This is a genomic window from Sphingomonas sp. Leaf32, from assembly GCF_001421765.1.
GTDB lineage: Bacteria > Pseudomonadota > Alphaproteobacteria > Sphingomonadales > Sphingomonadaceae > Sphingomonas.
Window position 1 is genome coordinate 110,487 of the sequence record NZ_LMLA01000011.1, and the last position, 87,975, is coordinate 198,461.

76 protein-coding genes and 1 tRNA gene (1 of these 77 cut by a window edge) are annotated in these 87,975 nt (G+C 67.1%); 38 read left to right on the plus strand and 39 right to left on the minus strand.

From position 1 onward, the window contains the following. From ASE83_RS15430 to ASE83_RS15450, 5 genes are all read right to left on the minus strand, one after another. Positions 1–1,003, minus strand: the 5' portion of a protein-coding gene (locus ASE83_RS15430) for a porin (protein ID WP_055792217.1). It extends 383 nt beyond the left edge of the window; the window shows 1,003 of its 1,386 coding nt (coding positions 1–1,003); it begins with the start codon at positions 1,001–1,003; the stop codon falls past the left edge of the window. A 65-nt stretch (positions 1,004–1,068) separates the two neighbouring features. Next, the gene (lpdA, locus tag ASE83_RS15435) at positions 1,069–2,481 is read right to left on the minus strand and encodes a dihydrolipoyl dehydrogenase (protein WP_055792220.1); all 1,413 of its coding nucleotides are present in this window, start codon (positions 2,479–2,481) and stop codon (positions 1,069–1,071) included. Positions 2,482–2,549: 68 nt separating this feature from the next. Further along, the gene (locus tag ASE83_RS15440; RefSeq protein ID WP_055792222.1) at positions 2,550–2,942 is read right to left on the minus strand and encodes an acyl-CoA thioesterase; all 393 of its coding nucleotides are present in this window, start codon (positions 2,940–2,942) and stop codon (positions 2,550–2,552) included. Further along, positions 2,932–3,150, minus strand: coding sequence for a hypothetical protein (locus ASE83_RS15445; RefSeq protein WP_235513288.1), 219 nt, complete (start codon positions 3,148–3,150; stop codon positions 2,932–2,934). Before ASE83_RS15445 ends, ASE83_RS15440 begins: the two co-directional genes overlap by 11 nt. Beyond that, positions 3,151–4,452 (minus strand): pyruvate dehydrogenase complex dihydrolipoamide acetyltransferase, encoded by a 1,302-nt coding sequence (locus ASE83_RS15450; RefSeq protein ID WP_055792225.1) that lies wholly within the window; start codon positions 4,450–4,452, stop codon positions 3,151–3,153. Between the two features lie 128 nt (positions 4,453–4,580). Between ASE83_RS15450 and ASE83_RS15455 the strand changes: the two genes are divergently transcribed. Both ASE83_RS15455 and ASE83_RS15460 read left to right on the plus strand, forming a co-directional pair. After that, positions 4,581–5,036 (plus strand): universal stress protein, encoded by a 456-nt coding sequence (locus ASE83_RS15455; protein ID WP_055792229.1) that lies wholly within the window; start codon positions 4,581–4,583, stop codon positions 5,034–5,036. Positions 5,037–5,440: 404 nt separating this feature from the next. Next, complete coding sequence (locus tag ASE83_RS15460) at positions 5,441–6,730, plus strand: M20/M25/M40 family metallo-hydrolase (RefSeq protein WP_082443422.1); 1,290 nt, start codon at positions 5,441–5,443, stop codon at positions 6,728–6,730. Positions 6,731–6,733: 3 nt separating this feature from the next. Here ASE83_RS15460 and ASE83_RS15465 read toward each other — a convergent pair whose 3' ends face one another. The 4 genes from ASE83_RS15465 to ASE83_RS15480 form a co-directional block, all read right to left on the minus strand. Then, positions 6,734–7,813: an RcnB family protein gene (locus ASE83_RS15465; RefSeq protein WP_055792233.1), complete on the minus strand. Its 1,080-nt coding sequence runs from the start codon at positions 7,811–7,813 to the stop codon at positions 6,734–6,736. 123 nt (positions 7,814–7,936) lie between these two features. Further along, positions 7,937–8,419 carry a GAF domain-containing protein gene (locus ASE83_RS15470; RefSeq protein ID WP_055792236.1) on the minus strand — a complete coding sequence of 161 codons (483 nt, stop codon included), beginning with the start codon at positions 8,417–8,419 and terminating at the stop codon, positions 7,937–7,939. 220 nt (positions 8,420–8,639) lie between these two features. Then, complete coding sequence (gene arfB, locus ASE83_RS15475; RefSeq protein WP_055792239.1) at positions 8,640–9,065, minus strand: alternative ribosome rescue aminoacyl-tRNA hydrolase ArfB; 426 nt, start codon at positions 9,063–9,065, stop codon at positions 8,640–8,642. 1 nt (position 9,066) lies between these two features. Further along, complete coding sequence (locus ASE83_RS15480; protein ID WP_055792242.1) at positions 9,067–9,720, minus strand: RluA family pseudouridine synthase; 654 nt, start codon at positions 9,718–9,720, stop codon at positions 9,067–9,069. 120 nt (positions 9,721–9,840) lie between these two features. On the opposite strand from ASE83_RS15480, the gene ASE83_RS15485 reads away from it, so the two are divergent. Next, a complete protein-coding gene (locus tag ASE83_RS15485; protein ID WP_055792246.1) occupies positions 9,841–10,581 on the plus strand; it encodes a M15 family metallopeptidase in 741 nt (246 codons plus the stop codon). 268 nt (positions 10,582–10,849) lie between these two features. Here the strand turns inward: ASE83_RS15485 and wrbA are convergent, their stop codons facing one another. Together wrbA and ASE83_RS15495 are read right to left on the minus strand one after the other, a co-directional pair. Beyond that, a complete protein-coding gene (wrbA, locus tag ASE83_RS15490; RefSeq protein ID WP_055792249.1) occupies positions 10,850–11,452 on the minus strand; it encodes an NAD(P)H:quinone oxidoreductase in 603 nt (200 codons plus the stop codon). A gap of 20 nt (positions 11,453–11,472) precedes the next feature. Then, positions 11,473–12,171, minus strand: coding sequence for a pirin family protein (locus ASE83_RS15495; protein WP_055792252.1), 699 nt, complete (start codon positions 12,169–12,171; stop codon positions 11,473–11,475). A gap of 93 nt (positions 12,172–12,264) precedes the next feature. On the opposite strand from ASE83_RS15495, the gene ASE83_RS15500 reads away from it, so the two are divergent. The 3 genes from ASE83_RS15500 to ASE83_RS15510 all read left to right on the plus strand — a co-directional run bounded on the left by ASE83_RS15500 (position 12,265) and on the right by ASE83_RS15510 (position 14,594). Further along, positions 12,265–13,167 (plus strand): LysR family transcriptional regulator, encoded by a 903-nt coding sequence (locus tag ASE83_RS15500; RefSeq protein WP_055792484.1) that lies wholly within the window; start codon positions 12,265–12,267, stop codon positions 13,165–13,167. Between the two features lie 192 nt (positions 13,168–13,359). Beyond that, complete coding sequence (gene ctrA, locus ASE83_RS15505) at positions 13,360–14,061, plus strand: response regulator transcription factor CtrA (RefSeq protein WP_055792254.1); 702 nt, start codon at positions 13,360–13,362, stop codon at positions 14,059–14,061. Between the two features lie 59 nt (positions 14,062–14,120). Continuing rightward, positions 14,121–14,594, plus strand: a complete 474-nt coding sequence (locus ASE83_RS15510; protein WP_082443416.1) for a GNAT family N-acetyltransferase — start codon at positions 14,121–14,123, stop codon at positions 14,592–14,594. Positions 14,595–14,808: 214 nt separating this feature from the next. Here ASE83_RS15510 and ASE83_RS15515 read toward each other — a convergent pair whose 3' ends face one another. The 3 genes from ASE83_RS15515 to ASE83_RS15530 form a co-directional block, all read right to left on the minus strand. Next, positions 14,809–15,471 (minus strand): L,D-transpeptidase family protein, encoded by a 663-nt coding sequence (locus ASE83_RS15515; protein ID WP_055792258.1) that lies wholly within the window; start codon positions 15,469–15,471, stop codon positions 14,809–14,811. Positions 15,472–15,882: 411 nt separating this feature from the next. Next, positions 15,883–17,553 carry an amidohydrolase gene (locus ASE83_RS15525; RefSeq protein ID WP_055792264.1) on the minus strand — a complete coding sequence of 557 codons (1,671 nt, stop codon included), beginning with the start codon at positions 17,551–17,553 and terminating at the stop codon, positions 15,883–15,885. After that, entirely contained in the window at positions 17,550–18,416 is an 867-nt protein-coding gene (locus tag ASE83_RS15530; protein WP_055792267.1) for an NAD(P)-dependent oxidoreductase, read from the minus strand. The genes ASE83_RS15525 and ASE83_RS15530 overlap by 4 nt, the downstream gene beginning before the upstream one ends. A gap of 196 nt (positions 18,417–18,612) precedes the next feature. Here ASE83_RS15530 and ASE83_RS15535 point away from each other — a divergent pair, with 196 nt between their 5' ends. The 5 genes from ASE83_RS15535 to ASE83_RS15555 all read left to right on the plus strand — a co-directional run bounded on the left by ASE83_RS15535 (position 18,613) and on the right by ASE83_RS15555 (position 23,641). Further along, on the plus strand, positions 18,613–20,667 hold the full coding sequence (locus ASE83_RS15535; protein WP_200921912.1) for a TonB-dependent siderophore receptor: 2,055 nt from the start codon (positions 18,613–18,615) through the stop codon (positions 20,665–20,667). A gap of 68 nt (positions 20,668–20,735) precedes the next feature. After that, a complete protein-coding gene (locus tag ASE83_RS15540) occupies positions 20,736–21,977 on the plus strand; it encodes a threonine ammonia-lyase (RefSeq protein WP_055792273.1) in 1,242 nt (413 codons plus the stop codon). After that, positions 21,974–22,375: a GFA family protein gene (locus ASE83_RS15545; protein ID WP_055792276.1), complete on the plus strand. Its 402-nt coding sequence runs from the start codon at positions 21,974–21,976 to the stop codon at positions 22,373–22,375. The genes ASE83_RS15540 and ASE83_RS15545 overlap by 4 nt, the downstream gene beginning before the upstream one ends. A gap of 103 nt (positions 22,376–22,478) precedes the next feature. After that, the gene (locus ASE83_RS15550) at positions 22,479–23,240 is read left to right on the plus strand and encodes an arginyltransferase (RefSeq protein WP_055792280.1); all 762 of its coding nucleotides are present in this window, start codon (positions 22,479–22,481) and stop codon (positions 23,238–23,240) included. Next, positions 23,237–23,641, plus strand: coding sequence for a hypothetical protein (locus ASE83_RS15555; protein WP_055792283.1), 405 nt, complete (start codon positions 23,237–23,239; stop codon positions 23,639–23,641). The genes ASE83_RS15550 and ASE83_RS15555 overlap by 4 nt, the downstream gene beginning before the upstream one ends. A gap of 544 nt (positions 23,642–24,185) precedes the next feature. On the opposite strand, the gene ykgO is transcribed toward ASE83_RS15555, so the two are convergent. Next, positions 24,186–24,311 carry a type B 50S ribosomal protein L36 gene (gene ykgO / locus ASE83_RS15560; protein WP_055755695.1) on the minus strand — a complete coding sequence of 42 codons (126 nt, stop codon included), beginning with the start codon at positions 24,309–24,311 and terminating at the stop codon, positions 24,186–24,188. 188 nt (positions 24,312–24,499) lie between these two features. Here ykgO and ASE83_RS15565 point away from each other — a divergent pair, with 188 nt between their 5' ends. The 6 genes from ASE83_RS15565 (at position 24,500) to ASE83_RS15590 (ending at position 29,390) form a co-directional block, all read left to right on the plus strand. After that, on the plus strand, positions 24,500–25,114 hold the full coding sequence (locus tag ASE83_RS15565) for a DUF4136 domain-containing protein (protein WP_055792489.1): 615 nt from the start codon (positions 24,500–24,502) through the stop codon (positions 25,112–25,114). Beyond that, complete coding sequence (locus tag ASE83_RS15570) at positions 25,111–26,223, plus strand: M14 family metallopeptidase (protein WP_055792286.1); 1,113 nt, start codon at positions 25,111–25,113, stop codon at positions 26,221–26,223. Before ASE83_RS15565 ends, ASE83_RS15570 begins: the two co-directional genes overlap by 4 nt. Beyond that, the gene (locus ASE83_RS15575) at positions 26,220–26,708 is read left to right on the plus strand and encodes a GNAT family N-acetyltransferase (protein ID WP_235513289.1); all 489 of its coding nucleotides are present in this window, start codon (positions 26,220–26,222) and stop codon (positions 26,706–26,708) included. The genes ASE83_RS15570 and ASE83_RS15575 overlap by 4 nt, the downstream gene beginning before the upstream one ends. Beyond that, positions 26,690–27,376 (plus strand): 2,3-diphosphoglycerate-dependent phosphoglycerate mutase, encoded by a 687-nt coding sequence (gpmA, locus tag ASE83_RS15580; RefSeq protein ID WP_055792289.1) that lies wholly within the window; start codon positions 26,690–26,692, stop codon positions 27,374–27,376. Before ASE83_RS15575 ends, gpmA begins: the two co-directional genes overlap by 19 nt. Before the next feature lie 473 nt (positions 27,377–27,849). Further along, the gene (gene purE, locus ASE83_RS15585) at positions 27,850–28,335 is read left to right on the plus strand and encodes a 5-(carboxyamino)imidazole ribonucleotide mutase (protein ID WP_055792293.1); all 486 of its coding nucleotides are present in this window, start codon (positions 27,850–27,852) and stop codon (positions 28,333–28,335) included. Beyond that, on the plus strand, positions 28,332–29,390 hold the full coding sequence (locus ASE83_RS15590) for a 5-(carboxyamino)imidazole ribonucleotide synthase (protein ID WP_055792296.1): 1,059 nt from the start codon (positions 28,332–28,334) through the stop codon (positions 29,388–29,390). Before purE ends, ASE83_RS15590 begins: the two co-directional genes overlap by 4 nt. A gap of 27 nt (positions 29,391–29,417) precedes the next feature. Here the strand turns inward: ASE83_RS15590 and ASE83_RS15595 are convergent, their stop codons facing one another. Continuing rightward, positions 29,418–31,475 carry a S9 family peptidase gene (locus tag ASE83_RS15595; protein ID WP_055792299.1) on the minus strand — a complete coding sequence of 686 codons (2,058 nt, stop codon included), beginning with the start codon at positions 31,473–31,475 and terminating at the stop codon, positions 29,418–29,420. Positions 31,476–31,560: 85 nt separating this feature from the next. Between ASE83_RS15595 and ASE83_RS15600 the strand changes: the two genes are divergently transcribed. From ASE83_RS15600 to ASE83_RS15610, 3 genes are all read left to right on the plus strand, one after another. Beyond that, entirely contained in the window at positions 31,561–33,357 is a 1,797-nt protein-coding gene (locus ASE83_RS15600) for an aminopeptidase P family protein (RefSeq protein ID WP_055792303.1), read from the plus strand. 131 nt (positions 33,358–33,488) lie between these two features. Next, positions 33,489–34,823, plus strand: coding sequence for an MFS transporter (locus tag ASE83_RS15605; protein WP_055792307.1), 1,335 nt, complete (start codon positions 33,489–33,491; stop codon positions 34,821–34,823). A 2-nt stretch (positions 34,824–34,825) separates the two neighbouring features. Continuing rightward, entirely contained in the window at positions 34,826–35,971 is a 1,146-nt protein-coding gene (locus ASE83_RS15610) for a glycoside hydrolase family 68 protein (protein ID WP_055792310.1), read from the plus strand. Here ASE83_RS15610 and putA read toward each other — a convergent pair. Next, a complete protein-coding gene (gene putA / locus ASE83_RS15615) occupies positions 35,961–39,059 on the minus strand; it encodes a bifunctional proline dehydrogenase/L-glutamate gamma-semialdehyde dehydrogenase PutA (protein WP_055792312.1) in 3,099 nt (1,032 codons plus the stop codon). The two genes, ASE83_RS15610 and putA, sit on opposite strands and share 11 nt — an antisense overlap. Before the next feature lie 180 nt (positions 39,060–39,239). Here putA and ASE83_RS15620 point away from each other — a divergent pair, with 180 nt between their 5' ends. Continuing rightward, entirely contained in the window at positions 39,240–39,692 is a 453-nt protein-coding gene (locus ASE83_RS15620; protein WP_055792316.1) for an Lrp/AsnC ligand binding domain-containing protein, read from the plus strand. 6 nt (positions 39,693–39,698) lie between these two features. On the opposite strand, the gene ASE83_RS15625 is transcribed toward ASE83_RS15620, so the two are convergent. After that, positions 39,699–40,718, minus strand: coding sequence for a DUF6976 family protein (locus tag ASE83_RS15625; protein WP_055792321.1), 1,020 nt, complete (start codon positions 40,716–40,718; stop codon positions 39,699–39,701). Then, positions 40,718–40,960 carry a hypothetical protein gene (locus ASE83_RS15630; protein WP_055792324.1) on the minus strand — a complete coding sequence of 81 codons (243 nt, stop codon included), beginning with the start codon at positions 40,958–40,960 and terminating at the stop codon, positions 40,718–40,720. The genes ASE83_RS15625 and ASE83_RS15630 overlap by 1 nt, the downstream gene beginning before the upstream one ends. Positions 40,961–41,145: 185 nt before the next feature. Between ASE83_RS15630 and ASE83_RS15635 the strand changes: the two genes are divergently transcribed. Then, positions 41,146–41,676 (plus strand): alpha/beta hydrolase, encoded by a 531-nt coding sequence (locus ASE83_RS15635; protein ID WP_162236631.1) that lies wholly within the window; start codon positions 41,146–41,148, stop codon positions 41,674–41,676. A 31-nt stretch (positions 41,677–41,707) separates the two neighbouring features. Here ASE83_RS15635 and ASE83_RS15640 read toward each other — a convergent pair whose 3' ends face one another. After that, entirely contained in the window at positions 41,708–42,163 is a 456-nt protein-coding gene (locus ASE83_RS15640; RefSeq protein WP_055792331.1) for an Lrp/AsnC family transcriptional regulator, read from the minus strand. A 120-nt stretch (positions 42,164–42,283) separates the two neighbouring features. Between ASE83_RS15640 and alr the strand changes: the two genes are divergently transcribed. After that, positions 42,284–43,396, plus strand: coding sequence for an alanine racemase (alr, locus tag ASE83_RS15645; RefSeq protein WP_055792336.1), 1,113 nt, complete (start codon positions 42,284–42,286; stop codon positions 43,394–43,396). After that, entirely contained in the window at positions 43,384–44,631 is a 1,248-nt protein-coding gene (locus ASE83_RS15650) for a D-amino acid dehydrogenase (RefSeq protein WP_055792339.1), read from the plus strand. The genes alr and ASE83_RS15650 overlap by 13 nt, the downstream gene beginning before the upstream one ends. A gap of 133 nt (positions 44,632–44,764) precedes the next feature. Here the strand turns inward: ASE83_RS15650 and ASE83_RS15655 are convergent, their stop codons facing one another. Next, positions 44,765–46,735 (minus strand): EAL domain-containing protein, encoded by a 1,971-nt coding sequence (locus ASE83_RS15655; protein ID WP_235513290.1) that lies wholly within the window; start codon positions 46,733–46,735, stop codon positions 44,765–44,767. Between the two features lie 92 nt (positions 46,736–46,827). Here ASE83_RS15655 and moaA point away from each other — a divergent pair, with 92 nt between their 5' ends. The 4 genes from moaA to ASE83_RS15675 all read left to right on the plus strand — a co-directional run bounded on the left by moaA (position 46,828) and on the right by ASE83_RS15675 (position 49,643). Continuing rightward, the gene (gene moaA, locus ASE83_RS15660; RefSeq protein WP_055792342.1) at positions 46,828–47,826 is read left to right on the plus strand and encodes a GTP 3',8-cyclase MoaA; all 999 of its coding nucleotides are present in this window, start codon (positions 46,828–46,830) and stop codon (positions 47,824–47,826) included. Next, positions 47,823–48,593 (plus strand): NAD kinase, encoded by a 771-nt coding sequence (locus tag ASE83_RS15665; RefSeq protein ID WP_055792347.1) that lies wholly within the window; start codon positions 47,823–47,825, stop codon positions 48,591–48,593. The genes moaA and ASE83_RS15665 overlap by 4 nt, the downstream gene beginning before the upstream one ends. A gap of 67 nt (positions 48,594–48,660) precedes the next feature. Next, a tRNA-Asn gene (locus tag ASE83_RS15670) sits at positions 48,661–48,735 on the plus strand. Positions 48,736–49,007: 272 nt separating this feature from the next. After that, positions 49,008–49,643 carry a CC0125/CC1285 family lipoprotein gene (locus ASE83_RS15675; protein WP_235515995.1) on the plus strand — a complete coding sequence of 212 codons (636 nt, stop codon included), beginning with the start codon at positions 49,008–49,010 and terminating at the stop codon, positions 49,641–49,643. 279 nt (positions 49,644–49,922) lie between these two features. Here ASE83_RS15675 and secA read toward each other — a convergent pair whose 3' ends face one another. From secA to ASE83_RS15690, 3 genes are all read right to left on the minus strand, one after another. Then, positions 49,923–52,670 carry a preprotein translocase subunit SecA gene (secA, locus tag ASE83_RS15680; protein WP_055792350.1) on the minus strand — a complete coding sequence of 916 codons (2,748 nt, stop codon included), beginning with the start codon at positions 52,668–52,670 and terminating at the stop codon, positions 49,923–49,925. 89 nt (positions 52,671–52,759) lie between these two features. Next, entirely contained in the window at positions 52,760–53,014 is a 255-nt protein-coding gene (locus ASE83_RS15685) for a hypothetical protein (protein WP_156353248.1), read from the minus strand. Positions 53,015–53,110: 96 nt separating this feature from the next. After that, positions 53,111–53,854: an energy transducer TonB gene (locus tag ASE83_RS15690; RefSeq protein ID WP_055792355.1), complete on the minus strand. Its 744-nt coding sequence runs from the start codon at positions 53,852–53,854 to the stop codon at positions 53,111–53,113. 110 nt (positions 53,855–53,964) lie between these two features. Here ASE83_RS15690 and argJ point away from each other — a divergent pair, with 110 nt between their 5' ends. Beyond that, positions 53,965–55,191, plus strand: coding sequence for a bifunctional glutamate N-acetyltransferase/amino-acid acetyltransferase ArgJ (gene argJ, locus ASE83_RS15695; RefSeq protein ID WP_055792358.1), 1,227 nt, complete (start codon positions 53,965–53,967; stop codon positions 55,189–55,191). An 83-nt stretch (positions 55,192–55,274) separates the two neighbouring features. On the opposite strand, the gene ASE83_RS15700 is transcribed toward argJ, so the two are convergent. The 11 genes from ASE83_RS15700 to ASE83_RS15750 all read right to left on the minus strand — a co-directional run bounded on the left by ASE83_RS15700 (position 55,275) and on the right by ASE83_RS15750 (position 72,652). Then, positions 55,275–55,694 carry a hypothetical protein gene (locus tag ASE83_RS15700; protein WP_055792359.1) on the minus strand — a complete coding sequence of 140 codons (420 nt, stop codon included), beginning with the start codon at positions 55,692–55,694 and terminating at the stop codon, positions 55,275–55,277. Next, a complete protein-coding gene (trxA, locus tag ASE83_RS15705) occupies positions 55,694–56,017 on the minus strand; it encodes a thioredoxin (RefSeq protein ID WP_055760313.1) in 324 nt (107 codons plus the stop codon). The genes ASE83_RS15700 and trxA overlap by 1 nt, the downstream gene beginning before the upstream one ends. A 48-nt stretch (positions 56,018–56,065) precedes the next feature. Beyond that, positions 56,066–59,494 (minus strand): double-strand break repair helicase AddA, encoded by a 3,429-nt coding sequence (addA, locus tag ASE83_RS15710; protein WP_055792361.1) that lies wholly within the window; start codon positions 59,492–59,494, stop codon positions 56,066–56,068. Continuing rightward, positions 59,481–62,450 (minus strand): double-strand break repair protein AddB, encoded by a 2,970-nt coding sequence (gene addB, locus ASE83_RS15715; RefSeq protein ID WP_055792364.1) that lies wholly within the window; start codon positions 62,448–62,450, stop codon positions 59,481–59,483. Before addB ends, addA begins: the two co-directional genes overlap by 14 nt. Next, positions 62,443–63,198 carry a nucleotidyltransferase family protein gene (locus ASE83_RS15720; protein ID WP_055792367.1) on the minus strand — a complete coding sequence of 252 codons (756 nt, stop codon included), beginning with the start codon at positions 63,196–63,198 and terminating at the stop codon, positions 62,443–62,445. Before ASE83_RS15720 ends, addB begins: the two co-directional genes overlap by 8 nt. Then, positions 63,195–64,166 (minus strand): aminoglycoside phosphotransferase family protein, encoded by a 972-nt coding sequence (locus ASE83_RS15725; RefSeq protein ID WP_055792371.1) that lies wholly within the window; start codon positions 64,164–64,166, stop codon positions 63,195–63,197. Before ASE83_RS15725 ends, ASE83_RS15720 begins: the two co-directional genes overlap by 4 nt. Beyond that, the gene (gene tsaE / locus ASE83_RS15730; RefSeq protein ID WP_055792373.1) at positions 64,151–64,591 is read right to left on the minus strand and encodes a tRNA (adenosine(37)-N6)-threonylcarbamoyltransferase complex ATPase subunit type 1 TsaE; all 441 of its coding nucleotides are present in this window, start codon (positions 64,589–64,591) and stop codon (positions 64,151–64,153) included. The genes ASE83_RS15725 and tsaE overlap by 16 nt, the downstream gene beginning before the upstream one ends. Further along, complete coding sequence (locus ASE83_RS15735; protein WP_443024325.1) at positions 64,591–66,942, minus strand: PAS-domain containing protein; 2,352 nt, start codon at positions 66,940–66,942, stop codon at positions 64,591–64,593. The genes tsaE and ASE83_RS15735 overlap by 1 nt, the downstream gene beginning before the upstream one ends. A gap of 420 nt (positions 66,943–67,362) precedes the next feature. Further along, the gene (locus ASE83_RS15740) at positions 67,363–70,383 is read right to left on the minus strand and encodes a TonB-dependent receptor plug domain-containing protein (protein ID WP_055899694.1); all 3,021 of its coding nucleotides are present in this window, start codon (positions 70,381–70,383) and stop codon (positions 67,363–67,365) included. A gap of 188 nt (positions 70,384–70,571) precedes the next feature. Then, positions 70,572–71,981: an adenosylhomocysteinase gene (gene ahcY / locus ASE83_RS15745; protein ID WP_055792381.1), complete on the minus strand. Its 1,410-nt coding sequence runs from the start codon at positions 71,979–71,981 to the stop codon at positions 70,572–70,574. A 110-nt stretch (positions 71,982–72,091) separates the two neighbouring features. Continuing rightward, entirely contained in the window at positions 72,092–72,652 is a 561-nt protein-coding gene (locus tag ASE83_RS15750; RefSeq protein WP_055792503.1) for a YqgE/AlgH family protein, read from the minus strand. 116 nt (positions 72,653–72,768) lie between these two features. Between ASE83_RS15750 and ASE83_RS15755 the strand changes: the two genes are divergently transcribed. The 3 genes from ASE83_RS15755 to ASE83_RS15765 all read left to right on the plus strand — a co-directional run bounded on the left by ASE83_RS15755 (position 72,769) and on the right by ASE83_RS15765 (position 75,394). Then, positions 72,769–73,251 carry a peroxiredoxin gene (locus ASE83_RS15755; protein WP_055792386.1) on the plus strand — a complete coding sequence of 161 codons (483 nt, stop codon included), beginning with the start codon at positions 72,769–72,771 and terminating at the stop codon, positions 73,249–73,251. Between the two features lie 190 nt (positions 73,252–73,441). Beyond that, positions 73,442–73,756, plus strand: a complete 315-nt coding sequence (locus tag ASE83_RS15760; RefSeq protein WP_055792391.1) for a hypothetical protein — start codon at positions 73,442–73,444, stop codon at positions 73,754–73,756. Between the two features lie 186 nt (positions 73,757–73,942). Then, on the plus strand, positions 73,943–75,394 hold the full coding sequence (locus ASE83_RS15765) for an AMP nucleosidase (protein ID WP_055792394.1): 1,452 nt from the start codon (positions 73,943–73,945) through the stop codon (positions 75,392–75,394). Between the two features lie 177 nt (positions 75,395–75,571). On the opposite strand, the gene ASE83_RS15770 is transcribed toward ASE83_RS15765, so the two are convergent. Next, on the minus strand, positions 75,572–77,098 hold the full coding sequence (locus ASE83_RS15770) for a lipopolysaccharide biosynthesis protein (protein ID WP_055792397.1): 1,527 nt from the start codon (positions 77,096–77,098) through the stop codon (positions 75,572–75,574). A 166-nt stretch (positions 77,099–77,264) separates the two neighbouring features. Here ASE83_RS15770 and ASE83_RS15775 point away from each other — a divergent pair, with 166 nt between their 5' ends. Continuing rightward, complete coding sequence (locus tag ASE83_RS15775; protein ID WP_055792401.1) at positions 77,265–77,648, plus strand: DUF305 domain-containing protein; 384 nt, start codon at positions 77,265–77,267, stop codon at positions 77,646–77,648. A gap of 142 nt (positions 77,649–77,790) precedes the next feature. Here the strand turns inward: ASE83_RS15775 and ASE83_RS15780 are convergent, their stop codons facing one another. Further along, complete coding sequence (locus ASE83_RS15780) at positions 77,791–78,441, minus strand: hypothetical protein (RefSeq protein ID WP_055792404.1); 651 nt, start codon at positions 78,439–78,441, stop codon at positions 77,791–77,793. Further along, positions 78,438–81,197 (minus strand): DNA polymerase I, encoded by a 2,760-nt coding sequence (gene polA / locus ASE83_RS15785; RefSeq protein ID WP_055792407.1) that lies wholly within the window; start codon positions 81,195–81,197, stop codon positions 78,438–78,440. The genes ASE83_RS15780 and polA overlap by 4 nt, the downstream gene beginning before the upstream one ends. A 179-nt stretch (positions 81,198–81,376) precedes the next feature. Between polA and chrA the strand changes: the two genes are divergently transcribed. Both chrA and ASE83_RS15795 read left to right on the plus strand, forming a co-directional pair. Next, positions 81,377–82,555 (plus strand): chromate efflux transporter, encoded by a 1,179-nt coding sequence (chrA, locus tag ASE83_RS15790; protein WP_055792410.1) that lies wholly within the window; start codon positions 81,377–81,379, stop codon positions 82,553–82,555. 58 nt (positions 82,556–82,613) lie between these two features. Further along, a complete protein-coding gene (locus ASE83_RS15795) occupies positions 82,614–83,108 on the plus strand; it encodes a TlpA family protein disulfide reductase (protein WP_055792413.1) in 495 nt (164 codons plus the stop codon). A 249-nt stretch (positions 83,109–83,357) separates the two neighbouring features. On the opposite strand, the gene typA is transcribed toward ASE83_RS15795, so the two are convergent. Continuing rightward, positions 83,358–85,202, minus strand: a complete 1,845-nt coding sequence (gene typA, locus ASE83_RS15800) for a translational GTPase TypA (RefSeq protein WP_055792415.1) — start codon at positions 85,200–85,202, stop codon at positions 83,358–83,360. Positions 85,203–85,577: 375 nt separating this feature from the next. Here typA and ASE83_RS15805 point away from each other — a divergent pair, with 375 nt between their 5' ends. The 3 genes from ASE83_RS15805 (at position 85,578) to ASE83_RS15815 (ending at position 87,877) form a co-directional block, all read left to right on the plus strand. Further along, positions 85,578–86,768 carry a toxic anion resistance protein gene (locus ASE83_RS15805; RefSeq protein ID WP_055792417.1) on the plus strand — a complete coding sequence of 397 codons (1,191 nt, stop codon included), beginning with the start codon at positions 85,578–85,580 and terminating at the stop codon, positions 86,766–86,768. Positions 86,769–86,772: 4 nt separating this feature from the next. Then, entirely contained in the window at positions 86,773–87,471 is a 699-nt protein-coding gene (locus tag ASE83_RS15810) for a hypothetical protein (RefSeq protein WP_055792420.1), read from the plus strand. A gap of 67 nt (positions 87,472–87,538) precedes the next feature. Then, a complete protein-coding gene (locus ASE83_RS15815; protein WP_055792423.1) occupies positions 87,539–87,877 on the plus strand; it encodes a hypothetical protein in 339 nt (112 codons plus the stop codon). Positions 87,878–87,975: the final 98 nt, after the last annotated feature.

Here is an 87,975-nt window from a genome sequence, read left to right on the forward strand (position 1 = left end):
CGTGCAGCCCGACCCGTTCGTCGGCAAAGGTCACATCGCTCACCCCGCCGGTCCGCACCTCGGGCTGGACGCGATTGGTATAGGCGCTGCCGCCGACCTCCAGCACGCGCCCCCCGCCGATTTCGAACGGCCATGTCGCCAGCGCCACCGCCATCACCGCGTCATTCGCTTCCTCGCGGTTGATGCCTTGCCCGTTATAGATGCCGACCCCGAACGCGCCGTAATTGCCGAACAGCTTCTGCCCGTCCTCGGTCAATCGTTCCCAGATGTCCTCGACCCGGCGCGGCGTGTAATATGCGACGACGCCGATATCGCGCTCGCTCGGCACCCCGCTGTTGATCGCGTCGCTGCGGTCGAGCGGGACGCGGTTCGACGACGACTGCATATTCTCCCACCCGAACGGCACCTTCGACTGGCCGAAGCGCAGGCGGAACCGCTTGTCGGGATCGAGGAACGCATCGAAATAGGCGTCGCGCAGTTGCAGGAAGCCCTCGCGCCGCTCGCCGACCGACTGGCTGCTGACCGCCGTCGCGAAATCGGGCTGGAGGTAGAAGGACACGCGGTCGCCAAGATCGCCCTGCAACACCAGCCGAATCCGGCGAAAGGTGAAGCCGGTATCGTCGCCGATCCCGCTGTCATGCACCGATCGCAGCCGCGCGACGCCATCCGGCGCGGTACGATCGCCGGAGACGATCTCGCTCAGCCGCAGCTGGGTGTATCCGCGCAGCCGGATGCGATCATACCATTTCTCGCGCTTGGCGGGCGGTGTCGTGGCGGCGACCTGTACCGGCGGCGCGGCAGGCGTGGGCGCGATGGCGACCTGCGGCGGCGCGACCGGAGCAGCCGGTGGCGTGGCGATCGTGGCCGCCTGCGCCGCCTTCATCTCGGCGATGACCGCCTTCAGCTCGTCGATCTGGCGCTGAAGCTCCTGCACGGTCTGCGCCACCGCAGGGGGTGCCACCAGAAACGACGTGGCGGCGATCGCCGGAAGGAGCTGCTTCATGGACCCGCGCCATGCCGCTGCGGCACGACGCGGGTCAAGTGATATGACGATCGCGTTACAGTCCGTCAGATGTGGATCGCGCGGCCATACGCGGCCAACACCGACTCGTGCATCGATTCCGAAATGGTCGGGTGCGCGAACACCGTCTGGGTCAGTTCGGTCTCGGTCGTCTCCAGCTGGCGGGCGACGACATAGCCCTGGATCATCTCGGTCACTTCCGCGCCGACCATGTGCGCGCCCAGCAGTTCGCCGGTCTTCGCATCGAACACCGTTTTCACGAAGCCTTCCGCCTCACCCAGCGCGATCGCCTTGCCGTTGCCGATGAACGGGAACTTGCCAACCTTGACGCTGTAGCCGGCTTCCTTGGCCTTCGCCTCGGTAAAGCCGACGCTGGCGACCTGCGGTCGGGCATAGGTGCAGCCGGGAATATTGTTCTTGTCCATCGCGTGCGGGTGCACGTCCTTGTTGCCCAGCGCCTTGGCGATGGCTTCGGCGGCGATCACGCCCTCATGGCTCGCCTTGTGCGCCAGCCACGGGGCACCCGTCACGTCGCCGATCGCCCAGATGCCATCGACGTTGGTTTTGCCATAGCCGTCGGTCTTGATGTGGCCGCGCTCAGCCTCGATCTTCAGCGCTTCCATGCCGATATTCTCGGTATTGGGCACGATGCCGATCGCGACGATCGCGTGGCTGAACTCGACCTGCTCGACCTTGCCGTCCGGTCCCTTGATCGCGGCCTTCACGCCGCTCGCGGTCGCTTCCAGCTTTTCCAGACCCGACTTGGTCTTGATCGTCATGCCCTGCTTGGTCAGCGCCTTGTGCATGAACTCGCTGACTTCGGCGTCCTCGACCGGCATGATCCGGTCGAGCATCTCGACGATGGTCACGTCGGCGCCCATGTCGTTGTAGAAGCTGGCGAACTCGACGCCGATCGCGCCCGATCCGATGACCAGCAGCTTCGTCGGCATTTCGGGCGGCACCATCGCATGGCGATAGGTCCAGATCTTGGCACCGTCGGCCTTGGCGAACGGCAGGTCGCGGGCGCGGGCGCCGGTCGCGATGATGATGTGCTTCGCTTCCAGTTCGGTCGTCTTGTCGCCCTGCTTGACGCTGAGCTTGCCCTTGGCCGTGATGGTGCCGACGCCCTCATGGACCGCGACCTTGTTCTTCTTCATCAGGCCCTTGACGCCCGCGTTCAGCTGGCCCGCGACCTTGCGGCTGCGATCGACCACCTTGGCGAGGTCGAACGACGGCTTCTCGTTCGACAGGCCGTACTGCGCGGCGTGCATCATGTAATGATAGATTTCGGCCGAGCGCAGCAGCGCCTTGGTCGGGATACAGCCCCAGTTGAGGCAGATGCCGCCCAGCCGCTCGCGCTCGACAATGGCGACCTTCAGGCCAAGCTGGCTCGCGCGGATCGCCGCGACATAGCCGCCGGGGCCGGAACCGAGCACGATGAGGTCGTAGGTATCAGCCATCACTTTGCCTTTTCGCTCGCTGCTGCCCGGTCGAGCAGCCGAATTAGTTGCCGCACGAGTTCCGTGCGTTAGCCCTCGATCGTCCGCGGCTTGCGATGTTCGTCGATCGCCACGAACACGAAGCGCGCCTGCGTAACGCGGTTCACCGCCTCGCCGAACCGGTCGCGGCGCCAGGCCTCGACCTCGATCGTCATCGACGTGCGACCGACCTTCACCAGATCGGTATAGACCGACACTTCGTCGCCGACCGCGACCGGCGCATGGAACTGCATCGCATCGACCGCGATGGTGACGGCGCGGCCCTTGGCATGGCGCGCAGCGACCAGTCCGGCGGCCATGTCCATCTGCGACATGATCCATCCGCCGAAGATGTCGCCATAGGGATTAGTGTCGGCGGGCATGGCGGTTACGCGCAGCGCCGGCTGTCCCGGCGGCGGTGCCACGGCATCCTCAACGATCATGCGGCACCCCCTTCGCGCGTTCCTCGGCCATCGCGCGCCGCACCTGCCGGACGCCCAGCAGCAGCACGACGACCATCGCCACCCATGTCACCGTCCAGATGTCGCGCCGCCCCAGCGGATACGACCACGCCGACAGCGACCCGATCGCCCATGCCGCCGCGATCCCCGCGACGACATGCACGATCTCGGTCAGCAGCCGGATGCGCATTTACGCGATCAGGCCGAGCGGCGACTCCACCAGCGCCTTGAACAGCTTGAGCATTTCCGCACCGTCCGCACCGTCGATGGCGCGGTGGTCGAAACTGCCGGTCGCCGTCATCACGGTCGCCACGCCCAGCGCGTCGTCGACGATATACGGGCGCTTCTCGCCGGCACCGACTGCCAGGATCATACCCTGCGGCGGGTTGATGACCGCTTCGAACTGCTTGATGCCGAACATGCCCATGTTGCTGAGCGATGCCGTGCCGCCTTGATATTCCTCGGGCTTCAGCTTGTTCTCCTTGGCGCGGCCGGCCAGGTCCTTCATCTCGCTGCTGATCTTCGCCACGCCCTTGTTGGCGGCGTCGCGGATGATCGGGGTGATGAGGCCGGTCGGCGTCGACACCGCCACCGACACGTCGGCACGGGCGTACTGCACCATCTCGTTGCCGAGGAAGGTGACGTTGCACTTCGGGCTGTTTTCCAGCGCGACGCCCAGCGCCTTGATGAGCAGGTCGTTGACCGACAGCTTTACGCCGCGCGCGTCGAGCGACTTGTTCAGGTCGCCGCGCAGCTTCAGCAACGCATCCAGACGGATGTCGACCGTCAGATAGATGTGCGGCACCTGCTGCTTCGATTCGGTCAGGCGACGCGCGATCGTCTTGCGGATGTTCGACAGCTTCTCGACCGTGTGCGGGATCGAATCGTCGAACCACACGGCGGCGGGCTTGGGCGCTTCGGCGGCAGGCGCCGACGGGGCGGCCTGCGATGCAGGCGCGGCGGCTTGCGCCTTCGGGGCGCTCGCGGCACCGGGCTTGGCGCTCTCGACGTCGGCCTTGACGATGCGACCGTTGGGGCCGCTGCCGGCGACGCCCGACAGGTCGAGGCCCTTGTCGGCGGCGATGCGGCGGGCAAGCGGGCTGGCCTTCACGCGGCTGCCGTCGCTGGGGGCAGCGGGTGCGGCAGGCGCCGGCTTCGCTTCGGTCGCGGCGGGGGCTTCAGCCTTGGGAGCCTCTTCCTTCGGCGCATCGGCCTTGGCCGGCGTGCTGCCGATCGCCGACGCATCCTCACCCTCTTCGAGGAGGATGGCGATCACGGCGCCGACCTTCACATTGTCGGTGCCCTCGGCGACCAGCACCTTGCCGATCGTGCCTTCGTCGACGGCTTCGAATTCCATCGTGGCCTTGTCGGTCTCGATCTCGGCCATGATGTCGCCGGACTTGACGGTATCGCCTTCCTTCACCAGCCATTTGGCCAGCGTCCCCTCTTCCATGGTGGGGGACAGGGCGGGCATCTTGATCTCGATCGGCATGGGGCAGAATGGTCCTCTCAGGCTCGTCGCGCCTCTTCGCTGTCGGACGGCTCCCGGTCAAGCCCCGGCACGACCTTGCATGACCGACGCGAACCGGCGCATGAACCGGTGCGTCAGGGGAAGATGCGATGCGGACATATCTGGTGGTGGTCGACGAAAGCCCGGAAAGCGCCGTTGCGCTGCGCTTCGCCGCGCGCCGTGCGGTCAAGACCAATGGCGGCGTAGAGGTGCTGGCACTGGTCGAGCCACAGGAATTCGCCCCTTGGGGCGGCGTGCAGGCGACGATCGAGGAAGAGGCGACCGAGCGCGCCGAGGCATTGGTACAGGCCGCCGCCGGTACGCTGATCGCCGAATCGGGGCTGCAACCGCATCTGACGGTTAAGATCGGCGACGGCCCGCGAATCGTCCGCGACATGATCGCCACCAATCCCGACATCGCCGCCCTGGTGCTGGGCGCGGCCGCCACCGGATCGCCGGGGCCGCTCGTCACCCATTTCGCGGGCACCGATGCGGGCGCCCTGCCCGTGCCGTTGATGATAATCCCCGGCAGCCTCGACCGCGAAGGCATTGATCGCCTGAGCTGATTCGCAACGTCAGCCACCGTTCAGCCTGGCGAGTCCAAAGTACATCTGCGGAATACCGTGCGGGGGAGAGCAGCGATTCGCGCTCGATCCCCCGCGGGCTGCTGCTGTTCGCCGGGTGTCCGGCACATCCTCTCTTATAATTCAGCGCAGCGCTGGTGGAGGTCCGTTAGCGCGCTCCGGGCACAAAAAAAAGGGCCGGCGAACCGACCCTTGAAAAGTTTTAGGAGAGGATGCCTGAAAGGCACAGTCGTTGTGCACCGCAACCGATCCATTAGCAATTGCAAAAAACGAAACCAAACATTCTATTTCTGCATCAACCCCACCTTCAAGGTAGGTTTTAGGTGCAGATGGGTATCGATCGAAACCGGTTGAGCGGGATCGCCGAACGCGGCATCCTCCCGAAAATGCGATCGATGTTGCTCCTGCCCGCCCTGATCCTCACCGCCGCCGCCGGCGCGCGCGACACTCCGCGTCCCGAACGGCTGCGCGCCGACGTCGCGACCCTGGTGGGGTTCGGCACGCGACACACCGCCTCCGATCCCGACCATCGGACGCGCGGGATCGGCGCGGCGCGGCGCTGGTTCGCGAACGAACTCACCCGCATCGGCGCAGGCTGCGGCAATTGCATCACCGTCGCCAACATCGCGCGCGGCTTCACTGGGCTGCGTGCGCCGACCGGCGTCAATGTCGTCGACGTGCTCGGATTTCAGCAGGGACGAGATCCCAAACGGGTCGTCATCGTGATGGGCCATATCGACAGCCGGGTCAGCGACGTGATGGATGCGAAGAGCGACGCCCCCGGTGCCAATGACGACGCCTCGGGCGTCGCGCTGGTGCTGGAAACCGCGCGCATCCTGTCGAAGGAACGGTTCGACGCCACCATCGTCTATGCCGCACTGTCGGGCGAGGAACAGGGGCTGTGGGGTGCGCAACTCCTCGCCGACACCGCCAGGGAGCGTGGGTGGACGGTCACCGCCGTGCTCAACAACGACATCGTCGGCAACACCGTCGGACAGGACGGACGCAAGGTCGCCGACCGGGTTCGCGTCTTTTCCGAAGGAATTCGCACGTCCGAATCGATCGAGCAGCAGATCGCTCGCCGCGCCGCCGGGGGCGAGGATGACGGCCCGTCGCGCGCGCTGGCCAAGACGGTCGATTTGATCGCGACCGGCATTCCCGGCGGCCTCGACGTGTTTCTCGATCGGCGGCCCGACCGGTTCGGGCGCGGCGGCGACCACGAACCGTTCCTGAAGCTCGGTTATCCCGCGATCCGCTTTTCGGTCGGGGTCGAGAATTACGACGCTCAGCATCAGGACCTGCGCCGCGAAGGGACCCGCGTCTATGGCGACACCATCGACCGGATGGATTTCGCCTATCTCGCGAAGGTGACCGCGATCAACGCAGCGACCATCGCGCGTCTCGCCGCCGCCCCCGCCGCACCGGCCGGCGTCTCGATCGAAGGCGCGCTGGCGACCGACACGACCGTCCGCTGGCAACCGGTGGCGAACGCGGCCGGCTATCGCATCCGCTGGCGGCGCAACGATGCGCAGGACTGGACGAACAGCCGCGACGTGACCGGGGCCGAAGCGGTGCTGAAGGGCGTGATCGTTGACGACCATTTCGTCGCCGTGTCCGCCCTGTCGACATCGGGCGCGGAGAGCGTACCGACCTTCGCCGGTCGCGCCCCGCGCTGACAGTTACCGCCGCAACATCTTCGACCGGACCACCCGCCGCCGTGGTGCGGCGCGGTGCGTTTCGTAGGTCACGACCTCTTCGGTCGTGGTTGTCGTCACCGGCGCGTTCTGAATCGTCACCGTCGTCACCGTGCGCGGCGGGTAATAATAGCCATTGGCGACATAGCCCCCCGGCCCTTCGGTCGTGGTCGTCGTCGTATAGCTGCGCGCGACCGGCGGCGCGCCGACATGCCGCTCGACATAGCCGCCGCGCGGATACGGACGCGGGCCGATCGGCTGCACTTCCTCGCGCATCGGACCGAACACCACGCCCGGCGCGGGTGCATCATCGTAATAGCCGCCGTCCGGTGCGACCGGCACGTCCTCGCCCGGCAGCGGATAGCCCGCGCCATAGCCCTGCCGAACCGGCGGCGGCGGTGGCGGCGCACGGCGATCCTCGGCGCGGTCGATCGCGGTGCCGATCAGCGCACCGGCACCCGCGCCCAGCAGGGTTCCGCCCAGCCGGTTGCCACGACCCGCGATGACGTTCCCGGCCACGCCGCCCGCGACCCCGCCGATCACCGCACCGCCGACCCCGTCGTCGCGCCGCGCGACCGGCGGCGGCGGAACGTCGTTCTCGGCAACGTAGCGATCATAGGCCCGGTCATCGCGGACATAGCGGCCATTGTCGCGCGAATCCCAATCGATGCCGCGACGATAATCGGACACCCGGCCCTCCCGGTCGGCCAGCACCGCATCGTCGTAATAACGATACCAGCCATAACCCGGCTGCGGCCGCGTCAGCCCATAGACCGGCCAGTCCTGGATGAAGAAGCTCGGCGCCACCCAATAGCGCGGCAGGACCCAGCCCCGCGCCGGCATCCGGTACGCGGACCAGCCGCCCGGTGCATAATAGCCGCCATACCAGCGTCCGCGCACCTTTCCGCCCCAGCGTGGGCCGGGCAGGTTCACGCGCGGCTGCCCGGGATAGAGCGCCGGCCGGCCCGGACGCGCCTCCGGCGATTGTCCGACGCGCGGCTGCGCGTGGGCGGCTCCGGTCGAGGCAAGGATCGCCGCGATAGCGGCAAGGGTGGGCGTTCGCATCGTCGGGTCGGCTCCCTGTAACGCGGTTGCTCCGCGCGGATATGGTTGCCGAAACCTTACCACACCGCCCGGTTCCCGGCCAATCCGGCGATTGCCGGACCGACCGTCCCGTGCCGGGGCAGATCAGCCGATGCGCGGGGCCAGCAACGCCACCAAAGCCTCGCATCCGGCCTGGTCATCGGCATCGAACCGGCCGGGCAACGGGCTGTCGAGGTCGAGCACACCTATCAGGCGATCGCCGACGATCATCGGCACCACCAGTTCGCTGCGGCTGTCCGCGTCGCAGGCGATATGGCCGGGAAAGGCGTGGACATCGGCGACCAGTTGCGTCGTCCGGCGCGCCGCCGCCGTCCCGCACACCCCGCGCCCCAGCGCGATACGGATGCACGCCGCCTTGCCTTGAAACGGCCCCAGCACCAGCTCGTCCTGCACCAGCCGATAAAAGCCCGCCCAGTTCAGGTCGGGCAGATATTGCATCAACAGCGCCGACGCATTCGCCATATTGGCGATGGCGTCGCTTTCCCCGGCGGTCAGCGCGTCGAGGGCGGACAGGAGGTCGCGGTACAGGTCGCCCTTGGCGCCGGTGGCAATATCGAACTGGTACATTAGGCGCGATGTAGGACGAAGGGCGCCACTCGCCAATCCTCCCCCCGTGCCCGGGAGGATTTAGAACGTGATGACATCAGGTAGAACCGTTCGTGCTGAGTAGGGACTGGGCTTGTCGAAGGCCCGTATCGAAGCACCTCCTCCACGGTCCTTCGATACGCCGCTTCGACAAGCTCAGCGGCTACTCAGGACGAACGGTTTCAGCTTATGTCAGCAAGCCCTACTCCAGCTTCACCCGCCCCCGCCCGGCCTTCACCTGCGAGCGGCCCTTCTTGGCATCGACGCGCCGCACCTGCGACGCCTTAGTCGGCTTGGTCGCGCGGCGCTTCTTCGGCACGATCGTCGCCTCGCGGATTAGTTCGAACAGCCGCTCACGTACCTCGCGTCGGTTCATCTCCTGCGACCGCGACGCATCGGCGCGCAGCGTCAGCACGCCCTCCTTGGTCAGCCGCGATCCGGCCAGCACCGCCAGCCGATGCTTCACCGCCTCCGGCAGCCCCGGCGATGCGACCACGTCGAAGCGCAGCAGCACCGCGCTGTCGGTCGTGTTCACATGCTGCCCGCCCGGTCCCGACGCGCGGGTGAAGCTCTCGACCAGTTCGCCGCTATCGATCGCGATCGACCGCGTGATCGGGATGCGCGGCATGTCAGGCTTCGTCGAACCCCGCCGCGACGAAGCTCTTCGGCCACGGCGCGGTGACGTCGATCGCCGGCTTGTTGTCGCGCGGCACCATCAGCCCGGTCGCGTGCAGCAACATGCCGTGCCGCCCGCCCCGGCCATAGACCGGATCGCCTGCCACCGGACAGCCCAGCCCCTCGGCCATATGCACGCGGATCTGGTGCGTCCGCCCCGTTTCGGGGAACAGCGCGACCAGCGCACGGTCGTCGACGGTGCGCAGCACGCGCCAGTTGGTCCGCGCGGGCTTGCCCTTCGCATCGCCGACCATCCGCCATCCGCTCTCGGCCGTGCTGACCTTGGCCAGCGGCAGGTCGATCTCTCCCGATTCGCCGGCGGGAATGCCGTCGAGGATCGCCAGATAGCGCTTCGTCACCCGCCCCTGTTCGAACGCCTGCTGGAACCGCGCATGGGCCTTGGGATTGCGCGCGAGCAGTAGGCAACCGCTGGTATCGCGGTCCAGCCGGTGGACCGGGGTCGGTTCGCGTTGAAAGGTGAAGCGCAGTTCGTCGGCACGTCCCACGATGCTGGGCGATCCGTCGCGCGGCGGATCGACCGGCAGGCCGGCGGGTTTGTCGAGGACGATCGCTTCGCCGTCGATGAACAGGACAAGGTCGTCAAGCATTCCGCTCCCTTGCCATCGTTGTCGACGCCATGCCAGTGCGCTTGCGGCATCCCGTCGACCCAGCCGGAGACTTTTGTGCGCCGAACCGCCCTCGCCCGCCGTCTGGTCCCGCTGACCATAATGTCCGCCTGCGCCCCGACCACCGCGCCCGCGCCGCCGGTCGCGGTGCCGACGCCCGCCCCCGCCGCCACGCCGGTAGCACCACCCCGTATCGTGACCCTGCCCCCCGCCGGTCCAACCGGCCCGGTCGAGCTGTGCGGACGCGGCACGGTGCAGCGGACCGCCGATGGCCGGCTGTTCAACCATTTTCCCTATCCCGACATGCCCGCAACCGCGCTGGTCGACGCACCCCCTGCCCTTGGCGGGTCGTGCAAGGTGCATCCGGCGATAGCCACCGACCTCGCCCGCCTGCTCGCCGCCGCCAATGGCGATCCCGCCATTGCCGGCACCCTGCGCGCCGTATCCTGCCACCGCTCCGAAGCCCTCCAGCGGGTGACCTTCTGCGGCGGGATTGGCGCCAACGGATCGGGCAGCTTCGCCGAACGCGCCTGGGCCTCCGCGCCGCCCGGCCATAGCGAGCATTCGACCGGCTACGTCATCGACTTCGGTACCAGCACGTCACCGGCCTGCAACGCCGAAGCCTGCTTCGCCGCCACTCCGGCCGGCCGCTGGCTGCGCGCCAACGCGGCGACATACGGTTTCGAAATGTCGTTCCCGGCGGGCAACAGGCAGCAGGTGAAGTGGGAACCCTGGCACTGGCGCTGGGTCGGCACCGCCGCGACCGAAGCAGGCGCCGCACCGGCCCGCTCGCTGTTCCGGCAGGCGCGGACGCGGTTCCCGGCGGAGCCGAAGGTCGAATGACCCGCCGCGAACGCCCCTGGCGCAGGCTGGGATAACGGATGGTTCAAACAGGGTGGATCAAACTTCAAGCGAAGAAGAAGGAATTTGTTCGCGCGGAGGCGCGGAGAGAGGTTCGCCTGGGGCGCGGACACCCGCGCCAGCAGCCTCGTTGATCGCTGCACCGGACGGGAATGTTACCCGATAAACGGAGCCTTGGCCCCAAGCGCGCACTCCGCGCCTTCGCGCGAACAAGGAAGACGGGGCGACCCGATGGCCGCCCCGCCCCCTCTCACCCGAAGACCTTCGCGGCCAGTTCGGCGATGCGCTTGCCCTGATGGCGCGCGCCCCCCAGTTCGATCTCGGTCGGCTGGCGGCTGCCGTCGCCACCGGCGATCGTCGACGCGCCATAGGGGGTGCTGCCGTTCACTTCGTCCAGCCCGGTATGGCCTTCATAAGCATAGTCGAGGCCGACGATCGTCATGCCGTGGTGCATCAGGTTGGTGATGATCGAGAACAGCGTCGTCTCCTGCCCGCCATGCTGCGTCGCGGTCGAGGTGAAGGCACCGCCGATCTTGTTGACCAATCCGCCCTTGGCCCACACGCCTCCGGTCGTGTCCCAGAACGCCGCCATCTGGCTCGACATCCGGCCATAACGCGTGCCGGTGCCGACGATGATCGCGTCGTAATTGGTAAGCTCGTTGGGATCGGTCAGTTCGGCGTGATGATCCGCGACCTGGAACCCCGCCGACTTGGCGACCTCCGCCGGCGCGGTTTCGCGCACCCGGCGGACATCCACCTCGGCACCGGCCGAACGCGCGCCCTCGGCAACGGCGTCGGCCATCTTCGCGACATGGCCATAGGACGAATAATATAGGACCAGAACCTTCGACATCGTCAGATACTCCCTTGGGCTTATTCGGAATCGACCAGGACGATTTCGGCGTCCTCGGTCGCGGCAATGGTGACGGTCTGCCCGCCCGACAAAGCGGCCCCGTCGCGCGCCTGAAAGGCGACGCCGTCGATGGTGATCGCGCCGGTCGCGGCGACGAGATAGGCGTGACGCCCTGCCCCCACGCTATGTTCCACGCTTTCGCCGGCCTTCAGCGTCGCACCCAGCACCCGCGCCTCGGCCCGGATGCGCAGCGCATCGCCGTCGTCGTCATAGCCGCTGGCCAGCGTTACGAACCGGCCCGACCGTTCGCCCTTCGGGAACGGCTTGGCGCCCCAGGCCGGCGCGCCGCCCTTCTGGCGCGGCTCGATCCATATCTGGAAGATGCGGGTCGTTTCCGGCTCGAGATTATATTCGGCGTGGCGGACGCCGGTGCCCGCGCTCATGACCTGCACGTCGCCTGCCCCGGTCCGCCCCTTGTTCCCCAACGAGTCCTGATGGGTGATCGCGCCCGATCGGACATAGGTGATGATCTCCATGTCCTTGTGCGGGTGCGGGGGAAAGCCGCTGTTCGCGGCGATCTCGTCATCGTTCCACACGCGGATCGCACCCCAGCCCATCCGCTGCGGATCGTAATAATTGGCGAAACTGAAATGGTGGCGGGCGCTCAGCCAACCATGGTCGGCATGGCCCAGACTGTCGAATGCACGTTTGTCGATCATCGTCGATCTCCTTGCTTGACCCCCAAGATAGGCCGCGCGATCATGTCGTAAATGGAAACGTCGGAAACCGATCGTTTCGCGGATGGAGGGGTTATGCGACTTCCCGACTTCGAGGCCTGGGCCATGTTCGCCTGCGTCGTCGAACACCGATCGTTCAGCGCCGCCGCCCAGTCGATCGGCGTGTCGAAGGCCACGGTGTCGAAGGCGGTGGCCCGGCTGGAGGTGTCGCTCGGCACGACCCTGTTCCACCGAACGTCGCGCCGCCTGACGCTGACCGATGCCGGGCAATCGCTCGCCGAGCGCGCCGGCCGCATCCTCGCCGAAGCACAGGCGGCGGAGGAACAGGCGCGCGACGCCGCCGCCGCGCCCACCGGCCTTGTCCGCGTGGCGGCGCCGATGTCGTTCGGCCTCGCCCATGTCGCGCCCGCCATTGCCGACTTTCTCGGCGCCCATCCCGGCGTGGAGATCGACCTGACGCTGTCCGATGCTAAGGTCGACATCGTCGCCGAGGGGATCGACGTGGCGCTGCGCATCGCCGAACTGCCCGACAGTTCGCTGCGCGCCCGCCGCCTTGCCCCCGTCGCGATCCGCATCGTCGCCGCGCCGGCTTACTGGGACCGGCGCGGGCGTCCGGCGCATCCGGCCGACCTCGGCGACCATGACTGTTTCGGCTACACCAACCTTCCCAGCGCCATCTGGCATTTCCGGCGGGGCGAAGAGGAAGTGGCGGTCCGCCCGACCGGCCCGCTGGCGACGAACAATGGCGAAGCGCTGCTGCCCGCGCTGTGCGCCGGGTTGGGGATCGCACGGCTTCCCGACTTCCTCGTCGATGCCGACATCACCGCCGGCCGGCTGGAACCGGTGCTGCCCGACTGGAACAGCGGCAGCGTCGCGCTGCACCTGCTGACGCCGCCCGGCACGTTGCGCCCAGCGCGGGTCGAGGCGCTGATCGACTATCTGTCCGATCGCTTTCGCCGGTCCTGCAATCTGCGTTAATTTCGCTAAACGTTTCGATCCCGCTGCCGTTTACCATCACAGAACCCTTCGTTCCGCTTAACCAACGGAATTTACGAAGTGTTTTCGATTAGGCAAAAATTAACCTTTTGCCTTCATAGGTGTTTACGGTAATGTTTTTGCTGCGCGCCGGTCAGGGACGATAGCGCGCCGCGAAACGGGGGAAGTAGGCCGATGCGCGTGCTGTTGATCGAGGACGAGCCGACGACCGCCAAGGCGATCGAGCTGATGCTCACGACCGAGGGGTTCAACATCTACACGACCGATCTGGGCGAAGAGGGCCTCGATCTGGGCAAGCTGTACGATTACGACATCATTCTGCTCGATTTGAACCTGCCCGACATGCACGGGTACGATGTTCTGAAGAAGCTGCGCGTCGCGCGGGTGCAAACTCCGGTCCTGATCCTGTCGGGCATCGACGAAATGGACTCGAAGGTCCGCTCGTTCGGCTTCGGTGCCGACGATTACGTGACCAAGCCGTTCCACCGCGAGGAACTGATCGCGCGTATCCATGCCGTCGTCCGCCGGTCGAAGGGGCATTCGCAATCGGTGATCCGCACCGGCAAGCTCTCGGTGAACCTCGATGCCAAGACGGTCGACGTCGACGGCGCGCGCGTCCACCTGACGGGCAAGGAATACGCGATGCTGGAGCTGCTGTCGCTCCGCAAGGGCACGACGCTCACCAAGGAAATGTTCCTCAACCATCTTTATGGCGGGATGGACGAACCGGAACTCAAGATCATCGACGTCTTCATTTGCAAGCTGCGCAAGAAGCTCAGCATGGCGTGCGAAGGCGACAATTATATCGAGACCGTGTGGGGTCGTGGCTATGTGCTGCGCGAACCCGACGAGATGGTCGAGGCGGCGGTCGCCTGAACGAAGTACCGACCGTCCGCCTTGCCCGCACCGGCGATCTCGCTGCGATCGCCGGGTTGATGGACCTCGCCATCGACCGATTACAGCAGGACTTTTTGTCGGACGAACAGATCGTCGCCAGCCGGCAGGTCATGGGCCTCGACCGGCAACTGGTCGGCGACGGCACCTGTTTCGTGGCGGAAGTCGACGGGGCGCTGGTGGGCTGTGGCGGCTGGAGCCGGCGCGCCACCCTGTATGGCGGCGATGACGGCATGGTCCCGCGCGACGTCCGCCTGCTCGACCCCGCGACCGAGCCGGCCCGCATCCGCGCGATGTATACCCATCCCGACCATGCCCGCCGCGGCATCGGCAGCCTCATCCTCGCCACCTGCGAACGCGCCGCGCTGGCGGAGGGCTTCCGCACCGCCGAACTGATGAGCACCGCGAGCGGCCAGCCCCTCTACACCCGCTGCGGCTACCTGCCCGTCGAGCGCGGCGATGCCGATGTCGGCGGGGTGCGGGTACCGCTGATCCGGATGCGGAAGGCGTTGTAGGGGCGACAGGCCGACGGCCCCTTAAGGCAGGTCATGAGGTGCCGCTGAGCTTGTCAAAGCGGCGTATCGAAGGGCCGCTTGGCAAGTACTTCGATACGGCTCGGTCCCTACCCACCTCACCGTCACCCCGGACTTGTTCCGGGGTCCCGCTTCTTCTTCGGCGGCGGGTAGAAAGTGCGACCCCGGATCGTCCGGGGTAACGAACGACGCAACCTCAAGCCGTGATCGCCCCACCCATCCCCAACCGCTTGCCATTGGTGATGATGACCCGGTCGCCGAGCTTCGCCACGCCGAACAGCTTCTTCGCGAACGCGGTCGGCACACCGATGCAGCCATGGGTCGCGCCACCCTCCTGCACGTCGCTGCCATGGATCGAGATGCCGTCGTTGGTCAGCCGCAGCATATAGGGCATCGGCGCGCCGTAGAGGTTGCTGACGTGATCGGCATCCTTCTGCGTGATCTTCAACGCACCCAGCGGCGTCGGCTTCCAGTCCGCGCCGTACAGCACCACCGCCGCACCGATCTCGTACCCGTCGCGGAACACCGACAGCACCTGCGCATCGAGGTCGATGGTGACGACCAGCTTGCCGGTGGCCGGTGCGCCGGCCTCATCCCAGACCCATCGGCCATGGGTGAACGGCCCATCGATGTTCAGCACGCGGCGAACAACCATCGCTTCCGGGGCAGGCGTCGAAACGGCCGCTGGCGTCGCAACCGCTACCGGGGCCGGCCGAACCGTGGCGACCTTCGTCACCGGTTTCGCGACGACCGGCTCCGGCCGCTCGGCACGCAGCAGCATCGCCGCGCCGCCCCCGGTGGCACTCACCACGCCTACCAGCAACGCCAGGCCCAATCCGGTTCGCAAAGTTGCTCGCATCGATCCTCCTGTCCGCCCCCATGTAGGGCAAGCGAACCGCCGGCGCACCCCGCCAATCCGAACCGTACCGCGATGGCACATGCGCCGACGCACTTAATATCCTCCGAGCCCCGCGGGGAGCGGAACTGCCGCGAAGCGGGGGTGGAGGGGGATTTTCGCGAACGATATGCTTCGGAAATCCCCTCCAACAACGATGGCCGCCCCCCTACCCGTCCCGGGGGCAATCCCGACGCCGATCAACATTGAGGCCAACCAGCTCGGGTCGCCCTCATACCCATTATCGTCATTCCCGCGCAGGCGGGAATCCATAGACGCTACGGGTTCGATCCTGTCATCAACGCTGGCGCATATGGATTCCCGCCTGCGCGGGAATGACGAACTTTCCTCGACCGCGCTGAAAGTCGATCCAGCCTACCGCCCGACCGCCTTCGGCTCATCCTTCAGCGGCCATGCCTTATACCCGCCGACCCATGTCTCGATCACCCGCGTCGCGCGCAGTTCCGCCGGCGTCGCCGCCACCGGATCGCGATCAACCACGATGAAGTCCGCCTTCTGCCCCGGCAGCAGCGACCCGAAGCGCTGTTCAGCGAAACCGGCGAACGCCGCGTCCTGCGTGAACGCCTTCCACGCCTGTTCGCGCGTCACCTTCTCCTCGGGCCGCCAGCCGCCCGGCGGCTGCCCGTTGGCATCCTCGCGGGTGAACGCCGCCGCCCAGCCGACGAACGGGTTGGGGTTTTCGACCGGATAGTCCGACCCGAACGCCAGCCGCCCGCCGTCGCGCAAAACGGTCGCCCACGCATATGCCCCGGTCAGCCGCGCCGGTCCCAGCCGCGCCTCGGCCATCGTCCGGTCGCCGGTGGCATGGACCGGCTGCATCGACGCGATGATCCCGTTCCTGCCCAGCCGTGGCAGGTCAGCCGGATCGATCACCTGCGCATGTTCGATCCGCCAACGCCGGTCGTCCTTGTACGACGATGCCAATTCGTCGATCGCGTCCAGCACCTGCCGGTTCGCGCGGTCGCCGATCGCATGGATCGCGAATTGGAACCCGTCCATCGTGCCCCGGCTCAGCAGGTTGAGCAGCGTCGTATCGTTGATGAACGACAGCCCGGTCAGCTTAGGCGCATCGCTATACGGCACCTTCAGCCACGCCCCGCGCGACCCCAGCGCCCCATCGGCATACAGCTTGATCCCGCCCATGCGCAGCCGGTCGCCGTACAGCCACGGCGTCGGCCCGGCCCCGGCGATGGTCAGCGCCGGCTCCAGTCCGGCGGCATAGCTCATGATGCGCACCCGGAGCTGGCCGATGTCGCCCATCCGCCGGAACACCAGCCAGTCGTCGACCGACGTGCCCATGTCCGCCGTCGCGGTGATCCCGGTCGACAGCAGCAAGTCCTGCGCCTTCAGGAACGCGGCGTTGCGTTCGCGCGGGGACGGCTTGGGCTTGGCGGCATCGAACAAGCTGGCGGCGGCATCGACGAACACCCCCGACGGTTGTCCGTTCGGCAGCAATTCGATCCGTCCGCCGGCCGGTGCCACCGTCCTGGCGGTAATGCCCGCCGCCTTGATCGCCGCGCTGTTCGCCCACACCGCATGGCCGTCGGCACGTTCCAGCAACACCGGCTTGTCGCCCGCCGCCGCGTCCAGTTCGGCCGCCGTCGGGAACCGCCCCAGCCCCCACGCCTCCTGGTTCCAGCCACCGCCGACGATCCACTGGCGGTTGCCGTTGGCGCGCGCATAGGACTGGATCGCCGCCTGCGCATCGGCCAGCGACTTCGTGTTCGACAGGTCGAGTTCGAGCGCGCGATAGCCCAGCGACATCACATGGCCATGCGCGTCGATCATGCCCGGCATCACGATCTTGCCGCCCATGTCGCTGCGCCAGTCGAGCTTCTTCGGCGCCTTCTCGCCCTTGGGCACCAGCCGCACGACCTTGCCGTCCTTGTCGACCAGGATGCCGCCGAAGCGCACCACCTGCCCGCGCGAATCCAGCGCCACGCCGTTTACATTGTCGATCAGCCCATCGGCCTGCGCCGTGCCGGCCAGCAACAGCGCGGCAACGGTAAGAGCCTGCCGGATCACTTGGGCATCCTCCGCACCAGCGCGCTAGTATCCTGCCGACCGCCGCCCATCGCCTGCACCTCGGCATAGAATTGATCGACCAGCGCCGTCACCGGCAACGTCGCGCCATTGCGCCGAGACTCATCCAGCGCGAGACCCAGGTCCTTGCGCATCCAGTCGATCGCAAAGCCGAAATCGAACTGGTCCTGCGCCATGGTCGGCCAGCGATTGACCATCTGCCAGCTCTGCGCCGCGCCGCCCGACACCGCTTCCAGCACCTTGTCGAGATCGAGGCCCGAGCATTCCGCGAACCGCAATGCTTCGGACAGCCCGCCCAGCACGCCGGCGATGCAGATCTGGTTGACCATCTTGGTCGTCTGTCCCGCGCCCGCTGCACCGACATGGACGATGCGCTGCGCATAGGCGTGCATGATCGGTTCGGCGGCGGCGAACGCTTCCACCGACCCGCCGCACATGATCGACAGCTTGCCATTTTCGGCCCCGGCCTGTCCGCCCGATACCGGCGCATCAAGCACTAGCAGCCCCTTCGCCCCACCCGCCTCGGCCAATTCGCGCGCGATCGCCGCCGATACGGTGGTGTGGTCCGCGAACAACGCGCCTTCTCGCATCGCGCCGAACACGCCGTCGCTGCCCAGCGTCACCGCGCGCAGGTCGTCGTCATTGCCGACACAGGCGAACACCGCATCGGCACCCTCCGCCGCAGCCGCCGGCGTCTCCGCGACCTTGCCGCCATGCTTCGCGGCCCAGGCATCTGCCTTGGCACGGGTGCGGTTGTAGACGGTGACCTGATGGCCGGCGGAAAGGAGGTGCCCGGCCATGGGCGCGCCCATGACGCCGGTGCCGATGAATGCGAGTATTGCCATGCCCGCTGTGTAAGGCGCGCCGCGTGGACGCGATAGAGGGAAGCACGCGGCTGACCGTACGATCCCGCCCATTCGGTTATTGCTAACGACTCTCATTGTATATAATTCGCCATCGAACCGAAGCGGCGAATGCCGGCCGACGCAGGGGACACTGCGCGGACAGGAGGCTCGGCATCACCGCGACGGGGGCATGACCATGACGACGAGGATTTGCGCACTGGGGCTGATCGCCCTGACCACACCGGTACCGGCGCTGGCACAGGACGGCACGCTGATCGAAGAGGTGCTGGTCGTCGGAAAGCGCCACAGCATCCGTCCCGACGTGGCGACCGGCGCGACCCGCACCCGGACCGCGATCGAGGACATTCCGCAGGCGATCCAGGTGATCTCGCGCGAAACGATCGACGAACAGCAACTGGTGCGGCTGGCCGACGTGGTCGCCAATGTATCGAACGTGCAGCCCGGCGGGACGCAGGGCAACCGCACCGAATTGTTCGTCGTGCGCGGCTTCGAACTGTCGTCCTATGCGATCGACGGCATCCTGACCAATCCGGCGCAGAACTTCACCGAAACCGTCCGCGACCTCGCCAATGTCGCGCAGGTGGAGGTGCTGAAGGGACCGGCGTCGGTCCTGTACGGCCGGGGCGAACCGGGGGGCACGATCAACATCGTCACCCGCCGCCCCGCCTTCACCTTCGGCGCGGAGGGGCAGGTTCAGGTCGACGGCAACGGCCTGCGCCGGGTGCAGGCGAGCGTGACCGGCCCCGCCAGCGACACCGTGGCCGCGCGGTTCAGCATCGCCGGACAACGCTCCGGCAGCTTCCGCGATTTCCAGATCGACGGCAGCCGCGTGTTCTTCTCCCCGTCGATCGCGTGGCGGCCCGATGCCGCGACCCGGGCCGACATCGACTATGACTATACCGATCAGGTCACGCCCGGCGATCGCGGCCTGCTGGTCGTGAACGGCGCGGTGCGCGGGCCGGCGTCGCGCAGCTATGGCGAGCCATGGTCGCGCAATTTCGGCCGCCAGCACGGGCTGCGCGGACGGATCGAGCATGATGTCGCCGACTGGCTGACCCTGCGCCAGATCGTGTCGTACCAGAGCGGCGACAGCGGGCGGACCGTGGCCGACTTCACCGGATTGAACGCCGCGCGCACGCTGTTGCAGCGGCGCGGCGTCCGCCAGTCGCAATCGGTGGCGACGACCACCAGCCAGAGCGAGGCGCTGTTCCGGTTCGACACCGGACCGCTCACCCACCTGCTGCTGGCCGGATTCGAGGCGGTCGACGCGCGGCGCACGACCAGCGAATGGCGCGCGCCGCTGGCATCGATCAGTGTCGCCGCACCGGTGCAGGGCGCGCGGCCCGGTCCCTTCACCTTCTTCCGCACGGTCGACGTCCGCGCCCGGTTTCTCGCCCCCTATGTGCAGGACCAGATCGGGATCGGCGACCGCGTCGATATCGTCGCGGGCGTCCGCTGGGACGATGTCCACCAGACGACGACCACTGCCGGCATCGCCACCGCCGAGGACGGGCGGCGCGCATCGCCCCGGCTGGGGATCGTGTGGCACGCCGTGCCCTCGGTCGCGCTCTACGCCAACTGGTCGACCTCGTTCCGGCCGCGCACCGCGGCGCAGGTCAACGGCGGCACCGCGCCCCCCGAAACCGGGCGCCAGTACGAAGCCGGGATCAAGTTCACGCCCGCAGGCGGCCGCCTGATCGCCAGCGCCGCGGTCTTCGACATCGTCAAGAACAATGTGGCGAGCGCCAATCCGGTCAATAGCGGCTTCGTGATCGTCACCGGCCAGCAGCGCTCGCGCGGGGTCGAATTCGACCTGAGCGGGGAAGTGCTGCCCGGCTGGCGCTGGATCGTCGGCGCCGGCTATCTCGATGCCACGGTGACGCGCGACAGCGTGATCCCGGTCGGCAACCGGCTGCGCGGCGTGCCCGAATGGAGCGGCAACCTGTGGACCACCTACCGCCTGCCCGCCGGGCCGCTGGCCGGGCTGATGCTGGGTGGCGGCGCGATCCGTGTCGGCGCGCGGGCGGGCGACCTCGCCAACAGCTATTCGGTGCCGGCCTATACCCGGTTCGACCTCACGGCGGGCTATACCTTTGCCGATCGCTACCGGCTGGGCGTGGTCGTGCGCAACGTGACCGACCGCTTCTATGTCGAACAACCGGTCGCGCTGACCACCAACTATCCCGGCAGCCCGCGCACCATCTCCGCTACGCTGTCGGTCGAATGGTGACCCGGTCGAAGGGCGATTCGGCCCGCCGACTTTCCCCGCTGCGTCGAATCGGCTAGGCGCGGGACCCTATGGCTACGAACCCGATCGCTCCGCCCGCCCTGCCCCTCACCGTCGACGACGTACGTGCCGCGGCGATGCGTATCGGCGGTTCGATCGTCCGCACGCCGACCCTTATCAGCCGCACCCTGTCCGACCTGACCGGCGCCACCGTCTATCTGAAGTTCGAAAACCTCCAGTTCACCGCCGCCTACAAGGAACGCGGCGCGCTCAACACGCTGCTGCAACTCGACGAAGCCACCCGTGCGAAGGGCGTGATCGCCGCATCCGCCGGCAACCACGCCCAGGGCCTCGCCTATCACGGCAATCGCCTCGGCGTGCCGGTGACCATCGTCATGCCGCGCCCGACCCCGACGGTGAAGGTGATGCAGACGCAGAGTCACGGCGCGACCGTGGTGCTGGAGGGCGAGACGTTCGACGCCGCCTATGCCCATGCCCGCAAGCTGGAGGCCGAACAGGGCCTGACCTTCGTCCACCCCTTCGACGACGCCCGGATCATGGCGGGGCAAGGCACCGTTGCCCTTGAAATGCTGGAAGACGTGCCAGCCATCGATACGCTGGTCGTGCCGATCGGCGGCGGCGGACTCATCAGCGGCATGGCCACCGTCGCCCGTGCCACCGGCCGCCCGATAGAAGTGGTCGGCGTACAGGCCGAGCTGTTCCCGTCGATGTACAACCGCCTGCACGGCACCGACATGGACTGCGCGGGCGATACGCTGGCGGAGGGGATCGCGGTCAAGCAGCCCGGCGGCCTGACCGCACAGGTCGTGGCCGCGCTGGTCGACGACATCGTGCTGGTCAGCGAACGCCAGCTCGAAGAGGCCGTCAGCCTGCTGGTCCAGATCGAAAAGACCGTGGTCGAGGGTGCCGGCGCCGCCGGCCTCGCCGCCCTGCTGGGGCATGGGGCACGGTTCAAGGGCAAGACCGTCGGCATCGTGCTGTGCGGCGGCAATATCGACACCCGCCTGCTCGCCAATGTCCTGCTGCGCGACCTCGCCCGCTCAGGGAGGCTGGCGCGGCTGCGCATCCGGTTGCAGGACCGTCCCGGCGCGCTGTTCCACGTCGCCAAGATCTTCCACGAACACGCGGTCAACATCATCGAGGTCTATCACCAGCGCGTCTTCACGACGCTGCCGGCGAAGGGCCTCATCACCGACATCGAATGCGAGACGCGCGACCGCGACCATCTCGACCGACTGGTCGATGGCCTGCGCGCCGGCGGCTATGAAGTGAGCACGGTCGAGCTGGCATGACCGAGATCATCACCGGCGCCTGTCTATGTGGCAGCTGTCGCTATCGCAGCGACGCGCCGGTGATGAACGTCCGTGCCTGTCACTGCCATCGGTGCCAGCGCGCCACCGGCAGCGCCTTCTACGCGCGTGTGATGGTGCCGCTATCCTCCATCACGATCGACGGGCCGGTCGCATGGTATGACGGCGATACCAGCGTCCGGCGGGGCTTCTGCCCCACCTGCGGATCGACGATGTTTTCGGAACGTGCCGCCGCCGGGACCATCGGCCTGACGATCGGCACGCTCGACCATCCCGAACGCTTCGCGCCGGCCGATCATATCTGGGTGTCGGCGAAGCAGCCGTGGCTGGTGCTGGCCGATGGCCTCCCACAGTTTGCCAAGGGTCCGCCCGCTACCTGACCCGACACGAAATTGGTGGTTAACGCGCTTTTCGGCACGTCTTGTCATCGCCATATCCATCGGGCCATTCTACGGATGATCGTCCCGACCGCAGGAGCAATGGGTGACCGCGCCGTTTCGATTTCCCCGCTTCTTCGTCACCTCGCCCGCGCCCTGCCCCTATCTGCCGGGGCGGCAGGAGCGGAAGGTGTTCACCGAACTGAGCGGTGACAATGCCGACGAGCTGAACGAGGCGCTCGGCCGGATCGGTTTCCGCCGCAGCCAGTCGGTCGCCTATCGCCCCAGCTGCGTCGGGTGCAGCGCCTGCGTGTCGGTCCGCGTCGTCGCCAGCGACTTTTCGATGAACGCGACGCAGCGCAAGCTGATGCGCCGTCATGCCGACCTCGACATTCGCGCGTGCAAGCCCTGGGCGACCGACGAACAATTCCGCCTGCTGCGTCGCTACCTGACCGCGCGCCACCCCGGCGGCGGCATGACCGCGATGGACGAATCGGACTTCGCCGACATGGTGGAGCATTCGCCGGTCACGTCTTGGGTCATCGAATATCGCCTGCCCGCCGTCGATGGCGTACCCGGCCGGCTGGTCGGCGCGTGCATCACCGACGAACAGGCCGATGGGCTGTCGATGGTGTACAGCTTCTTCGAAACCGACGACGACAGCCGCCCGGGCCTGGGCAACTTCATCATCCTCGACCATATCCGCCGCGCCCGCGCCGGCGGCCTGCCGCACGTCTATCTCGGCTATTGGGTACAGGGGTCGCCGCGCATGGCGTACAAGACCCGCTATCGTCCGCTGGAAGTGCTGGGGCCGGCCGGCTGGACACTGCTCGACGACACCGCCTCCCGCGCAACCGTCCCGGCGTGACGGCCGCGCTGCTCGCCCTCCTGCTCGCGGTTCAGCCGTCGGCCGGACTGGAACAGCGCCGCGCGACCATCCTTCAGTTCGAAATCCGCCTCGCCGCCGGCCTGTCGCCCGCCGAACAGGCCGCCGCGACCGAAGTCTTCGCCGCCGACACCCGCACCATCCGCCGCTGTGCCGATGCGGTGGCGATCGCCGCGCGGTACAAGGAACAGCGGCGATTCTCCGGATCGATCACGCAGCGCCGCAACGCCGCCTTCGCCGCGATCCCGATCGAACTGCGTCGCGAACTGGATAAGGTGCCGACCGGCCACGCCACGCGGGTCTTCGGATCGGCCGACGTCCGCCGCGTGCTGATCGCGTGCTCCGTGCCGCAGGTTCCAGCGGCCCGGCCGGGTATGGTCTGAAAACGCACCCCGTAACGTCGCCCAGCAAAGGCTGGGGCATCCGGCAGTTCCTGTCCCGCATTGTAACCAGGCCGTATCGACATTCACCGGTCTATCGTCACCCCGGACTTGTTCCGGGGTCCACGGCGCGGCGATCGGTGCAGGCAACGCTTCTCAAGACAGCGCGAGGGGCGAAGTGAACCTCGGCACAGGTCCGGGGGTGACGAAGGAATTGTACGTCGCTCGGCGATCGCCCTCGAATTGGCAGAATGTCGATCGGCCCGAGAAATTCCAGCCTGCGCCGGGATGACGTATGTGTCGAACGCAGAGGAGCTATCCCCAGCCCCCCTCCGTCATTCCCGCGAAGGCGGGAATCCATTCCCGCCGACGTCGCGGCTAGAATCGAACCGGCAGAGCATATGGCCTCCCGCCTTCGCGGGAGTGACGATTCCGGCGAGTGATGCCCCCAGCAACCACCAACACGAACAGGCACCCGACCCATGGGGCCGGATGCCTGTTCGAAACCAGTCACCGGGCGGACCGCATGGCCCCGCCCGACGCCGAATCAGCCCTGGCGGGCCTTGAAGCGGCGGTTGGTCTTGTTGATGACATAGATGCGCCCACGACGACGGATCACGCGGTTGTCCCGGTGACGATCCTTGAGCGACTTCAGCGAATTGACGATCTTCATGGGAACGGCTCTCAAACGGCAAAGAGGCCGCTCGCACGGCCGGAAAAGAGGCGTCCAGCTATCGCCGCGCGCCCGCTTCGTCAAGATACAACCGCCCGCTCCGTTCGAAACACCAGCGCAATGAACCCAACTCCTGCTATCGCGCGTTGGGCGGATTGATGAACCGTGGCAGTTTCGGGATGGATGGCATGAACAAGATCTGGGGTATCGGACTGGCGGCGACAGCCGCATTGCTGGCGAGCGGGTGCACCACCGCCGGATCGCGCATCGCGCCGGTCGACGTCACCCGCTTCCACCTGAACCAGCCGATCGCCAAGGGCAGCTTCTCGATCGAGCCGGTGCAGACCAACATGTCGGCCACCCCGGAATTCCAGACCTACGGCAATGCCGTCGCGCGTGAACTGGAAAAGATCGGCTTCACCCGCGCGGGCACCCAGCCGTCCGACCTGATCGTCGGCGTCGCCTTTACGCGCGGGACCAAGGGCTTCGTCGAAAAGCGCCCGCCGGTATCGATCGGCATCGGCGCGGGCGGCGGTGGCGGCGGCTGGCGCGGGGGCGGCATCGGGCTGGGCGGCGGCGTGGGCTTCGGCCTGGGCGGCGGACAGCGGGAGGTGATCGGCACCGAACTGGCGGTCCAGATTCGCCGTCGCGCCGACGCCACGACTATCTGGGAAGGCCGCGCCGTCACCGATTCGCTGGAAAATACGCCGGGCGCGCAGCCGGTGTTCCAGGCAGATCGACTGGCGAACGCGCTGTTCCGGAACTTCCCAGGCGAGTCGGGAATCACTACGACGGTGAAATGAGCATCACCATCAACGCCGCGTTCGACAGCGGCAACATCCGCGTCGTCGCCATACAAGGCGATGTGATCTACCTCGAGATCGTGGCCGATCACCAGTCCGACTTCTATCAGTGGTTCCACTTCCGCGTCGCCGGGGCGCGGGGGCGGACGCTGACGTTCCGCATCGTCAATGCCGGCGGCTCGGCCTATGCCTTTGGCTGGCCGGGCTATCGCACCCGCATGAGTATCGATCGGAACGCATGGCGGCAGGTCGATACCGACTATGGCGATGGCGTGCTGACCTTCACCGCGACGATCGACACCGAACTCGCCTGGTTCGCCTATTTCGCACCCTATACGCTGGAGCGCCACGACGACCTGATCGCGCGCATCGCCGCGCGGCCGGGCGTCGCCCATCGCGAACTGGGCCAGACGCTGGATGGCCGCGCGATCGACTATCTGACGCTCGGCAATGGCCCGTTGCAGGTCTGGGCCTATGCCCGCCAGCATCCCGGCGAATCGATGTGCGAATGGTTCATGGAGGGGCTGCTCGAAAAGCTGACCGATCCGAACGACGCGCTCGCCGCCGATCTGCGCGACCGCATGACCTTCCACTGCGTGCCCAATATGAACCCGGACGGCTCGTATCGCGGCCATCTGCGCACGAATGCCGCCGGGGTGAACCTCAACCGCGAATGGCACGCACCGACGGCGGAGCGCAGCCCCGAAGTGTTGTGCGTGCGAAACCGCATGGACGAAACCGGCGTCGACATCGCCATCGACGTCCATGGCGACGAAGCCATCCCCGCCAACTTCATCGCCGGTTACGAAGGCATTCCCAACTGGACCGACGAGCACGGCGCGCGCTTCACCGCGTTCGGCGCGGCATGGGCGGCAGCCACGCCGGATTTCCAGACGAAGCTCGGCTATCCGGTATCGGCCCCCGGTCAGGCGAACCTGTCGATGTCGACCAACCAGCTCGCCAACCGCTTCGGCGCGCTCGGCATGACGCTGGAAATGCCGTTCAAGGATCACGACGCCAACCCCGACCCGGAATATGGCTGGTCGCCCGAACGCTCGAAGACGCTGGCGCATAGCTGGCTGGAGGTATTGGCGGACTTCACGCGTTGACCCTTCCGGTCCTGCGCGTCGACGATCCGGCCGCGCCGCATGTCGCCGACCTGCTCGCCTTTCATCTGAAGGAGTTGCGCGGCGAAATGGCGGAGTTCGCCTTCGCGCTCGACGCCACCGGCCTGTCGCAACCCGGCGTCACTTTCTGGACGGCATGGGTCGGTGGCGCGCTGGCCGGCTTCGTCGCGTTGAAGGAGATTGGGAACGGCAGCGGCGAACTCAAATCGATGCGCGCCGCCCCGGAGATGCGCGGCAAGGGCATTGGCCGCGCCTTGCTCGACCATGTGATCGCCGAAGCGAGGCAGCGTGGCCTGTCCCGGATCAACCTCGAAACCGGTACGGCGGCGTTGCACCACCCCGCCGTATCGCTCTATCGCAGCGCCGGCTTCGTTGATTGCGGACCGTTCGGCACGTATCGCCCCAGCCCGTACAACCAGTTCATGACCCTATCGCTCGAGGAGACATCATGCCCACGCTCGTCCTGATCCGCCACGGCCAATCGGCCTGGAACCTCGAAAACCGCTTCACCGGCTGGTGGGACGTGAACCTGACCGGGCAGGGCGAGGCAGAGGCGAAGGCGGCGGGCGAGCTGCTGGCCGCCAAGGGTCACGACTTCGACCAGTGCTTCACCAGTTTCCAGACCCGCGCGATCAAGACGCTCAACATCGCACTGGAATCGATGGGCCGCCTGTGGCTGCCGGTCGAAAAGGACTGGCGCCTGAACGAACGCCATTATGGCGGGCTGACCGGCCTCGACAAGGCGGAGACGGCGGCGAAGCATGGCGACGAGCAGGTCAAGATCTGGCGCCGCAGCTTCGACGTGCCGCCGCCGCTGCCCGAAGCGGACAGCCCGTGGGACCTGTCGGCCGACCGCCGCTATGCGGGCATCGACATCCCGCAGACCGAAAGCCTGAAGGACACGATCGATCGCGTCCTCCCTTATTGGGAAAGCCGCATCGCGCCCGAACTGAAGGCGGGCAAGCGCGTGCTGATCTCCGCCCACGGCAACTCGCTGCGCGCGCTGGTGAAGCATCTGTCGGGCATTCCGGATGACGAGATTACTGGCCTCGAAATCCCGACCGGCCAGCCGATCGTCTATGAACTGGCCGACGACCTGACGCCGACCGATCGATACTATCTGAACGAGCGGTAAGCAGGCGCCCCCCGCCCCCCGTCGTGGCCGGGAGGGATGCAGCACCGCGTATCCCTGCACAAACGCCCCCCATCCGTTCGTGCTGAGTAGGGATTGAGCTTGTCGAAAGCCCGTATCGAAGCACCCTTGGCGTTCCTTCGATACGGGCTTTCGACAAGCTCAGCGGCACCTCAGGACGAACGGGTTTAAGAAAGCTCCATCCTACCTTCTGACCCCACCCGTTTGCTTCGAGCGAAGGGGGATAAGGAAACAAACCCCTTTCCTACACGCCCCACCCTCGGCAAACTCCCCGCCGGCCCCACCCCCGGCCAGCGCTCTTTGACACCACCGCCACACCCACCGCGCAAACAACGCGCAAGTGTGAACTTCGTGAACTTTGGCGTCTGAATATGCCCGTACGGCATCCTTCCGCTTGCCCTGTTCCCACCCCTTCCCTAAGCAGCGCGCTTCCCCAAAAGCGTTACGGGCATAGCATGAACGACGTGACCCTGGTCGGCATCATCATGGGCAGCACCTCCGACTGGGACACGATGGCGCACGCCGCCGACGTGCTGACCAAACTCGGCGTTCCCCATGAAACCAAGGTAGTATCGGCCCACCGCACGCCCGCCCGTCTGGTCGAATACGCGACCGGCGCGGTGGCACGCGGGCTGAAGGTCGTGATCGCCGGCGCGGGCGGTGCCGCCCACCTCCCCGGCATGGTCGCGTCGATGACCCGCCTGCCCGTGCTGGGCGTTCCCGTCGAATCGAAGGCGCTGAAGGGCATGGATAGCCTGCTCTCGATCGTGCAGATGCCCGGCGGCGTGCCGGTCGGCACGCTGGCGATCGGCAAGGCGGGGGCGATCAACGCCGGCTTGCTCGCCGCGTCGATCCTCGCGACGCACGACGAAGCGCTGGCCGAGCGGCTTGACGCATGGCGCGCGGCGCAGACCGATGGCGTGGCGATCGACCCGCAATGACCGCACTGCCCCCCGGTTCCACCATCGGCATCATCGGGTCGGGCCAGCTCGGCCGGATGATCGGCGTCGCCGCCGCGCAGCTCGGCTATCGCATCCATGTCTATGCCCCCGACAGCGGCCCGGCCAACGACATCGCCTTCGCCCACAGCCGTGGCGCGTACGACGATGTGGCGGCGCTGAAGGCATTCGCCGCGCAGGTCGACGTGGTGACCTACGAATTCGAAAATATCGCCGCCGCCCCGATCGAGGCGCTGGGCGACAAGGTCCGCCCCTCCGCCCGCTCGCTCGGCATCGCGCAGGACCGGGTCCGCGAGAAACGCTTCGTCGAGGGACTGGGCGGCCGCCCGGCGCGCTGGGCGGAGGTCACCGACCGCGCCGCGTTGGACGAAGCGATCGCGACGGTCGGCTGCCCGGCGGTGCTCAAGACCACCCGCTTCGGCTATGACGGCAAGGGCCAGGCGCGCCTGATGTCAGCAGCCGATGCCGACGTCGCATGGGCAACGATCGGCGGCGGCCCGGCGATCCTCGAGGCGTTTGTCGACTTCGAGGACGAATTCTCGGTCGTCCTGGCGCGCGGCATTGACGGCGCGGTCGTGACCTATCCGACGCCGAAGAACGTCCACAAGGCCGGCATCCTCGACACTTCCACCGTCCCCGCCCCCGCGATCGAACCATGGCGGGCGGAGGCCGAGGCACTGGCGGCCAAGGTCGCCGAGGCGCTCGACCATGTCGGCGTCCTGACGCTCGAATTCTTCTGTGGGCGGGACGGCGCGGTGTTCAACGAAATGGCCCCGCGCGTCCATAATTCGGGCCATTGGACGATCGAGGGCAGCGAAACCTCGCAGTTCGAAAACCATGTCCGCGCGGTGCTCGGCCTGCCACTCGGCGGCGTCGGGATGACGGCGGCGCGGGTCGAAATGACCAACCTGATCGGCGACGATGTCGACCAGTGGCCGGCGCTGCTCGCGGAGACCGGTGCCCATCTCCACCTCTACGGCAAGCACGAAGCCCGCCCCGGCCGTAAGATGGGCCACGTGACCCGGGTGGAACGCTAAAGATCCTCCCTGGTACGGGGAGGGGTATTACCCCTCCACCCCCAGCTGCCACAGCACGAACGCCATCTCCTCGGCGGCTTCCTTCAGGCTCTCCCACCGGCCCGACTTGCCGCCATGCCCCGCGCCCATATTGGTCTTGAGCAGCAGCACATTGTCGTCGGTCTTGGTCGCCCGCAGCCGGGCCGCCCATTTGGCCGGCTCCCAATAGGTCACGCGCGGATCGTTCAGCCCGCCCGAGATGAACACCGGCGGATAGGCCTGCGCGGTCACATTATCATAGGGCGAGTAGGACGCGATCAGCTCGAACGCCGCCTTGTCCTCGATCGGGTTACCCCATTCGGGCCACTCGCCCGGCGTCAGCGGCAGGCTGTCGTCGAGCATCGTGTTCAGCACGTCGACGAACGGCACGCTGGCGACGACCGCGCCCCACAGTTCGGGGTCGGAATTCATCACCGCCCCCATCAGCTCGCCGCCCGCCGACCCGCCGGCGATGGCGATCTTGCCCTCGGCAGTGAAACCCAGCTCGATCAGCCCCTTCGCCACGTCGACGAAGTCGTTGAAGGTGTTGGTCCGCTTGTCGAGCTTGCCGTCCAGATACCATTGCTGGCCCAGATCGTCGCCGCCCCGGATATGGGCGATGGCGAACGCCATGCCCCGGTCGAGGAACGACATGCGGCTGGTCGAGAAACCCGGCGGGATCGCATAGCCATAGGCGCCATAGCTATAGAGATAGAGCTTGCCGGTCCCGTCGCGCGGAAAGTCCTTCGGGTAAACCACCGAACAGGGGATCGCCGTCCCGTCGCGTGCAGTGATGTGCAGCCGCTCGGTCGCGTATTTCGCCGGGTCGTAGCCCGACGGGATCGTCTGCACCTTGCGGACGGTCAGTCCGCCGCTGGCGACGTCATAGTCATAGACCGTCCCCGGCGTGACCATCGATTCATAGCCGAGCCGCAGCGTGTCGACGTCATATTCGGGATTGTCGCCCAGCCCGACGACGAAGCTCGCCTCGGGAAAGTCGATCGGCCGCGCCGGCCCGCCCGCGTAATCGTGGAGCCGGATCTGATCGAGGCCGTCCAGCCGCCCCTCGACCACGAACAGCTTCGCGAAGGTCGTGACGCCCGTCATGTAGAAATGCGGATCGGCCGCGATCAGTTCATGCCAATCGCCCGGAGCATCGAGCGACGCCGTCGCCAGCCGGAAGTTCGGATGAGTGTCGTTGGTGTGGAGGTACAGCGTGCCGTCATGCTCCTCGACATCATATTCGACGCCTTCCTCGCGCGCCTTCACCAGCAGCGGTTCGGCGGTGGGGTCGTCGGCCGGCACCAGCCGGATCTCGCTGGTGACATGATCGCCCGCCGAGATGACGAGGAAGCGCCGCGACTGGGTTTCGCCGACCGACACGCGCCAGCCTTCATCGGCCTCGTGATACAGCTCGATATCCTGCTCCACGGGCGTGCCGATGCGGTGCAGCCGGGCATTGTCCGTCCGCCATTGCTCGTTGGCGAGGCCATAGAGGAAACCGCTCGAATCGGCGGTCCACACCAGCTCCGACAAGGTGCCCGGGATCACGTCGTCCAGCAGTTCGCCGGTGATGAGGTCCTTCACCCGCGCCTCGAACCGCTCGCCGCCATCGTCATCGATCGCATAGGCCAGCAGCCGCCCGTCGGGGCTGATCGACAGCGCGCCGAGCCGGAAATATTCCTTGCCCACGGCCAGTGCCGGTTCGTCGAGGATCAGTTCGTCCTCGCCCCCCGCGACGGGCCTGCGCCACCAGCGGCGATACTCCCCACCGGTTTCGAAATCGGACCAGTACCACCAGTCACCGTCGCGCTGCGGCACGGTGGCGTCGTCTTCCTTGATCCGGGCGCGCATCTCGGTGAACAGCGTGTCGGTCAGCGGCTGGTGCGGCGCCATCACCGCGTCGAAATAGGCGTTCTCGGCCTTCAGGTAATCGAGGACATCCGCGTCCTCGACCTTTGGATAGTTCGGGTCGCGCAGCCACGCCCAGGGATCGGACACGGTGATCCCGTGACGGTCGTAGCTGTGGGCGCGCTGCTCGGCGATCGGCGGGATGGGCTTCGTCATAGCCGCCCATGTGGGACGAACGCCTGCGGAAGTCGAGCGAGCTTGTGGCTTTTGCCCGATCGTTCCGGCTGATACGAGCGATGCCATGACCAGCACTTCCGATCGCCTGTCCGCCCTGCGCGCCCATCTCGCCACGCTCGATCTCACCGGCTTCGTCGTGCCGCTGACCGATGAATATATGAACGAATATGTCGGCGACTATGCGCAGCGCCTCGCCTGGCTGACCGGGTTCAAGGGGTCGGCGGGCAGCGCGGTCGTGTTGCGCGACACCGCTGCGATGTTCACCGATGGGCGCTATACGTTGCAGGTGCGCGAGCAGGTCGACGCCGCCGACTGGCAATATGTGCAGGTGCCGGCGACTTCGATGGCCGACTGGCTTCGGACCAACGCCGGCGAAGGCGACCGGATCGGCTTCGATCCGTGGCTGGCGACGGTTGACTGGGTTGCTGCCACCGAACGCGCACTGGCCGATGTCGGGGCGGCGCTGGTCCCGGTCGACGCCAACCCGATCGACGCGCTGTGGACCGACCGTCCCGCCCCCTCGCCCGCGCCGATGGCGGTGCAGGACGATATGCTCACCGGTCGCACCTCCGCCGACAAGCGCGCCGCGATCGGCGACTGGCTGGGCGAGCGCCGCGCCGATGCGGTCGTGCTGACCGCGCTCGATTCGATCGCCTGGACCTTCAACATCCGCGGCAGCGACGTGGCGCATACGCCGGTCGCGCTGAGCTACGCGATCGTCCATGCCGATGGAACCGCCGACCTCTTCGCCGCGCCGGGCAAGGTCGGTGAGGATGTTGCCCGCCATCTGGGCAACGCCGTCACCGTGCGCCCGATGACCGACTTTGCCGCCACCCTCAGCACGTTCGGCGGCAAGCGCGTCGCCGCCGATCCCGACCGCGCCGTCGCCGCGATCCACGAAGCGCTCCGTAGGAGCGGCGCAACGGTCGTCGCCGAACGCGATCCGACCGTACTGGCGAAGGCGATCAAGAATCCGGTCGAGATTGCCGGCCACCGCAGCGCACAGGCCCGCGACGGCGCGGCGATGGTGCGGTTCCTGAAATGGTTCGAGGAAATGGCCCCATCGGGCACACTGACCGAACTCTCGGCGTCCGACCGGCTGGAGGCGATCCGCGCCGAAACCGGTTGCCTGCGCGACCTGTCGTTCGATACGATCAGCGCGACCGGCGCACATGCCGCCAGCCCGCATTACAAGGCGACCGTGGAGAGCAACGCAGCCATCCTGCCCGGCCAGCTCTACCTGATCGATTCGGGCGGCCAATATCCCGATGGCACCACCGATATTACTCGCGTCATGCCGGTTGGCAGCGTGTCGGACGAGATGCGCGACCGCTTCACCCGCGTCCTGAAGGGGCATATCGCCATCGACACCGCCGTGTTTCCCGATGGGACGCTCGGCGGCCATATCGACGGCTTTGCGCGGCGTCCGCTGTGGGAGGCCGGGCTCGATTATGCGCACGGCACCGGCCACGGCATCGGTGCCTTCCTGTCGGTGCATGAGGGGCCACAGCGGATCGGCGCGCCCAACTATCCCGGCGGCGGGCCGCTGGAGCCGCTGCGCGCGGGGATGATGCTGTCCAACGAACCAGGCTATTACAAGGCGGGCCAATACGGCATCCGCATCGAGAACCTGCTGCTGGTCGTCGCACGCGACATGGAAGGCGGCGAACTGCCGATGCTGGGGTTCGAGACGCTGACCTTCGTACCGATCGAACGCTCGCTGATCGTGCCGGCGCTGTTGACCGGGGCGGAACGGGCATGGGTCGATGCCTATCATGCGCGGGTAGAGGCGTTGCTGATGCCGCTGCTCGACCGGGACACCGGAGCGTGGCTCGCCGCGAAGTGCGCGCCGCTTAGTTGACGTCCAGATGGTCCATTATCGATGAGCAACATTCGTATGCAGTCTATGCAATCGATTGTTGCAATTTGAGGCGGGAGGCGCGACAAGTGTCCGGTCGGCGGTAGACCGGCGTGCAAGGAGCAGGATCGACCATGGCGCCCCCGATGAAACCGCACCTGTCGTTGCCCTGCATCCTGGAAATGAACCTGGGGTTCCTCGGGCTGCAGTTCAGCTTCGGGCTGCAACAGGGCAACATGGCGCCGATCTACAGCTATCTGGGCGCGAACGAGGCGCAAATCCCGTTGCTGCAACTCGCCGGTCCGCTGACCGGGCTGCTGGTCCAGCCGTTGATCGGCGCGCTCAGCGACCGGACCGACAGCCGCTGGGGCCGGCGGACGCCTTATTTCGTGATGGGCGCGGTGCTGTGCTGCCTCGGCCTGTTCTTCATGCCGTTGTCCAGTTCGCTCCTGATGGCGGTGTCGCTGCTGTGGATTCTCGATGCCGGCAACAACATCACGATGGAGCCGTATCGCGCCTATGTTAGCGACCGGCTGAACGAGGATCAGCACCAGATCGGCTTCCTGACGCAGAGCGCGTTCACCGGCTTGGCGCAGATGCTGGCGTTCCTCACCCCCTCGCTGCTGGTGTGGGCGGGGATGAACCAGGACTGGGTCGACACCCACAACATCCCCTACACCGCGCGGGTCGCGTTCATGGTCGGGGCGGTGCTGTCGATCTCGACGATCCTCTGGTCGATCCTGCGCGTGCCCGAACTGCCGCTGACGCCGGTGCAGAAGACCGCGATCGCCGCCAAGCCCACATCGTTCGGCGCGACGCTGGCCGAAATCGGCAGCGCGATCCGCGACATGCCGCCGGCGATGCGCAAGCTCGCGCTGATGAGCCTGTTCCAATGGTATGCGATGATGGCCTATTGGAACTACGTCATCTACACGATCGGGCGCACGGTCTATGGCACCGCCGACCCGACCTCGTCCGGTTTCCATTCGGCGGTGCTGACCAATGGCGAGGTGGCAGCCTTCTACAACGGTGTCGCGTTCATCGCCGCCTTCGCCATGGTTCCCATCGCCCGCCGGATCGGCGCGGCACCGCTCCATGCGCTCAGCCTGATCGCGGCGGGAATCGGCATGGTCTGCCTGCCGCATGTCACGTCGAAGGCGCTGTTGTTCCTGCCCGCGATCGGCATCGGCCTGGGCTGGGCCAGCATGATGGGCAATCCGTACATCATCCTCGCCGGATCGATCCCGCCGGAGCGGACCGGCGTCTATATGGGCATTTTCAACATGATGATCGTCATCCCGATGCTGATCTTCTCGGCAACGATGTGGCTGTTCTACCAACCATTGCTGGGCGGCGATCCGCGCAACGTGCTGACCCTGTGCGGTGTGCTGATGTTCTGCGCGGCAGCGGCGGTATGGAGCGTGCGCGAACGCAACGCCGATGGCGCCCCGGTCGGAGCGGTGCGTTGAGCATGTCGCCCCTGCCCCACGCCCTGACGCATTGGTCGATCGAGCAGGTCGCCACCATTGCAACCGATGGCCCCGACCGTCTGCCGGTCCTGACGCCAGCTGACGTCGTGCCGATCGATCCTGCCCACGACTTCTGGGACATGTGGCAGATCGCCCGTGCGGACGGTTCGACGGTGTTCGTCGACGGCCGCAGCTACTGGTTCTTCCTCGGCACGCCGCGCTTCGACGATCCGGAGTCCCGGCATGACGCCGCGCGCATCTACCTGACCAGCCATGGCAGCGACGGCTGGCGGCTGCACGACGCAACGTTCCCCGATGGCCTTACTCCCGGCAGCCGCGAATGGTCGGGGTCGGCGGTACTGGCCGAAGACGGTGAAACGCTGACCATGTATTTCACCGCCGCCGGTCGCCGGGGCGGGCAACACAGCTTCGAACAACGCCTGTTCGAAACGGTCGGGCGCTTCGTGGTCGACAGCGCAGGCGGAAGGACCGAAGGCTGGTCGACGCCGGTCGAAAGCGTCGCGGCCGACGGCCGTTGCTATCGCATCGCGGATGAGGTCGAGGCTTCGGCATCGGGCATCAAGGGTTTCCGCGACCCCGGCTTCTTTCACGACCCGGCCACCGGCCACGATCACCTGTTGTTCGTCGGGTCGGCGGCATGGACCGATGCGCCGATCGACGGGCTGGTCGGCATCGCCAGCCGGACGAGTGCCGATGCCCCATGGCAGCTCGGCACGCCGCTGGTCGACGCGATCGGCGTGAACAGCGAGCTTGAGCGCCCGCATATCATCCTGCGTGACGGCCTATATTATCTGTTCTGGTCGACCCAGGCGAAGCGTTTCGCCCCCGGCCTGCCAGCCCCCACCGGGCTGTACGCAATGGTGTCCGACAGCATGGCCGGCCCATGGCGACCGGTGAACGGCTCCGGCCTCGTTGCCGGCAATCCGGTGGCCGAACCCACGCAAGCCTATTGCTGGTGGGTCACCGGCGAGGGGCAGGTCGCCGCGTTCGTCGACTATGCCGGCCTGAACGGGGCGGACGCCGCCGTCGACGTGGCGCTGCGCCGCGCCCGGTTCGGCGGGACCGCCGCCCCGTTCTTCCAGCTCGACTTCGCCGGCGACCGGGTGACGATCCGCGCTACAGGTTGAGCAGCGCGGGATCGCCCCCCTTCGCCATGATGTTGATCGAGGTCGAGCGTTCGGCGGCATAGCGCAACAGCGCGTCGGGGCCGCCCGCCTTGGGACCGGTGCCCGACAGCCCCTCGCCACCGAAGGGCTGCACGCCGACGACCGCGCCGATGATCGAACGGTTGACGTAGACATTGCCCGCCGGGACCAACGCCGCGACTTCCTCGGCAAAGCGGTCGATGCGGCTGTGGATGCCGAGCGTCAGGCCATAGCCCCGCGCCGCCAGCCTGCCCGCCACGCCGGCCAGGTCGGCGGGGTCGTAGCGATAGATGTGCAGCACCGGCCCGAACACCTCGCGTTCGAGGAAGTCGGGGGTCGGCACTTCGGCGATGACCGGCGCGAAATAGGTGCCACGCGCGTCGTGACCGCGCGCATCGCCGCGGAACAGGATCGTCGCATCGCGCTCCAGCCGCTCGACATGGGCGTCCAGCGCGTCGCGCGCGTCGCGGTCGATCACCGGCCCGACATCGGTCGCCGGATCGGCCGGATCGCCGATCACCAGACAGCCGGCGGCACCGACCAGCGTCTCGATCGTCGCGTCCGCCGTATCCTTGGGCAGATACAGCAGCCGCAGCGCCGAACAACGCTGCCCCGCCGATCCGAAGGCGGAGAGCAGCACATCGTCGACCACCTGTTCACGAAGCGCGCTGGTGTCGACGAACAGGCCGTTCAGCCCGCCGGTTTCGGCGATGAACGGCAGGATCGGGCCGTTGCGACTGGCAAGGCTGCGATTGATCGCCCAGGCGGTGTCGGTCCCGCCGGTAAAGGCGACGCCGGCGATGGCGGGATGCGCGACCAGCGCCGCACCGACCTCCGCCCCGTCGCCGGGCAGCAGCGCCAGCAGGTCGGGGTCGAGGCCGGCGGCATGGAACAGGCGCACCGCTTCGGCGGCGACCAGCGGGGTCTGCTCGGCAGGCTTGGCGAGGACGGCATTGCCGGCGGCCAGCGCGGCGGCGACCTGTCCGGTGAAGATCGCCAACGGGAAATTCCACGGGGAAATGCAGACGAAGACGCCGCGTCCGTGCAGTTCGATCTGGTTCACCTCGCCGACCGGGCCGGGCAGCACGGTCGGACCGGCGAACCGGGTTTCGGCGAGAAGCGCATAATAGCGGCAGAAATCGACCGCCTCGCGCACCTCGGCCACGGCGTCGTTCAGCGTCTTGCCGGCCTCGGCCGACAGGATCGCGATGAAGCGGTCCATCTGCGCATCGAGCGCGTCGGCCATGGCGCGCAGGACCTTGCCCCGGGCAACCCCGCCGGCGGCGTTCCAGCGCGGCTGGGCAGCGCGGGCCAGCGCGGCGGCACGGTCGATCTCGGCGGGGGTGGCAGGGGTGACCGAACCGATGGCCCGGCCATGGTCGACGGGGCTGACCATCGGCACGGCGCCCGCACCGGCCAGCGTCTGGCCGCCGACGATGGGGCCGGCATGGACGGTCGTGAAATCGGCGCGGGCGGATGCCGCCGTGGCGCGGACCGAGGCGATCGAATAATCGCGGCCCGGCGGGTTGGCGCGGCCGGGGTAGATGTCGGACGGGGACGGCAGGTGCGGATGTTGGCGCGGAGACGCCGCCACCGCCGCGACGGGGTCGGCGACCAAAGTCGCCGCCGGTACTTCCTCGTCGAGCAGGGCGTTGACGAAGCTGCTGTTCGCGCCGTTTTCGAGCAGGCGGCGCACCAGATAGGGCAGCAGTTCCTCATGCCCGCCGACCGGCGCATACGCCCGCAATATCAGTGCATTGCCGCCGATAGTTGCCGCCGCTTGCTTGTACAGCCCCTCCCCCATCCCGTGCAGGCGCTGATGCTCGATCCGTACCCCGGCGCGGTCGGCCATGTGCCGCACCGCCATCAGGCTGTGCGCGTTGTGGGTAGCGAACTGCGGATAGAGCGCGGGCGCGGCGGCGATCAGCTTGTGTGCGCAAACGAGATAGGAAAGGTCGGTCGCCGCCTTCGACGTGAACACCGGATAGCCCGGATGGCCGGCGATCTGCGCGCGCTTCACCTCGCTATCCCAATAGGCGCCCTTGACCAGCCGGACCATGATCCGCCGCCCGGTGTCGCGCGACAACCTCTCCAGCCCGTCGATCACCCCCCGCGCGCGCTTGCCATAAGCCTGCACCACGACGCCAAGGCCGGTCCAGTCGCCCAGTTCACCCTCCCGCGCCAGCCGGTCGACCAGCTTCAGCGAGAGGGCAAGCCGATCCGCCTCCTCGGCATCGATGGCGAGGTTCAGGTTATGGCGCGCCCCGATCAGCGCAAGGCGCTTCATGCGCGGATAGAGATCGGCGAAGACGTCGTCCTCGCGCACCGCTTCGTAGCGGGGGCACAGCGCCGACAGTTTGACCGACACGCCATGCCCCTGTTCGGGCGTGCTGCCGGGCGCGCGGGCGTTACCGACCGCCTCGATCGCGGCGGCGTAGATGCGTTCGTAGCGTTCGGCATCCTCCGGCGTGCGCGCGCCCTCGCCCAGCATGTCGAACGAGCAGAGATAGCCTTCCTTCGCGGCGCGCTTCAGCGCCGCGTCGATGGTCGATCCCAGCACGAACTGGTCGCCCATGATGCCGACGGCGGCGGCCAGCGCGCGACGGATGACCGGTTCGCCCAGCCGCCCGGCCAGCCGCCGGATCGTCTCGCCGATCCCCGCCGGCCCCTCCTCGCCGACCAGCTTGCCGGTCAGGGTCAGACCGATGGTGGAGGCGTTGACGAACAGGCTGGACGACTGGCCGAGATGTGCCGCCCAGTCGGCGGTCCCGACCTTTTCGGCGATCAGCCGGTCGCGGGTCGCGGCATCGGGCGTGCGCAGCAATGCCTCGGCAAGGCACATCAGCGCCAGCCCCTCCTGCGTCCCCAACGAGAATTGTTGGAGAAAGCCCTCGACCACGCCGGGCTTGGCAGCGGCGGCGCGGGTACGCTCGACGAGCTTGGCAGCCTTGTCGACGATCTCGGTGCGATCGGAATGGGTCAGCGGCACCTGCGCCAGCAGTTGCGGCAGGAGCACGCTTTCGTCGATGAACTTGTCGGCGTCCAGTGCGTCCCAATCGATCGCGCGCATTCGTCTCTCCATGTGGCGGTTCGTCGGTATATCGCGGATGGCAACGAAAGTGCTTCGGATATTGATTGGCTGTTCCGAAGATGCTTGCAGCATTCGACAGATTCAGCGAACGAATACCTCTTCGCCGGGATGACACATGGCGGTAGATGGCGTCGAACATACCGTGCCAGAGAGACGATCATGGACCAGACAGACCGGAAACTGCTGCGCGTGCTACAGGCCGATGGCCGGATCACCAACCAGGCGCTGGCCGCGCAATGTGGCATCTCACCCGCCGCCTGTTTCGAACGGGTGCGGCGCTTGCGCGAAAGCGGCGTGATCCGGGGCTATGCCGCGCTGCTCGACCCGGCCATGCTCGACCGGTCGCTGCTGGTGTTCATCGAGGTACTGCTGGACCGCACCACCGACGACGTCTTCACTGCCTTTGCCAACCACGTCCGCGACCTGCCGGAAGTACTGGAATGTCATATGGTTGCGGGCGGCTTTGACTATCTGTTGAAGGTTCGCATGGCCGATATGAACGCGTATCGCGCGTTCCTTGGCCGAACGCTGACGACAGTGCCCGGCGTGCGCGAAACGCGAACCTATGCGGTGCTGGAAGAGGTGAAAGCGACCACCGCGCTGCCGCTATAGCGCCGATCAGTCGCGTTCGATCACCAGATAGACCATCGTCTGGGTAAGCAGCATATAGGCGATCTCGCCAAAGGTGACCGGCCCGGCCATGCTGCCCAGCGTCCGCCCCTCCAGCCCGGCATAAAGATAGTTCAAGATGCAGTTGCAGCTGAACGCGACCTCGCCGCGGGGGCTGCCAAGCTGTGCCGCGAACTGCTCCGGATAATCCGCGATCGGGCGGGCGAAGCGATATTCGATGCCGCTGTGAACGGGGGCGAAGAAGCTGATCTGCCCCGATGCCGCATCGATCGCCGCAGTCGCGACATTAATCATCGCGCCATTGTAATCGGCGACCAGCGGCAGGCGCGTGTCGATGCCACGGGCGGCGATATGATCCACCATGCGGGTGCGAACACCGTCGACCACCACCCATTCGATACTGAAGCCGGTATCGTCGGCAAAGGTCAGCACCGGCCCATCCATGTCCGGCACGAACAGATTGACGATGTCGACCCGGGCAAAGGCGTCGTCGGGCAGCGCGACGTGCAGCACGACCGCCGCATCGTCGGCACTGCGCCCGGTGCGACCATCGAATACTTTCGGCCGGTCGGTCGCGGCGGCATCTCCGGCGACGCCGGTGACCCAGCCGACCACCGGCCGGCGGAACATGTCCTGCCAGTCCAGCCCGCCCAACGCGAAGTCACGGTGCACGTCGCTCTGCCCCGGAATCAGCACGATGGTATAGCCATTGTCCGGGCCGAGCGTAGCCATGTCGGGCAGCGCCGCACGGTCCAGCATCCCGACCCAGGCGACCGACGCGATATCGGGCATCCGCTGGACGAAGATGCGGTCGCGGTCGCACGTACCGCCCGCTTCGGCCGTCATGAAATAAGGGCTGGTGCCGCCGATCCAGTTGCCGCGCGGCAACGCGGCCAGCAACGGTTCCTCGGCCGCCAGGATCAGCGTGTCGCCCTTGGCAAGCATGGCGGCGACTTCCGCCACGTTGTACAACGACCGGTCGGCCTGATGCGGGTTCGGGCCGGTCATTACGCTTTCCCTTGAACGATGGCGGCGAAATCGTCGCGCGCGAACCGCAGATTATCGTGGAAAAAGGTGCGCAGTTCCTCGACCAACGCCGTTCGATCGGCGTCGGGCCGGACATAGGCGTGGGTCAGGCGGATCATCAGGATGCGCAACGCCAGACACTTGTAGGTCGGCCGGATCGCGCCCGACAGCAGGCCATGCCAGCGAGGATCGCTCGCGGCCAGGATTTCGGTAGTTGCCGTCATGCCGTCTGGTCCTCTCCGGGCACCGCTATGCGTCGGAATGATTAAAAACCGGTGTCGGGCGGAGCGCACCGCGCGGCCGGTAGCATTTGCGGATCGCTTCGCCGCCGCCGGACGTTTCCGCCATTGCGTACGGGCCTGTGCATGATAGCTTCTGCTTTGCCACGCGCTGAATGGGAGACGACACGATGGTTGCCGTTACCACTGCCCGCTATTCGATCCTTGCCCTGTCCGACGGCGCCCCCCCGCCCGCATTGCAGGACGTGATCGAGCGACTGCGTGCGACGTTGCTGCCGCTGGGGCGGGAAACGCCGACCGATCGCAACATGCTGGGCGCGCGGATCGACCGGTTCGTCGGCGATGCCGACCGGCAGGTGATCCTGTTGGCGCATGGCGCCGGATGCCGCGCGGCGGCGTGGTGGGCGCGACTGTCGCCGTCGCACTACGTGCAGCAGGTGGCGGGCGCGATCCTGGTCGATCCGGCCGTCGAGGATGCCGGCGCGCGCTTCGCCTCGCCCGCAACGCAGCTGCCATTCCGGTCGATGACGCTCGATCGCACCGGCCAGATCGAGGCGCTGGCCCGCGAATGGGGCAGCGAAGTGATGCCGGGCGACAGCGCAGTGCGCAGCGGCGGCCTGTTGCGGCTGATCGACCGGCTGAGCGGTGCGGTGGTCGCGCACGAGGTGCGGACGGCGGAAAAGCTGGCGACGCTGCGATAGGGTCGCCGTCGGCTTCGGCTGGATGTCGGGCCTATCCCCGGCGGCGCGGCATCAGCGCGTTCCGCATCGCGAAGCTGGAATTGATGCGGGTGACGCCGGGCAGGCGCGACAGGATGTCGGTGTGCAGCGCCTCATACGCGGCTGCCGATTCGACCGCGACGCGCAGCCAATAGTCCGACTGGCCGGTCATCAGCCAGCATTCCTGAATCTCCGCATGGCGGCGCACCGCGGCTTCAAAGCGGGAGAGATACTCTTCCGTCTGCCGCTCCAGCGTCACCTGCACGATGACGGTCGCGCCGTGATCGGCCGGATCGGCGCGGGTAATGACGGTATAGCCACGAATGATCCCGGCATCCTCCAACAGGCGGATGCGGCGCAGACAGGCCGATGGCGATAGCCCGACCTCCGCCGCCAGCGCATTGTTCGGCCGGCGGGCGTCGAGCCGCAGCAGATTGAGCAATTTGCGGTCGATGGCGTCGAGATTCATCTTCGTTGCGTCCAGACCGCATTTCGTTGCGTCACGACGCTATTATGGCAGGAGGTGCGACACAATCGTAAAACCTGCGATAGATTCGGCGCTACCCTGTTGTTCGGAGAGACTGGACCGATGGCATTGCTGACGATCGACCTGAACGCATTGGCCGCCAATTACCGGACGATCGTAGCGACCGCCGCCCCGGCGCGGGCGGCGGGCGTGGTCAAGGCCGATGGCTATGGATTGGGCGCGGCGATCGTCGCCGACGCGCTGTACCGCGCCGGTTGCCGCGATTTCTTCGTCGCGCTGGCCGGCGAAGCCAGCGCATTGCGCCCCACCCTGCCCGCCGATGCGCGGCTGTTCGTGCTGAACGGGATCGCGCCTGGGGAGGAAGCGGCGTTGATCGCTGCCGATGCGGTGCCGGTGCTGAACTGCCCGGCGGACATTGCCCGCTGGGCGGCGGCGGGGCGGATCGACGGGCGGCGGTTGCCAGCGGCGATCCAGGTCGACAGCGGCATGTCGCGGCTGGGCCTGACCCCGGGCGAAATGGCGGCAATCGCCGCCGATCCGGGGCAGTTGGCCGGCATCGATGTCGTGCTGACCATGAGTCATCTGGCCTGCGGCGACGAACCCGGCTCGGCCGCGAACGGCGCGCAGCGGGCACGGTTCGACGAACTGGCGGCGATGCTGCTGCCCGCCGCGCGGTCGCTGGCCAATTCGGGCGGTTCATTCCTGGGCGGCGGGTTTCATGGCGATCTCGTGCGGCCCGGCATCGCGCTGTACGGCGGTGCGCCGCAGGAGGGCCGGCCCAATCCGATGCGCCCGGTGATCGCGATCGACGCCCGGATCGTACAGTGGCGCGACGTGCCCGCCGGGACCGGCGTCGGCTACGGCCTGACGTCGGTGACCGATCACGACCGGCGGATCGCAACCCTGTCCTATGGCTATGCCGATGGCTGGCCGCGAATGCTCAGCAACCGGGGCGCGGCCTATGTCGCCGGCGTCCGCGCGCCCATCGCCGGACGGGTGTCGATGGACAGCATCTGCATCGACGTCACCGACGTCCCGATCGACCTGCTGGTCGCGGCCAGCCATGCCGAACTGATTGGTCCGCACCAGACGATCGATCAGGTCGCGGCAGACGCCGGCACCATCGCCTATGAAATCCTGACCAGTCTGCGCCACCGCCATGCCCGGCGGATCGTCGGCTTGCGCGAACAAGGGGACGCAACATGCGGATCGTGATCCTGGGCGCGGGGGTGATCGGTGTCACCTCCGCATGGTATCTGCGCCAGGCGGGGCATGAAGTCGTGGTGATCGACCGACAGGCGGGGCCGGCACTGGAAACCAGCTTCGCCAATGCGGGCGAAATCTCGCCGGGCTATGCCTCCCCCTGGGCGGCGCCGGGCATCCCGGCCAAGGCGATGAAGTGGCTGTTCATGCAACATGCCCCGCTGATCCTGCGTCCGCAGCTCGATCTGGCGATGCTGCGCTGGCTGGTCGCGATGCTCGGCAACTGCAATGCGCGCGACTATGCGGTGAACAAGGGCCGGATGGTACGGCTAGCCGAATATAGCCGCGACAAGCTGATCGAGCTGCGCGCCGCAACCGGCATCACCTATGACGAACGCACACAGGGCACGTTGCAGCTGTTCCGCGAGGAAAAGCAGCTGGCCGGCATCGACAAGGACATCGCCGTGCTGAAGGCCGATGGCGTGGCCTATGAGGTGCTGGACCGTGCGGGCTGCATCACGGCCGAACCGGGGCTGGCGGGCAGCAACGAGCCGTTGGCCGGTGGCCTGCGCCTGCCGGGCGACGAAACGGGCGACTGTTTCAAGTTCACCAACCGGCTGGCCGAGATGGCGGCGGCGGGTGTCGAGTTTCGCATGGGCACCACCATCCGCCGGCTGGTGCGGCAGGGCGACCGCATCATCGGCGTGGAAACGGAAAACGGCACCGTCAGCGGCGATGCCTATCTGGTCGCGATGGGCAGCTTTTCGCCGAAGCTGGTCCGCCCGCTGGGGCTCAAACTGCCGGTCTATCCGGTCAAGGGCTATTCGATCACCGTGCCGATCGTCGACGAAGCGCGCGCGCCGGTGTCGACGCTGCTCGACGAAAGCTACAAGGTCGCGATCACCCGGCTGGGCGACCGCATCCGCGTGGGCGGCATGGCGGAGATTTCGGGCTTCAACAACGACCTGCCCGAAGCACGGCGTGCGACGCTGGAATATTCGCTGGGCAGCCTGTTCCCCGGCGCGGGCGACGTGTCGCGGGCAAGCTATTGGAGCGGCCTGCGGCCGATGACGCCCGACAGCACGCCGGTCGTGGGTGCCACGAAGTTCGGCAACCTGTTCCTGAACACCGGGCACGGCACGCTGGGATGGACAATGGCATGCGGATCGGCGGCGGTGATCGCCGACCTGATGTCGGGACGGCGCGCGGCGATCGAGACCGGGGATCTGTCGATCGCGCGCTATTGAGAGGCTATCAGCACATCATACTCCGTCATTCCCGCGAAGGCGGGAATCCATAGACGCCATGGTTTGTGAAAGGATCGCTGCCGCTGCGCATATGGATCCCCGCCTGCGCGGGAATGACGAAAAGCACGTTTCCCTACCCCAGCAACGCCGCCAGTGCGGGCACGGTCAGCGGCTCGGCACACAGGAACCCCTGATAGAGCTGACACCCCTCGGTCGCCAGCGCATCGCGTTGTTCGACCGTTTCCACCCCCTCGGCGATGATCGTCAGGTCGAGCGAGCGCGCCATGTCGATCACACCGCGCACCACCACCCGGTCGCGGTGCGACCCGACGATATCCTGCGTCAGCCGCCGGTCGAGCTTAAGATAGTCGAGCGGCAGCGCCTTGAGATAGGCAAGGCTGGAATAGCCGGTGCCGAAATCGTCGATCGCGACGCGGCACCCGGCGGCACGCAGCGTCGCGAGCAATCCGGCCGCCTCCCCCAGTTCGGCGATCAGCCCGCTTTCGGTGATCTCCACAGTCAACCGGTCACGCGGAAACCCGCTGTCGGCGGCGGCCGCCAGCAGCGTTTCGGCGAAGTCGGGCTGCGCCACATCTTCCGCCGTCACGTTGATCGACAGGCGCAGGCGCGATAGCGGCGCTTCCCAGCGTGCGGCGATGCGCATCGCCAGATGCTGGACATGCGCCGACAGGATGCCGGCAAGACGTGCGTGCGCGGCGGCGGCGAACAGCAGTTCCGCGCCCAGTTCGCCGCGTTCGGGATGGTCCCACCGCGCCAGCGCCTCGACCCCGACGATCCGCCCGGCCAGCACGTCGACCTGCGGCTGGAAACGGATGGTGATTTCCCCCCGGTCGATCGCGCGGTGGACTTCGCCCGCCAGGCGTTCGGCACTGTCCGCCGCCAACGGCCCCTGCGGGTCATCCGACCGCGCACCGGGCAGTTCGCCCTGTATCCGGCGGATCAGTTCCTCACCCGTTTCCCCCGCCCTGGCCACGCCACACGCCTGCCGCAGCCCCAGCGACACCATCGTGCTCCCCGCGACGAACGGCCGCGCCAGCGCCTGCTTCAACGCCTCTTCCAACCCTTCGTCATTGCCATGCGGCAGCAGCACCGCGAACTCGGTCCCGCCCAGCCGCGCCAGCGCCGCGCGAGCGACCCCGGCATCGCGCACCGCCTGTTCGATCCGCCGTTCGACCGCGCGCAGCAGCGCGTCGCCGACCACGCGCCCGTGCTGCCGATTGACCGGATCGACCCCGCCGACCGCCAGCACCCGGATGCCCGGCCGCTCGCCGCCTTCGATCCGGCGGCTCAGCCAGCGCTCCGCCCCGGCATGGTCCCGCACCGATCCCAGCGCCTCGCGCACGACCGCGCCGATGTCGCCGACACGGGCCAGCGGTTCGATCAGCGCGTGCAGCCGACCGCTATGCGGATCGCGCGCGACATGCTGCACCACCCGCCCCAGCCCCGGCAGGTCGTGGGCAAAGGCCGTGGCGGGCAGGCGATCGGTCAGCCGCCGGATCGCGGTCAGCGCGATGCGCCGCCCGTCCGGTCCCAACGCCCGCAACAGTGCACGCGGATCGCCGGTTTCCGCAAAGCCGGTGGCCTCCGCCAGTGCCGGCGTCAGTTGCAGCGCGCCGCGTTCCGCATCGTGCCGCCAGCCGAGCGGCGCCCCCGCCCCGGCCGTCGGATCATGCCAGCCACCGCCCATCCGCACGACATGGCGCTCGGCCGATCGAACCGCCTGCAACAACACTTCGCCGCCGATCGGACTTACCAGGATATGCGTCGCCCCGGCATCGTGCAGCGCGCTCAGCCGGGCGACATCGCCGCGCGACACCAGCACCAGCAACGCGTCGCCATGCCCGGCGATGCGGGCGAGTTCGGCGGTGGCGGCGATCCCTTCGTCGATCGCGCCGCGCGCATCGACGATGGCGATGGCCGTACCGCTGGCCGCGACCCGTTGCCGCAGGCCGTCGGCCCGGCGCGCGGCGACCACGCGCCAGCCGGCGCGCGAGAGGACCGCCGCCAGCTCGTCACGCTGTCGAAACGACAGGACGAACAGCGCGCGCTGCTGCGCCGCCTCCTGTCCGGCCCATGCGGTCAAATCCCACCCATGGGCGCGGACTGTATGGCCACAAACGGGCGGCGGCAATGGACACCTTGTATGGTGCGTGCGGGCATCTTAGCTTGCGCATAATGTCCTGCGCACCCTCCCTGATCGACGCGCATGGCCGCACCATCCGCTATCTTCGCATTTCGGTGACCGACCGGTGCGATCTGCGCTGTCGATACTGCATGGCGGAGGCGATGACCTTCCTGCCGCGTGCCAAGCTGCTGAGTCTCGAGGAAATCGCACTGATCGCCGAGCGGTTCGTGGCGCGCGGGATCGACAAGATCCGGTTGTCGGGTGGCGAACCGCTGATGCGGCGCGGCGTCACCGAATTGTGTCAGCGGCTCGGCCGGATGGTCGGCCACGGCCTGTCCGAGCTGACCATGACGACCAACGCCACGCGGCTGCGCGACCACGCCCCCGCGCTGGCCGATGCCGGCATCCGGCGAATCAATGTCAGCCTCGACAGTCTCGATCCCGACATATTCCGCTACGTGACGCGGCATGGCGACGTCGCGCAGGTGCTGGACGGCATCGCCGCCGCCCGCGACGCGGGAATGGCGGTCAAGATCAATATGGTGGTTCTGAAAGGGCTGAACGAGGATCATGTCGGCGACATGCTCGATTGGTGCGGCCGCGAAGGCCACGAGCTGTCGCTCATCGAAACCATGCCGCTGGGCGCGATCGACGAGGATCGCACCGACCGCTTCGTGCCGTTGACCCGCGTGTTCGACACATTGTCCGATCGCTTCACCCTGACCCGCGACACGCACCAGACCGGCGGCCCGGCGCGATATTGGCGGGTGGGCGAACATGGCAATCGCCTCGGCCTCATCTCGCCGCTGACCGCCAATTTCTGCGCCGGGTGCAACCGGGTACGGCTGACGACCGAGGGAAAACTGTATCTGTGCCTCGGCCATGACGACCATGTCGACCTGAAGGACGCGCTGCGCGAAGGCGGGATCGCGGCGGTCGATACCGCGCTCGACGCCGCACTGCCGCGCAAGCCCGCCGCGCATGATTTCCGCATCGAAGCCGGAGCGGCGCCCGCCGTCGCCCGCCATATGAGTGTAACCGGCGGATGACGACGCGCCTTGCCCTGCTGGCCTCCCCCACCGCGCAGGCACGCGCGGCCGAGGAAACGCTGCGCGCCCGCTACGACTGGGCCGGGGTCGAGGATGCCGACCTGATCGTCGCGCTGGGCGGCGACGGGTTCCTGTTGCAGGTGCTGCATATGCTGCTGGAACGGCGCAATACCGTGCCGGTGTTCGGCATGAACCTCGGTACGGTCGGATTCCTGATGAACGAATGGCGGGTGGACGAGCTGGATCGGCGACTGGGCCGCGCCAAGCCGTTCCGCGTGTCGCCGCTGACCATGACCGCGACGACGATGGATGGCGAACAGCGCGTGCTGCCGGCGATCAACGAAGTCTCCCTGCTGCGCGAAACCCGCCAGACGGCGAAGCTGGAGGTATCGCTGAACGATCGGGTCGTGATGCCCGAACTGGTGTGCGACGGCATCCTGGCGGCGACTCCCGCCGGGTCGACCGCCTACAACCTGTCGGCCAACGGTCCGATCCTGCCGATGGGATCGGGGATGCTTGCGCTGACCCCCATCAGCCCGTTCCGTCCGCGTCGCTGGCGCGGCGCGATCCTGCCCGACAAGGCGCGCATTACGCTGCGCGTGCTCGAACCCGACAAGCGCCCGGTATCGGCCGTCGCCGACCAGCGCGAAGTGCGCGACGTCGCACGCGTCGATATCGCGGTGGATCGGGTGCGCGACCTGACGCTGCTGTTCGATCCCGAACATGCGCTCGACGACCGGATAACGATGGAACAGTTTGCGGGCTGATGCGAAAAAGTGAAATTAGCCGTTGCAAAGGCCGAATCCGCTGTTAAAGACGCGGCCTCGCAGTTGTTCCCTGATAGCTCAGCGGTAGAGCTCTCGACTGTTAATCGAGCGGCCGTAGGTTCGAATCCTACTCAGGGAGCCAGCGACACCACCGGAAATGATGGGAATTTTTCCCTTCCGGGGTCCGTTAACAGATTTGTCGTTCTAACGGGCGTTCGGACAATCCATCTGACATTTGCGATCCTTCAAGGCGCCGTTCGTTCCCGCCGGACATCATTCGTCACAATGCAGCTGAACCGCTGTTCAGCAACGGCTAATCTCGTGTACGGCACGCTCCATCGGCTCAAGGCCACGGACCCGAACCCCCGGCGGATCGTTCCAGACACAATGGAACATCGCCATGGGTCGGTAGCCATGGCGGCATTGGAGAAACTGATGTTGCTGCACTCTACCCCGCGTGCCCGCCTCCGGGCGATCGGCACCACCCTTGTCGGGGCGCTGGCGCTCGCCGCCTGCGCCACGCCGACCCCGTATCAGCCCGCGTCCGGCTCGGGCTTCTATCGCAACGGCTATAGCGATCAACAGATCGAACCGAATCGCTATCAGGTCAGCTTTTCGGGCAACAGCCTGACGTCGCGTGAAACGGTCGAGCGCTATTTGCTATACCGCGCCGCGCAGCTGACGCTGGAGCGCGGCTATGATTATTTCATCATGGCTGATCGTGACACCAATCTGCGCAGCCGTACCTATTCGACGCCCGGTATCGGCGGTGGCTTCGGCGGCTGGGGCGGCGGCTTTGGCTTCGGCGGCTGGGGTCCGGCATGGCGCTATCGCAGTCCGGCTTTCGGCTGGCGCGCATGGGACCCGTTCTGGGGCGATCCGTTCTTTGACCGCTCGGTCGATATTCGCACCGTCGACAAGTATGAGGCGATGGCAGAGATCGTGCTGGGCCGTGGTCCCAAGCCCAACAACAACGTCCGCGCCTTCGATGCGCGCGCGGTGCTCCAGAGTCTCGGGCCGAGCGTGATGGAGCCGGAACCACGCCGTTAAAGGGCGTTGAGGGCTGAATGCGGAAAGGCCGCCGTTCCCGATTGGGGAGCGGCGGCCTTTTTTCTGTCGAAATGATCGAAGCCCGAACCGTTCGTCCTGAGTAGCCGCTGAGCCTGTCGAAGCGGCGTATCGAAGGACCGTGGCAGGTACTTCGATACGGGCCTTCGACAAGCTCAGTCCCTACGCAGCACGACCGGGGAACGTATAGACATTGCCAGTCCTAAATCCCCACCTGTGCGAAGATACGCATATTCCACGCGCGACTGGCCGCCGGGCCGGTTACGCCACCAACGCCCCATGACAATGCTTATACTTGCGCCCCGATCCGCAGGGGCACGGCGCATTGCGGCTCACGCGGCCTTCCCAGCTGGCCGGATCGTTGCCCAGTTCCTCGTCCGGCTGCGGCGCGGCCATCTGGAGCATCGGCACGCGGGTGGTGATGAGGCCCGGCGTACCCTCCCCGCCCCAGCTGTCGTCCTCGCCGGTCAGCGGGTCGATATGCATCGTCAGGAAATCGGGCAGTTCCGGCAGTTCGGGCGGCGCCTGGAAATTGAAGTTCGCGTGCGCCATCGTCCGGGTCACGTCCTCGCGGATGCTGCCCAGCATCCGTTCGAACAGCGCGAACGCCTCCTGCTTATATTCGTTGATCGGCGTCTTCTGGGCATAGGCGCGCAGGTGGATGACCGCCCGCAGCGCGTCGAGCATTGCAAGATGCTCCTTCCAGTGGTGGTCGAGCGTCTGGAGCAGGATCGACTTTTCTATCTGGGTCCAGCTGTCCGAATCCAGTTCCGAAGACTTGGCATCGACCAGCGCGTCGGCATCGGCGCGGATGCGCTCTTCCAGCGTCTCCGCGTCGAGACCGTCCTCGTTCGCGATCCATTCGGCCACCGGCGCGTCGACGCCCAGCAGTTCCTGCGCCTGTTCGCGCAAGCCTTCCACATTCCACTGTTCGGGATAGCTGTCGGGCGGCACCGCGCCGCCGACGACGGTATTGACCACCGCATGGCGCATGTCGACCACGACATCGCCGACGGCCTCGGCGTCCATGATGTCGGCGCGCTGTTCGTAGATGACCTTGCGCTGGTCGTTCATCACGTCGTCATATTCGACGACCTGCTTGCGCACGTCATAGTTGCGCGCCTCGACCTTGCGCTGCGCAGTTTCGATCGCGCGGCTCAGCCACTTGCTGCCGATCGCCTCACCATCCTCGATATTGTTGCGCATCATCTTGGCGAACAGCGTGTCCGGCCCGAAAATCCGCAGCAGATCGTCGTCGAGGCAGAGGTAGAAGCGCGAGAGGCCCGGATCGCCCTGACGCCCCGACCGGCCGCGCAACTGGTTGTCGATGCGGCGGCTTTCATGGCGTTCGGTGCCCAGCACGAACAGGCCGCCGGCATCCAGAACCTTCTGCTTTTCCTCGATGATCTCCGCCCGGATGCGCGCGGCGGCGGCGTCATATTCGCTCGTCCCCTCGACCATGTCGGGATGTTCGTCGAGCATCCGGAATTCGAGATTGCCGCCCAGCTGAATGTCGGTGCCGCGACCGGCCATGTTGGTGGCGATGGTCACCGCGCCCAGCCGCCCCGCCTGCGCCACGATATGCGCTTCGGATTCATGGTAGCGGGCGTTCAGCACCTTATGGTCGACGCCCTCCTGCGTCAGGAATTCCGACAGCAGTTCCGACTTTTCGATCGATACGGTGCCGACCAGCACCGGCTGCCCCTGCGACGCATGGTCGCGGATCTTCTTGGCGATCGCCCGGAACTTGTCGTCCAGCGTCTTGTAGAATTCGTCTTCCTCATCGACGCGACGGACCGGCACGTTGGTCGGGATCGACACGACGTTCATCTTGTAGATGTCGAAGAACTCGGGCGCTTCGGTCGCAGCCGTCCCGGTCATGCCCGACAGCTTCGGGTACATGCGGAAATAATTCTGGAAGGTGATGCTGGCGAGCGTCTGGTTCTCCGGCTCGATCGTCACCCCTTCCTTCGCCTCGGCGGCCTGGTGCAGCCCATCCGACCAGCGGCGGCCGTCCATCATGCGCCCGGTGAATTCGTCGATGATGACGACCTTGCCGTCCTTCACGATGTAATCGGTGTCGCGCTTGAACATCATGTTCGCCCGCAGCGCCTGGTTCACATGATGCACGACCTGCGTGTTTTCAAAGTCATAGAGGTTGGCGCCGAACAGCAGCCCGGCATCCTCCAGCATCCGTTCCATCTTTTCGGTGCCGTCCTCGGTCAGCACGATCGCCTTCTGCTTTTCGTCCTTCTCGTAATCGTCGGGCGACAGGCGCTTCACGATCTCGTCGACCGAGCGGTACAGGTCGGACTTGTCGTCGGTGGGACCCGAGATGATGAGCGGGGTGCGTGCCTCGTCGATCAGGATAGAATCGACCTCGTCGACGATCGCGAAGTTGAACGGCCGCTGCGTCATCGACGCGCGGTCGAACTTCATGTTGTCGCGCAGGTAATCGAAGCCGAATTCGTTGTTGGTGCCGTAGGTGATGTCGGCGGCATAGGCTTCGCGGCGCTGGTGATCGGCGATGTTCGGCACGATCACGCCGGTGGTCAGGCCCAGGAAGCCGTACACCTGCCCCATCTGTGCCGCGTCGCGGCGCGCCAGATAGTCGTTTACGGTGACGACGTGTACGCCGTCGCCCGGCAGCGCGTTCAGATAACAGGCCAGCGTCGCGACCAGCGTCTTGCCCTCACCGGTGCGCATTTCGGCAATTTCGCCCCGGTGCAGCACGATGCCGCCGACCATCTGCACGTCGAAATGCCGCATCCCCAGCACGCGGCGCGCGGCTTCACGAACGGTCGCGAAGGCTTCGGGCAGCAGCGAATCGAGCTTGGCACCGTTCGCCAGCTGTTCGCGAAACTTGGGCGTCTGCGCCGCGAGTTCCTCGTCCGACATGGCGGTCAGCGTGGGTTCGAAGCCGTTGATCTTGTCGACGATCGACCCGAGCGACTTGACGTAACGGTCGTTGGACGACCCGAACAGCGATTTGGCGAGGCCACCGAACATGGGCGAATTTCCTTGGAATATGCGTGCGCGCCGCACCGAAATCCGGCGGCTGCGCAGAATGAATGAGGTCGAAAAGGCGCGGGTGCGCGCTATTCGTGGGTGCGCAGCGTGCGCGCGCGGACCGCGACATGGGGCGCGGGCGTCAGGAACAGCGGCTGCGGATCACGTGCGTGCGGCTGCACGGGGCGTGCGATGGTGGGCAATACGGCCTCGACCACCGCGACCGCGATCTGTCCGGCAACGGCATGCGCCGCCGCCACCTGCCGCGCATTGGCGACTCCCACGCCGGGGAGCAGGCCGGTAAGGCCCGTCAGCAGCGCGGAGAGGAACAGCAGCAAACGCAAGCGATACGTCCGGACGTTATGGTTTCACGACAGGATGCCCGGTCGCATGTCGGCGAGACATAGGGATGCGGCGGCCCGGCGTCCACCCGGTCTGCGTTACTTGGCAGGCTGGAAGACCCATCGGGTTTCGAAAGTTACACGGTGCGGATGCCCGTCCGATGGCGGCGCATAACCGGTAGGTGTTTCGCAGGGTACGATCCCCTTGCCGGACTCCCGTTGAGAACAATCGGCCACGCGGCCGTCTGCCTGAAGCGTAAAGCGACGTTCCATCGTCCAGTTTGGCGGCACGTCGCTCGTCGGCGCGTCGGGCCGCATCGGGTCTCCTTCCACCAACTGCGTCACCGTGCGCGTCGCGACCCCGTTGCGGTAGCGGCCGGTCATAAACTGGCTGACGACCAGCATATCTCCGACGCGCAGGCACACCGGCAGTTCGGTACCGATTTCGCCGGACGCACGACCGTTACAACCGGTAATCTTGCCCTCGGCATCGAACGTCAGATGCTCGATCAGCCCAAAGGATCGGATTGGCGTCGGGGTGACCACTGTCGATGGCAGGCTCCACCGGAAGCGCATCGACCATTTGCCCGTAACCGGACCATTTTTCGCGTCAGTTGCGGGACGAAATGAGGCGCGCGCCATCACCAATCGACAGGTCGTCGCGTCCAAATTTGCGCTGCCGCTGGAGGTCGTCGTTCGGCAACTGATAGGCTTGCCGTTGGCATCGACCTGGGTTTCGAACGCGATCAGCCCCGACTCTCCGTTTTTCATCGCCTCGGCCGGATAATCGTCGTTCGTAACCCAACTCGCCGGATCGATCGGCACCGGCGGCGTCTGCGCCATCACCCCGCCTCCACAACAAAGCGTTGCAACCGCTGCGCCCATGCGTAGGAACCGTCGCATCTTCACCCCCTGCCCCGTCACGGGCGCAGGCTAGACCGGACGTTGCGCCCATGTCGACTGCCACTTCCCCGCTCGCCACGCCGTTTCCCGCGCTACCGCCGATCGGCGGCGTCAGCTTGCGCGTCGCGCGGGCGCGGTACAAGAATTGGGACCGGTGCGACCTGACCTTCGTGACGCTGGCGGAGGGCACGGCGGTCGCGGGCGTGCTGACCAACAGCAAATGCCCGTCGCCCGAGGTCGAATGGTGCCGCCGTGCGCTGGTGCTGGGCCGGGCGCGGGCATTGGTGGTGAATGCCGGCAACTCCAACGCCTTTACCGGCGGCCGGGGCCGTGCCGCCGTCGAAGCGATCGCCGCGCGCACCGCGCAGGCTATGGAATGCCAGCCGTCCGACGTCTTCGTCGCCTCAACGGGCGTGATCGGCGTGCCGCTGCCGATCGACAAGGCCGAAGCGGGCCTTGACGCGGCGTTCGTCGCCGAACCCTGTGGCTGGGAAGCGGTCGCCGAGACGATCGGGACCACCGACACCTTTACCAAGGGCGCATTCACGACGGCGAAGATCGGCGACCGCACCGTGAAGCTCTCCGGCGTCATCAAGGGGTCGGGCATGATCGCGCCCGACATGGCGACGATGCTCGGCTTCATCTTCACCGACGCGGCGGTCGATCCGGCGTTCCTGCAAAGCGCGCTGGAAGCGGCCAACCGCAAGACCTTTTCATGCATCACGGTCGATGGCGATACCTCGACCAGCGACACCGTGCTGGCCTTCGCGACCGGCGCGGCAGGAAACGCCCCCATCGCGTCGTTCGACGATGACGGCGCGGATGCGTTCGCGGCGGCACTCCATGACCTGTGCCGGCAACTGGCGCATCTGGTGGTGCGCGATGGCGAGGGGGCGACGAAGTTCATCGCCATCACCGTCGAAGGCGCGGAGAGCGACGGCAGCGCGCACCGTATCGCAATGAGCATCGCCAACTCACCGCTGGTGAAGACCGCGATCGCCGGGGAGGATGCGAACTGGGGCCGCGTGGTGATGGCGGTCGGCAAGGCGGGCGAACCGGCCGAGCGCGACAAGCTGTCGATCCGTTTCGGCACGACGCAGGTGGCAGAAGGCGGGCTGGCGGTCGCCGGCTATGACGAAGCGCCGGTCGCCGCGCATCTGCAGGGTCAGGAAGTCGAGATCGGCGTCGACCTGCATCTGGGCGAAGGGCGCGCCACGGTGTGGACCTGCGACCTGACGCACGGCTATATTTCGATCAACGCCGATTACCGGAGCTGATCGACATCTCCGCGTCACCCAACCCTTGAGACGGGGTGACGTTAGCCTCCTGCGTTTATTCCTGGCACCAAGCGGAGCGCCAGTTACGGCCGGTCTTCGAGCGGAACGATAGACAGGATGCGCGTCGGCACGATCTCGGCGATCGACGATCCCATATGCCCGAACCCGCAACGATAGCCCTCCGGCTCGTCGATCGTCCGGTGGCCGAGGAAACGGATGCGATATGCCTTACCGCTGCCGCGATGCTCCATCGCTACCGAGGTCAGCGCCATGTTGTCACGATCGTCGAACCAGACCCCCCGTTGACGCCAGTCGATTGCAGCAACACCGGTTTTACCTTCGAAGAACTGCGATCCCTCGAAATGATTGACCCATATCCCCGACCATTCGCGCTCGGGAGTGTAGCGGATCGCGCTACGGTCGCATCGGGGATCGTCCCCCGGCACAGGATAGGGGTTAGCTGGCGGCGCTCCCGCCTGCAGCAGCAGCGCCGCCAGCAGCATCAGCCCAATTCACCCTCGAGCCACGCCTTCAACTGGCTTTTCGGCCGCGCACCCAGCAGGTCGGCAACCGGCTGTCCGTTCTTGAACAGCTTCAGGAGCGGGATCGACTGGACGCCCATCGACCCGGCGGTGTCGGGATTGGCCATGATGTCGACCTTGGCGATCGTCACCTTGTCGCCCAGTTCGTCGGCGATTTCCTCCAGCGCGGGGGCGATCATCTTGCACGGCCCACACCAGTCCGCCCAGAAATCGACCAGCACCGGCTTGTCGGATTGCAGGACGTCGGCGGAAAAGCTGGCGTCGGTAACGGTCTTGGTCGGCATGGAAATCTCCTTGGATATGACAATATCTATGGTCTGCGGGTCGGCACCTCAAGCTTCGCGGGGCAAGCTTTGTTCCCCCGCCCCCAAGCCGGGCTTGTGCGTATCGAGCAGCGCATCGGACAGGACGAACAGGCGCGGGCCGGCGGTGTAGAGCAGCGCCGCCTCCACGCCGTGATCGGGAAAGATGACCCGCAGCGCCGCCGCATAGGCCGCCATCTGCCGCAGGTGATAGACCGGGATGTCCGCGACATCGTCGGGCACCCGGCGGCCGGTCTTGAAGTCGACCACCCGCACCACCCGGTCGCCGATGCACAGCCGGTCGACGGTACCCGCCACGACCTGCGTCCCCACCACCGCCGCGATCGGTGCCTCCGCCAGCGCGTCGGGGCCGAACAGGTCGGCAAAGTCCGGATCGTCCAGCACCGCCATCGCGTCGCGCGTCACCCGCCGACGCAGGCCTGCATCCTCCACCCCCGCGGCCCCGGCCAGCCAGCGTTCGGCGGCAGCGGCCCGCTCGGCACGCGGCAGTTCGGGCAGACGTTCGAAGAGCTGGTGGAGCAGCCGGCCCCGCTCCGCCGCCGCGCGCATCGTCGCGGTGGGCGGCGGGTCGGACACCTCGTCCTCGCCCACCGCCGACGGCGCAAGCGGACGCGGCGGACGCGCCTCTGCGGGAGCGGGCGCGCGGAGCCATACCGGCACGGGTGCGGTAGCAGCCGGCGCGGTTCCCTGTCGCGCCCTCGCAGCGACGGGGGCTTGCGGGGTCAGGCCGGTGAACACCCGCTCCGCGCCCTCTCCCTCCGCCAAGCCCAGCGCGTCGAACGCGGCGGCGGCGGCGCTGTACCAGCTGAGCGGCGGGGGCACGCCCTGATACCGTGCGGAAGGTGCGCCGGCGATGACCAGCCGCTCCTCGGCACGGGTCGCCGCGACGTAGAACAGCCGCCAATGCTCCTCCAGTTCGCGCCGGTCGATCGCCTCGACCGCATCGTCGATCGGCGTGCCGCGCTCGCCCGCGCGGGGGCGAAAGACCGGGATGGCCGCGCCGTCATGGCCATCGGGTGACCATTGGACGATGTCGCGGCGGCTGTTGGTCGGATCGATCGCGGCATCGGCCAGCAGCACCAGCGGCGCCTGCAACCCCTTCGATCCGTGCGCGGTCATCACCCGCACCGCGCCGCCCGACCCACCCGCGTCGCGCTTGATCTCCACCTCGCCCCGGTCGAACCATTCGACGAAGCGTTGCAGCGACGCCGTGGCGACGCTTTCGAACGACAGGGCGGCGTTCAATAGTTCGTCGATCGGGTCGCGCGCCTCCTCGCCCAGCCGCGCGATCAGTTTGCGCCGGCCGTCCATCTCCCCCGACAGCAGTTCCTCGAGAAAGCGATAGGGGGTCGCGAAATCGGCGCGGCGCAGGATGCGCGACAACGGCTCCACCGCGTCGCTGTTCGTCCGGCGCAGATGCCGCCACAGGCTCCCACCCTCGCGCAGCGCCCCGGCGAGCAGCTGCTCCTGCGTCCAGCCGATCAACGGGGAGACGAGCAGGCACGCAAGGCTCAGATCGTCGTCGGGTTGCAAGGCAAAGCGGATCGCGGCGAGCAGGTCCTTTACCGCCAGCGGCGCATCGAGCCGCAGCCGGTCGACACCCGCCACCGGCACCCCCTCCGCATACAACCGGGCGACGATCAGCGAGGCAAGGTCGCCGCGCCGCTTGACCAGCACCATGATGTCGCCCGGCTGGAGCATCCGCCCCTTGGATTCCAGCGGCAGCGTGCCGATCCAGCCGGCGATTTCCCGCGCGATCCGGGTGGCGATCACCCGGGTCACGTCATCGACCCAGCCTTCCTCGGCATCGTCGGGCGTGTCGACGACGGTCGGTGCCCATAGCGTGACGGTGCCGGGGCCGGGCACTTCGCTGTCATGGGTGTCGGGCGTATCGATGCCCATGCCCGGATCGGGCAAGGCGGCGATGGCGGCATCAACGAATTCCAGCACCGGACGCGTCGTACGAAAGCTGTGGGTCAGCGACAGCGTATCGAGTTCGCGCGCATCGCCGCGATATTCGGGCGGCAATGCGGCACGGCGGGCGAAATCGACATGCGCCGCGCGGAAGAAGATCGGGTCGGTGCCCTGAAAGCCGAAGATCGCCTGCTTGTAATCGCCGACGACGAACAGCGTCCGCATCCCCGCCGCGCGCACCGCGTCGCCGCTGAAGAACTCCTCCACCAGCGACCGCACGATCGCCCATTGCTGCGGATTGGTGTCCTGCGCCTCGTCGATCAGGACATGTTCGGTGCTCTGGTCCAGCTTGAAGCGGACCCACTCGCCGATGCCGGGTTGCGCCAGCAGGTTCAGCGTCTCGCGGATCAGATCGTCGAAATCGACCGCCCCGGCACGGCGCTTGGCGCGGACATAGGCATCGGCATAGGCGCGCCCGGCCTCCAGCGCATCGGTCAGCGCATCGGCATAGCCCATGCGCGCGGCCAGTTCGACCAACTCGCCCGCCCGGCCGCCGACCGCATCGGCCAGTTCGTCGTAATCCGGGTCGGCGGCGATCAGCTTGGCCGACGCCTTGCGCAGCGTATCCTCGGCGGTGAAGAACAGCTTGCGGATGTCCCGGATGCGCGCGGCGCGTTCGACCGGACTGCGCGCCAGCCAGTCCAGGATCGCGCCATGCGTCTTCTTGCCCGTCGCCGTGCCCCAGGCGAGATTAGCGGCGGCCAGCCGTTCGAGCGCGTCGCAATCGAACGCGTCGTCGCTGCACGCCTCTGCCAGCATCTCGTCGATCGGCCCCGACGCCAGGTCGAGCGCACGGCGCAGGAACGGCCGGATACCGCTCGGCAGGTCGGCCATCGCCTGCGGCCGCCGGGCACATTCGCGCAGGAAGTTTTCGGCAGCCCCTTCCCCCATGCGCAGCGACATGGCGGCGATGGCGTCTCCGATCCGGGTCGATCCGGTGCGCTGTTCCTCGACCAGCAGCTCAGCCAGCGCCTCGCGCGCCATGCCCGCTTCCTCGCGCGCTTCCAGCGGGCGAAAACCGGGGACCAGCCCCGCCTCGACCGGGAAACCGGCGAGCAGGCTCTGGCAGAAGCCGTGAATCGTCTGGATGCGGACACCCCCGCCCGGCGCATCGAGGACGCGGGCGAACAGGGTGCGGGCGCGGGCGAGCAGCGCCGCGTCGTTCACATCCTCGCCCAGCGCGAACAGGTCGGCCTTCAGATCGGCGGTCGGCAACCGGACCCAGCGCGCCAGCCGGCTGGCGACGCGCTCGGCCATTTCCGCCGCCCCGGCCTTGGTAAAGGTCAGGCACAGGATCGCGGCGGGATCGACCCCGCGCAGCAGCAGGCGGAACACGCGCGCCGACAACACGTGTGTCTTGCCGGTCCCGGCCGACGCCGACAGCCAGACATGGCGGTGCGGGTCGCTGGCCGCCGCCTGGTCGTTCTTTAGCGGTTGAAGTTTGCTAACCTCACTCACGGCCATACCATTCGTCGCGGCGCATCAACTGGTCGTAATCGGCATAGACGGCATATTCAGGCACCAGCTTGGCGACAAAGGCTTCGTCTCCGGTCAGGAAGCGGGCGACGGCATCCTCGAACTGGCGCTTGGCAATGGCAACGAACTCGGCGGTCGCGATCCGCCCGCCGGTGCCGTTGGCATTGACCGGGGTGGTCATCTTGCCGAACCGGTCGCCATCCTTGATGAGCGACCAATATTCGAACGCGCCGGCCGTGCCCCGCACCCCGGCGAAGCAGCCACGTTCGGCCATCAGCCCCAGCAGCCCCAATTGCAGGCTGTAACCGGCGGCCACTGCCTTGCCGCTGGGTGCCTTGCCGGTCTTGTAGTCGATGATCGCCAGGCTGCCGTCGGCCGCGAGGTCGATCCGATCGGCCTTGCCCGACAGCTCGACCCCGGCGATCGGCAGCGTGCCGTCGCATTCGACCGCCGCCACGTCGCGCCCCTCAGCCAGCTTCTCGTGCGTCAACGCCGCGACCCAGTCGATCGCCTCGCGCAGGCGCGGCACCCACAGCGCGCGCAGCAATGGATGGGTGCGCGGATCGTCGGACAGCGCCTGCAGCCGACGACGCAGCTTGGCCGGGTCCAGCCCGTCCTCGCGCGCCCAGCGTTCCAGCACGCCATGCACCGCCGTCCCCCGCCACGCCGCGGTCGCATCGGCATCGACCGCGTCCATCGGCGACAGGCGCAGCATCCGCCGCGCGTAGAAGGCATAGGGGTCGGCCTTCATCCGGTCGACCTCGGTCACGGAGATACGACGCGGGCGCAACGCCACCGGTGGGCGCGGCGCGGGGCGCGACGCGGCGGCATAGGTCGCGGGCCGGTCGATCGCCCGCGCCCAGTCACGCAAGTGCCCGGCGCGCTCCAGATTGTCGTCCAGCGCCTGCAACCGCAGCCACAGCCGCGAGGCGATGGTCGGCGCGGTAGCATCCCGCGCGGCGCGGGTCAGCACGACATCGGGCGCGCCCATCGCCCCGGCAAAGTCATGCGCGGCAAGGCCGATACGCCGTTCAAGCCCCGGCAGTCCCAGATCGGCCCGGATACGCGGGGCAAGCCACGGATCGGGCGACGGCAGCGCGGGCCATACCCCTTCGTTCAGGCCGCCGAGGATCATCAAGTCGGCAGTCTGCAACCGCGCTTCCAGCAGGCCGAGAATGGCGAGGCGCGGATGCGCCCCCTGCGGCGGCCGCACCGCCACTTCGTCCAGCAACGTCCGCAACAAGGCGGGCAGCACGCGCGGATCGACCAGCGGTGGACCGGATGCCGCCTGCTCCTCCAGCGCAGCGACCAGTTCCGCGGCGGCGCGCCCCTCCGGCCGGCTCCACGCGGCATCACCGGCAAGCGCCGTCGCCGTCTCACGCAGGACGGTCAGCAGCCGAACCAGCGGTTGCGGCCCGGCGGCAAAGACTTCGGCCAGCGGCGTCAGCAGCGGACAGGCCACCTCCCAGAAGCTCGCCGCCGCCGCACGGATCGCCGCATCGCGCGGCTCGCCCTCGCGCAGATGCCGTTCGATCCCCGCCAGCCCCGGCGCGGGGCGCGGGCCACGCAGCGCGCGGTCGAGCCGGCGGACTCCGTCGAGCCACAGCACCCGCTGCTCCGCCTCGCCGCTTTTGACCAGCGGGTGCTTGAGCAGCGACAGCAATGCGACCGGCGCGAAGGCCTGTGCCGCCGCCTCGACCAGCGCCAGCAACAGCGTGCCCGGCGCGAGCAGCGACAGCGGCTGCCCGGCGGAATCGTCGACGCTGACGCCCCAGCGCGCCATATGTGCCGCGACCCGCCGCGCCAGCAGCCGGTCGGGCGTGACCAGCGCGGCAGTGCGCCCCGGCGTCTCCAGCGCCTCGCGCAGTGCGACCGCGATCGCCTGCGCTTCCTCGGCCGGGGTCGCCAGCTCGACCAGCCGCACGCCCGACAGCCGGCGGTCGGCGGCGGGTACGTCGATCCAGTGATGGGTCCGCTCGGCCGGGCTGAGCGCGGTGGCGATGGCACGGCTGCGCGTGGGTGTCGCGTCATGCTCGCTCGCCGCCTGCCACCGGACGAATTCGTGGCGGTTGACGCCCATCCGGTCGAGCAGCAGCTTGAGGTGATATTGCGGGTGCGTTTCGATCGACCGCTTGCGCCGGCCGGTGACGGGATCGGGCGCATGGGGGCCGAGCGAGGCCCATGCCTCGTCCTCCATCGCCAGGTCGAGGCCCGGCAGCACCACCATCCCGCGCGGCAGGCCAGCGACGCAGCGCTGGATGCGGGCGATCGCCGGCGCATTGGTCGCGATCCCCGCCGCGCAGACGAAGCCCTTGGGCGGATCGACCGCCCAGCGCGCGCACAACCGCCCGAGCAGCCGGGTCCGCCGGTCGGCCAGATCGATCCGCCCGAGCGCCGCCAGCTCACCCGGCCAGCGATCCAGCACGATGCGGAACAGCTCCAGAGAGCGCTCCCAATGCGCCGATAGCGTCTCGTCGAGATCGAGGTCACGCAGCCTTGCCGGATCGACCTCCTCGACCAGCAACTGGTCGAGCGTGGCGGCCAGATCACCGGCCAGCCGCACCGCCTCCGCCGCATCGACCGGGCGACCGGCGCGCTGCCGCTCCTCGGTCACCAGCCGCGCCAGGATCATCCGCCGCGCCAGCGGATCGATCGCGGGCGGGATCGGGGTCTGGTCCGCCGGGTCGGCGAAGCTGCCGACGCCCTCGTCCAGTTCGGGATCACCGATCGCCACCAGCCGCGGCAGCAGCAACCCGCCGCCGCTCGCCCGCACGAACGCTTCCTGCACGGTCCGCTTGGCGCGGTTGGTCGGAACCAGCACCATGCCCTGCGCCAGCGCCAGCCGGTCGCCGCCGAACCGGCGGATCAGCCCGACCGCCAGCGCATCGGCGAACGCCCGGTGGATCGGGATAGTGTAGAGGCTGAGGCGATGGCCTTCAGCCATCGGCGAGGATCGCCTCGGTCATGCCGACCGCAGACGGGGTGCCGACATCGAACCACAACCCCTGATGCGCGACGCCATAGGCTCGTCCCGCCTCGATCGCGCGGTTCCAGAACAGGTTGGTCGAAAACGCGCCTTCGGGCCAGTCGGCGATGACGCGCGGCGACAATATCTGTACGCCGGTGAAGACATAGGGGGCGAGCCGGCCGGGCTTGCGGCGGCCGGTGATGCGGCCCACCGCGTCGATGTGGAAATCGCCCTGCCCGCGATGCCCGTGCGCCAGCGCCTGCGGCACCAGCAGCAGCAGCGCGTCCATCCTTTCATCGTCCCACAGGCTGCTGAGCAGCTTGATCGAATCGACCGGGCCGTCGACCCACAGATTGTCCGAATTGACGCAGACGAACGGCTGGTCGCCGATCAGGTCGCGCGCCTTGACCAGCCCGCCGCCGGTTTCCAGCAGCTTCGCGCGCTCGTCGGACACCGCGATGTCGATGCCCTTCACCCGGTGCTTCAGATGCGCTTCCATGGCGTCGGCCAGGTAATGGACGTTGACCACCGCGCGCTTGACGCCCGCGCCGCGCAGCCGGTCGAACACGTGATCGATCAACGGCTTGCCCGCCACCTCGACCAGCGGTTTCGGCCGCATCGCAGTCAGCGGGCGCATCCGCTTGCCCAGCCCCGCCGCCATCACCATCGCGGTTTCGGGCACCGCCGCTTGCGGGTGGGGACGGATCGAACGGAGCGTGGTCATGCGAGTTCCTGCGGATCGCCGCGCCTGGGCGACGGGATGTTGAGATCGAACCAGCGCGCGACGCCGGCCAGCGCCGGATGGGACAGGTCCCGCTCCAGATAGCGCCACACGCGCGGGCACAAGGCACCATAGCGCGGCTTGCCGTCGCGCCGCCACAGCCGGGTGAAGATGCCGAGGATCTTCGCATTCCGCTGCGCACCGAACAGGTGATAGGCGGCGTCGAACCCGTCCCCCGCCCCGGTCGATTCGCGGTAGCGGGCGAGCATCGACGCCTCGACCACCGCCGGCACGTCGCGGCGTGCATCCTGCAACAGCGACACGAGGTCATAGGCGGGATGCCCCGCCAGCGCGTCCTGGAAATCGAGCAGGCCCAGCCGCGTATCGTCGAGCAGCATCAGGTTTTCGGCGTGATAATCGCGCAACACGGTCACCACCGGCATCTCCGGCAACGCATCGAACGCCGCGTTCCACGCCGCTTCATACCCCGCGGTATCGACGCGCAACCCCAGCGCATCGCAATACCATTCGATCAGCAGGTTCGCCTCGCGCAGGATGAAGGCGCGGTCATAGGGCGGGACCGGTGCGGGATCATGGCGTTGCAGGCGCAGCAGCTGGTCGACGGCGGCGGCATAGAGCCGGCCTTCGCTTTCCGGTGCGGCGTCGACCGTCTCGCGCATCCGCATGTCGCCGAAATCCTCCAGCAGCATGAACCCGGCGGTCGCATCATCGGCGAGGATCGCGGGCGCGGAAAAACCGCGTTCGCCCAGCCATGCCGCCATATGTGCGAACTTGCGCGTATCCTCCGGCGGCGGCGCGTCCATCAGCACGGCGCTGCGTCCGGCCTCGATCACGCGATAGTAGCGGCGGAACGACGCATCGACCGCCAGCGGCAAAATCTGCGCATCGCCCCAGCCGGCATCGATCAGAAAGGGGACAGCCGCATCGCGCGGGTTCAGGTCAGCGGCCATCGGCTTTCCCAAGCGTCCGGCACGCGCGCTGTCAAGCGCCGCCCGCCCGCATCGTCGAACGCGAGGGTCAGCCACAGCGCATCGCGCCAATAGGCGTCGCCCAGCCGTTCGGGCCATTCGACCAGCAGCACGGCATCGTCCGCCTCGTCCAGCCCGAGTTCCAGCGCCTCGTCTGGGTCCTCGATCCGGTACAGATCGACATGCAGCACGCTGAGGCGCACCTCAGGCGGGTCGTAGGGCTGGACGATCGCGAAGCTGGGCGACGGGGCCTCGCCCGCCAGCCCCAGCGCCGCGAGCAACCCACGGGCGATGCTGGTCTTGCCCGCGCCCAATGGCCCCGACAAGGCGATCACGTCACCCGGCCGCACCACCGCCGCTAGGTCCACGCCCAACGCATGTGCCGCCGCTGCGTCGGGCAGATACATCACGGCTCGCGCGGCAGGTCGATGGTGACCAATGTGCCGACGCCCTTTTCCGATACCAGCTCGATCGTGCCGCCATGCGCCTCGACCGCCTGCCGCGCGAGCGGCAAGTCGAGGCTCAAGGCCCGTTCGCCGACCCGCGCCGCGCCGGCCTGTGCAAAACGGTCGAATGCACGCGCCACCGCGTCCTTCGACATGCCGGGGCCGTCGTCCGACACCACGATCCGCGCCCGCTGCGCATCGCCGTCGACATGCAGCAGCACGCGCCCGCCCTTGCGCAGGCCGCCGATCGCATGGTCGAGCAGATGCCCGACCGCCTGCCGCAACCGCCGCGCATCGCCCAGCATGACACCCGCCGTCGGTGCGATCTCCACCGCCAGCTCGACGCCCCGCGCCGCCGCCGCCGCCCGCGCGGCCCCTGCCGCTTCGCCCGCGATCATCTTCAGCGGCACCGTAGCCCGCGCGACCGGCGTGGTTTCGTTGGCGGTCAGGTCCAGCGTGTCGTCGATCAACCCGCCCAGCCGCTCGACCGATTCGAGGATCGCATCGGTATAGCGCGCGCCATCCTCCGTCAGCTTGCCGGCATAGCCCGCCTGCAACATCTCGGCGAACCCCTTGATCGAGGTGAGCGGGGTGCGCAGTTCATAGCTCATCGACGCGACGAACGCCGTCTTGACCCGGTCCGCCGCCTCCAGCGCCTCGTTCCGGTCACGCAGCGCCTGTTCCATCCGCCGGCTGTCGGAAATGTCGAGCATGGTCAGCAGCGCATTGCCATCGGGCAGCGGCACCGCGCCGAATTCATAATGCCGCCCGTCAGCCATCGCGAAGCGGCCCGATCGCTGCATCCGCTGCTGCGTGGCGAAGCGGACCAGTTCGGGGATCAGCGCCGCCTTGCCCGGGCTGGCAAGGCTGCTCGCAACCCGCTCGGCCAGCGCATCGACGCGCGGATGGCCGTCGAGGAACGCGTCATCCAGCCCCCAGACCTGCCGGAACTTCGCGTTCCATATCTGCAACCGGCCATCGGCGGCGAACACGCCCAGCGCCTCGAACAGATTGTCGAACGTGGCGGTCCGCACCCGGAGCAGCGTGTCGCGCGCGCTGGCCAGTTGCACCTGTTCGGTACGATCCTCGAAGATCAGCAGCAGCCCCCCTTCGGGCAGCGGCTGCGCGACGACCCGCAGGTGCGTGCCGCCGGGCAGATGCCATTGTTCCTCGATCGCGCCCTCCGCCGCGCGGAACCAGTCGCGCCGCTCGGTCTTCCACCCCGGAAAGTCGCGGACTTCGGGCAGGCGCTTGGATTCGCGCATCCGGTCGAGCACGCGGTCGAACTCGGGCCGGTCCGCCAGCCATTCGGGCTTCATCGCGAAGGTGCGGCCGAACGGCTGGTTGTAGAAGACCAGCGTGCGGTCCGGCGCGAACTGCGCCACGCCCGCCGACAGCCGGTCGAGCATCGCGCGCTGTGCCGCCCGACTGCGCTTCAGCTTGCCGCGCGCCTCCTCGATCTCGTGCACGTCGATGGCGAAACCGCCGGTGCCGCCGTCGCGCAGCGGCATGTCGTGGACGCGCAGCATCCGCCGTTCGCCGTTGATGGTCGCGGGCATCGCCGCCGCCTGCGGCTGTCCGGTATCGCGCGCGATGGCCGCGCTGGCGAGCGGTCCGCCGATGCCGACACCTTCGACCAGTTCGACCTGCCGTGCGATCACCTCCGCCGCATCGCCGGCATCGACCGCGCGGACATAGGCGGTGTTGACCATGGCCAGGCGTAGCGTGTCGTCGCGATACCACATCGGCATCGGCGCCGCTTCGATCAGACTGGACAGCGCCTCGAACGCCGCGCGATATTCCTCGGCCTCCGCGCCCAGCGTCGCGATCTCGTCATGGAATTCGGTCGCGTCGAAGAACCAGACCAGCACCCCGCCCGGCGTGTTGAGCGCCGCCGGCGCACGGTCGCCGATCGCGAACAGCGACCGCGCCGACCCGGTCGCGCGAACCACGGTCCGGAACGGCTTGCCCCCGCGCAGCGCGGCGGTGATCGCATCGACCAACCGGTCGGCGCTGCCCGGCTCCAGCCCGCTATCGGCACTGCCAAGGTCGGCGAGCGATACCGGCAGGTCGCTGCGCCCCAGCCGGTCGGCCAGCGGCCGGTCGAGCAGCAGCCGGCCATCGGCACGCACCACCATCGCGAGCGCGGGCGAGGCGGACAGCGTTGCATTCAGCGAATCGAACAGCGCCCCCTCCGCCGCCGCCCGCCGCCGCGCAGACAGGCCGGCGTGCAGCATCCACGCGCTCGCGCCCACCAGCAACGCCAGCACGACGCCGCACAGGACGGCGGTCATCAGGGTCAGGGTAATCAAGCGAGCGCCTCGCGGGCAGACGATGGAACGGCGAAGATGGGCACCTCTCCTGCCTAGGGTGCAGACCCATAAACGGCAATGGCCGTGATCGCCGTGGGAAGGCCGCTGGCTAGAAGCGCAGCGCAGACGCGTGGCAACGCCACGCGCAAGCAAGCGACGCGGCCAGCGGCCTTCCCACGGCGACCGCGAAGCGGCGGGCCGAAGCTGGCGCACGGCGGCGTCGCGCGTCGGTCACGATGCGAAGGCATCGCTCCCTCCTTGCTCCTACCCGTGCGCCAGCTTCGGCTCCGTCCCGGCCGTTGCCGTTTATGGGTCTGCACCCTTGTCGTTACAGCGCACATAAAAAAGGGGCAGCGCCGCACGGCGCCGCCCCTTTATCGCAACCCGGCGACGGATCGCCGCCGCCGGTCGTGCAAGTCGTTACATCTTCACCCGTGCGCCGGCGAAGAAATAGCGGCCAATCGTCTGCTGGATATACGTTACATCGGCGATGTCCGGCTTCTGGCCGAACACGTTGTTGACACCGCCATAGAATTGGAAGCGGTCGGTCGCGTCGAGGCTGACATAGATGTCATGCTGCCACATCGCCTTGATGTACTTGTATTCCGGCGCCACGACGTCCGGATTGTTCTGGTTGGTCAGATTGGCATAACGCAGCGTCTTGTCCATGAAGTTGACGCCGTAATTGACCGTGACGTTCTCCAGCGACCAGGTGAGATCGGCGTTGGCGCTGTACTTGGGTGCACGATACAGCGCTTCCTGACGACGGTCGGTGACAGGCGCCCCCGGCGTGCCGATGAACTCCAGCTTGTCGAGATAATTGCCGACCATGCGCAGATTGAACCGCCCGGCGGCGCCCGCGTCGATCGCATAGTTGATGTTCACGTCCAGGCCGGCCGTGCTGAAGCGCGCGACGTTCTGCGGGGCCACGACGAAGCTGGTGATGTTACCGACCGCCGCCGTATTGCTGGCGACGTTGGTGCGGGTGATCGAGCGGCAGAAGACATTGTCCAGCGTCGCCTGATCGACGCACAGCCGGGCGACCTCGTTCGCCGCGACGGTGTTGATCGCACCTTGCAGGTTGATGTCGTACCAGTCGGCGCGCAGCGACAGCCCCGGCAGGAAGCGCGGCTGGACCACCGCACCGGCGGTCCACGTCGTCGCCTCTTCCTCGCGCAGCGCCGAATTGCCGCCCGAAAAGCCCGAGATGTTGGTCGAGCGCGCGTCGACGTAATTGGCAGGATCGGCCACGCCCAGGCCGCTCAGCAGCGTGCGGCAGTTGGCGGCGCGGGTAGCGGTGCCGTTCTGCAACTCGGCCTTGTCGCACGGATCGGTGATGAAGGCGAAAGTCTGCGACCGGCCGGAGAACAGCTCGCCGATGTTCGGTGCGCGCACCGCCTTCGAATAGGTGCCGTTGAAGGTGATGTCCTTCACCGGCGCATAGGTGCCGTTGACCTTCCACGTGGTCGTGCGACCGATCGTGGAATAGTCGGAAATACGGATCGCGGCGCCGGCGCTCAGGCGATGGGCGAAGGGCAGGTCCTTCAGGATCGGTGCATCGAGTTCGGCGAACCCTTCCTTCACGTCGAAACTGCCTTCCTCGCGGCCCAGCGAGTTGGTGAAGGTCAGGCCCTGCGCCGCGATGGGATCGGGCACGAACCGGCTCTCTTCCTTGCGATATTCGCCGCCCAGCACGAAATTGATCGCGCCGCCGGGCAGTTCGAAGAACTGGCCGAAGTCGCCCGTGACCGACCCCGACACGACATGCTGGCGTAGGCGCGACCGGTCGGTGGTGGTGGCGCGTACGAAGTCCAGCGCCGCCTGGCTGGGGGCACCATCGCCGAACAGGTTCAGCGGGACGCATTCACCGGGGCGGAAGGTCGTCGGGTTGACGACGGTGCGGCTGGCATCGGGCTGGTTCGGAACCCAATTGGGGTCCAGATTGACGCGGCAGGTGATCTGCCCGTTGGCCGGGTTCCGCACCGCGTCCAGCGCCGCGAAGAAGCGGTCGTTATAGGTGTTGTTGACGTAGCGGTTGGCGATGTCCGACTGGCCGAAGACATAGGAGACTTCGTAGCTGGCATGATCGTTGATCGTACCCTTGGCGCCGACGACCCCGCGATAGGTTTCGCGGGTGATCGTCTCACCACGCTGGCCGATGTCGAAATTGTCGCGGGTCAGCCAAACGCCGCCATTGCCGAGGTTCGGCAGGCCGGCGGGCAGGTACGGATTGTCGTCCGGCACCAGCAGATAATAGTCGAAGGACGGCTGGCCGACGGTGAACGACTTGGTGCGGGCATACTTGCCTTCGGCGAACAGCGTCAGCGCGGGCGACACGTCGTAATGGGTGATGAGGTTGACGACGTGACGGTCGATGCGCGGCAGCAGGTCGTTCTGGTAGTCGGCGACGCTGGTGCCGCTGCCCCCCTGTGAGAAACCGGGGCGCAATACGGTGCCGAGCTGGAACGGCACCAGTTGACCGGAGGCGTTGACGAAATAGTCGGGCTGGCCGTCGAAATCGACGTCGATACCGCCCTGGCGCGCAGTGTCGTTGTAGCGGACGTCGTTGGTCGGGATATTGTCCGGGATTCCGTTGCTGGCGCCACCGCTATAGCCCTGCCGGAACTCCGGATCGTTCGGGTTGCGGTTGAAGGAGACGAACCCGGTCCCCCGCAGCCGCGCGCGGTCGCGCGATTCGAGGCGGCTTTCCGAGCCATATTCATAGGCCAGCGCCACGTTGCCGCGACCATCGCCGAAGTTCCTGCCGGCGGTCACCGCCAGCAGGCGCTTGCCCGCATCGCCATATTCGGAAATCCCGGCCTGGGCGCGGGCGGTGATCCCTTCGAAATTGCGCTTCAGGATGAAGTTGACCACGCCGGTCACCGCGTCCGCGCCGTACACTGCCGACGCGCCGCCGGTCAGAACGTCGACCCGCTCGACCAGATCGCTGGGAATGGTGCTGACGTCGACCGCCTGCGACCCCGGAACGGAGGCGACCTGACGACGCCCGTCGATCAGCACCAGCGTGCGATCGGTGCCGAGGTTACGCAGGTTCAGCGTGTTCAGGCCCGACCCGCCGATCCCGACGCCGCTGCCCGCGGTATCGGCCGAGGTCGTCGACCCCTGCAGCGCGGGAACCTGGGCGATGATGTCGGTCAAATTGGTGCTGCCCGCCTGCTGGATCGCGGCGGCACTGACCGATACGACCGGGCTGGGCGATTCGAAATCGGGGCGACGAATGCGGGTGCCGGTGACGACGATCTCGTCGCCGTTGCTGGCATCTTCGGGCGTCTGCGCGGCGGGGTCCGCCGGGATCGGCACGTTGTCGGTGTTGCCGGGTGCAGCCGTCTGCGCGACGGCGGACGCCGACGCCATCAGCGCGGCGATGACAACGGCACTGCGCGCGACACCTGCACGCAAACGCGACGTTGACTGGTTCATGGAACGGACCCCTTATTTTACAAGTTACGCGTATTCTTACGATACGTCGTTCGGAACGTTTGCAACGTGTCGAACGGTGTCCGGGGTCCTTCCGATGACGTTTCCGCGACAGGCGTTGCAAAGACGCAACAAAAAGGGCGGACATCCAATCGGATGCCCGCCCCTCTGGCGCTCGATCGCAGACGCGATCAGTAGCGATAATGGTCCGGCTTGAACGGCCCTTCGACCGGCACGCCGATATAGCTCGCCTGCTTCGGGGTCAGCTTCGACAGCTTCACGCCCAGCTTTTCGAGGTGCAGCGCCGCGACCTTTTCGTCGAGGTGCTTCGGCAGAACGTACACTTCGTTCTTGTAGTTCTCGCCCTTGGTCCACAGCTCGATCTGCGCCAGCACCTGGTTGGTGAACGACGACGACATCACGAACGACGGGTGGCCGGTGGCGCAGCCCAGGTTCACCAGGCGGCCCTTGGCCAGCACGATGATCTGCTTGCCGTCGGGGAACTTCACCAGATCGGTGCCCGGCTTCACTTCGTCCCACTCATAGTTCGACAGGGCGGCGATCTGGATCTCGCTGTCGAAGTGACCGATGTTGCACACGATGCTCATCGGCTTCATCGCCGCCATATGCTCGGCGGTGATGACGTCGGCATTGCCGGTCGCGGTGCAGAAGATGTCGGCGCGGGTCACCGCCTCGTCCATCGTCACGACCTCGAACCCTTCCATCGCCGCCTGCAATGCGCAGATCGGATCGACCTCGGTCACCATCACGCGCGCGCCGCCGTTGCGGAGCGACTGGGCGCTGCCCTTGCCGACGTCGCCGAAGCCGGCGACGCAGGCGACCTTGCCGGCCAGCATCACGTCGGTGGCGCGACGGATCGCGTCGACCAGCGATTCCTTGCAGCCGTACAGATTGTCGAACTTCGACTTGGTGACGCTGTCGTTGACGTTGATCGCCGGGAAGGGCAGCTCGCCCTTCTTCGCGATCTCGTACAGGCGGTGGACGCCGGTCGTCGTTTCTTCCGACACGCCCTTCAGGTTCTTGACGGTTTCGGTCAGATAGCCCGGGCGCTTGGCGATGAACGCGTTCAGCGCACGCTGGAACTCGACCTCTTCCTCGTTCTCCGGCTCGCCCAGCGTCGCGCCGGCTTCGAGCTTCGCGCCCCACAGCGCGAACATGGTGGCGTCGCCACCGTCGTCGAGGATGATGTTGGCGGTTTCATCGCCCCAGTCGAAGATGTCGCCGACATAGTCCCAATAGTCGGCCAGGCTCTCGCCCTTGATCGCGAACACCGGCACCCCGGCGGCGGCGATGGCGGCGGCGGCATGGTCCTGCGTCGAGAAGATGTTGCACGTCGCCCAGCGGACGTCGGCGCCCAGTGCGGTCAGCGTCTCGATCAGCACCGCGGTCTGGATCGTCATGTGCAGCGAGCCGGTGATGCGCGCGCCCTTCAGCGGCTGCGACGCGCCGAACTCGCTGCGCAGCGCCATCAGGCCCGGCATCTCGGTTTCGGCGATGTCGATTTCCTTGCGACCGAAATCGGCGAGGCCGATGTCCTTGATGACGTAGTCGGTCTGCTTGTCGGCAATGGCGGTGGCCATGGGTAGCTCCTGCATAGGGCCATGGGGCGCGCCCATGGCGGATGCCCCGCCTCTACCCAGCCACCTGCCGAAACGCAAATCCTATATAAAGATTCCTTTATATGCCGCGTTCAGGCAGTGCCCGCGCCCAGCGCCAGCAACCGGGGGTCAATCCCGGCGGTTTCGAACCCCCCGCGCCACCGCCCGGTCGTCGGCACGTCGAACAGCAGCGCGGCATCGCCATCGACGTTCATCCAGCCATGGCGCGACAATTCGCTTTCCAGCTGGCCCGCTTCCCACCCGGCATAGCCCAGCGCGATCAGATAGTGCGCCGGCCCGGTCCCCGCCGCGATGGCGCGCAGCACGTCGATCGACCCCGACAGCGCCCATTTGCCGGCCACGTCGATCGTGTCCTGCCCGCCCCAGCTGTCGTCGTGCAGCACGAAACCGCGCCGCGTCTCGACCGGCCCGCCCAGATGGATCGGCGCGTCGGGCGCCTCGCCCAGTTCGATGTCAAGCTGCTTGAGGAGCGCGTGCAGGCCGAGACCGTCGATCGTATCGCCGATGCCGACCCCCATCGCGCCCTCTTCGTCATGCGTACACATCGCGATCACCGCATGGTCGAACCGTCGGTCACCGATCCCGGGCATGGCGAGCAATATCTGTCCGGCAAGGAATCGCGTCTGTTCCATCATGGAAACGACGCTAACCGCGCCCGCGTCCGAGCGCCATGGTTGAAAAGGTCCGCGCGCGCTCCCACGCTGCATGACGGCGCGCAGGATGCGCCTAGCCCGAAGCGGAGAAGTTCATGACGATCAAGGTCGGCGACCGCCTGCCCCACGCCACGCTCGCCAAGGTCACGCCCGATGGGCCGGACCAGGTATCGACCGAGGATTTCTTCGCCGGACGCCGCGTCGCGGTCTTCGCAGTGCCGGGCGCCTTCACGCCGACCTGCTCGGCCAAGCACCTGCCCGGCTTCGTCGAACAGGCAAAGGCATTCCATGACAAGGGCGTGGACGAGATCGCCTGCACCGCCGTCAACGACGCGTTCGTCCTGTCGGCCTGGGCCAAGTCCGGCGATGCGGGCGACAAGGTGACGATGCTGGCCGACGGCAATGCCGATTTCGCCAGGGCGGTCGGGCTGGACATGGACAGTTCCGCCTACGGCATGGGCACCCGATCGAAACGCTATGCGATGGTGGTGAACGACGGCGTGGTCGAAGCGCTGCATGTCGAAGCGCCGGGCGAGTTCAAGGTCAGCTCGGCGGAAAACCTGCTCGCGTCGCTGTAGGAACGTTCGGTATTCGCCGGCATCCATCACCTCCAGAACGTCACCCCGGCGTAAGGCCGGGGTGACGAACGTGCTGCTCGGTTCTTGCACCGACACGCCGGTCATTTCCCGCCGGCCATAACGGAACCTGGGACGACGGTTCGAGTTAGTCGGTAGTTACGCAGCCATATCGATCAGGAAAGGGAACGTCATGACCGACACGACGACCACCAAGGATGTCGCCAACGACATCGCCGAAACCTCGGGCACGCTCGCCGAAAAGGCATCGGCAACCTATGCCTCGGCAAAGGAGAGCGTCAGCGACGCCGCCGCCAAGTCGCGCGATGCGGTCAGCAGCGCCGCCAAGTCGACCGCCGAAACCGTGAAGGCGCATCCCGGTGCCACCGCCGCGATCGTCGCCGGTGCCGCCGCCGCCATCGCCGGTGCTGCGTTCGGCGCGTCGAAGCTGATCGAAAAGAAGCGCGAGGCCGACGCGCTGCCGAAGGTCCCGCCCTCGGCCACCTGAGCTTCACGTCAGCTTCTTCGTTCATCCTGAGTAGCCATTGAGCTTGTTGAAAGGGCGTATCGAAGGACCGTCGCCGCACGGTGCTTCGATACGGACCTTCGACAAGCTCAGTTCCTACTCAGCACGAACGGGTAGTTCGTTATCGCCCCCCTTGCACTGCGCCGCGCCACGCCTTAGCCACGGTCGATGACGCAGGCTTCCCAGATCGTTGCCGAACTAGATCGGCTTTACACCGCCTCGGTCGCGCGCCTTCGCGCTGCGCTGGACCAGTATCTCACCGATGGCATGCCCCCGCCCTCCTCGGCACGGGTCGACGGATCGTTCGCCTATCCCGAAATCCGCCTGACCTATCGCGGCAGCAGCGAGCGGCCCACGCCGTCGCGCGCCTATGGCCGGCTGACGACACCCGGCGACTATCGCATCAGCGTGACCAAGCCGGCGATGTTCGCCGCCTATCTGACCGAACAGCTCGACCTGCTGATCGAAAATCACGACGTGACGGTCGAGGCAGTGGCCGGGCGGCAGGAAATCCCGTTTCCCTATGTCCTCGACGCCGGCCATGCGCTCAGCCTCGATGCCGTATCGGCGACCGAACTCGCGCGCCATTTCCCGGCGACCGAACTGGCGCATATCGGTGACGAGATCGCCGATGGGCTGTGGGTCAGCCATGACGACCACCGCCCGTTGGCGCTGTTCGACGGCCTGCGCACCGATTTCTCGCTCGCGCGGCTGCGCCACTATACCGGCACGCCGCCCGAACATATCCAGCAATATGTCCTGTTCACCAACTATCACCGCTATGTCGACGAATTCGTCCGCTGGGCGGGCGAACAGTTGAAGCCGGCTGCCGACGGCACGCCCAGCCGCTATACCGCGCTGTCGGGCGCGGGCGGCGTGCTGGCCACTGCCGGCGACGATGCCGAACAGATGGTCAGCGACAGCGCGTGGCGGCGGCACCAGATGCCGGCCTATCACCTCGTCGCGCCCGACGGCACCGGCATCACGTTGGTCAATATCGGCGTCGGCCCGTCGAACGCCAAGACGATCTGCGATCATCTGGCGGTCATGCGGCCCGAGGCGTGGCTGATGATCGGCCATTGCGGGGGCCTGCGCCCCAGCCAGCGGATTGGCGACTATGTACTGGCCCATGCCTATCTGCGCGACGATCATGTGCTGGACGATGTGCTGCCCCCCGAAATCCCGGTCCCGGCCATCGCCGAGGTGCAGGTGGCGATGGCCCGCGCGGCGGAGATCGTCTCGGGCCAGTCGGGCGACGAACTCAAGCGCCGCCTGCGCACCGGCACCATCGTCACCACCGACGACCGCAACTGGGAATTGCGCTTCAGTCGGTCGGCACTGCGCTTCTCGCTCAGCCGGGCGGTGGGCATCGACATGGAATCGGCGACGATCGCCGCGCAGGGCTATCGCTTCCGCGTCCCCTACGGCACGTTGCTATGCGTGTCGGACAAGCCGCTGCACGGCGAACTGAAGCTGCCGGGACAGGCCAACCGCTTCTACGAACGCGCGATCAACGAACATATGCGCATCGGCATCGAAGCGTGCGAACAGTTGCGCCAGGAAGGCACCCGCCTGCACAGCCGCAAGCTGCGCGCGTTCAACGAACCGCCCTTCCGCTAAGGGCGACGCGCCCACCCCCACGGAGCAATCCACCTGCCAGCAAACGTCGCCCCAGCGAAGGCTGGCGCCTCACGTGGCTCCTGCTGCGCGGTACACGCGGGAGATCCCAGCCTTCGCCGGGATGACGCATGTACCGACGGGGTCCGCGCTGGACGTGGGACGACGGTCGTCCCGCCCCTACACCTTGTACCGGTCGGTCGGAATCTGCGCTTCCCCCGCCGCGGCGCTCTTGTGGAACAACGCCTTGTCCTCCGGACGGAACGCCCAGCGCCACAGGATCGCGAAATAGGTGGCGAGGATCAGGGGAATGCCGAACAGCATCTCGGCCCATTCGAACCGCTTGGGCAGCTGCATGATCGCCGACCCGACGATGGTCGCCGCCAGCACCGCCCACACGAACGCCGGCCGGAAATCGCGCACGCTGTGCCCCAGCAATTTCGACAACAGCCCGGACTTGATGACCGACCCCAGCCCGACCGAAACACACAGCGCCATCGCCGGCCCGACGGCCGCATAATTCTGCGGCAGGTCCAGCCTGCGCATCAGGAACACCAGTGCAAAGCTCAGCACGACCTGGAACGTCAGCAGCCCGATCGAGATCATCAGGTTACGGTGCCGCGCGATATAGACCAGCGCCGCCTCCGACACCGCCCCCTTCGCCGCCAGCACTTCGGCGATCAGCAGGAACGACAGCGCGCCCGCCCCGCTCACAAACTCGCGCCCGACCACGCCCATCACGCCCGATGCCGGGATGCTGCCCGCCAGCGCCAGCGCGGCCTGTGCGGTGATGATCCAGAAACCGACCTGCCGTACCTGTCGCGCGACCGCACCCTTGTCGTTCGCGGCCAGGCTCTGGGTGATGACCGGGCCGAGGACGGGATCGAAGCTGGTTTTCAGCTTCTGCGGCAGCGACGCGACCTGCTGCGCCATGTAGTAAATGCCGACGATCGCCGGCCCGAACAACAGACCCAGAATGAAGCGGTCGACGTTGCGCGTGCCCCATTCGATCGCATCCGCCCCGGCCAGCGGCATGTTGCGCTTCACCAGCGCCAGCATCGGGCGCAGGTGCGGCGACCACCCGACCGGCAGGCCATAGCTGCGGATGAACGGCACGATCGACGCCACCAGCGCCGCCGCCATCGCCAGCACATAGCTCATGATGAGGCCGTCGCGCGTCGAATAATAGCTGAGGCCCCACGCCGCGATCGAGATCGTCCACGGCTCGACCACCGCACGCGCCGTCACCGCCGCCTTGACGTTCAAGCGATAGGCGAGCGCGGCAAGGCTCACGTCTGACCACGCGATCGCGAACACGATCAGCGGCAGGAGGCGTTCGAACCCGATCACCTCGCTGTTCGGGTACATGATCTGCGGAAACACGAACAACACCGCACTCGCCGCGACCGACAGGATGAACGCGACCGCCAGTGCATCCCACACGACATGCGCGTGCGGCCGGTCGGTCGACGACAATGCCTGTGCCAGACCGCGCTTCAGCCCCAGCGTCGCCACCAGCGCCGCCAGTTCGACCACCAGCACCGCCAGCGCGAACCGCCCGACGATTTCCGGGCCATAGATGCGCCCGGCGATGAACAGGAACGGCAACCGCGCGACTAGGCGCAGGACAAAACCGAACACATTCGTCCGCCCACCCTTGGCCAGGGCGGCGATATCGTCGGTCGGCGGGGTGGGCGCGTCGGTCATGCGGCGCGCGAAGGATCGATCATCGCGGCCTCTTACGCTAGGGCGTCCGCTCTCCATAGCCCCCGTTTACGCTTTGAACGCGGGGTGCGGCTTGCGGGCAACGGTCGCGTGCGGGAACGATCCGGCACGCCGTTCCTTGGACCATCGATAGCGACGGAGACGATGGATGAAGGCACCCGCGACGATCCTCACATTGGCCCTGCTGGCCGCCTGTTCGCAGCAGCCCACAGGCGCCAATACGGCCGAATCCCACGATGCCATGTCGCACGATGCGATGATGACCGCCACCGCCGACGATTCCGAAGCGACGCGGGGCTACAAGCAGTCGATGGCCGACATGATGACGAAGGCCCCGCCCTATAGCGGCGACGCCGACATCGACTTCATGCAGCAGATGCGCGTCCACCATGTCGCGGCGGTGGCGATGGCGCGGACCGAACTCGCGCACGGCAAGGACGCCGAAGCCCGCGCACTGGCGCAGGCGGTGATCGACGCGCAGCAGAAGGAGATTGAGCAGATCGACCGCTGGCTGCGGGCGAAAGCCCGCTAAGCAATTACGAAAAGCCGATCTGTGAAGGTTTAGCCTTGGCGTCATCCCAGCGAAGGCTGGATCTCTCGATGACAACGTACAGCAGAAGAGGCTCGAGGCCCAACCTTCGCCGGGGCGAGTTCTCTGGCAAATGGGTCAAACGCTAGAAGGGCGCGGGATAGGTCTTTGTCACGACAACCCGATCCGGGTTGCGCGGATCGAACTGCATCGTGACGATCGATCTCGTTTGTCCTTTCAACGAAACGGCAAACCCACCGCCGTCCCGCGACAATATCCATGACTTGCGGGTCGCAAGGTCCTGCAGGATTGACGCCCGCGAACGGCAGAACTTCGCGTCGCCGGTATCGTCCTTGCAATCGAACGCCACGCGGACGCGCCCCGTCCGGACCGCTTCGACCTGTGCCAGCATTGCTAATCCCGCCATCTGGTCGATGCCGGGGTTCACATGGACATAGCCGGTCGTCGGGCACGCCGACCTTCCCGTCAGGACGATCTCGGTCATGGCATAGACGGAATCGAGGATGAACGGCCCGTGCCGCTCCAGCGTCGGTGAACGGAAAATGGCCCGCCACCGCCTGCGGACACATCCGCTACCGTTTCGTACCGGCTGCTCGATCAGATCACGTTCGACAAAGCCGGGCGGTGCCAGATGCCCCGGTTCGACCATCGCAACCGCCTCGACAGGCGCGTGCGTCTTGCCGCGCAGCACCGTCGCTCCGGCTTCGGCAGGCGACAATTGGTCGACCGCCGCAACGGTCGGTGCCGCTTGCGCCAGCAAAAGCGCAACGATCAATGCGCCGCACCCCAGCTCGGCCCCGTCCCGATCTCCACGCCCAGCGGCACCGTCAGCTGCACCATCGGCTCCGCCGCCGTTTCCATCACCCGCCGGATGACCGGCGTCGCTGCCTCGACCAGGCCTTCGGGCAGTTCGAACACCAGTTCGTCGTGCACCTGCAACAGCATCCGCACCTCGCCCAGCCCCGCCTCGGCCAGCGCCGGTCCCATCCGCGCCATCGCCCGCTTGATGATGTCGGCGCTCGTCCCCTGGATCGGCGCGTTGATCGCGGCGCGCTCGGCACCCTGTCGTTCATGCTGCACCTTCGACTGGATGCGCGGGAAATGCGTTTTGCGCCCGAACAAGGTCGTGGTGAAGCCGGTTGTCCGCACGCTCTGCGTCGTCTCGGCGATATAGCGGTTGATGCCGGGGAACCGGTCGAAATAGCGATCGATCATCGACTGCGCCTCGTCCGCGCTCACGTCCAGCCGCCCGGCCAACCCCCAGCGGCTGATGCCGTAAAGGATCGCGAAGTTGATCGTCTTGGCCCGCCCGCGCGTATCGCGGTTGACCTCGCCGAACAGTTCTTGCGCTGTGATGCTGTGAATGTCATCGCCGCGCGCGAAGGCGTCGCGCAGCTGCGGCACATCGGCGATATGCGCCGCCAGCCGCAGCTCGATCTGCGAATAATCGGCCGCGAGGATGACGTTGCCCGGCTCCGCCACGAACGCATCGCGGATCTGCCGCCCGACTTCGGTCCGGATCGGGATATTCTGCAAATTCGGATCGGTCGACGACAGCCGCCCGGTCTGCGCACCGGTCAGGCTGTACGACGTATGCACCCGCCCGGTCGCCGGGTTGATCTGCGCCTGCAACGCATCGGTATAGGTGCTCTTCAGCTTCGACAGCTGCCGCCAGTCGAGCACCTTCGCCGCGATCACCGCGCCGGGCGAATCCTTGTCGGCGGCGATGCGTTCCAGTTCGTTGACGTCGGTCGAATAGACGCCCGACTTGCCCTTGCGCCCGCCCTTGATCCCCATCGTCACGAACAGCACATCGCCCAGCTGCTTCGGCGACCCGATGGTGAATTTCGTGCCCGCCAGCTCATGGATTTCGGTTTCCAGCGCCGCGATGCGCGCGGAGAAATCCTCCGACAGCTTCGCCAGCACCTTCGCATCGACCTTGATCCCGGCCTGCTCCATGTCGGCGATCACGCGCACCAGCGGGCGGTCGACCATCTCATACACCCTGGTCGCCTGCTCATAGGGCAGCCGCGGCTTGAACCGCCGCCACAGCCGCAGCGTCACATCGGCATCCTCGGCGGCGTAGCGCGTCGCGGTCTTCAGGTCGATCTCGCCGAAGCCGACCTGCTTCTTCCCCGTGCCCACCACATCCTTGTACGCGATGCAGCTATGCTGGAGGTGGGTCGCGGCCAGTTCGTCCATGCCATGCCCGTGCAGGCCCGCATCGAGCGCGAAGCTCATCACGATCGTATCGTCATAGGGCGCGACGTTCAGCCCGGCGCGCGCCAGCACGATCATGTCGTATTTCAGATTGTGGCCGATCTTCAGGACGCTTTCGTCCTCGAACAATGGCTTCAACGTCGCCAGCACCGCCTCGCGCGGCAACTGGTCGGGTTTTTCCGCGAACATGTCGGTCCCGCCATGGCCGATCGGAATATAGCAGGCGAGGTTCGGATGGACGCCCAAGCTCACCCCCACCAGTTCGGCCCGCGTCGCATCCAGCCCCGTCGTCTCGGTATCGATCGCCACCCAGCCCTGATGCCGCGCCACCTGTACCCAGCGGTCCAGCGCCTCCTGCGTCACCACCGTCTCATAGGCGTCGTAGTCGCACGCCGGCTCGTCGTCCTGCGCCACCGGCGCGGCCGGCGTCTCGACCGGCGCATCGGCGACCGTGCCGAGCTTGGTCAGCAGCGTGCGAAAGCCATGATGTTCGAGGAAGGCGCGCAAGGGCGCCTCCGGTATCCCCTGCAATTCCAGCGCATCAAGCGGTTCGGGCAGCCCGCCATCGCACTTCAGCGTCACCAACACCTTCGACAGCCGGGCATTGTCGGCATGGTCGATCAGATTGTCGCGCAGCTTGCCCTTCTTCATCTCCGGCGCGGCGGCCAGCACCGACTCCAGATCGCCATGCTCGTTGATGAGTTTGGCGGCGGTCTTCGGCCCCACCCCGGGCACGCCCGGCACATTGTCGACGCTGTCGCCCATCAGCGCCAGCACGTCGCCCAGCTTGTCGGGCGTCACGCCGAACTTCTCGACCACATGTTCCGGGCCGAGCGTGCGGTTGTTCATCGTGTCGAGCATGTCGACCGACGGATCGGTCATCAGCTGCATCAGGTCCTTGTCGGAACTGACGATCGTCACCGCCCACCCTTGCGCCAGCGCCGCCTGGGTATAGCAGGCGATGATGTCGTCGGCCTCCAGCCCCGCTTCCTCGATGCACGGCAGGCTGAACGCCCGCGTCGCGTCACGGATCATCGGGAACTGGGGAACCAGATCCTCGGGCGGCGGCGGCCGATGCGCCTTATACTGGTCGTACAGGTCGTTGCGGAACGTCTTGGACGACTTGTCGAGGATGACGGCCATATGCGTCGGCCCGTCGGCCTTGTGCAGCGCGTCGGCCAGCTTCCACAACATGGTGGTATAGCCATAGACCGCCCCCACCGGCTCGCCATGCTGGTTGGTCAGCGGCGGCAGCCGGTGATAGGCGCGAAAGATATAGCCGGAGCCGTCGACGAGATAGAGATGGGGCATGGCCGCCAGATAGCAGCGGGACGGGGCGGGCGCGAGGGGGGACCGCACCACGCCGCTTGACTTCGCATCGGTCGACGGGCCAGATTTCGCGCACGGGCCGGTGCGGACGCCCGTTCAGGCGGGCGACTGCCCAAGTTCCGCTCCATCGGCTGCTTGTCGCGGCCCGTAGGAGCGTGCCCATGGATCCTGCCCCGCCCCGTCCCCCTGCCCTGTCGCTGATCGCGCTGTTCGGCAGGTTCCTGCGCTTCGGCTGCCTCGCCTTTGGCGGACCGGTCGCGCAGATTGCGATGCTGCGACAGACGCTGGTCGAGGAGGAACGCTGGATCGACAAGGCGCGGTTCAACCGGTTGCTCGCCGTCCTGCAGATCCTGCCCGGACCCGAGGCACACGAACTCTGCGTCCATTTCGGCGTGCTGGCGCGCGGGCGGATCGGGGGTCTGCTCGCTGGCCTCGGCTTCATGCTGCCCGGCTTCTGCCTGATGCTGCTGGTCGGCTGGCTGTACGTCACCGTCGTGCAGGGCAGCGTGGCGCTGGGCGGAATGCTGCTCGGGATACAGGTCGCGATCCTCGCCTTAATCCTGCGCGCGGTGGTGCGGATCGGGCAGCATGTCGTCGAGGACCAGTTGCTGGCGATCCTCGCGCTGGCGGCGGCGGGGGCGACACTGGCCGGCGTCCCCTTCTGGATACCGTTGCTGGTCGGCGGCGGCGCCTGTGCCGCGAAGGATCGCCCCGGTCTGGCGACCGCGATCGGCCTTGCGGGGATCGCCGTTGCCGTGACCGCTCTCGCCGTCGTCGCACCTGTACCGCCGACCTCCGTCGCACGGCCGCTGACCGTCCTGGCCCTGTTCCTCGCCGGGCTGAAGGGCGGGCTGCTCACCTTCGGCGGCGCCTATACCGCCATCCCCTATGTCCGCGCCGATACGGTCGGGCGCGGCTGGATCGGCGATGCGGCGTTTCTCGACGGGGTCGCCTTCGCCAACGTCATCCCCGCGCCGCTGGTGATCTTCGCGACCTTCGTGGGCTATGTCGCGGGTGGCCTGACCGGTGCGCTGGCGATCACCCTTGGCATGTTCCTGCCCGCCTTCGCCTTCTCGCTGTTGTTCTTCGAACGGCTGGAGGGGATCGTCGACGCCCCCTCCCTGCGCCACGCGCTGACCGGCGTGGCGGCGGCAGTCGTCGGGATCATCGCGGCGACCTTCGTGCAACTGGCGCTGGCGACCGGTGGGCGGGTCGATGCGCCGGGCGTCGGCATTGCCCTGTTCGCCGTCGCACTGGCGATGGCGTGGCGGCTCAAGGGCGGCTGGGTGACGCCGGCGATCGTCGCGGTCGGTGCGGGCGTCGGCCGGGTACTGCTGTAACCCCCGCTTGACGTCTTCCCCGCGGCGAAGAACATTGCCGGCGGGGGGAACATCGTCAATGCGCAACTGGATTCTGCCGCTCGCCGCCGCACTACTCGCGGCCGCGCCTGCTTCCGCCAGGGAACTGAAGGTCGGACAGCCCGCGCCGCCGATCGAACTGACGCTGGCCGACGGTACGAAGACCACCATCGCCGAACATCGCGGTGAGGTGATCCTCGTCAATTTCTGGGCAACGTGGTGCGTGCCGTGCCGGGTCGAACTGCCGCTGCTCGACGCCTATTATCGCAAGATCAGCAAGCACGGCGCCCGCGTCTTCGCCGTGACGACCGAAGGATCGGTGCCGATCTTCAAGATGAAGGCACTGTTCGCCGCGCTGGCGATCACCCCGGCCAAGGGGATCAGGGGCATCGACCGCAGCGTGCCCGCCGTGCCGACCAACTACATCATCGATCGGCAGGGCATCGTCCGCTACGCCAAGGCCGGGGCGATGGATCTCGACGATCTCAACCGTGAGCTGATCCCGTTGCTGCGGGAAGCACCGCCGGAGAGTTGAGCTTAGGCGCCGCCGGAGGGTCGGCGACCGGGTGACCCTGCTCGTCACCCCGGACTTGATCCGGGGTCCCGCTTTTTTCGACCGCCGTCCAACAGCGCTCGCGGATTGGACAATGCGTCGAACAAAAACCGCCCCGGAATCGCTTCCGGGGCGGTTTTTCTTTCCGGTGGCCCGACGTGGCAAAGCCACGTCGTCGGTCCTTGCCTTGGGCAAGGCCGGCCGGGCGAGCCTTGTTCGGCTCGGCGCAGCTTACGCTGCAGCCTTGGCCCGGCTCGCCTTCTTCCGCTCGTGCGGGTCCAGGTGCCGCTTGCGCAGACGAATGTTCTTCGGCGTCACCTCGACCATCTCGTCATCGTCGATATACGCAATCGCCTGTTCCAGCGTCATCTTCTTGGGCGGAGTCAGGCGGATCGCGTCGTCCTTGCCGCCCGATGCGCGGAAGTTCGTCAGCTGCTTCGCCTTCATCGGATTGACCTCGAGGTCATCCGTCTTGGCGTTCTCGCCGATAATCATGCCTTCGTACAGCGCTTCGCCGTGCCCGACGAACAGGATGCCGCGCTCTTCGAGCGGACCCAGTGCATAGCCCTGCGCTTCGCCGGCGCCGTTCGAGATCAGCACGCCGTTCTTGCGGCCTTCGATCTGGCCCTTGTGCGGGCCGTACTTCTCGAACAGCCGGTTCATGATGCCGGTGCCGCGCGTGTCCGACAGGAACTCGCCGTGATAGCCGATCATGCCGCGCGACGGCGCGGAGAAGGTGATGCGCGTCTTGCCGCCGCCCGACGGGCGCATGTCGGTCATCTCGGCCTTGCGCAGGTTCATCTTCTCGACGACCGTGCCCGAATATTCCTCGTCCACGTCGATGATGACGGTTTCGTACGGCTCGGTCTTCTTGCCGTCCTCGTCCTCGCCGAACAGCACGCGCGGACGCGAAATGCCCAGCTCGAACCCTTCGCGGCGCATCGTTTCGATCAGCACGCCCAGCTGCAATTCGCCGCGACCCGCAACTTCGTAGCTGTCGCGATCGGCGGCTTCGGTCACCTTCACGGCGACGTTCGATTCGGCTTCGCGGAACAGGCGGTCGCGGATCATGCGCGACGTGACCTTGGTGCCTTCACGGCCAGCCATCGGCGAATCGTTGACCGCGAAGCGCATTGACAGCGTCGGCGGATCGATCGGCTGCGCGTGCAGCGGCTCGGTCACCTGCGGGTCGCAGATCGTGTTCGACACGGTGGCGACGGTCAGGCCGGCCAGCGAAATGATGTCGCCCGCCTTGGCTTCTTCGACCGGCACGCGGTCGAGGCCACGGAACGACATGATCTTCGACGCGCGGCCCGTCTCCACGACGTTGCCGTCATTGTCGAGCGCGTGGATCGGCTGGTTGAGCTTCACCGTGCCCGAATTGACGCGCCCGGTCAGGATGCGGCCGAGGAAGTTGTCGCGGTCGAGCAGCGTCACGAGGAAGGTGAACGGCACATCCTCCACTTCCACCTTGGGCGCGGGGACGTGCGAAACGATCGTCTCGAACATTGGGATCAGCGTGCCTTCGCGCGCGTCCATGTCGGTCGAGGCATAGCCGTTGCGGCCCGACGCATAGAGCACCGGGAAGTCTAGCTGTTCGTCATTGGCGTCCAGCGACACGAACAGGTCGAACACCTCGTCCAGCACTTCCTGGATGCGCGCGTCGCTGCGGTCGACCTTGTTGACGACGACGATGGGCTTGAGGCCCAGCGCCAGCGCCTTGCCGGTCACGAACTTCGTCTGCGGCATCGCGCCTTCCGACGAATCGACCAGCAGGACGACGCCGTCGACCATCGACAGGATGCGCTCCACCTCGCCGCCGAAATCGGCGTGGCCGGGGGTGTCGACGATGTTGATGCGGATCGATTCATCGCTGCCCGGCGGGGTCCAGTCGACCGAAGTCGGCTTGGCGAGAATGGTGATCCCGCGCTCCTTTTCGAGGTCGTTCGAATCCATCGCGCGTTCTTCGACGCGCTGGTTGTCGCGGAACGTACCGGACTGACGGAACAACTGATCGACGAGCGTGGTTTTGCCGTGATCGACGTGGGCGATGATCGCCACGTTGCGAAGGCTCATGGTATTTCCTGGATCATGCGGGAGTGCAATTGGCCGCGCGCTTAGCGTATTTCCTTGGAAACCGGAAGTCCCCCCTTTGCTGCGCTGCGGCGTGGGGCGGGAAGAAGTAAGGTTGGTTCACGCGGAGGCGCGGAGGCGCGGAGGAAGTGCGTTGGGGACAAACCCCTTCCGCGAAGCGGCTGTATCGCCTCGGGTACAGCAAGCGCAGACGTCTCTCGATCGCGAGGCTCCTCCGCGAACGCACCTCCTCCGCGCCTCCGCGCCTTCGCGTGAACCGACCTTCTTCTTCGACCAACAAACTGTATTATTCCAACAGCACACTTGAACCGCCCTCCGTTCCCCGCCATCAATAGGGCAAGGACCGCTGGAGGACGTATGGCGACGCAGACTGAAGAACCCGCGCTGGTGCTGACCCCGCCCGATCCGGTGCCGACGCTCGCCCCGGCCAAGGCCGCCGGGCTGGTGCCGGTCGACGATACCAAGCGCACCGAATTGCAGCGCCGCGTCGACGATTTCATCGACCAACTCGTCGCGCAGGACGCGAACTCGCCCGCATTCGGCAAGCGCGTCGACGCGATCAGCAACCTCGGCGCGCGCGAAATCCGCGAGGCGGCGGGCCAGTCGAACCGGTTCCTCGACCGTCCGGTCAAGGCGATGGACCAGGAATCGGGCGTCGGCGCCGACCTGGCGCAACTGCGCCGCACGATCGAGGACCTCGATCCCGGCAAGCAGGGCAATCTGCTGGAGCCGAAGAAGCTGTTCGGCATGATCCCGTTCGGCAACAAGGTCCGCGACTATTTCGACGGCTACAAGTCGGCGCAAAGCCACATTGCCTCGATCCTGAAGCGGTTGCAGTCGGGCAAGGACGAGCTGCTGATGGACAATGCCGCCATCGACACCGAGCGCGCGAACCTGTGGACCGCGATGGGCCGCCTCGAACAGATGATCTATCTGTCGAAGGAAATGGACGGCAAGCTGGAGGACCGCGCCAACGAGCTGGATCACACCGACCCGGCCAAGGCCAAGGCGATCCGCGAAACCGCGCTATTCTATGTCCGCCAGCGCAGCCAGGACCTGCTGACCCAGATGGCGGTGACGGTGCAGGGCTATCTCGCGCTCGATCTGGTCAAGAAGAACAATGTCGAGCTGGTGAAGGGCGTCGACCGCGCCAGCACCACGACGGTCGGCGCTCTGCGCACCGCGGTGACCGTCGCACAGGCGCTGACCAACCAGAAGCTGGTGCTGGACCAGATCACCGCGCTCAACACCACCACCGCCAACATCATCGATTCCACCGGCAAGCTGCTGCGTTCGCAGACCGCGACGATCCACGAACAGGCCGCCGCCTCGACCATCCCGGTCGAGGTGCTGCAACGCGCCTTCCAGAACGTCTATGACACCATGGACGCGATCGACACGTTCAAGCTGAAGGCGCTGGATTCGATGAAGACCACCATCGGCACCCTGTCCAACGAGGTCGAAAAGTCGCGCGGCTATATCGCCCGCGCGGAAGGCGCGTCGCAGAACGCACAGGGCGGCGAAACCTTCAAGCTGGAGGCGATGTAACGCGATGTCGCGCAGCGACGAAGTCCTCGAACGCGCCAATCTGACGCTGGAGCGCGCGCGCGAACGCCACGGGGTCGTCGCCCCGCGCGCGCGGCGGCGGCGGGAGGCGGAGGTGCTGCGGCGCGTGGGCCGTATCGCCGCCGCCGATGGCGCGATCCTGCTGGCGGCCTTGATGTTCGGGTGGTTCGTGCCGCTGGGACTGGGCGGCGCGATGCTGGTCATGGCGCTGCTGATCGCCGCCACCGCGCTGTTCGCGCTGATGCCGGTGACGCGCGAGGTCGCGGTCGAACAGCTGGCGCAGGCCCCGATCAAGTCGCTGCCCGCGCAGACCGAACGCTGGCTCGCCACGCAACGCCCCGCCCTGCCCGCCCCCGCCATCACGCTGGCCGACGCGATCGGGATCAAGCTCGACACCCTGTCGGCCCAGCTCGCGACGCTTCCCGACGACGAATCGGCGGCAGCGGAAGTGCGCAAGCTGGTCGGCGAACAGCTCCCCGAACTGGTGCGCGGCTACCAGCGCGTCCCCGAACCCCTCCGCCGCGTCGAACGCAACGGTCGCACGCCCGACCAGCAACTGGTCGACGGGTTGAAGATCATCGATGGCGAGATCGCGGCGATGACCCGGCAACTGGCACAGGGCGACCTCGACAGCCTGGCGACCCGCGAACGGTTTTTGCAGATCAAGTATCAGGGCGAGGAATAGGGCCGATAGACCGCGCACCCGGCCGCCGCCGTTCCGTTTTTGCCCGCGCCAAAACAGGGGATTTCCGGTGCATCGGATATTTGCCGTTTTCTGCCTTTCGCTATCGGTCCCCGCAGCTGGACAGGCCGCGCGAACCTTTCCGATCCTGCGCGCGGGCCAGCCGGTCGTCTGCGCCGACCTCAACGACGGCGATCAGGATCTGCGTGAAGTCATGCGCCAATGGATCATCGGATTCTGGAGCGGCATGAATGTCGGAGAGCGCGCGCAGGCCGGCTCCGTCGGTCGGAACACGTCCGCAAGCGGTGTCTTCGGCGAAATTGCGTTATTCTGTAAATCCCACCCGTCGATGCTGATCGATCAGGCGACGTTTGCCGTGCGGGAGCGGATGCGCAAGGCGGGGAACTAGGCTCAGGACTCATTGATTGAGCCAGAAGATGAAGGTGGCGGCGAATGCGATGGCGGACAGGAAGGTGTGTGCGCATCGATCGTATCGGGTGTGAATAC

What these genes read in the sequence shown, in the direction of transcription:
- lpdA (WP_055792220.1), bottom strand. Translation starts at nt 2,481, where the DNA reads ATGGCTGATACCTACGACCTCATCGTGCTCGGTTCCGGCCCCGGCGGC.
- ASE83_RS15440 (WP_055792222.1), bottom strand. Translation starts at nt 2,942, where the DNA reads ATGATCGTTGAGGATGCCGTGGCACCGCCGCCGGGACAGCCGGCGCTG.
- ASE83_RS15445 (WP_235513288.1), bottom strand. Translation starts at nt 3,150, where the DNA reads ATGCGCATCCGGCTGCTGACCGAGATCGTGCATGTCGTCGCGGGGATC.
- ASE83_RS15450 (WP_055792225.1), bottom strand. Translation starts at nt 4,452, where the DNA reads ATGCCGATCGAGATCAAGATGCCCGCCCTGTCCCCCACCATGGAAGAG.
- ASE83_RS15455 (WP_055792229.1), top strand. Translation starts at nt 4,581, where the DNA reads ATGCGGACATATCTGGTGGTGGTCGACGAAAGCCCGGAAAGCGCCGTT.
- ASE83_RS15460 (WP_082443422.1), top strand. Translation starts at nt 5,441, where the DNA reads ATGCGATCGATGTTGCTCCTGCCCGCCCTGATCCTCACCGCCGCCGCC.
- ASE83_RS15465 (WP_055792233.1), bottom strand. Translation starts at nt 7,813, where the DNA reads ATGCGAACGCCCACCCTTGCCGCTATCGCGGCGATCCTTGCCTCGACC.
- ASE83_RS15470 (WP_055792236.1), bottom strand. Translation starts at nt 8,419, where the DNA reads ATGTACCAGTTCGATATTGCCACCGGCGCCAAGGGCGACCTGTACCGC.
- arfB (WP_055792239.1), bottom strand. Translation starts at nt 9,065, where the DNA reads ATGCCGCGCATCCCGATCACGCGGTCGATCGCGATCGATAGCGGCGAA.
- ASE83_RS15480 (WP_055792242.1), bottom strand. Translation starts at nt 9,720, where the DNA reads ATGCTTGACGACCTTGTCCTGTTCATCGACGGCGAAGCGATCGTCCTC.
- ASE83_RS15485 (WP_055792246.1), top strand. Translation starts at nt 9,841, where the DNA reads ATGTCCGCCTGCGCCCCGACCACCGCGCCCGCGCCGCCGGTCGCGGTG.
- wrbA (WP_055792249.1), bottom strand. Translation starts at nt 11,452, where the DNA reads ATGTCGAAGGTTCTGGTCCTATATTATTCGTCCTATGGCCATGTCGCG.
- ASE83_RS15495 (WP_055792252.1), bottom strand. Translation starts at nt 12,171, where the DNA reads ATGATCGACAAACGTGCATTCGACAGTCTGGGCCATGCCGACCATGGT.
- ASE83_RS15500 (WP_055792484.1), top strand. Translation starts at nt 12,265, where the DNA reads ATGCGACTTCCCGACTTCGAGGCCTGGGCCATGTTCGCCTGCGTCGTC.
- ctrA (WP_055792254.1), top strand. Translation starts at nt 13,360, where the DNA reads ATGCGCGTGCTGTTGATCGAGGACGAGCCGACGACCGCCAAGGCGATC.
- ASE83_RS15510 (WP_082443416.1), top strand. Translation starts at nt 14,121, where the DNA reads ATGGACCTCGCCATCGACCGATTACAGCAGGACTTTTTGTCGGACGAA.
- ASE83_RS15515 (WP_055792258.1), bottom strand. Translation starts at nt 15,471, where the DNA reads ATGCGAGCAACTTTGCGAACCGGATTGGGCCTGGCGTTGCTGGTAGGC.
- ASE83_RS15530 (WP_055792267.1), bottom strand. Translation starts at nt 18,416, where the DNA reads ATGGCAATACTCGCATTCATCGGCACCGGCGTCATGGGCGCGCCCATG.
- ASE83_RS15535 (WP_200921912.1), top strand. Translation starts at nt 18,613, where the DNA reads ATGACGACGAGGATTTGCGCACTGGGGCTGATCGCCCTGACCACACCG.
- ASE83_RS15540 (WP_055792273.1), top strand. Translation starts at nt 20,736, where the DNA reads ATGGCTACGAACCCGATCGCTCCGCCCGCCCTGCCCCTCACCGTCGAC.
- ASE83_RS15545 (WP_055792276.1), top strand. Translation starts at nt 21,974, where the DNA reads ATGACCGAGATCATCACCGGCGCCTGTCTATGTGGCAGCTGTCGCTAT.
- ykgO (WP_055755695.1), bottom strand. Translation starts at nt 24,311, where the DNA reads ATGAAGATCGTCAATTCGCTGAAGTCGCTCAAGGATCGTCACCGGGAC.
- ASE83_RS15565 (WP_055792489.1), top strand. Translation starts at nt 24,500, where the DNA reads ATGAACAAGATCTGGGGTATCGGACTGGCGGCGACAGCCGCATTGCTG.
- ASE83_RS15570 (WP_055792286.1), top strand. Translation starts at nt 25,111, where the DNA reads ATGAGCATCACCATCAACGCCGCGTTCGACAGCGGCAACATCCGCGTC.
- gpmA (WP_055792289.1), top strand. Translation starts at nt 26,690, where the DNA reads ATGCCCACGCTCGTCCTGATCCGCCACGGCCAATCGGCCTGGAACCTC.
- purE (WP_055792293.1), top strand. Translation starts at nt 27,850, where the DNA reads ATGAACGACGTGACCCTGGTCGGCATCATCATGGGCAGCACCTCCGAC.
- ASE83_RS15590 (WP_055792296.1), top strand. Translation starts at nt 28,332, where the DNA reads ATGACCGCACTGCCCCCCGGTTCCACCATCGGCATCATCGGGTCGGGC.
- ASE83_RS15595 (WP_055792299.1), bottom strand. Translation starts at nt 31,475, where the DNA reads ATGACGAAGCCCATCCCGCCGATCGCCGAGCAGCGCGCCCACAGCTAC.
- ASE83_RS15600 (WP_055792303.1), top strand. Translation starts at nt 31,561, where the DNA reads ATGACCAGCACTTCCGATCGCCTGTCCGCCCTGCGCGCCCATCTCGCC.
- ASE83_RS15605 (WP_055792307.1), top strand. Translation starts at nt 33,489, where the DNA reads ATGGCGCCCCCGATGAAACCGCACCTGTCGTTGCCCTGCATCCTGGAA.
- ASE83_RS15610 (WP_055792310.1), top strand. Translation starts at nt 34,826, where the DNA reads ATGTCGCCCCTGCCCCACGCCCTGACGCATTGGTCGATCGAGCAGGTC.
- putA (WP_055792312.1), bottom strand. Translation starts at nt 39,059, where the DNA reads ATGCGCGCGATCGATTGGGACGCACTGGACGCCGACAAGTTCATCGAC.
- ASE83_RS15620 (WP_055792316.1), top strand. Translation starts at nt 39,240, where the DNA reads ATGGACCAGACAGACCGGAAACTGCTGCGCGTGCTACAGGCCGATGGC.
- ASE83_RS15625 (WP_055792321.1), bottom strand. Translation starts at nt 40,718, where the DNA reads ATGACCGGCCCGAACCCGCATCAGGCCGACCGGTCGTTGTACAACGTG.
- ASE83_RS15630 (WP_055792324.1), bottom strand. Translation starts at nt 40,960, where the DNA reads ATGACGGCAACTACCGAAATCCTGGCCGCGAGCGATCCTCGCTGGCAT.
- ASE83_RS15635 (WP_162236631.1), top strand. Translation starts at nt 41,146, where the DNA reads ATGGTTGCCGTTACCACTGCCCGCTATTCGATCCTTGCCCTGTCCGAC.
- ASE83_RS15640 (WP_055792331.1), bottom strand. Translation starts at nt 42,163, where the DNA reads ATGAATCTCGACGCCATCGACCGCAAATTGCTCAATCTGCTGCGGCTC.
- alr (WP_055792336.1), top strand. Translation starts at nt 42,284, where the DNA reads ATGGCATTGCTGACGATCGACCTGAACGCATTGGCCGCCAATTACCGG.
- ASE83_RS15650 (WP_055792339.1), top strand. Translation starts at nt 43,384, where the DNA reads ATGCGGATCGTGATCCTGGGCGCGGGGGTGATCGGTGTCACCTCCGCA.
- moaA (WP_055792342.1), top strand. Translation starts at nt 46,828, where the DNA reads ATGTCCTGCGCACCCTCCCTGATCGACGCGCATGGCCGCACCATCCGC.
- ASE83_RS15665 (WP_055792347.1), top strand. Translation starts at nt 47,823, where the DNA reads ATGACGACGCGCCTTGCCCTGCTGGCCTCCCCCACCGCGCAGGCACGC.
- ASE83_RS15675 (WP_235515995.1), top strand. Translation starts at nt 49,008, where the DNA reads ATGGCGGCATTGGAGAAACTGATGTTGCTGCACTCTACCCCGCGTGCC.
- secA (WP_055792350.1), bottom strand. Translation starts at nt 52,670, where the DNA reads ATGTTCGGTGGCCTCGCCAAATCGCTGTTCGGGTCGTCCAACGACCGT.
- ASE83_RS15690 (WP_055792355.1), bottom strand. Translation starts at nt 53,854, where the DNA reads ATGGCGCAGACGCCGCCGGTGCCGATCGATCCGGCGAGTTGGGTTACG.
- argJ (WP_055792358.1), top strand. Translation starts at nt 53,965, where the DNA reads ATGTCGACTGCCACTTCCCCGCTCGCCACGCCGTTTCCCGCGCTACCG.
- ASE83_RS15700 (WP_055792359.1), bottom strand. Translation starts at nt 55,694, where the DNA reads ATGCTGCTGGCGGCGCTGCTGCTGCAGGCGGGAGCGCCGCCAGCTAAC.
- trxA (WP_055760313.1), bottom strand. Translation starts at nt 56,017, where the DNA reads ATGCCGACCAAGACCGTTACCGACGCCAGCTTTTCCGCCGACGTCCTG.
- addA (WP_055792361.1), bottom strand. Translation starts at nt 59,494, where the DNA reads ATGGCCGTGAGTGAGGTTAGCAAACTTCAACCGCTAAAGAACGACCAG.
- addB (WP_055792364.1), bottom strand. Translation starts at nt 62,450, where the DNA reads ATGGCTGAAGGCCATCGCCTCAGCCTCTACACTATCCCGATCCACCGG.
- ASE83_RS15720 (WP_055792367.1), bottom strand. Translation starts at nt 63,198, where the DNA reads ATGACCACGCTCCGTTCGATCCGTCCCCACCCGCAAGCGGCGGTGCCC.
- ASE83_RS15725 (WP_055792371.1), bottom strand. Translation starts at nt 64,166, where the DNA reads ATGGCCGCTGACCTGAACCCGCGCGATGCGGCTGTCCCCTTTCTGATC.
- tsaE (WP_055792373.1), bottom strand. Translation starts at nt 64,591, where the DNA reads ATGTATCTGCCCGACGCAGCGGCGGCACATGCGTTGGGCGTGGACCTA.
- ASE83_RS15740 (WP_055899694.1), bottom strand. Translation starts at nt 70,383, where the DNA reads ATGAACCAGTCAACGTCGCGTTTGCGTGCAGGTGTCGCGCGCAGTGCC.
- ahcY (WP_055792381.1), bottom strand. Translation starts at nt 71,981, where the DNA reads ATGGCCACCGCCATTGCCGACAAGCAGACCGACTACGTCATCAAGGAC.
- ASE83_RS15750 (WP_055792503.1), bottom strand. Translation starts at nt 72,652, where the DNA reads ATGGAACAGACGCGATTCCTTGCCGGACAGATATTGCTCGCCATGCCC.
- ASE83_RS15755 (WP_055792386.1), top strand. Translation starts at nt 72,769, where the DNA reads ATGACGATCAAGGTCGGCGACCGCCTGCCCCACGCCACGCTCGCCAAG.
- ASE83_RS15760 (WP_055792391.1), top strand. Translation starts at nt 73,442, where the DNA reads ATGACCGACACGACGACCACCAAGGATGTCGCCAACGACATCGCCGAA.
- ASE83_RS15765 (WP_055792394.1), top strand. Translation starts at nt 73,943, where the DNA reads ATGACGCAGGCTTCCCAGATCGTTGCCGAACTAGATCGGCTTTACACC.
- ASE83_RS15770 (WP_055792397.1), bottom strand. Translation starts at nt 77,098, where the DNA reads ATGACCGACGCGCCCACCCCGCCGACCGACGATATCGCCGCCCTGGCC.
- ASE83_RS15775 (WP_055792401.1), top strand. Translation starts at nt 77,265, where the DNA reads ATGAAGGCACCCGCGACGATCCTCACATTGGCCCTGCTGGCCGCCTGT.
- polA (WP_055792407.1), bottom strand. Translation starts at nt 81,197, where the DNA reads ATGCCCCATCTCTATCTCGTCGACGGCTCCGGCTATATCTTTCGCGCC.
- chrA (WP_055792410.1), top strand. Translation starts at nt 81,377, where the DNA reads ATGGATCCTGCCCCGCCCCGTCCCCCTGCCCTGTCGCTGATCGCGCTG.
- ASE83_RS15795 (WP_055792413.1), top strand. Translation starts at nt 82,614, where the DNA reads ATGCGCAACTGGATTCTGCCGCTCGCCGCCGCACTACTCGCGGCCGCG.
- typA (WP_055792415.1), bottom strand. Translation starts at nt 85,202, where the DNA reads ATGAGCCTTCGCAACGTGGCGATCATCGCCCACGTCGATCACGGCAAA.
- ASE83_RS15805 (WP_055792417.1), top strand. Translation starts at nt 85,578, where the DNA reads ATGGCGACGCAGACTGAAGAACCCGCGCTGGTGCTGACCCCGCCCGAT.
- ASE83_RS15810 (WP_055792420.1), top strand. Translation starts at nt 86,773, where the DNA reads ATGTCGCGCAGCGACGAAGTCCTCGAACGCGCCAATCTGACGCTGGAG.